Below are 115343 nucleotides of genomic sequence, written 5' to 3' on the forward strand. Positions count from 1 at the left end.
CCACATCTCGGCGTGGTCGCGGTGGTAGGCGACCTCCTTCACCGCCTTGGCCGCCAGACCGGCGAACTCGCCCTCACCGGCGGCGAGCCGCTCGTACAGCAGGTGCTGGTAGACCGAGAAGTAGAGCTGCCGGGCGATGGTGTGCGCGAAGTCCCCGTTCGGCTGCTCGACCAGCTGGAGGTTGCGGAAGGCCCGCTCCTCGCGAAGGTAGGCGAGCTCGTCCTCGTCGCCGACGAGCGAGAGCAGCACCCGGGCCTGACCCAGCAGGTCGAGGGCGATGTTGGCGAGGGCCACCTCCTCCTCCAGGACGGGGGCGTGGCCCGCCCACTCCCCCAGCCGGTGCGAGAGCACCAGCGCGTCGTCGCCGAGGGCGAGTGCGGCGCTCACAGGTGCTTCACCCCGTCCGGGATCTCGTAGAAGGTCGGGTGGCGGTAGGGCTTGTCGGCGGCCGGCTCGAAGAAGGAGTCCTTCTCGTCGGGGGAGGAGGCGGTGATCACGGCGGAGGGGACCACCCAGATCGAGACGCCTTCCGAGCGGCGGGTGTAGAGGTCGCGGGCGTTGCGCAGGGCCATCTCGGCGTCCGGCGCGTGCAGGCTGCCCGCGTGGGTGTGGGACAGCCCGCGGCGCGAGCGCACGAACACCTCCCACAGAGGCCAGTCGGTCGAGCTGCTCATGCCGTCTCCTCCACGTGGTGCGCGGGCGCGCTGTGCTGTGCCGGTGTCCGGGTCGATGACTGCGCCGGGGCGTGCTTGGCGGCGTGGGCGGCTGCCGCGTCGCGGACCCACGCACCCTCCTCGTGGGCCCTGCGCCGCTGGCTGATGCGCTGTTCGTTGCAGGGGCCGTTGCCCTTGAGGACCGCCTGGAACTCGTCCCAGTCGATCGCGCCGAACTCATGCCGGCCGAGCTCCTCGTTCCACCGGATGTCGGGGTCGGGGAGCTCCAGGCCCAGCGCTTCGGCCTGGGGAACGCAGATGTCCACGAAGCGCCGGCGCAGCTCGTCGTTGGAGTGCCGCTTGATCTTCCAGGCCATGGACTGCTCGGAGTGCGACGAGGCCTCGTCGGGCGGGCCGAACATCATCAGGGAGGGCCACCACCAGCGGTTCACCGCGTCCTGGGCCATGGCGTGCTGGGCCTCGGTGCCGCGGCTGAGGGCGAGCAGCAGCTCGTACCCCTGGCGCTGGTGGAAGGACTCCTCCTTGCAGATGCGGACCATCGCGCGGGCGTAGGGGCCGTAGGAGCAGCGGCAGAGCGGCACCTGGTTGGTGATCGCCGCCCCGTCCACCAGCCAGCCGATGGCGCCGACGTCGGCCCAGGTCAGCGTGGGGTAGTTGAAGATCGAGGAATAGCGCTGGCGGCCCGCGTGGAGCTTGTCGAGCAGTTCCTCGCGACTGGTGCCCAGGGTCTCGGCGGCGCTGTAGAGATACAGGCCGTGGCCCGCTTCGTCCTGCACCTTGGCCATGAGGATCGCCTTGCGGCGCAGCGAGGGCGCCCGGGTGATCCAGTTGGCCTCGGGCTGCATGCCGATGATCTCCGAGTGGGCGTGCTGGGCCATCTGGCGCACCAGCGTCGCCCGGTAGGCGTCGGGCATCCAGTCCCGCGGCTCGATCCGCTCGTCCGCCGCCACGGCCGCCTCGAAGGCCGCGACGCGGTCCGCGTCCGCCACGTCCTGTGTGCCGAGCGTCCCCTGCGTCGTCTGGTCCGCAGTCACTGCCGCCATCCCGGGCTCCCTACCGACCGATCGTTCGGTTCCTTGGCTTCAATGGTGAGTCGGAGGCCCGTAGGGTGTCAACCCTGTGGATAACTGAGTGGTGATCGACGGTGATCGGGGCGGGATGGATTCGGACCACGACAGGAGTTCTGCGGGCGGGGGGAAGGACGTCTGGCCGCAGGCTGTGAACCGGCCGGCGGAAGCGCGGGACACCCCCGGAGCCATACCGCCGAAGCCCTCCGCCCCGGTAGCGGCGCCCGTGCCGTTGCCTGATCCCTCGGCCACCGGCCGGGGCATAGCCGGGCTCTCCTTCCCCTATCAGGTGGTCGCGGCTCTGGCCCTGTCCCTCATCGGGCTGCTCGCCTGCACGCAGGTGGCCATGGTGTTCCTGCACGTCGCCCCGTCCAACACGCTGTCCAAGCAGCACGGGAAGACGATCGACCGCTGGATCTACCCGGAGTTCGAGCAGAACTGGAAGCTTTTCGCCCCCAACCCGCTCCAGCAGAACGTCGCCGTCCACGTGCGGGCCGACGTGGTGGGGGCCGACGGCCGCCGTACGACCAGGTGGATGAACCTGACGCACGAGGACGGCGAACAGATACGCGGCAACCTCTTCCCCAGCCACGTGGACCAGAACGAGCTCCGCCGGGGCTGGGACTTCTACGTCAATTCGCACGACAGCGAGAACCGCCCCAACGGTCTGCGCGGTGACCTCTCCGAGCGGTACGTGCGGCGCATCGCGATGCTGCGGCTGAGCGAGCGCGACTACGGCGGCACGATCGAGCGCATCCAGCTCCGCTCCGCCACCAGCTCCATCGCCCCGCCCCCATGGAGCGACGAGAAGATCAGCACCCGGCCCGTCTACCGCGTGCTCCCCTGGTGGACCGTGACGCCGGACGACCTTCCCGAGCGGGACGCGGACCGGGGCCGGGACGCGGCCCACGGCGTGGAGGAGAGCCAGTGACCATCCCCCCGCCCGCCGGCCCGCAGAACACGGGCCCGCAGAACACGGGCCCGCAGAGCGCCGGCCCGCAGAGCGCCGCCGAGCAGAGCACCGCCCCCCGGCCCTCCGCCCCTCGCCCGACCGTGCCCCCCGGCGGCCCGGCCCGTGCCCTCCAGCGGGTCACCGCATCGGCCCTCGGCCCGTACCAGAGCGCCGTCGTCCGGATCGGCTTCGCCGCCACCTACCTCTTCTTCCTGCTGCGCGAGCTGCCGAACCGCCATGAGCTGTACGGCCCGGACAGCCCGTGGCACTGGGACCTGGCCCGCCAGCTCACGAACGGCAACGAGGCCTTCTCCGTCCTGATGTGGACCGACAGCACGGTCTGGTTCGAGGCCGTGTACGCCCTCACCCTGCTCTCCGCGGCGGCCCTGCTGCTCGGGTGGCGGACCCGGACCATGTCCGTCCTCTTCATGGTCGGCGTGCTCTCCGTGCAGAACCGCAGCATCTTCATGGGCGACGGCGGCGACAACGTCGTCCACCTCATGGCGATCTACCTTGTGCTGACGCGCTGTGCCCAGGTCTGGTCGCTGGACGCCCGGCGCGCGGCACGCGACGCGCGGCGTGCCGCCGAGGGCCTGCCGCCCCTGCGGGACGTCGTGGGCCCGGTGCTCTGGGTGCTCCTCGGACCCGTCCTCGTGGCGGCCACGCTCATGGGCGGACTCGGCGGCACCTGGTGGCTGCCGACGCTGCTGTGGGTCCTCTGGATCTCCGCCGCCGCCTGGTGGGCCGTGAACCGGTTCCAGCCGCACGGCGAGCCGCGCACCCTGCTCGATGTGCTGGCCAACCTCGCGCACAACGCCACACTGGCCGTGATCATGGCCGAGGTCTGCCTGATCTACGCGACGGCCGGCTGGTACAAGATCCAGGGTTCGCGCTGGCAGGACGGCACCGCGCTCTACTACCCGCTCAACCTCGACTACTTCACCCCGTGGCCCGCCCTGTCGGACATCCTGGGCGCCAGCGGGCTGATGGTGATGGTGCTGACGTACGGCACGGTCATCGTCCAGGTCGCCTTCCCGTTCACGCTGTTCAACCGGCGGGTCAAGAACGTCCTGCTGGTCATCATGATCGGCGAGCACGCGGGGATCGCCCTGCTGCTCGGGCTGCCGTTCTTCTCCATGGCGATGATCGCGGCCGACGCGGTGTTCCTGCCGACGGCCTTCCTCGTGTGGCTGGGAGCCCGCGCCACGTCCGGCGGGCGGCGGCTGCTCCCGGGGCTGCCGGGCCGGTCGCGCACACCGGGGGAGCCCGGAGCGCCCGGCGCCGCGCAGGTCCGCACCGGCCCACCGGAGGCCGGGCCGGTGAAGGACAGCGGGGGCGGTCCGGAGAAGCCCCGGCATCAAGGCGGCGGCGGGGGCCATACGCTCGTCGGGTGAGCAGTGAGACCGGCAGAACCCAGCAGAGCCCGACAGCGGCCGGAACCCACCCGGCGGCGGACCCCTCGGCGGGGCCTCCTCAGGAGGAACCCCTCCAGTACGACGACGGCTACGGCCAGCCGGTCGGCGTCGGGCCGCACCCGCTGCCGTGGCCCGAGGACGAGCGCTACGACCCCGAGCTGCTGGCCCGGGGCGACCGGCGCAACGTCGGTGACGCGTACCGCTACTGGACGCGGGAGGCGATCGTCGCCGATCTCGACCTGCGGCGGCACGACTTCCACGTGGCCGTGGAGAACTGGGGCCACGACTTCAACATCGGCTCGGTCGTGCGGACCGCCAACGCCTTCCTGGCGAAGGAGATCCACATCGTGGGCCGGCGGCGCTGGAACCGGCGCGGGGCCATGGTCACCGACCGCTACCAGCATGTGCGCCACCACCCCGACACGGCGGACCTGACCGCGTGGGCGGCGGCCGAGGGCCTGCCGATCATCGGGATCGACAACCTCCCCGGCGCCGTACCGCTGGAGCGCACCGAGCTGCCGCGCCGCTGTGTCCTGCTGTTCGGCCAGGAGGGGCCGGGGCTGACCGAGGAAGCGCGTGAGCACGCCTCGATGGTGTGCTCGATCGCGCAGTTCGGCTCGACCCGGTCCATCAACGCCGGCGCCGCCGCGGCCATCGCGATGCACGCGTGGGTACAGCGCCACGCCGACGTCCCCGACCCCCGCCCCTGACGCCCGCAGGGCAGCCGGACGGCCCTCAGGCCTGGCGGCGCACCTCCACCACGCGGAAGCGGTTGGCGACGAAGGCCCCGTCGCAGAGCGCCGCGTTCGCGGCGGGGTTGCCGCCTGAGCCGTGGAAGTCGGAGAAGGCCGCGGTCTGGTTGACGTACACCCCGCCGGTCAGGTTCAGCGAGAGCTGGGCCGACTCGTCCAGGCACACGTCCTCGACGGCGCGCTCCACCTCGGGGGACGTGGTGTAGGCGCCGATCGTCATCGCCCCCTTGTCGCGGACGGTCCGGCGGAGCAGGTCCACGGCGGCGGACGTCGATTCGACGGCGACGGCGAAGGACACCGGCCCGAAGCACTCCGAGAGGTAGGCCGCGCCGTCGTCGGGCTTGGTGCCGTCGACCTTCACGACGGCCGGCGTACGGACGACCGCGTCGGGGAACTCGGCGTTCGCGACCGCACGCGAGCCGAGGGCCACCTCGCCCAGCTCACCGGCCGCCTCCACCCGGGCCCTGACGTCCGGGTTGACCAGCGCGCCGAGCAGCGCGGAGGCGCGGGCGTCGTCGCCGAGCAGTCCGGTGACGGCGGCGGCGAGGTCGGCGGCCACGTCGTCGTAGGACTTGGCGCCGGCGTCGGTGGCGATGCCGTCCCGGGGGATCAGCAGGTTCTGCGGGGTGGTGCACATCTGCCCGCTGTACAGCGAGAGCGAGAAGGCCAGGTTGGCGAGCATGCCCCGGTAGTCGTCGGTGGAGTCGACGACGATCGTGTTGACGCCGGCCTTCTCCGTGTAGACCTGGGCCTGGCGGGCGTTCTCCTCCAGCCAGTCGCCGAAGGCGGTGGAGCCGGTGTAGTCGATGATCCGGATCTCGGGGCGGACCGCGAGGGTCTTGGCGATGCCCTCACCGGGCCGCTCGACGGCCAGCGCGACCAGATTCGGGTCGAAGCCCGCCTCGGTCAGCACCTCGCGGGCGATGGACACCGTGAGGGCGAGCGGAAGCACGGCCCGCGGGTGCGGCTTGACGAGCACCGGGTTACCGGTGGCGAGGGAGGCGAAGAAGCCGGGGTAGCTGTTCCACGTGGGGAACGTGTTGCAGCCGATGACCAGCCCGATGCCGCGACCGGACGTGATGAACGACTTGTGCAGCTTCAGCGGATCGCGCTTGCCCTGCGGCTTGGACCAGTCGACGGACTCCGGGGTGCGGACCTGCTCCCGGTAGGCGTACGCGACGGCCTCCAGGCCGCGGTCCTGGGCGTGGGGGCCGCCCGCCTGGAACGCCATCATGAAGGCCTGGCCGCTCGTGTGCATCACGGCGTGGGCCAGCTCGTGGGTGCGGGCGCTGATCCGCGAGAGGATCTCCAGACAGACCAGGGCCCGGATCTCCGGCCCCGCAGCCCGCCAGGCGCCCGTGCCGGCCTTCATCGCCGGAAGCAGGACGTCCGGGTCCGCGTGGGGGTACTCGACGCCGAGCTCCGGCCCGTACGGCGAGACCTCGCCGCCGGTCCAGCCGTCGGTGCCGGGCTGCCCCAGGTCGAGACGGGTGTTCAGGAGGGCGTCGAAAGCGGCCTTGCCCTCGGCCAGGCCCAGGCTGCCCGGGGCGCCGCCCTCCCCGTAGGCCTTCGGGTGCTCGGGGTGCGGCGACCAGTACCCGCGGGTGCTGATCGCGTCGAGGGCCCGGTCGAGCGTGGGCCGGTGGGTCTCGGACAGCTGCTGGGGGGTGAGCGCGGCGGCCATGGCGGACCAACTCCTCATCGAGCCGGGCGGGGACGTACGGATGGAGTCAGAGTAACCGAACGATCGGTCGGGACAAGGGGCCCCGGTGAACCTGTGGACGACTTCGACGGTCCCCGCCTGTGCGGGGACCGCCCCTCATGGGGGAGGATCGCGGACATGACCACGGCCAAGCGGGACACGTACACACCGGAGACCCTGCTCACCGTCGCCGTCCGTGTCTTCAACGAGCGCGGCTACGACGGCACCTCCATGGAGCACCTCTCCCGGGCGGCGGGCATCTCGAAGTCCTCCATCTACCACCATGTGGCGGGCAAGGAGGAGCTGCTGCGCCGGGCCGTGAGCCGGGCGCTCGACGGGCTGTTCGCCATCCTCGACGAGCCGGGGGCGCAGCGCGGGCGCGCGGTCGAGCGGGTCGAGTACGTCACGCGCCGGACGGTCGACCTGCTGATGGCCGAGGTCCCCTACGTGACCCTGCTGCTGCGCGTGCGCGGCAACACGAAGACGGAGCGCTGGGCGCTGGAGCGGCGCCGCGAGTTCGACCAGCGGGTGTCGGAGCTGCTCCAGTCGGCCGTCACCGAGGGAGACCTCCGGGCCGACGTGGACATACGGCTGGCGACCCGGCTGCTGTTCGGCATGGTCAACTCACTGGTCGAGTGGTACCGGCCGCAGCCGGGCGGATTCCCGGGGGAGGAGCAGCTCGCGGACACCATCGTCCAGCTGGCCTTCGAGGGGCTGCGGGCGAACGGCCGCTGAGCCCGCCCGTCGCGGTCAGGCGAGCTCGGCCGGACGGTCCGGGCGCGGTCCGAGGTCCGTCTCCTCGAACACCAGCAGGGTGCGCGTCGAGAGCACCTCGGGGATGGCCTGGATCCTGGTGAGGACCAGCTCCCGCAGCGCGCGGTTGTCCGGCGTGTGCACCAGGAGCAGTACGTCGAAGTCGCCGCTGACCAGGGCGATGTGCGTGGCCCCCGGCAGTGCCTGGAGCTGTTCGCGCACGGTGCGCCAGGAGTTCTGCACGATCTTGAGCGTGATGTACGCGGACGCCCCCTGGCCCGCCCGCTCGTGGTCGACGCGGGCGCCGAAGCCGCGGATCACGCCGTCCTCGACGAGCCGGTTGATGCGGGCGTAGGCGTTGGCGCGCGAGACGTGGACCCGTTCGGCCACGGAACGTATCGACGCGCGCCCGTCGGTCTGGAGGATGCGCAGGATGTCGCGGTCGATGGCGTCCAGTGGCCGCGCGGGCGGCGGCGGAGGCTCCGCCGCCGGGCCGGCGGCTGCTGCCGACGCGGCCGGCGGAACGACCGCCGGCGAGGTCTGCGGGGCGGCGGCAGGTGCGGCCTGCGGCACGACCGCGGGTGCGGTCGGCGCCGGGCCGGCGGGCGCGGCCCGGCGCTGCTCCTCGCTCCCGTCGGCCATTTGTTCAGCTGCCATCTGCCCGCGCCTCCCTGTTGTGGACGACCTGTTCCTATCCCAGGCTGTGGAGAACCGTTTGTCCACAGGCTGGCGGCGCCTGTAGCCAAAATGCCCCCGCGACCGAACAATCGGTAGGTGAGGCACACCACACCGGTGCCTCGCCCGCCGCTCGACATCCCGCTCCCTGTCGATACCCCTGATCGACCACCCCCGATCTCCCTCGATGCCAGGAGGTGCTTCCCATGACGGTCCAAGAGCTGCCCGGCGCGGCCGCCTACCGGCCCACGCCGCCCCCGGCCTGGAAGCCGATCACCGACCCCGCCCCGCTGCTCCCGGACCCGGAGCCCTACCGGGTGCTCGGTACGGACGCGGTCGCCGACGTCGACCCGGAGCTGCTGCTCCGGCTCCACGCCGAGCTGGTCCGCGGGCGTCGCTACAACGCCCAGGCCACCGCCCTGACGAAGCAGGGCCGGCTGGCGGTCTACCCGTCCAGCACCGGCCAGGAGGCGTGCGAGATCGCCGCGGCCCTGGTCCTGGAGGAGCGTGACTGGCTCTTTCCCAGCTACCGCGACACGCTGGCCGCCGTCGCGCGCGGCCTGGACCCTGTCGAGGCGCTGACCCTGCTGCGGGGCGACCGGCACACCGGCTACGACCCGCGCGAGCACCGCATCGCCCCGCTGTGCACCCCGCTGGCCACGCAGCTCCCGCACGCCGTGGGGCTGGCGCACGCCGCCCGACTCAAGGGCGACGACGTGGTGGCGCTCGCCATGGTCGGCGACGGCGGCACCAGCGAGGGCGACTTCCACGAGGCGCTGAACTTCGCGGCGGTCTGGAAGGCCCCGGTGGTCTTCCTCGTCCAGAACAACGGCTTCGCGATCTCCGTCCCGCTGGCCAAGCAGACCGCCGCCCCCTCGCTCGCCCACAAGGCCGTCGGTTACGGGATGCCGGGCCGACTCGTCGACGGCAACGACGCGGCGGCGGTGCACCAGGTGCTGGGCGAGGCCGTGGCACGGGCCCGGCGCGGGGAGGGCCCGACCCTGGTCGAGGCCGTCACCTACCGCATGGAAGCCCACACGAACGCCGACGACGCCACCCGCTACCGGGTCGACAGCGAGGTCGAGGCCTGGAAGGCGCACGACCCGGTGCGGCTGCTGGAGCGGGAGCTGACGGAGCGCGGGCTGCTGGACGAGGCCGGCGTCGAGCGGGCGAAGGAGGCGGCGGAAGCCATGGCCGCCGCCCTGCGGGACCGGATGAACGCGGATCCGGAGCTGGCCCCGATGGACCTGTTCACCCATGTCTACGCCGAGCAGACCAGCCAGCTCCGGGAGCAGGCGGCCGCCCTGCGCGCCGAGCTGGACGCCGAGCGGGACCACGACGAGCACGACGCGGAGGCGGGACGATGACGACCGCGGCAGTGACGGCCGACGGACGTCGGACGAAGGCGAAACCGGCCACGATGGCGCAGGCCCTCGGGCGCGCGCTCCGCGACTCGATGGCCGAGGACCCCACCGTCCACGTGCTCGGTGAGGACGTGGGCACGCTCGGCGGGGTCTTCCGGATCACCGACGGGCTGGCGAAGGAGTTCGGCGACGACCGCTGCACCGACACCCCGCTGGCCGAGGCGGGCATCCTCGGCGCGGCCGTCGGCATGGCGATGTACGGGCTGCGGCCCGTGGTGGAGATGCAGTTCGACGCGTTCGCCTACCCGGCGTTCGAGCAGCTGATGAGCCATGTCGCCAAGTGGCGCAACCGCACCGGCGGAGCGATGCCGCTGCCCATCACCGTGCGCGTGCCGTACGGCGGGGGGATCGGCGGGGTCGAGCACCACAGCGACTCCTCCGAGGCCTACTACATGGCCACCCCCGGCCTGCACGTCGTCACACCGGCCACGGTGGAGGACGCCTACGGGCTGCTGCGCGAGTCGATCGCCTCCGACGACCCGGTGATCTTCCTGGAGCCCAAGCGGCTCTACTGGTCCAAGGCCGACTGGTCGCCGGAGGCTCCGGCCGCGGTCGAGCCGATCGGCAAGGCGGTCGTCCGGCGGACCGGACGCAGCGCCACGCTGATCACGTACGGGCCCTCCCTGCCGGTCTGCCTGGAGGCCGCCGAGGCGGCGGTCGCCGAGGGCTGGGACCTCGAAGTGGTGGACCTGCGCTCGCTGGTGCCGTTCGACGACGAGACGGTGGCCGCTTCGGTGCGCCGCACCGGGCGTGCGGTCGTCGTCCACGAGTCCCCCGGATTCGGCGGGCCCGGCGGGGAGATCGCGGCCCGGATCACCGAGCGGTGCTTCCACCACCTGGAGGCCCCGGTGCTGCGGGTGGCCGGGTTCGACATCCCCTACCCGCCGCCCATGCTGGAGCGGCACCATCTGCCGGGTGTCGACCGGGTGCTCGACGCGGTGGCCCGGTTGCAGTGGGAGGCGGACAGCTGATGGCCAGGGTGCTCGAATTCAAGCTGCCGGACCTCGGTGAGGGGCTGACCGAGGCGGAGATCGTCCGCTGGCTGGTGGAGGTCGGCGACGTCGTCGCCATCGACCAGCCCGTCGTCGAGGTCGAGACGGCCAAGGCCATGGTGGAGGTGCCCTGCCCCTACGGGGGCGTGGTGACCGCGCGGTTCGGCGAGGAGGGCACGGAACTCCCCGTCGGCGCACCGCTGCTGACGGTCGCCGTCGGAGCGCCGGAGGGGCTGGATCCCTCCGGGGCGTCCCCGTCGTCCGCCGGGTCCCCCGCCTCCGGCACCGCCGCGGAGTCCGCCGCCACGGCCACGGAGTCCGCGGGCGGCTCGGGGAACGTCCTCGTGGGGTACGGGACGGGCGCCCCCGCCGCGAGGCGTCGGCGCATCCGGCCGGACCGACCCGACCGGACGTACGTCCGGACCGCGGTGTCGGACACCCCGGTGTCCGAGGCGCCCGCTCTCGCCCCGGCGGCGTCCGGTACGGCTCCCGCGACCGCTGCCACGGCGTCCGCCGCCGACGAGGCGGCTCCGGCCGCCGTGGCTGTCGCCGTGGGCGCGGTGAACGGGCAGGGGCCCGTGCCGGTGGTCTCTCCGCTGGTACGACGGCTGGCCCGGCAGCACGACATCGATCTGCGGCGGCTGGCGGGTTCGGGCCCCGACGGGCTGATCCTGCGCGCCGACGTCGACGGCGCGATCCGACAGGCGGAGGAGACCGCGGCGACGGCACGGGTGGCCGAGGAACCGGGCCGCACGCCCGCAGCTCCCGTGTCCCCGGCCGCCCCGGACGCCGAGCGGATTCCGCTGCGCGGAGTGCGCGGAGCGGTCGCCGACAAGCTGTCGCGGAGCCGGACCGAGATCCCGGACGCCACCTGCTGGGTCGACGCCGACGCCACCGAGCTGATGGCGGTCAGAGCCGCGATGAACACCGCGACGGGCCCGTCCGCCGGGCCGAAGGTGTCGGTGCTGGCCCTGCTGGCGAGGATCTGCACGGCTGCCCTGGCCCGGTTCCCCGAGCTCAACTCCACCGTGGACACCGAGGCCCGGGAGATCGTCCGGCTGCCCGGCGTGCACCTCGGGTTCGCTGCCCAGACCGACCGGGGCCTCGTCGTTCCGGTCGTCCGGGACGCGCACATCCGCAATGTCGAGTCCATCGGGGCCGAGATCGCCCGGCTGACCGAGCTGGCGCGGACCGGGAAGCTGAGCCCGGCCCAGCTGACCGGAGGCACCTTCACGCTGAACAACTACGGCGTGTTCGGGGTCGACGGTTCGACGCCGATCATCAACCACCCCGAAGCGGCGATGCTCGGCGTCGGCCGGATCATGCCCAAGCCGTGGGTGCACCAGGGCGAACTGGCCGTACGTCAGGTCGTCCAGCTGTCCCTCACCTTCGACCACCGGGTGTGCGACGGCGGGACCGCCGGCGGCTTCCTCCGGTACGTGGCGGACTGCGTGGAGCAGCCGGCGGTGCTGCTGCGCACCCTGTAGCGGACGAGCGGGCGGCGTCCCGGCGCAGCGCCCCCCTGGGCCCTGTCGTCGGACTGCCGCCTGCCCCGCGGGGCCGTGCACGCGCTCTCGCCGCACCGGGCACCGGCCCGAGTACGTCCCGTACGAGGACCCGCGCCCGGCACACCGGGAGCACGCACCTGACCCCGCGGGGCCGCCCTTCGGGCGACGACGGCAGGGTGACGACAGGACCTGGGGACCCGGACTTCCGGCCACCCCGGCGGGGGCGTCGCTCCGGGGCGCCGCCCATACTCGACGTATGACCGCCTATGACGTGATCGTCCTTGCCGGCGGGGCCGCGAAGCGGCTCGGCGGCGCCGACAAGCCAGGAATCCCGGTGGGCGGCCGGACGCTGCTCGACCGGGTGCTCGCGGCCTGCGGCGGCGCGGCACTCACCGTCGTGGTGGGCGGTCGTCGCGCCACCTCCAGACCGGTGCTCTGGACCCGGGAAGTGCCCGAGGGCGGCGGCCCGTTGGCGGCGCTGGGGGCGGGGCTGCGGCTGACATCGGCGGAGCGCGTTCTCGTGCTCTCCGCCGATCTTCCGTTCCTCGGCGCCGGGACGGTCGACGCGCTGCTCGCCGCGGCCGGACAGCCCGGCCGGGAGGGGGCGCTGTGCACCGACCCCGACGGGCGTGACCAGCCGTTGGTGGCCGCCTACCGCGCCGAGCCGCTCCGCCGGGAGCTGGCCCTGCTCGCCACCGAGTACGGGGGCCTCGCCGGGCTGCCGCTCCGCCTCCTGACGGCGGAGCTCGATCTCGCCCGGGTGGACGCGGGCCCCGACGCCGCGTTCGACTGCGACACTTGGGAGGACATCGCCGCCGCCAGGACCCGGATCAGGGAGCATGGGGCCGTGCTGGACGAATGGATCACCTCGGTCAAGAACGAACTGGGAATCGAACTCGACGTCGACACCGGTGTCCTGCTCGACCTCGCCCGTGACGCCGCGCACGGAGTCGCCCGCCCCGCCGCACCGCTCACGACCTTCCTGGTCGGGTACGCGGCGGCCGGGGCGAGCGCGGGCGCGGGCCCCGACGAGGCGGCGGCAGCGGTCGCGGAGGCCGCTCGCAAGGCCACCGCCCTGGCTCTGCGCTGGGAAGCGGAGACGAGCACGGAGGCGGACGCGAAGCCGAGCGTGCAAGCGGACGCGAAGCCGAGCGTGCAAGCGGACGCTGAGCCGAGCGCGGAAGCGAGCACGGAGGCGAGTGCCGAGGGGCAGTCCGGCGCGGGGAGCGAAGGGACCGGGACGCCATGACCGGCTCCGACCCGGCCGGCCCCGGCCGCTCCCGCCGTGACGCGGACGACCTGGCACACGCGGAGACGGAACGGGCCGTCGAGCAGGCGCTCGCCCTGGTCGGCGGGGCGCGAACCGGCCCGGGCCGGGATCCCGACCGCAGGGGCGACGCGTCCGCGCGCGCCCCGCGCGGTGACGCGAACGGCGCCCCCCTCGGCAGTCCCCACCCCACCCGGAACAGCACCGACAACGCCGTCCCGGACGCCCCCGCCCCGACCGGCGTCCCGCACCCCGCCCCGCCCCCGCCCCTCTCCTGGGACCGGGCGCGGGCGGTCGCGGCGCGGGCCGGGCGGGCCGCTCCGCTCGCGACGATCCGGTTGCCGCTCGACCGCGCGCTCGGGCATGTGCTGGCCGAGGCGCTCGGCGCGCTCACCGATCTGCCGTCCTTCGACACCTCGGCCATGGACGGCTGGGCGGTCGCCGGGCCGGGTCCCTGGGCGTTCGAGGCCGGGGCGGGCATCCTCGCCGGGCGCGGCCCGGCCGCCGCACTGCCCGACGGCACCGCCGTACGGATCGCCACCGGCGCCCGCGTCCCGCCCGACACGACGGCCGTCATCCGCAGCGAGCACGCCCACGCCGACGACGCCAAGGGGCTGCTGCACGCCCGGCGGTCCGTGGCCGCCGGGCAGGACATCAGGCCCCGGGGCCAGGAGTGCCGCGCGGGCGAGCAGCTCGTCCCGGCCGGGACGGTAGTGACCCCGGCCGTGCTCGGCCTCGCCGCTGCCGCCGGGTACGACGCGCTGCCCGCCGTGCCCCGGCCGCGCGTCGACGTCCTCGTCCTCGGCGACGAACTGCTCGCCTCCGGCCTGCCGCACGACGGGCTCATCCGGGACGCCCTCGGCCCCATGCTCGGCCCCTGGCTACGGGCCCTGGGCGCCGAGGTCTCGCCGCCCTGCCGCCTCGGGGACGACGCGGCAGCGCTGCGCGACGCCCTCACCGCCTCGGACGCCGACCTGATCGTCACCACCGGCGGCACCGCCGCCGGGCCGGTCGACCATGTCCACCCGGTCCTCGAAGCCCTCGGCGCCGAACTCCTGGTGGACGGCGTCGCCGTCCGCCCCGGCCACCCGATGCTGCTCGCACGGCTGCCGGCTCCGGGAACGCCCCGGGGACGGTCGCGGGAGTCGTCGCAAGAACACCCGCAGGGACCGCCGGAGCGGCAGTCGCGGGACGTGCCGGACGGGCCCTATCTGGTCGGGCTGCCCGGCAATCCGCTCGCGGCCGTGTCGGGCCTGCTGACGCTGGCGGAGCCGCTGCTCGCGGGGATCGCCGGCCGCCCCGCCCAGGACGCATACCGGGCCCTCGTCCACGCCGAGGTGCACGGGCATCCGCACGACACCCGCCTCGTGCCCGTGGTCCACCGCGCGGGCCGGCCGGGCGGCCGGGACCACGTCGCCCCGCTCCGCTACAACGGGCCCGCGATGCTGCGGGGGATCGCCGCGGCGGACGGACTGGCCGTGGTGGAGCCGGGCGGGGTACGGTCCGGCACCGAGGTGGAGATTCTGGATCTCCCATGGGCCCCGGCGACGCCGTGGACGGAAGGGTGTTTCACGTGAAACTTCCCGGCCACGATGCGATGGCCAGGCGAGCCGACGAACTGGTCGTGCCGACCCGGGTGATGCTGCCCCGCCGGGTCGTCGACGGCCCGGCCCGCCAGGTCGGCAAACGCCTGCTGATGGCACTGCTCGTGCTGGCCGCGACCGTGCTGATCGTCTGGCTCGACCGCGGCGGCTACAACGACAACGCCGACGGCAAGGTCGATCTGCTCGACGCCGTCTACTACGCGACGGTCACCCTCTCCACCACCGGGTACGGGGACATCACCCCGTACAGCGACGGGGCGAGGCTGATCAACGTGGTGCTCGTGACACCCCTGCGCGTGCTTTTCCTGATCATCCTCGTCGGCACCACCCTCGAAGTCCTCACGGAACGGACCCGTGAGGACTTCCGGCTGAAGCGTTGGAGATCCAACTTGCGTGACCACACCGTCGTCGTCGGCTTCGGCACGAAGGGCCGCTCGGCGATCCTGACCCTCTGCTCCACCGGGCTGCGGAAGGACCAGATCGTCATCGTCGATCCGGCCTCCAAGGTGATCGAGGCCGCCAACGCCGAGGGCTTCACCGGGGTGCTCGGCGACGCGACCCGCAGCGACGTCCTCTTGCGCGCCGAGCTCCAGAAGGCGCGTCAGATCATCATCGCCACCCAGCGCGACGACACCGCCGTCCTGGTGGCCCTGACCGCACGTCAACTGAACCGCGGGGCGAAGATCGTGGCGGCGGTGCGCGAGGAGGAGAACGCTCCGCTGCTGCGCCAGTCCGGCGCCGACGCCGTCATCACCAGCGCCAGTGCCGCGGGCCGGCTGCTCGGCCTCTCCGTCCTCAGCCCCAGCGCGGGCACCGTGATGGAGGACCTGATCCAGCAGGGCAGCGGGCTCGACCTGGTGGAACGGCCGGTCATAAAGGCCGAGGTGGGCAAGAACGTACGGGAGACGGACGATCTCGTCGTCAGCGTCCTGCGCGGGCACCGGCTGCTTGGCTACGACGACCCGGCGGCCAGCCCGTTGCAGCTGACGGACCGGGTCATCACCATCGTGCGCAAGAGCCCCAGCTCCACCTCCGTGCCGGGCAACTCGATGCCGCCGCGGCCCTGAACGCGCGCCGCTCCGGAGTAGCCTCGCGGCCATGCATGCGATCACGATTCCCGAACCCGGCGGACCCGAGGCGCTCGTATGGGCCGAGGTGTCCGATCCCGTACCCGGCGAGGGCGAGGTCCTCGTCGAGGTCGTCGCCTCCGCCGTGAACCGTGCGGACGTGCTCCAGCGGCAGGGCTTCTACAACCCGCCGCCGGGCGCGTCCCCCTACCCCGGCCTGGAGTGCGCGGGCCGCGTCCTCGCGCTCGGTCCCGGGGTGACCGGCTGGGCGGTCGGCGACGCCGTGTGCGCGCTGCTGGCGGGCGGCGGCTACGCGGAGAAGGTCGCCGTGCCGGCGGGCCAGCTCCTCCCCGTACCGAAGGGCGTCGACCTGGTGGAGGCGGCTGCGCTCCCCGAGGTCACCGCCACGGTGTGGTCCAACGTCTTCATGGTGGCCCACCTCCGCCCCGGTGAGACCTTCCTGGTGCACGGCGGCTCCAGCGGCATCGGCACGATGGCGATCCAGCTGGCCAAGGCGGTCGGGGCCCGGGTCGCGGTCACGGCGGGCAGTCCGGAGAAGCTCGCCCGGTGCGCCGAACTGGGGGCGGACATCCTCGTCAACTACCGCGAGCAGGACTTCGTCGAGGAGCTGCGGGAGAACACCGCCGGGTCGGGGGCCGACGTCATCCTGGACCTCATCGGCGCCAAGTACCTGGACCGGAACGTCTCGGCGCTCGCCGTCAACGGCCGTCTCGCGATCATCGGGCTCCAGGGCGGGGCCAAGGGCGAGCTGAACCTCGGCGCCCTGCTGACCAAGCGGGCCGCCGTCACCGCGACCTCCCTGCGGGGCCGCCCGCTCCACGAGAAGGCGGCCATCGTCGCCGCCGTACGCGAACACGTGTGGCCGCTGATCGAGGACGGGGTGGTCCGGCCGGTGGTGGACCGGGCGCTGCCGATGGCGGACGCCGCCGAGGCCCACCGGGTGCTCGAGTCCAGCGCGCACATCGGGAAGGTGCTGCTGGTCGCACCGTCGGCCGGCGCCTGACCCGGAGAGGGGACACCCGGCTCCGTGGACGGGCCGCACACACGACGAGGGGCCCGGCGCACACCGCGGTGTGCGCCGGGCCCCTCGTGGTCGGTCCTCGGACTCCAGGAGGCGGATGCGGGGTCTACAGATACGGGCCCGAACGGATCGGGCCGTGCGGGTCCGCCCCGCCCTCCTCGTCCTCGTGCACCGTGCCGGGCGGCAGGGCGCGGCGCATCTGCTCCAGCTGGGCGCGGGCCGCCATCTGCTGCGCGAACAGCGCCGTCTGGATGCCGTGGAAGAGGCCCTCCAGCCAGCCCACGAGCTGTGCCTGGGCGATCCGCAGCTCGGCCTCCGAGGGCACCGACTCCTCGGTGAACGGCAGCGAGAGCCGCTCCAGCTCCTCGACCAGCTCGGGCGCCAGACCGTCCTCCAGCTCCTTCACGGAGCTGGCGTGGATCTCCTTGAGCCGCACGCGGCTCGCCTCGTCGAGAGGGGCCGCCCTGACCTCCTCCAGCAGCTGCTTGATCATGCTGCCGATGCGCATGACCTTCGCGGGCTGTTCCACCATCTCCGTCACCGGGACCTCGCGCGACTCGTCGTCACTGGCACCGCCGCCGATAGCCATTCCGTCCTGGCCCACGACAAGGACCTGCGGGTGCTCCTGCGACCGGTCATTCCTCGGCATTTCCATGCCGCCATTGTCTCGCACACGTGCCGTACCCCACGTTGGTGCCCCCGAAAACGGAAGATCCACCGTCCTCGGGGGCACCGAAAGCCTTCCGGCGGCGCCGGAGGGACCGCTCACCCCGCCCGGCGGGTCAGGGTCAGCCGGGAGCTGGTGAGCCCGGCGGCCAGCAGTCCGGCGAGCACGGGGACGACCACGGCGAGCAGCCCGATGGTCTCCCACGGCATCACGATCGGCGTGTAGGCCGACTCCATCGGGTCCTCCCGCATGTCCGCGAGGGCCGCGCGCAGGTCGGTCAGCCGCAGGGCCACCGCGGGCACGAGCCCCGCCGCCGTGCCCAGGACCACCCCGGTCAGGGCGACGACCAGGCACTGGAAGCCGGAGAGCGAACGCCGGACGCCCGGGGGCGCGCCCACCGCGCTGAGCGTGGTGAGATCGGCCTCCGCGTCGGCCTTGGACAGGCCGGTCGTGATGGCCGCCGCTCCCAGGGTCACCACTCCGGCGAAGATGGCCAGGATCAGCAGGATCGTGTCGGTGTCGTCGTTCTCCCGGAGCATCTCGTCCGACGTCATCAGGTACGCGCGGTTCCCGGCCTGGTCGAGTGCGGCCTGGACCGCCTGGTTCTCGGCGTCCGTGGCCTCCCGGCCGAGCGTGTAGAAGCTGCCGTTCTCCTCGACGTGCAGGCCGAGCCGCTCGGCGGTCCGCTCCGGCATGACCATCCGGATGCCCGGGGTCGCCGCGAAGCGGTCCGGCGCGACGTACACCTTCAGCCGGTCCGTGGTGGTGCGGGCCTTGCCGGGGTGCAGGGCCCGGTTCTTCTTGTCGCGCGGGTTGTAGACGTGGGTGGCCTTGAGGGTGACCTCGCCGCCCTGCGCGTACGCCGAGTTCAGCAGGACGGGGGTGCCCTCGGCGATGGCCTTCGCCGCCGCCGGGTCCGCCAGCTTCACGTACGAGGCGAGCACGTCCGCGCCACCGATGACGATCTTGTGTTCGTCGGTTCCGAACGCGACCATCGTGTAGTTCTCGTCCATGCAGGCCGGGGAGTTCATCAGCCGTTTGTGCTCGTCGGCCGAGATCCGCAGGGCGAGCTCCTTGGCGCCCTTGCCCTTCAGCGGGCAGGAGTGGCCCTTGCCGGTGGGCTTCACGAGTTCGAGGGTGCCGCAGCCGTTCTCCTCCTCGTAGTACACGGTGCAGTCGCTTCCGGCCCAGACCCGTCCGATGTCCGCGCGCCCGCCGCTGACCGGGAGGTTCTGTTCGACGGCGGCGCGGGAGCGGGGCAGTTCGGCGTGGTCGCCGGTGTCGGCGGCCATCAGCGCCGCGGTGCCCGGGGTCATGTTGGGCGTGTAGTCGTACGCCTGCTCGGCGGCGTTGCTGCTGGTGTACGTGGCGATGGCGATGCTGCCCGCGACGGCCGCCATCACGGCGGCGACGGCGGGTGCGGTGCGGCCCCGGTTGCGGGCCGCGTCGCGCAGGGCGATACGGGGCGTCAGCGGGAGCCTGCGGCCGAGCCTGCCGAGGAAGCCGACGATCACCGGGATGCAGCCGAGGACGCCCAGCTCGGCCAGGACGGAGCCGCCGGCCACGAAGTTGGTGTCGCCGTTCATCCCGCCGTAGACGGCGACGGCGACCCCGGCCACGAGCGCGATGACGCCGACGACGGGCAGTACCCGGGAGCCGCGGCGGGTGCCGCGCCGGCCGGTGAGCGACTCCAGGACCGACTGGCGGCCCGCGACGATCGCCGGGGCGAGCGCGGCGAGGACGCCGGTGACCAGCCCGAGCAGGGCGATGCCCAGGATCTCCCAGGGCCGCACGGTCAGTTCGCCGAAGCGGCTGCCCGCGTACTCCTCGATCAGCGGGCGGAACAGGGCGGTCAGACCGAACCCGGCCCCCACCCCGACCACCGCGCCGACCCCGCCGAGCACCGCGCCGCCCGCGAGCACCACGGCCCGGACCTGGCCCCGGCTGCCGCCGCACGAGCCGACCAGGCCCAGCTGCCGGCGGGCGCCCACGGCGAACGCCGGACCGGCCAGCAGCACGATCTCCAGGACGGCCATGGCGGCCACCGTGAGGGTCGCCGCGGTCAGCGCCTTCTCCGTGTCGTTGTACGAGCCGCCCATCATGGCGGCCATCGGGACCTCGGAGTCCGGCGGCGGATCCAGGACGACCTCGCGGGAGACGACCAGCACCCCCTTGTCGTTGGCGGCGAGGACGTCCTTCCAGGTCACGCCCGCACCGGGCGGGGCCTGGACCAGCCAGTCCGGGGCGCTCGCCTGCGGCGGCAGGACGTTCTTGTCGCGGTCGGCGGTCTTCTGCCACGGGGCGATGACCGAGCCGGGGACCGCGTACAGGGAGTCCGCCTTCAGGTCGGCGGGGAGCTCGACCGCACCGGTGAGCGTGTAGGCCAGGTCGGGGCCGCGCACGGTGACGCGGTCGCCGATGGACAGCCCCGCCGACGCGATGAACTCCTCGGTCGCGGCGATCTCGTCCCTGGCCCGGGGGTAGGCCCCGTCGGTCAGCTCGATCCTCCCGCGCAGCAGCGGGTCGGCGATGCTCAGCTCGGTGATCTGGGTGTCGGCGATGCCGTGGCGGGTGGTCACCGACGCCGGCACGGTCCGCTCGGTCAGGTACCGCGAGCCCTCGGGGAAGGCCGCGGTCACGTCGACCGGCTTCTCCTGCTCCTTCGGGGTCGGCTCCGGGGCGCCCTCCGGTGTGCCCCAGGCGCCGCCGTCGGGCATCTGCTGGAGCTTCACCGGGCCCATGCTCGTGGCCGAGAACCGGGCGTCGGCCGCGCCCAGCCGAGCGGTGAGTTCCTTGGCCTTGGTGGGCATCGCGCTGCGGTAGGCGAGGTCGGCCGAGGTCACGCCGAGGACGGGCAGGGCGATCATGGCGACCACCAGGGCGCTGCGCCCCTTGGCCCGTACGGCGTCGCGCCGGGCTATGCGGAAGGCGGCGCGCCAGCCGGGGAGCGGGTTCACGTGGCGGTTCCGGTGGAGAGCAGGGAGTCGGCCCCGGTGGTCAGCGTCTGGTCGACGATCGAGCCGTCCCGGAGGAACACGACCCGGTCGGCCCAGGCCGCGTACCGGGGCTCATGGGTCACCATGACGCCGGCCGCGCCCTGGTCGCAGCGGGTGCGCAGCAGGGCCAGGACGGCCTCGCCGGTCTCGGAGTCGAGCGCTCCGGTCGGCTCGTCGGCGAGCACGAGGCGGCGGTCGCCGACGAGGGCGCGGGCGATGGCGACGCGCTGTTGCTGGCCGCCGGACATCTCGTCGGGGAAGCGGTCGGCGATCTCCTCCAGCTTCAGCTCGGCCAGCGCGGCGAGGGCCTCCTTGCGGGCCTTGCGCACCGATACGCCGTCGAGTTCGCGGGGCAGCGCGATGTTCTCGGCGGCGGTCAGGGCGGGGATGAGGTTGTAGTCCTGGAAGACGTAGCCGACGCTGCGGCGGCGCAGTGCGGCCATCCCCTTGGGGCCGAGGGCGGCGATGTCCTGGCCCTCGATGACCACCTGGCCGCTGGTGGCGGTGTCGAGCCCGCCGGCCAGGGTCAGCAGGGTGGACTTGCCGGATCCTGAGGGGCCCATCACGGCGACCAGTTCGCCCGGGTGCACGGCGAGGTGGACCCCGCGCAGGGCGTGCACCTCGGCGATGCCGGAGCCATGGGTACGGGTCAGCGCCCGCAGTTCGAGTACGGGGCTGCCGCCGGGTGTCCCGGAGGACGGCGGGGGCGGGGGTGTGGCGGACGCAGGCATGGTGGGTGGTTCCCCCTGGGAACGGACGGGGTCGGGTGGCGGCGGCGGAGGGCGCCGGAGAGGTGGGCGGCGGTGCCGGGACGGGGGTCCGCCGGCACCGCGGGCGTCAGCGCCTGGACCGGGTCCGGCCGGCCAGGGCGCGGGCCGCGCCGCGGGTGGCCGCGGGGCCGGGCTCGGCGGAGGGTTCGGTCGCGGCGGCCTCGGCGAGGCGGACGAGCCGGGACTCGCAGTGGTCGAGCCAGCGGGCCTCGGCCTCCGCCTGGAAGATCAGCTGTTCCACGACGAGGAGCCAGGCGACCTCGTCCCGGTTGGCCGGGACGTCGGCCAGGGCCTGGGCCTTGAGGCGGGTGTAGTCCTGCATCGCCTTGAGTGTGTGGTGGCGCTGGGACTGGATGACGTCCCGGATGTCGACGCCGGGTGCGCCCACGGCCATGGCGAGCTTGATGGCCAGTTCGTCGCGGGGCGGGTTGGTGCGGTCCACGGGCGTCTCGAACCAGGTGCGCAGCTCGGTGCGGCCGTCCTCGGTGATCGCGTAGAGGTCGTGGCCGGCGTCGTCCGCTCCCTCCTGGACGATCATGCCGTCGCGCTCCAGCCTGCTGAGCGTCGTGTAGACCTGCCCGACGTTCAGGGGCCAGGTGGAGCCGGTGCGCGACTCGAACTCGGTGCGGAGCTGGGACCCGTAACGAGGGCCCCGTTCCAGCAGGGCCAGCAGGCCGTGGCGAATGGACATACTGAGTATGTATACCGAGTATGTTCGTCCTGGCAAGTCCGGTCGGTGCGGTTCGGGGCGGCGTGACGGGGACGGTGGACGGGCTCGCGACGCTCAGTTCGCGCGGCGCATCCGGAACGCGAGGAAGCCGAGTCCCAGCCCGACCAGGGCGATGCCCGTACCGAGCGAGACCTGTTGCACCCGGCGTACGGACGCGGCGTCCAGCGCCTGTCCGGACCGGGCGCCGGGATCGGTGAAGGCGCTGGGCGGCGGGGTGGAGACGGGCAGGTCAACCGGTTCCACGAGGTCCGCGTCGGGTTCGTCCTCGGGCGCCGGCCGCTCGGCCCGCGCCTGCTCCGGCGGCGTCAGCGAACGCCCGGGGCGCGCCCTGCCGGCCCCGGCCTCGCGCCCGGCCAGGGGGGCGGTCGACCCGGACACGTCGGGGGAAGCGGAAGGGGAGGAGGAAGCGGGGTCCGGCGAGTCCGGCCCGGGCTCGCCGGAGGCTACGGCCCCGTGCCCGGCCGCTGCCGGGGCGGAGACGGCCGGGCCGGCGCCCGAGGCCCCGGTGACCGGGACGCCGGATCGCGGGGGCAGGGCGGCGGGCAGTGCCGAGGGGGACGCGGAGGCTGATGCCACGGGCCGCGGCGCGGCCGGACGGGAGGGGGCCGCGGACGTGGCGGCGGGAGGGCTCGACGTGCCGGGGGCGGGGGCCGTGGCGGTGCGGGACGGGCCCTCGGGCGTCGGCGAACCGTGGGCGGAGCCGGCCGGTGGCCCCAGCGCCGCTCCGGCCACCGCCATCAGACAGACCGCACACCTCGACGACCATGTGGCCGGGAGTCCTGGAGCCATGAGATCAGCGTCACACGGGCCCCCTCATCCGGCATCCCGGACGCGGTATCCGGAAGAACGGGCCCTGATAGCGCCCGATCAGTGCCCTGACAGCGGTCCGGAACGGAGATCCGCGGACGCGAACGGTCATTCGTCGACATCAGCCGGGCGCGCTCCACTTCGGCGCCCCGGCCGGGCGGTCCCGACGGACGACCGGTGGATCAGCGGGGCTACCCGGTGGAACGGGAGGGCGTGCCGGTGGGTGGAGCGGGCGTACGGCGGATCAGGAGGGCCTGCCCGTGGAGACCTGGAGTTCGAAGTGGGCGCCGCGCTCGGAGACGGCCGCGCCGGAGGACGGGAACTGGCCGACGACCTGGCCCTCGGCGTAGGTGTTGCCCTTCTCCTCGATCTCCTTGACGGTCCAGCCCGCGGCGGCGGCACACGCCTTCGCGGACAGGATGTCCTTGTAGACGAAGTTGGGCGCCTGGACCTTCGCCGGGTCGTTGGAGTCCTCGGAGGCGTCCGTGCAGTCCGTGGTCTTCATCGTCCGGTTGCGCTCCGGCGGGCGGTATTCCTCCACCTCACTGGTGTCCGGGTCGCCGCCGCCCTTGCCCGCCTCGTCGTCCTTGCCGCCTTGGAGGGCGATCGCGGTGATCAGGCCGCCGATGGCCAGCAGTGCGACGACGATCGAACCGACGACGACCGGCATGTTGCGCTTGGAGCCGCCACCGGCGGTGGCGCCCACGGTGGTCGAGTGCTGCGGGCCGAGTGAGTACGGCGGCGGGGTCGAGTGGGCCGGCTGCCCCGGAGGCTGGTAGCTCTGGACCGACTGCGGGTAGCCGTAGCCCGGCGTGGGCGCCGGGGTCGGCCGGCCGTACGGTCCCGGCTGGTGGGGCTGGTGCTGAGGATGCGGCTGGTAGGGCGTCTGGACGTTCTGGGGCGCCGGGGTGCTCTGGTCGACGGGCGGGAACACCGCGGAGCCGACACCGGAGCCGCTGTTGGCGGGTCCGCCGCCGGCCACGATCATCGGGGCGCCGGTCTGGCCGCCGGAGGCGTTGAGGACGCGGGCGATCTCGTCGCGCATCGCGGCGGCGCTGGGGAAGCGCTCGTTCGGGTTCTTCTTGAGCGCGCGGGCGACGAGGGCGTCCACCGCCGGGGTGACCGACCGGTTGATGCTGGACGGCGCGACCGGCTCCTCCTGCACATGCGCGTACGCGATGGCCAGCGGCGAGTCCGCGTCGAACGGGATCCGGCCGGTGAGCAGCTGGAAGAGCATGATGCCGACCGAATACAGGTCGGACCGGGCGTCGACGCCGCGGCCGAGTGCCTGCTCGGGGGAGAGGTACTGCGGGGTGCCGACGACCATGCCGGTCTGCGTCATCGAGGTGACGCCGGACTGCATGGCACGGGCGATGCCGAAGTCCATGACCTTGACGACGCCGCGCTTGGTCATCATCACGTTGCCGGGCTTGATGTCGCGGTGGACCAGGCCCATCTCGTGGCTGGTCTCCAGCGCGGCGAGCACGTCCGCCGTCACCTTGAGGGCCTTGTCGGCGGGCATCGCGCCGTGCGAGCGGATGTCGGCGGCCAGCACCGAGCCGAGCGGCTGCCCCTCGACGTACTCCATGACGATGTACGGCATCAGCGCACCGCCGAGCTCGTCCTCGCCGGTGTCGAAGACGGAGACGATGTTGGTGTGCTGGAGCTTGGCGACGGCCTGCGCCTCGCGTCGGAAGCGCTCGCGGAAGGACTGCTCGCGGCCGAGCTCCGTGTGCAGGGTCTTGATCGCGACCTGGCGGTCGAGGGCGGAGTCGTAGGCCAGGTAGACGGACGCCATCCCGCCCTCGCCGAGCAGGTCGCGCAGCTGGTAGCGGCCGCCCGCGACCGCCCCGCCCGCGTAGCGGCCCTGTGCGCCGTCCTGGCTCATGACTTGCATCCCCCTCGGCGGCGCGCGGTCGCACGCGGTGTGTCCGTCCGACGTCGACGTTTCTGTTCGTCGTCGTTTCTGTCTGACGTGATGGCGTGCGGCGCGGTTCCGTACAACGCGATTACGCGCCAAGTCTGCCCCAGGGGTTTGACACGTCAAGCCGGGTGCCCGTTCCGTGACCCTACGCACAGGAAGCGTCTCGGAAGCGTTACAGGAAACGCATCAAAACCCCGCGCAGGACGCGCCGCGCGGTCAGATGATCCTGCCGCGACGGAACCGTGGTGTCCGGCGGAGGCTGTAGCGTGACGTGGCAATGCAGCAAGGCACCGTGAGAACCCGCGGACGCGCGGACAGAAACGACGGCGAGGACTGATGGCACCCGATTCCGAAGCAAACGGCGGCGGAGTTTCGGATGGCTCCGACGCCTGGGGTGTCGGCGGCGTGGTCGGTGACGGGCGTTACCGGATGACCTACCGGCTCGGCCGGGGCGGTATGGCGGAGGTCTACGCGGCGGAGGACGTCCGGCTCGGACGTACGGTCGCGGTGAAGCTGCTCCGTTCCGATCTGGCCGAGGACCCGGTCTCCAAGGCGCGCTTCACCCGCGAGGCACAGTCCGTCGCGGGCCTCAACCACCACGCGATCGTCGCCGTCTACGACTCCGGCGAGGACGTCGTGGGCGGCCAGACCGTCCCCTACATCGTGATGGAGCTGGTCGAGGGCCGCACCATCCGCGATCTGCTCCTGACCGCGGAGGCCCCGCCGCCCGAGCAGGCGCTGATCATCGTGTCGGGGGTGCTCGAAGCCCTCGCGTACTCGCACCAGCACGGCATCGTGCACCGCGACATCAAGCCCGCCAACGTGATCATCACGGACTCGGGCGCCGTCAAGGTGATGGACTTCGGCATCGCCCGCGCCCTGCACGGCGCGCAGTCGACGATGACGCAGACCGGCATGGTCATGGGCACCCCGCAGTACCTCTCCCCCGAGCAGGCGCTCGGCAAGGCCGTCGACCACCGGTCCGACCTGTACGCCACCGGCTGCCTGCTCTACGAGCTGCTGGCGCTGCGGCCCCCGTTCACCGGCGAGACCCCGCTCTCGGTGGTCTACCAGCACGTCCAGGACATCCCGGTGCCGCCGTCCGAGGTCTCGGACGTGGTGCCGCCGGAGCTGGACGGAATGGCGATGCGCGCGCTGGCCAAGGACCCGGACGACCGGTTCCAGAGCGCCGAGGAGATGCGCGGGCTCGTCCAGTACAGCCTCCAGATGCTCCAGGTGCAGGGCGGCCACACGGGCACCTGGAACACCGGCCCGGTGGCGTTGCACGAGGGGGGCCAGACCCCGCCGCACGGGATGTCCGGCTCCACCCGCGCGATGGGCCACCCGATGCACGGGGACACCTCGCAGGGCCCGATCCTGCCGCCGTACAACCCGGACGACGGGGGCTACGACGGGGGCGGCCGGGGCTCCGGCGGGCGCGGCAAGATGTGGCTTTTCGTGCTGCTCGCGCTGATCGCGATCGGCGCGGGCGTCGCCTTCGCCCTCAACGCCGCGAACGACGACGGCGGGAAGAAGGACCCGGTGACCCCGTCCACCTCGGTCAGCTCCTCCGAGGAGGAGCCCTCGGAGGAGCCGTCCGAGGACGAGGAGAGCGAGGAGCCGGAGGAGCCGGACACCTCCACCGGCGGTCAGACGCAGCCCAACCCGCCGCCGTGGACCCCGGACCCGACCCCGAGCCGGCCCTCGTTCACCCCCTCCCCGGACCCGACCGACTCGGACGGCGGGGCGTCGGACGGCAGCACCAACGAGGGCGGCAGCGGCGAGCCCACCGGTGAGCCGACCGACCCGACCACCGATCCCGGCACCCCGGGCGGCGCGGGTGGCGCCGGCGGCGACGGCGGGGCCGGTGACGACGGCGGTACGGGCACGACACCCGGCGAGACGGCGCTCGGCGCCACCACCGGATAACGCATCACCGCACCGGCCCTGAGCCCGGCGTGCGCCCTCGCGGCGCGCGCCGGGCTCACGCCGTGGCGCCCCCCTTCACTCCGTGAAGGCCGCGGACACCGCCTCGTACTCCCGCGTCCACCACACCGCCAGGGCCGACACCGCGGGGAACTGCGGGTCGGCCCTGCGGTCGTCGAGGCGGTAGCGCCAGCGGAGTATCCAGAAGTCGTTGAGCCGCTCCCACCACACCCGGTGCACCGCGGCCGCAAGCTCCGCGGCCCCCGCCCCGGCCGCCCGCCGGTACGCGCGGGCGTACGCCCGTACCTTCGCGAGGTCCAGCTCCCCGGCCGGCCGGACGAAGAAGATCGCCGCCGCCCGTACCGCCTCCTCGGCGCGCGGCTGCACGTCCAGCCGGTCCCAGTCCACGATGGCGACCGGGTCGGCGCCGCGGTAGAGCAGGTTCAGCGGGTGGAAGTCCCCGTGCACCCAGCCGGTGGCGGGCCCGTCCGGGGTGGGCGGGCGGCGGTGGGAGTGCTGTTCGAGCAGGGCGCGGCGCTCCACGAGCCGGTGCACGGCGAGTTCGTCGAAGGCGTCGCGGGGGGTGCCCCGGCCGTCCTGGCCGCGCGCGGCGGCCAGCAGGTCGTCGATGAGCGCGAAGGTGTCGGCGGCGTCGGGGCTGCGGTGCACCGGCCGGTCGGCGCCGGGGCTCGCCGGATGCGGGCCGTCGCGCGGCGCCATCACCTGTTCCAGGCCGGTGTGCACGGTCCCCAGGAGCGCACCGAGCCGGCGCGACTGGGAGAGCGTCAGCTCGGAGCCGGCCCGGTGGAGGCCGTCCACCCAGGGGTGCAGGGCGTAGCACCGGTCGCCGATCACGGTGACGGTGTCGCCCCGGGTGTCCGTCAGGGGCGGGACGACGGGGACGCCGAGCGACTTCAGGCGCTGGGTGGCGCGGTGCTGGCGCACGATCGCGGCGCGTTCGCCGCTGGTGTCGTCCAGGTGCTTCTTGTCGAGATGGTGCTTGAGGAAGTAGGACCCGCGTGTGGTGGAGACGCGGTATCCGTGGTTCAGCAGGCCTTTGGTGATCGGTTCGCAGGCGAGTGGCTCGCCCGCGTTCGGGTAACGGCGCAGCACCTCGCCGACCGGGGGAACTGGTGGACGAGTGACATATGAGCGCGGCACTTACCAGATGTTAGATCACTCTGCGTGGCCGCTCGGCGGGAGTTGCGGTGACGCCCGGAGGTGCGCTAAGGCCGCGCGTCCGGGCGATGCCGGGAGCCGACGCCTCAGAACGTCAGCGTGTGCTCCGTGACGAAGTGCGGGTCGACCCGGAGGTAGGCCGGCGCGAAGGGCTCCCCGTTGACGGAGACGGGCGCGGCGCCGAACAGCCGCTCCTGCTCGGGGGAGGGGTGCACGATCTCCGCCGGGCCGGTGAACTGCACCGACCAGAGGTCGTTCGCCTCGCCGGAGGCCGTGTCGTTGTAGTTGTCCGCGCCGTAGGCGACGACGCTCCCGTCGCACGCCTCGTGGTGACCGAAGCCGCTGTGCATCCGCAGCACGATGCGGCCGTCGCACACGATGTGCCGGGCCACCGTCAGGAACGGCAGGGCCCGCATGCTGGTCGCGAGGCGGCCGTGCCGGACGCGGCGGAGCAGTTCGATGGGCTCGGCGCCCCGGCTCGGCTCGGCCCGCTCGATCGTGCCGGCCGCGCGGGATCCGGACGGGCCGGCCGGGGCCCGCCGGACCGCCCCGGTCGCGGGGAGTTCGTCGAAGGACATGGATTCCACTGTCCCCCGGCCGTAGGGGACGCGTAAGAGTCGCCTGCCCCGGGTGGCCCGGGACCAAAGTCCCGGCGGGGCGGGGCGGCTCAGCGCCGCTCGGCCTGGAGCCGCGCGACGTACGCGGCGGCCTGCGAGCGGCGCTCCATGCCCAGCTTGGACAGCAGGCTGGAGACGTAGTTCTTGATGGTCTTCTCGGCGAGGTGCAGACGCTCCCCGATGACCCGGTTGGTCAGCCCCTCGCCGATCAGGTCCAGGATCCTGCGTTCCTGCTCGGTGAGGCCGGCGAGCTTGTCGTCGCCCTTCCCGCTGCCGCCGTCGCGCAGCCGCTCCAGCACCCGCGCGGTGGCCACCGGGTCCAGCAGGGATTTTCCGGCCGCCACGTCCCGTACGGCATTCAGCAGTTCATTGCCGCGGATCGCCTTCAGCACATATCCCGACGCGCCCGCCATGATCGCGTCGAAAAGCGCCTCGTCATCGGCGTACGAGGTGAGCATCAGGCATTTGATGTTCTCGTCCTGGGAACGGACCTCCCGGCACACCTCCACACCGCTGCCGTCCGGCAGCCGCACATCGAGCACCGCCACATCGGGACGCGTCGCCGGGATCCGCGCCAGGGCGTCCGCGGCCGTACCGGCTTCGCCGACCACCTCGATGTCCGCCTCGACGGAGAGCAGCTCATGGACGCCGCGCCGGACGACCTCGTGATCGTCGAGCAGAAATACCGTGATTTTTCCATCTTCGCGCACGACCGCAGTCTCACACACTCGCTCCCCCTCCGCTCTTCCCTGGGGCTGATCCGCGGGATAACGTGCCGTTGTTCCGGCCGCCTGCAAGGCTGTTTTCAGTGCCCTGACCAGCAGAGCTTCGCGATTTTTTCGATTTACTTGGAAATCCAAGCAAAATCGCAGGTCAGATAGGGTTTCGCAGTTCTGCGACGCACTGGGTAACGTGCCTATGACAGGGCGCTCGCCGGGGCACCTGTCCCGCCTGACTCCGGCCGACCGGCACCCACCCCGTGCACGGCTCCGGATCCAGGCGAGCCGCACTGGTTCCCGGCAGACCCCGGGGGCCGGACCGACGGAGGAGCACGCACGTGACCGTGGAGAGCACTGCTGCCGCGCGTAAACCGCGACGCACCAGTAAGCGGACCAGCGCCGCGAAGAAGCCGCAGAGTTCCGAGCCCCAGCTCGTACAGCTGCTGACGCCCGAGGGCGAGCGCGTCGAGCACCCGGACTACAGCATCGACCTGAGCGCCGACGAGCTGCGCGGCCTGTACCGGGACATGGTCCTCACCCGCCGCTTCGACGCCGAGGCGACCGCCCTCCAGCGCCAGGGCGAGCTGGGCCTGTGGGCCTCGCTGCTCGGCCAGGAGGCCGCCCAGATCGGCAGCGGCCGGGCCCTGCGCGACGACGACTACGTCTTCCCGACCTACCGGGAGCACGGGGTCGCCTGGTGCCGCGGCGTCGACCCGACCAACCTGCTCGGCATGTTCCGCGGCGTGAACCACGGCGGCTGGGACCCGAACAGCAACAACTTCCACCTGTACACGATCGTCATCGGCTCGCAGACGCTGCACGCCACCGGCTACGCCATGGGCGTCGCCAAGGACGGCGCGGACTCGGCCGTGATCGCGTACTTCGGAGACGGGGCCTCCAGCCAGGGCGACGTGGCGGAGTCGTTCACCTTCTCCGCGGTCTACAACGCCCCGGTCGTCTTCTTCTGCCAGAACAACCAGTGGGCCATCTCCGAGCCCACCGAGCGCCAGACCCGCGTGCCGCTCTACCAGCGCGCCCAGGGCTTCGGCTTCCCCGGCGTCCGGGTCGACGGCAACGACGTCCTCGCCTGCCTGGCGGTCACCCGCTCCGCGCTGGAGCGCGCGCGCCGGGGCGAGGGCCCGACCCTCGTCGAGGCGTTCACCTACCGCATGGGCGCCCACACCACCTCCGACGACCCGACGAAGTACCGCGCCGACGAGGAGCGGGCCGCCTGGGAGGCCAAGGACCCGATCCTGCGGCTGCGCGCCTACCTGGAGAAGGAGAAGTTCGCCGACGAGGCCTTCTTCACCGCCCTGGACGAGGAGAGCGAGACCCTCGGCAAGCGGGTACGGGAGGCGGTGCGCGCGATGCCCGACCCGGACCCCATGGCCCTGTTCGAGCACGGCTACGCCGACGGGAACTCCCTCGTGGACGAGGAGCGCGCCCAGTTCGCCGCCTACCAGGCGTCGTTCGCCGATTCCGCCGAGGAGGGCAAGTAGCCATGGCCGTGGAAAAGATGTCCATCGCGAAAGCGCTCAACGAGTCGCTCCGCCTCGCCCTCGACAACGACCCCAAGGTCCTCATCATGGGTGAGGACGTCGGCAAGCTCGGCGGCGTCTTCCGCATCACCGACGGGCTCCAGAAGGACTTCGGCGAGGACCGGGTGATCGACACCCCGCTCGCCGAGTCCGGCATCGTCGGCACGGCGATCGGCCTGGCCCTGCGCGGCTACCGCCCGGTCGTCGAGATCCAGTTCGACGGCTTCGTCTTCCCCGCGTACGACCAGATCGTCACGCAGCTCGCCAAGATGCACGCCCGCGCGCTCGGCAAGGTCAAGCTGCCGGTCGTCGTCCGCATCCCGTACGGCGGTGGCATCGGCGCCGTCGAGCACCACAGCGAGTCCCCCGAGGCCCTCTTCGCGCACGTCGCGGGCCTGAAGGTGGTCTCGCCGTCCAACGCGAGCGACGCCTACTGGATGATGCAGCAGGCCGTCCAGAGCGACGACCCGGTCATCTTCTTCGAGCCCAAGCGGCGCTACTGGGACAAGGGCGAGGTCGACACCGAGTCCATCCCCGGCCCGCTGCACCAGGCCGTGACCGCCCGCGAGGGCGGTGACCTCACGCTCGTCGCGTACGGGCCGATGGTGAAGGTCTGCCTGGAGGCGGCCGCCGCCGCCCAGGAGGAGGGCAAGTCGATCGAGGTCCTGGACCTGCGCTCGATGTCCCCGATCGACTTCGACGCCGTCCAGGCGTCGGCGGAGAAGACCGGCCGGGTCGTGGTCGTCCACGAGGCGCCCGTCTTCTACGGCTCCGGCGCGGAGATCGCCGCCCGGATCACCGAGCGCTGCTTCTACCACCTCGAAGCCCCCGTGCTGCGGGTCGGCGGCTACCACGTCCCCTACCCGCCGGCCCGGCTGGAGGACGAGTATCTGCCCGGCCTGGACCGGGTGCTCGACGCCGTCGACCGCTCGCTGGCGTTCTGAGGAGAGGGTTCGTGACGACGATGACCGAAACGTCCGCTCGTTTCCGTGAGTTCAAGATGCCCGACGTGGGCGAGGGACTGACCGAGGCCGAGATCCTCAAGTGGTTCGTCCAGCCCGGTGACACCGTCACCGACGGCCAGGTCGTGTGCGAGGTCGAGACCGCGAAGGCGGCCGTCGAGCTGCCGATCCCGTTCGACGGGGTGGTGCACGAGCTGCGCTTCCCCGAGGGCACGACCGTCGACGTCGGCCAGGTGATCATCGCGATCGACGTGGCCCCGGGCAGCGGCGACGCGCCCGCCCCGGCCGCCGCTCCGGCCCAGGAGCCGGTGGAGACGCCGGAGGCCGAGGCCGAGCCGAAGGGCCGCACGCCGGTCCTGGTGGGCTACGGCGTCGCCGAGACGTCCACCAAGCGCCGCCCGCGCAAGGGGGCGTCCGCCGCCCCGGAGGCCGCCGCCGTCGCGGCGGCGGTGCAGGCCGAGCTGAACGGGCACGGGGCGCAGGCCCCGGCGGCCGTTCCCGCGCAGGCCGGTGCGCCGGAGGGAGGCCGTCCGCTGGCCAAGCCCCCGGTCCGCAAGCTCGCCAAGGACCTGGGCATCGACCTGGCGACTGTGGTGCCGACCGGCAAGGACGGCATCATCACCCGCGAGGACGTCCACGCCGCGGCGGCGCCGGCCTCCACGGCTCCGGCGACCGCCCCGGCCCCCGCGCAGACGGCCCCCGAGGCCCCGGCGGCCGTCGTGGGCTCCGACTCCGCCCGCGAGACCCGCATCCCGGTCAAGGGCGTCCGCAAGGCCATCGCGCAGGCGATGGTGGGCAGCGCGTTCACCGCGCCGCACGTCACCGAGTTCGTCACGGTCGACGTGACGCGCACGATGAAGCTCGTGGCCGAGCTCAAGGAGGACAAGGACATGGCGGGGGTGCGGGTCAACCCGCTCCTCATCATCGCCAAGGCCCTCCTCGTGGCGATCAAGCGGAACCCCGAGGTCAACGCCGCCTGGGACGAGGCCAACCAGGAGATCGTGCAGAAGCACTACGTCAACCTGGGCATCGCGGCGGCCACCCCGCGCGGTCTGATCGTGCCGAACATCAAGGACGCGCACGCCCAGACGCTGCCGCAGCTCGCGGCGTCCCTGGGCGAGCTGGTCAGCACCGCCCGGGACGGCAGGACGTCCCCGGCGGCGATGGCGGGCGGCACGGTGACCATCACCAACGTCGGCGTCTTCGGCGTCGACACCGGTACCCCGATCCTCAACCCGGGCGAGTCCGCGATCCTCGCGGTCGGCGCGATCAAGCTCCAGCCGTGGGTCCACAAGGGCAAGGTGAAGCCGCGTCAGGTCACCACGCTGGCCCTGTCGTTCGACCACCGCCTGGTCGACGGCGAGCTGGGCTCCAAGGTGCTGGCCGATGTGGCGGCGATCCTGGAACAGCCGAAGCGCCTGATCACCTGGGCGTAGCTTCCCCTTCCGGTGGGCCCGTACGCCGCGGTGTACGGGCCCACCGGCATGTCCGGCCCGCACCGCGCGGCGGGTTCGGCGAACACCGTCCCGGGCGGGCGGGCTCGGTCCCGGACCGTCGCCGTCCGCGACTCCAGGCGTCTCGGCGGCCCGGTGCCCGCCCGCGCGCCCGCCGCCCGGGACGCCTTCACCGCCGATCCGCGCCGCCGGCCGTCGCAGCCGTACGGACGCCGAAGGGGCCCGGCCCGCACGGTGTGTGCGGGCCGGGCCCCTTCGCCGTACGACGCGGGCGGGCTACTTCTTGAACCCGTAGTCCATGAGCTTCTTCGCGTCGGCGGTGCGGTTCGCCTCGGAGGAGGACGTCAGCACCGTGCCGATGACCGTCTTGCCCTTGCGGGTCGCCGCGAAGACCAGGCAGTACTTGGCGGTCGGGCCGGAGCCGGTCTTGACGCCGATGTCGCCGCTGTAGCTGCTGAGCATCTTGTTGGTGTTGTTCCACGACATGTAGCGGTAGCCACCGCTCTTCGTGGTCACCTTCTGCTTCGTCGACTTGGTCTTGACGATCGAGCGGAACGTGGCGTTCTTCATCGCCTTGCTGGCGATCTTCGTCAGGTCACGGGGGGTCGAGTAGTTGTTGCCGCCCCCTATGCCGTCGAACGAGTCGAAGTGGGTGTTCTTCAGCTTGAGGCTCTTGGCCGTGGCGTTCATCTTGCCGATGAACGACTTCACGCGGGCCGCACGGGTCTTGCCGGAGCCGAACTTGTCGGCCAGGGCGTACGCGGCGTCGCAGCCGGAGGGGAGCATCAGGCCGTAGAGGAGCTGGCCCACCGTGGGCTTGTCGCCGACGATCAGCCGGGCGGACGAGGCGTTCTTCTTGACGATGTAGTCGCTGTACGCCTTCTGGACCGTGACCTTGGACTTCAGGTTCACGTTCTTCTGCGACAGCACCACCAGCGCCGTCATGATCTTGGTGGTCGAGCCCGTGGAACGACGGGTGTCCGCGGACTTGGTGAACAGGGTCTTGCCCGTGCCGTCGTTCATCACGAAGCCGCCCTTGGCGACGATCTTCGGAGTCGGCGGCGTGGCGGCGTGCGCCGTGGAGGCGAAGGCGCTGCCCGCGAGCACCGCACCGGCGGTGAGCGTCACGGTGGCCGTGACGGTGACGCGATTGATGCGCTTGATGCCGATTTTCAACTGAACGCTCCAAATGCCCCTGATATGCGGCCACATAAGGGTGCCGCTCGCAGGTGAGACTCCTGGGACGGGACAATGGATGCGTTACTGAACGGGTGAATTTGCGCAGCCTTGACCATGGGCCGTCGGTGCGCAGCAGCCCCTGCCCCGCCAGGCCTCGCGCCCCTCCTTGACGGCGAGGCCGGCGATGACGAGGGCGGCGACCGGATCGGCCCAGGTCCAGCCGAGCGTCGCGTTGAGGAGCAGCCCGGCCAGCAGGACGGCCGACAGGTAGGTGCACAGCAGGGTCTGCTTCGAGTCCGCGACGGCCGAGGCGGATCCGATCTCGCGGCCCGCCCGTCGCTGCGCGGCCGACAGGAACGGCATGACCGCCAGCGAGAGCGCGGCGATGACGATGCCGACGGGGGAGGGGTCGGCCTCGCCCGTCCCGGTCAGGGCCCGGACCGCGTCGACGGCGACGTACGCGGCGAGGGCGAAGAAGGACACCGAGATGATCCGGAGGGCCGCCTTCTCGCGCGCCTCGCGCACCGTGTGCTCGCGGGCGGAGAACTGCCAGGCGACGGCGGCGGCGGAGGACACCTCGATGACGGAGTCCAGGCCGAAGCCGATCAGGGCGCTGGAGGAGGCGATCGTTCCGGCGGTGAGGGCGACCATCGCCTCGACGACGTTGTAGGCGATGGTGACCGCGACCAGCAGTCGTATCCGGCGGGCGAGCGCCTCCCGGCGGGCCGGGGAGGGGCCGAGGGACAGCGTGGCCATCAGCAGCAGCCCTTGGTCTCCGCGTCCGGGCAGGTGCGGTCCGACTCGACGGCGACCACCGCGGAGCGCAGGTCGTCCAGGGCGCTGCCGAGACGTTCGTCGGCCAGTTCGTAGCGTGTCCGGCGGCCGTCCGGCACGGTCACGACCAAGCCGCAGTCGCGCAGGCAGGCCAGGTGGTTGGAGAGCCGGGTGCGCGAGATGCCCAGGGCCTCGGCGAGGTCGGAGGGGTACGCGGGCGCCTCGCGGAGCGCGAGCAGCAGGCGGCAGCGGATCGGGTCGGCGAGCGCGCGGCCGAACCGCGCGAGGACCTCGATGTCGGAAGCGACGGTCAGCATGGAGAGACCGTACAGCGAATCCTGAATTCAGGAAACCCTGAATTGTTGGTCGGTGCTGTCGGGTCGGCCGGACCGTGCGCGGCGCGGATGGCGGCGCTCGGTCAGGCATAGGAGGGGAGGAGCTCGTCGGGCGTCCAGACCGTCGCCCGTACGCCGGACGTACGGGCGAGACACCGGTCCCGCTCGATGGGGAGGTTGAGGTCGCCGCAGCCGAGCTGGTTGCGGGCGGGCTTGCCGCCGTTCACCAGGGCCCGGAGAGGGGTCGCGTCCCATTCGACCTCGTTGAGCGCCCAGGGCGCCGTGCCCTCGACGACGGCGGTCAGGACCGCACGAGCCGGGGTGCCGGGGCGGGCAGCCGGACGCGGTCCAGGATCCGGACGCGGGTCCACATGCGTGCATCTTGTATCTATGCTGTGCGCATGCCCGCCGCACCCTCCGCCCCCGTACACCCGCCGACCTCCTCCCTCAAGCGCCCGCCCGCCGCCGAGCGGGTCTACACGCACATCAAGGAAGCCGTCCTCGACCGCCGCTACGAGGGCGGGACGCTGCTCACCGAAGGGGGTCTCGCGGACGCGGTCGGCGTCTCCCGGACGCCGGTGCGCGAGGCGCTGCTGCGGCTGGAGGTCGAGGGGCTGATCAAGCTCTACCCGAAGAAGGGCGCCCTCGTGCTCGCCGTCTCCGCGCAGGAGATCAAGGACGTGGTGGAGACCCGGCTGCTGGTCGAGGAGTTCGCCGCGCGCAAGGCGGTGCCCGCGTCCGCGCAGCTGATCGCCCGGCTGGAGCAGCTCCTCGACGAGCAGCGGCAGTTGGCGGAGGAGGGGGACCTCGCGGAGGTGGCCGTCAAGGACCGCTGTTTCCACGCCGAGATCGTGAAGAACGCCGGCAACGAGATCCTCTCGCGCCTCTACGACCAGCTGCGGGACCGTCAGCTGCGGATGGGCGTCGCCGTGATGGAGGCCCACCCGGGCAGGATCGAGGCCAACATCACCGAGCACGGCGAGCTGCTGGAGGCGATCCGGGCCGGGGACGCCGACGGGGCGGCCCTGGTCGTGCGCCGCCACGTCGGCCGGGTGCGGGTGCTGGTGCGGGGTGAGGACCGGTGAGTTCGGCCGCCGCGCCCACCCTGTCCCTGCCCGGTGACCCGCCCGGCGGCCGGCGGGCCGGCTGGATCTGGGGCATCGGGGTCGCCGTCTACTTCGTCGCGATCATCTTCCGTACGAGCCTGGGCGTCGCCGGGCTCGACGCCGCCGACCGGTTCGACGTCAACGCCTCGGCGCTGTCCACGTTCTCGATCCTCCAGCTCCTCGTCTACGCGGGCATGCAGATACCCGTCGGCCTGATGGTCGACCGGCTCGGCACCAAGAAGGTCCTCACCATCGGGGCCGTCCTGTTCACCGTCGGGCAGCTCGGTTTCGCACTCTCCCCCTCGTACGGCATGGCGCTGGCGGCCCGTGCGCTCCTCGGCTGCGGCGACGCGATGACGTTCATCAGCGTGCTGCGGCTCGGCAGCCGCTGGTTCCCGGCCCGGCGCGGACCGCTGATCGGCCAGGTCGCGGCGCTGTTCGGGATGGCGGGCAACCTCGTCTCGACGCTGTTCATCGCGCGGGCGCTGCACAGCTACGGCTGGACCGTGACGTTCGTCGGGAGCTCGCTGGCCGGTCTCGTGGTGCTGGTGCCGCTCCTGCTGTTCCTCAAGGACCACCCCGAGGGCCACGAGCCGCCGCCCGCCGAACACGCGGGGGCCGCGTACGTCCGCCGGCAGATCGCCGCCGCCTGGCGGGAGCCGGGGACCCGGCTCGGGATGTGGGTGCACTTCACCACCCAGTTCCCGGCGATGGTGTTCCTGCTGCTGTGGGGGATGCCCTTCCTGGTCGAGGCGCAGGGGCTGAGCCGGGCCACGGCGGGCACACTGCTCACCCTGGTGGTGCTGTCCAACATGGTGGTGGGGCTCGTCTACGGGCAGATCATCGCCCGCCACCACGAGGCCCGGATCCCGATCGCGCTGGGCACGGTGGCGACGACGGCCCTGCTCTGGGCGTCCGCGATCCTCTATCCGGCCGACCACACGCCGATGTGGCTGCTGGTCACCCTGTGCGTGGTGCTCGGCACCTGCGGACCGGCCTCGATGGTCGGCTTCGACTTCGCCCGCCCGGCCAATCCGCCCGAGCGTCAGGGCACCGCGTCCGGAATCGTCAACATGGGCGGGTTCATCGCCTCGATGACCACCCTGTTCGCCGTCGGGGTCCTGCTGGACGCCACGGGCGACAACTACCGCATCGCGTTCGCCTCGGTCTTCGTCCTGGAGGCGCTCGGCGTCGCCCAGATCCTGCGGCTGCGCCGCCGGGCGGCGCTCAGGGAACGCGAGCACCACGTGGTGAGCCGCGTCGAGGCCGTGCACGTGCCGGTGTAACCGTCTCCCGCGCGCTCGGCGGCGCGCCCGTCGCCCATGGTCCGGGACGGGCGCCGCCGGGGCGTGCGGGCGGTGTTACGGGGTCACGGCGAAGTGGTCCAGGATCGCGGTGGCCAGCTCCTGGTCGCCCTCGACCTTGATGCGGTCGGCGACGGCCGTGTGACGGACCCGGCCGCAGGCGAGCCGGACGTACGTCTCCCAGTCCAGCGACAGCGTCACCGCGGGGCCCAGCGAGGGAGCGCCGTCCACCGAACCGCGGCCCTCCGCGTCGACCCGTACGGTCCGGAGGAACTCCACGGGCCCGTGCACGTCGAAGACGACCGCCGAATTCGCGGGCGCGCCCGCCTTCTTGGCGACCACCTTCGGCAGCCCGGCGAGCAGCATGTCGCGGGTGATCAGGGCGCCGGGGGAGTCCAGGTTGCCGGGCTGTCCGAGCGTGGCGCGCAGGTCCTGCTCGTGCACCCAGAGGTCGAACGCGCGCAGGTTCAGCGCTGTTTCGAGGGTCTGCTCGGTGCCCAGCGGCGCGCGGACCTTGGTCTCGGGGCTGCGCGACTCGTTGCGGATCTGGCGGGCCCGGCGGATGAGGACGTACTCCAGCTCGGCGGTGATCTCCGGGGAGGTGTGGTGCCGCCGGACGTCGACCTGCATCTCCATGTAGCGGGCGAAGTCGCTCTGCACGTGGTAGAGGTCGCGTGGCAGGGTGTGGATCGGCCGGGGGTCGCCGAGCATCTCGCACTCCATGCCGATGACGTGCGACACGATGTCGCGCACCGACCATCCCGGGCAGGGCGTTCGGCGGTTCCACTCGCTCTCGGCGAGGGGCTTCACCAGCTCGGCTATCGCCTCGATGGAGTGGGTCGCGGCGTCGGTGTAGGGCTGGAGGCTGGGATGGACGGTCACGGGACCCCTCGTGCGGTTCTGCGGTGCATGGGCTGGAGAGCAGGGAGTGCTGGCGGGTGGGCTGGCACTGACGGCGCTGTCGGCGAGCTGCGTGGGAGGTTCGACCGCCGGACCCACCGGCGGTGGGTCCAAGTTACGCTGCGAGCAGGCACCCCGGCAGTGCTTTGGTGTGACGATCGTAGGCCCGTGTTGACGGCTCGAATGCCAGGACGGTGGTAGTGTGCGCGCCTCCCTCATCCAGATCGCAGTGGACCCGGACGAATCCGTCGAGGCCCGCAGGGCCCGAGCGGCCTCGCTGGTGGTCGCCCAGAAGGGCGCTGACCTGGTAGTTCTGCCTGAGCTATGGCCGGTCGGAGCATTCGCCTACACCGCCTTCGAGGCGGAGGCCGAGCCGCTGGAGGGCCCCACGCACGAGGTGATGGCGAAGGCCGCCGCCGAAGCGGGCACCTGGCTGCACGCCGGCTCCTTCGTCGAACGGGCGGACGACGGCACCCTCTACAACACCGGTCTCGTCTTCTCGCCCCGGGGCGAGCGCACGGCCGTCTACCGCAAGATCCACCGCTTCGGATTCGACCGGGGCGAGGCCGTGATGATGGGCGCGGGCGAGGAGTTGGTGACCGTGGCGCTGCCGGACACCACCCTGGGCCTCGCCACCTGCTACGACCTGCGGTTCCCCGAGCAGTTCCGGGGGCTCGTCGACGCGGGCGCCGAGACGCTGGTCGTCGCGGCGGGCTGGCCCGAGCGCCGGCGCTCCCACTGGACGCTCCTGGCGCAGGCCCGTGCGGTGGAGAACCAGGCGTACGTGCTCGCCGTCGGCACGGCGGGCACCCACGGCGACGTCCAGCAGGCCGGGCACAGCATCGTCGTCGACCCCTGGGGCGAGGTGCTGGCCCAGGCGGGCGCGGACGAGGAGATCCTGACCGTCGAGCTGGACCCGGCCAAGGTGCGGGCGACCCGGGAGCAGTTCCCGGCCCTGAAGGACCGTCGCCTGGGGCTCGCACCGCCGCACTGAGGACCTCCCGCGCGGGCGGTCGCGACCCCGCGGTTGACACCCTGCTTACCGTGAGCGCCATGGCTGAACAGAACTCCGGCGCATCGACGTTGCTCCGTGGCACGGCGATCCTCGCCGCCTCGGTGACGGCCGTCCTCTACCTCCTCGGCCTGCTCCTGGCCGGCCTCGCGGTCAGCGAGGTCGGGTCGGGAACGAACTCGACGCCCATGCACCACTGCGTGTACGCGTCCGACGCGCCGGCAGACGCCCAGGTGGAGACGCACGTGGTGCGTTACCTTCCGGTGCACGTCCTGTGCCGCACCACCGACGACCGGATGTTCAACAGCCAAGTCGTCCCGTCCTGGCTCAACCCGGCCCTCGCGGTCTCCTTCGCGGCCACCGTCGGCTGCGCGGGGGCGGCCTTCGTCCAGGCGGACCGGCGGGCCGCCGCGCGACAGGCGGGGTGAGCCCCGCCCGACCCCGGCGCCCGGAGCCCGTACGGCCCCACGTTTCACGTGAAACAACGAACTCCCGCGGCGGGGCGGGCGTTCCGGCATCCCGCGCGCCGACGGGCGCTCAGTCCCCGTTCTCCTTGTCCGCCAGCACGATCACGCACATCGCCACGGCGATGAGCAGCGGGGTGTCGGCGTCGTCCCGGACGACGTCGATGCCGTACGTGTCCCGGAGGGTCAGCCAGCGGCGCGAGATCTGGGCCAGCAGCTCGCCGTCGTACTCGATGGCGAACTCGCGGTCCAGGATCTTGCCGCTGACGTCCAGCTCGGTGCCGTCCACCAGCGTCACCCGGTAGTGGTTGCGGAGCAGCGACAGCCGCTTGCGCTTGACCTTGGCCAGCTCCTCGCCGCCCCGCTCGATGAGCATGGTGTCGCGGAGGCTGACCAGCTTCTGCCGCAGTTCGACCAGGACCCGGCCGTCGGCGTCCTTCAGCTCGAAGGTGTCGCGCAGCCGCATCGCCTTGCCGTCGACCAGGAAGACCTTGCGGCCCCCGTCGTCCTCGATCCAGTAGTCGTCGCCGATGGAGAACAGCCGCTCACGTACGAGAAGTCTCATGGGTCACAGATTCCCCCGGGCCCCGGCGGAATGCGTGCAGGCGGGGAAGGTGTTGACTGGTGGCATGGCATCACGTGCACGCGTCCGCGCCCCCGAACTCATCGGCAAGGGCGGCTGGCTCAATACAGGCGACCAGCAGTACACCCTCGCTGACCTGCGGGGACGTATCGTCATCCTCGACTTCTGGACGTTCTGCTGTGTGAACTGTCTGCATGTCCTGGACGAGCTGCGCGAGCTGGAGGAGAAACACCGCGACACCGTGGTGATCATCGGCGTCCACTCGCCGAAGTTCGTCCACGAGGCCGAGCACCAGGCCGTCGTCGACGCCGTCGAGCGCTACGAGGTCCACCACCCCGTCCTCGACGACCCGGAGCTGGCCACCTGGAAGCAGTACGCCGTACGCGCCTGGCCGACGCTCGTCGTGATCGACCCCGAGGGCTACGTCGTCGCCCAGCACGCGGGCGAGGGCCACGCGCACGCCATCGAGAAGCTCGTCGAGGAGCTGGAGGCCGAGCACGGGGCCAAGGGCACGCTCCGCCGCGGTGACGGCCCCTACGTGGCGCCCGAGCCCGTCGCCACGCATCTGCGCTTCCCCGGCAAGGCGCTGCTCCTGCCGGACGGCGGCCTCCTGGTCTCCGACACCACCCGGCACCGCCTGGTCGAGCTGGACGCCGACGGCGAGACCGTGCGCCGCCACTTCGGCACGGGCGAACGCGGTCTGCGCGACGGCGGCCCGGACGAGGCCCGGTTCAGCGAACCGCAGGGGCTCGCCGTGCTCCCGGACGGCCGCGTCGCCGTCGCGGACACCGTCAACCACGCGATCCGCGCCCTGGACCTCACGACCGGGGTGACCAGCACGCTCGCCGGGACCGGCCGTCAGTGGTGGCAGGGGACCCCGACCAGCGGCCCGGCGCGCGAGGTGGACCTCTCCTCGCCGTGGGACGTCGCCTGGTTCGGCGACCGGCTGTGGATCGCCATGGCGGGCGTGCACCAGCTGTGGACGTACGACCCGCAGAGCGCGACCGTACGCGCCGCCGCCGGGACCACCAACGAGGGCCTGGTCGACGGTCCGGCCGCCGAGGCCTGGTTCGCCCAGCCGTCCGGGCTCGCCGTCTCCGCCGACGGGGAGCGGCTCTGGGTCGCCGACTCCGAGACCTCCGCACTGCGCTGGGTCGACCGCGACGAGCACGTCCACACCGCCGTCGGCACCGGCCTCTTCGACTTCGGCCACCGCGACGGGGCGGCCGACCAGGCACTGCTCCAGCACCCCATCGGCGTGACCGCGCTGCCCGACGGGTCCGTCGCGATCAGCGACACGTACAACCACGCCCTGCGCCGGTACGACCCGGCCTCGGGCGAGGTCACCACCCTGGCCACCGACGTCCGCGAGCCCAGCGACGCGGTGCTGGTCGACGGCGATCTGGTCGTCGTCGAGTCGGCCCGTCACCGGCTGACCCGCCTCCGGCTGCCCGACGAGGCCGTCCGGGTCGCCGACCGGGCGCACCGCACCCGGCGGGCCGCCACCGAGATCGCCCCGGGCACCCTCCGCCTCGACGTCGTCTTCCAGGCGCCGGCGGGCCAGAAGCTGGACACCCGCTACGGGCCCTCGACCCGGCTGCTGGTCTCCGCGACCCCGCCCGAGCTGCTGGCGGAGGGCTCCGGCGCGGGGACGGACCTCGGACGCGACCTGGTCCTCGCGGACGGGGTCACCGAAGGCGTGCTGCACGTCTCCGCCATGGCGGCGTCCTGCGACGACGACCCGGCCAACGAGTACCCGGCCTGCCACGTCCACCAACAGGACTGGGGCGTGCCCGTCCGCGTGACCGCGCAGGGGACGCCCCGGCTGCCGCTGGTGCTGGCGGGCATGGACGAGCAGGGCTGAGAGGGAAGCAGGCGGGTCTCTCGAAACACGCCCTAGAAGTCGTCGGCGCCGTTGCGCAGCTCGGTGGTCCAGTAGCCCGTGGCCCACTTCTGCGGGTTGACGGAGAGGCCCTCGGGGGCGGGGGACTTCACGACCGCCGTGCCGCCGCCGTTGGCCTTCAGCGTGACCGTGAACTCCTTCACCGTCTCGGTGCTCTCCTTCCGGCCGCCCTCGGACATCCGCACCGCGACATGGGCGGACTGACCGGGCTCCAGGACCACCGGGGCCCCCGGCTTGCTCCGGGCGACCGGCGGGACGATGCCCCGCGCGTTGTCCAGGAAGTGGATGTGCGGGTACTCCCTCATCTCGCAGCGTGCGCCGGAGGTGTTCTCCGCGCTCAGCGTGAGGTGGGTGTAGGGCGGGCCGTCCTGGCGCTCCGCGGTGATCCGCAGGCCCTCGGCCGTGCAGAGGGGGGCGGCGGCCCCGGCGGACGTGCCGCCGGCGGTACCGGAGCCGCCGGAGCTCTTGGTGGCGCCCGCGGCCCGTGTGGTTCCGGTGCCGCTGCCGGTGGAACCCGCGGTGCCGGTGTCCGCCGTGTCGTCGGCGGTCTTCGGGGACCCGGCCTCCTTCGGGGCCGTGGCGGCGACGGTCGCGGAGTCGCTCGCCGCCGAGCCCTCCGACCGGGTGCCGGTGCCGTCGTCACCGCAGGCGGTGAGCGTGAGAGCGAGAGCGGCCGTGGTCGCGGCGGCCAGGACGGTGGTGCGGGCGCGGAAGGTGCGCATGGAGATTCCCCCGAGGTGACGGTGAGGCGGACGTCCGGTCGAGACGCTCGCCCTTGAGCGGCTGACGGGAACGACCCTGCCCGTCGCCGCTCACGTATCGCTGCTGTCCCGCTGACGTCCCGCTGACGTCGGCCCCGGTGGTGCGGCACCGGAGATCCGCGCCGCTCAGCCGCCCTCGGCGAGCCGTCGCAGCGCCTCGTCGTGCCGCCGCCGGAACTCCGTCCGCGCCGACACCTTCAGCAGCGCTTCGAGAGCCCGTACGGCCCCCTCGTCGTAGCCGTCCCGCTCCGCCTCCCGCGCGGCCCGGTCCAGCAGCCGTACGCCGTCCTCCTCGTCGCCCAGTGCCAGCCGGGCCTCGCCGCAGACGGCCAGCAGCAGCGAGCGGCGTGCCGCCTCCTCGTGCTCGGGCCCCAGATCGAGCGCGGCCCGGGCGCAGCCGAGGGCTTCCGCGGGGCGGTGCGCGGTGAGGTGCATCCGCGCGAGGTGCTGGAGCGTGAGCATCTCCGTGTGCCGGTCGCCCTCCCGGCGGGCCAGTTCGAGGGCGCGGGCGCAGTTCTCCCCCGCGGTGGGCAGGTCGCCCAGTTCGGCCTGGGCGACCGCCAGGTTGATCAGCGCGGTCGCCTCGCCGAGCGGGTCGCCGGCTTCCCGGGCGAGCGCGGGCGAGCGCTCCAGCAGCGCGGCGGCCTCGGCGGTGCGGCCCTCCTCCGTCAGCACCCAGCCCAGCAGCGTGAGGACTCTCGACTCCGCGTAGGCGTCCCTCTCCGCGCGCGCCGACTCCAGGGCCAGTTCCAGCAGCGGGGACCAGCTGTCCCGCGCCCGCCACACCATCTGCGGCCACTGGAGCAGAATGATCCGCCAGGCCCGGTCGGTGAGCCCCGCCTCCCTGGCCGCGAGGGCCGCCAGCGCCAGGTCCTCGCGCTCGGTGGCCAGCCAGCGCATCGCCTCCGCGCGGTCGGCGAAGTCCTGTACGGCGCTGGGCCGGCGGTAGTCCTCCGGGAGGACGAAACAGGGTTCGCCGCCGGGCTCCGCCGTGTCGGCGGCGGCCAGGGCGGTGGCGATGCAGTGGTCCAGCACCCCGATCAGGGCCTCGCGCGCGGACGCCGGGTCCAGGCTCCGGGCGTAGAGGCGCACCAGGTCGTGCAGGACCCAGCGCCCGGGGGCGGTCTCGGTGACGAGGTGGGCGGCGGCCAGCTGCTCCAGCGCCGCCCGTGCGGTGACCGGGTCCGTCCCCGCGAGTGCGGCGGCCGCGTACGGATCGTAGTGGCCGCCCGGATGGTGGCCGAGCCGCCCGAGCTGGTGGACGGCCCCGGCCGGCAGGTGCTGGACCGTGAGCCCCAGCGCCGCGGCGACCCCGGTGTCGTCCACGTCGAGACAGGCGAGCCGGCCGCGCTCGTCGGCCAGCTCTCCGGCCAGGGCGGCCAGCGTCCAGCGGGGGCGCCCCGCCAGGCGGGCCGCGGTGACGCGCAGGGCGAGCGGCAGCCCGCCGCACAGCTCGGAGAGCCTGCGGGCCGCCACCGGTTCGGCGAGGACCCGCTCCTCCCCCAGCACTCCGGCGAGCAGCGCCGTGCCGTCGTCGGTCTCCAGGGTGTCCAGCGGCACCGGCCGGGCGGCGTCGGACGCGATGAGCCCCTCCAGCCGGTGGCGGCTGGTGACCAGCGTGACGCAGTCGGCGCCGCCCGGCAGCAGGGTTCTGACGGTGGCGGAGTCGCGCGCGTTGTCCAGGACCACCAGCAGCCCGCGCCGGGCGGTCAGCGAGCGGAACAGGGCGGCGGCGGCCGGTACGGACTCCGGAACGCGCCGGGGGGAGACGCCGAGCGCGAGCAGGAAGTCCCGCAGCACGTCGATGGGCGCGGGCTCCCCCGCCGTGCTGAAGCCGCGCAGATCGGCGAAGAGCCGGCCGTCCGGGAAGATCGCGGGACTGCGGTGCGCCCACTGGAGGGCCAGCGCGGTCTTGCCGACCCCGGCGGGCCCGGTGATCAGGCAGACGGGCGCCTCGCCCGCCGCCGACCGGCTGAGCGCGGCCAGCTCGGCGGCACGCCCGTGGAAGCCGCGGGGCGCGCGGGGCAGCAGGTCGACGGGGTGCGGTTCGCCGACGGAGGGGCCCCCGGCTCCGGCCGGTCCACCGGGGCCGGGGCGGCCCGCGTCACCGGGCGGCCCGGCGACGGGGACGGGCCCGTCGGTCTCCGCGCGAGCGGTTCCCGTGGGCGGCCCCTGGGCACCGCGCAGGATCAGCGCGTAGGCGTCGGCGAGTTCGTGCCCCGGGTCGATGCCCAGTTCGTCGGCGAGGAGCCGCCGCATACGGTGGAAACGGTCCAGCGCCTCCGACTGGCGCCCCGCCCGGAACAGCGCCAGCACCAACTCCGCGGCCAGCGACTCGCGCAGCGGATGCGCCGCCGTCTCCGCCGTCAACAGGGCCGCGGCCCGGTGGTGTTCGCCGAGCGCACCGTACGCGCGGGACAACTGCTCGACCGTCGCCAGCCGCGATTCCTCCAGGGAGTGCGCCGCCACCCGGAGCGGCGGACCGGCGAACGCCCCGCTGAGCGCGGGCCCCTGCCACAGGGACAGGGCCTCCTTGAGCATCAGCACCGCGTCGGCGGGACCGCGCTGCTCCCGGGCCAGCATCAGCAGTTCCTCGAACCGCTGCGAGTCCAGCAGCGTCTCCGGGGCCCGCAGCACGTAGGCGTCGCCGAGGGTGACCAGCTCCACCCCGTACGCCGCCGCGTCCGCTCCCGCCAGCAGGGCGCGCAGCCGGGAGACGTGGCCCTGGATGACACCACGAGCCTGCGACGGCGGCTCGTCGTCCCACAGGCATTCCGTCAACCGCCCGATGGAAACGGGCGTGTTGGCGGACAGCAGCAGAGCGGCGAGCAGACTGCGCCGTTTGGCCGGCCCCAGCGGCAGGGGCCCGGTGAGCGTGTCGACGGAGACCGTGCCGAGCAGCCGGAACTCCACGGGCGGCTCCCCTTCCGGGCCGGACGCGCCCACGGTGGGGGCGCGGGATCCGACCCAGAATATCGGGGATCCCGCAGGTCCCGCGCAGAGCCGACCGGCCCGGTGACGGCGCTTGCGCCGCCCCGCGGACCGGTCGCCGCAGGCGCTGTCGGGTGCACCGCGACCGGTGGGCCGTGCCGGCCGTCAGCGGCCGGGCCGACCGGTCGTCGTGCGGGCCGTCAGTGGTAGCGGTGCTCGTCGTCCGCGACGACGGTGGTGGTGGGCGGCACGACCATACGGCGGCGCCGCGCGATGCTCATGTAGACGAAGACCCCCACGAGGCCGACGAGCATCATGATCCAGCCGACCAGGTCGACATTGACGGTGTCCATCTTCCAGTCCGTGGCGAACGCCAGGATCGCGCCCCCGCCGATCAGGAGAATGCATCCTCCGAGTCCCATGAATCCCGCCTCCTCGACCGCCCGGTGAGTCCGGGCCGGTGTACGAGTCGCGTACCCGGCCCGGCAACAACCATGTCTGAAGAGGTGGTTGGGCGACTTTCCGTCAGCCGGCCAGGAACGCGACGAGCGCGTTCGCCAGCAGATACGGGTCGTCGGCGCCGCACAGTTCACGCGCGCTGTGCATGGAGAGGATCGCCACGCCGATGTCCACGGTCTGGATGCCGTGCCGGGCCGCGGTGATCGGTCCGATCGTGGTGCCGCAGGGCATCGCGTTGTTGGACACGAAGCTCTGCCACGGCACGCCCGCCTTCTCGCAGGCCGCGGCGAACACCGCACGGCCGCTGCCGTCGGTGGCGTACCGCATGTTGACGTTGACCTTGAGGATCGGCCCGCCGTTGGCGACCGGGTGGTGCGTCGGGTCGTGCCGCTCCGCGTAGTTGGGGTGCACGGCGTGGCCGGTGTCGGAGGAGAGGCAGACCGTGCCGGCGAAGGCGCGGGCGCGGTCCTCGTACGTGCCGCCGCGCGCGAACACCGAGCGCTCCAGCACCGAGCCCAGCAGCGGCCCGTCGGCCCCGGTGTCGGACTGGGAGCCGTTCTCCTCGTGGTCGAAGGCGGCGAGCACCGGGATGTACGGGATGTCGGCGTCGTCCTGCCCGGCGACGGCGGCCAGAGCGGCGGTCGCGGCGTGCACCGAGAGGAGGTTGTCCATCCGGGGCCCGGCGACCAGCTCCCGGTCCCGGCCCAGGTACGAGGGGGGCTCGATGGCGTGCGGCATCAGGTCCCAGCCGGTGACCTCGTCGGCGTCGACGCCCGCCTCCTCGGCGACGAAACGGATCAGGTCGCCCTCCTCCACATCGCCGAGCCCCCAGATCGGCTGCATGTGCTTCTGCCGGTCGAGCTTGAGCCCCTCGGTGTTGGCCGACCGGTCCAGGTGCACGGCCAGCTGCGGCACCCGCAGCAGCGCCCGGTCGATGTTGACCAGCCGGTGCGTGCCGTCGCGCAGCGAGATCCGCCCGGCCAGGCCCAGGTCCCGGTCGAGCCAGGTGTTGAGCAGGGTGCCGCCGTAGACCTCGACGGCGATCTGGCGCCAGCCGTGCGCCCCGGTGTCGGGCAGCGGCTTCACCCGCAGGTTCGGGGAGTCGGTGTGCGCCCCCGCGATCCGGAACGGGGTGTGCGCCGCGGCGCCCTCCGGCACGTACCAGGCGACGATCGCCCCGCCGCGCAGCACGTACTTCCCGCCCGCCGAGCCGTCCCAGGCGGCGGTCTCCTCGACCTGCCGGAAGCCGGCCTCCTCCAGCCGGGCGGCGGCGTTGGCCACGGCGTGGTACGGGGACGGGCTGGCCGCCAGGAAGGACATCAGGTCATCGGTGTGCGCGCGGTCGAACCGGAGAGGGGAACTCATGTTCTTCACTGTAACGAGGACTCGGGGTCCGGTATCCGGTGACCGGGGGCTCCATGGCCCCGCAGCTCGTCGACCGAGGTCGGGTCGGTGTCGATGTCGTACGGGGCGCAGAGCTCGAGCCGGTCGTGGTGGACGCCGGTGGAGACCTACGTCATGCCGACCGGGTCCCGCTCGTGGGTGATGACCGTCGGGTGGTCGTTCTCGCCGGCCATCTCGACCGGCCGCCCGTGCTGGATGTACGACAGCGCCGCCACCCGGACGAATTCCGGGTGGCGGCGCGTGTTGACGAAGGGGGCGGGCGATCGCTCAGAACGCGGCTTCGTCCAGCTCCATCAGGGAGTTGTCGACCGACTCGGCGAGCGCGCGCTCGGTGGAGACGCCCGGCAGGACGTTCGCGGCGAAGAACTTCGCGGCGGCGATCTTGCCCCGGTAGAAGGGGACGTCCTTGGCGGAGGCGGTCGGCAGCTTCTCGGCCGCCACGGCCGCGCCCTTGAGCAGCAGGTAGCCGACGACGACATCGCCGGAGGCCATCAGCAGGCGGGTCGTGTTGAGGCCCACCTTGTAGATGTTCTTGACGTCCTCGCCGGTCGCGGTGAGGTCGGTGATCATCGTGCCGACGATCGCCTCCAGGTCCACGGCGGCCTTGGCGAGCGAGTCCAGCGCGGGGGCCAGCTCCTCGTTGCCGTGGGCGCCCGCGAGGAACTTCTTGATCTCCTCGGAGAGCGTGTTGAGCGAGGCGCCCTGGTCGCGGACGATCTTCCGGAAGAAGAAGTCCTGGCCCTGGATCGCCGTGGTGCCCTCGTAGAGGGTGTCGATCTTGGCGTCCCGGATGTACTGCTCGACCGGGTACTCCTGGAGGTAGCCGGAGCCGCCGAACGTCTGGAGCGACTGCGCGAGCTGCTCGTAGGACTTCTCGGAGCCGTAGCCCTTCACGATCGGGAGCAGCAGGTCGTTGAGGCCGTTGAGCGCCTTGGCGTCCTCGCCCGCGGCCTCCTGCTCCTGGATCGCGTCCTGGACGGAGGCGGTGTAGAGCACGAGGGAGCGCATGCCCTCGGCGTACGCCTTCTGCGTCATGAGCGAGCGGCGCACGTCGGGGTGGTGCGTGATGGTGACCTTGGGCGCCGTCTTGTCCATGAAGTTCGCCAGGTCGGGCCCCTGGACGCGCTCCTTGGCGTACTCCAGGGCGTTCAGGTAGCCCGCGGAGAGGGCGGCGATGGCCTTCGTGCCGACCATCATGCGGGCGAACTCGATGATGCGGAACATCTGGCGGATGCCGTCGTGCTTGTCGCCGATCAGCCAGCCCTTGGCGGGGTGCTGGTCGCCGAAGGTCATCTCGCAGGTGTTGGAGGCCTTGAGGCCCATCTTGTGCTCGACGTTCGTCGCGTACACGCCGTTGCGCTCGCCCAGCTCGCCGGTGGTCCAGTCGAAGTGGAACTTCGGGACCATGAAGAGGGAGAGGCCCTTGGTGCCGGGTCCGGCGCCCTCGGGGCGGGCCAGCACGTAGTGGATGATGTTCTCGGACATGTCGTGCTCGCCCGAGGTGATGAAGCGCTTCACACCCTCGATGTGCCAGGAGCCGTCCTCCTGCCGCACGGCCTTCGTCCGGCCGGCGCCGACGTCGGAGCCGGCGTCCGGCTCGGTCAGCACCATCGTCGAGCCCCACTGCTTCTCGACGGCGATCTCCGCGATCTTCTTCTGCTCGTCGTTGCCCTCCTCGAAGAGGATGCCGGCGAACGCCGGGCCGGAGGAGTACATCCACACGGCCGGGTTCGCGCCGAGCAGCAGCTCCGCGTAGCCCCAGATCAGGGAGCGGGGCGAGGTGGTGCCGCCGATCTCCTCGGGGAGTCCCAGGCGCCAGTACTCGGAGTCCATGAAGGCCTGGTACGACTTCTTGAAGCTGGCCGGGACCGGGGCGGTCTTGGTCTCCGGGTCGAAGACCGGCGGGTTGCGGTCGGCGTCGGCGTAGGAGTCGGCGAGCTCGTTCTCCGCGAGGCGGGCGATCTCGTCCAGGATGCTCTTAGCGGTGTCGACGTCCATCTCACCGAACGGACCGGTGCCGTACACCTTGTCGCGCCCGAGGACCTCGAAGAGGTTGAACTCGATGTCGCGGAGATTCGACTTGTAGTGCCCCATGGGAAGGCTCCGTAATCAATAGCAGTGGCGCACAGCGCCCCGGGGAGTGATGCGGGTCGGGCGACAGGCAGGCGTAGGTCCATCAGCTGACCTCTCCGATGATGCTACCCGTCAGTAATAAGGCGCAACCCCTCAAGCCGTAGATGTGTCCGATTACTCTTTGCGGCATGTACGGCTACGACCAGAACCCCGGTGCTCAGCAGCAGATGGGTCAGATGGGTCAGATGGGTCAGATGGGCGGCGGCTACGCTGAGCAGCCGCTGTACCCCGAACCGTCGCCGCCCTCCCTGGCCGACGCGGTACGGGCCTTCACCACCGGCTCCCTCTCCGCCGAGGACTTCCAGCAGATCTTCGCCACGTCGAAGGTCTACTGCCCGCGCGGCGACAACCCGGGCTTCCTGGCGCTCCACAACACCCAGCAGCCGGTGATCCCGATGTTCACCACGCTCAAGGAGCTGCGGCGGTACGCGGGCAAGGAGTCCAAGTACTTCGTGATCACCGGGGCCGAGGTCATCGACCTGCTGCCGACGGGCTACGGCTTCGTCCTGGACATGGAGGGTGATCACCGGATGGTCTTCGACGCCAAGGCCGTCGAGCAGATGGTCGACTTCGCGATGCGCCGGATGTACGGGTAGGGCTGGGGCGTCGGCGGGTCTTCGACCTGCTGCTTCATCGTTCGGACGCGGGTCCGTGCCGGGAGTGGCGCGGGCCCTTTTCGCTGTCGGGTCACGGGCGGGCCCACCGGCGTGGCCGCCCGGGAATGCGGCACGCCTTGCAAGATGTTCACCATTCAACTAAATTGATCGCAGAACACTCGCCCGGAGGTGGCTTCCATGCCCGCAGTGACCGTCGACAACCCGCTGACCCTGCCCAAGGTGACCGCTTCGGGCGACGCCGCGCCCCGTCCCGTCCTCACCGTCACGACCGCGCCGAGCGGCTTCGAGGGCGAGGGCTTCCCCGTCCGCCGCGCGTTCGCGGGGATCAACTACCGGCACCTCGACCCGTTCATCATGATGGACCAGATGGGTGAGGTGGAGTACGCCGCAGGCGAGCCGAAGGGCACGCCCTGGCACCCGCACCGCGGCTTCGAGACGGTCACGTACCTGATCGACGGGACCTTCATCCACCAGGACTCCAACGGTGGCGGCGGCACCATCGAGAACGGCGACACCCAGTGGATGACCGCCGGGTCCGGGCTGCTGCACATCGAGGCCCCGCCGGAGTCGCTCGTCATGTCCGGCGGCCTCTTCCACGGCCTCCAGCTCTGGGTGAACCTGCCCAAGGCCGACAAGATGATGGCCCCGCGCTACCAGGACATCCGCGGTGGCGAGGTCCAGCTCCTCGCCTCACCCGACGGCGGTGCGCTGCTCCGGGTCATCGCCGGTGAGCTCGACGGCCACGAGGGCCCCGGCATCACGCACACCCCGATCACGATGATCCACGCCACCGTCCGGCCCGGTGCCGAGGTGACCCTGCCGTGGCGCGAGGACTTCAACGGCCTCGCCTACGTCCTGGCCGGGCGCGGCACGGTCGGCGCGGAGCGCCGCCCGGTCGCGATGGGCCAGACCGCGGTGTTCGGAGCGGGCGGCTCGCTGACCGTCCGCGCGGACGAGCGGCAGGACGGCAACACCCCGGACCTGGAGGTCGTCCTCCTCGGCGGCCGTCCGATCCGGGAGCCGATGGCGCACTACGGACCGTTCGTGATGAACAGTCAGGCCGAGCTGAAGCAGGCCTTCGAGGACTTCCAGGCCGGACGCCTGGGCACGGTCCCCGCGGTCCACGGCATGTGACGCTCCGCCACCCGTACGGGGTGCGCCGGCGAGCCCGCCGGCGCACCCCGTGATCGGGTGGGAGGGTGCCCGCACCCAAGCCCCTCCTCCCCGAGAGCGCCCGCCGCGCGGCGGCCTGGTGCGGCGTGGTCCTGCTCGTCGTGGGCGTCGCCGCCGTCGCGATCTGGCTGGTGGTCGCCCTCAAGACCGCGGTCACCCCGGTGCTGCTCGCCCTGCTCGGCACCGCCCTGCTCGGCCCCGTCCACCGGTGGCTCATCGCCCGGGGGCTCAACCGGTCGCTGGCCGCGGGGCTGACCTGTGCGGCCCTCGTCGCGGTGGTCGGGGGCGCCGGGTACATCGTCGTCACCGCGCTCATCGACTCCGGCGACCAGATCGTCGACTCGCTGAAGGACGCCGGCCAGTGGGTCGTGGACCATCTGGACATCGAGGGGGCCACGAACGTCGACGACCTGGCCGACAACGCGAAGGGCCTCGTCGAGAAGTTCGGGGCGAGTGCGGCGGGCGGTCTGCTCAGCGGCATCAGCCTGGTCGGTTCGCTGGTGGCGACCAGTGTGCTGGCCCTGCTGCTGACCTTCTTCTTCCTGCGCGACTCGGACCGGGCGGTGAACCTGGCCCACGCGGTGGCCCCGCGCGGCACCGGGGACCTGGTCGAGGCCATGGGGCGCCGGGCGTTCGAGGCCGTCGAGGGCTTCATGCGCGGCACCACGTTCATCGCCCTGATCGACGCCGTGTGCATCACGGTGGGCCTGCTGATCCTGGACGTTCCCGGGGCGGTGGGGCTCGGCGCGCTGGTGTTCGTCGGCGCGTACATCCCGTACCTCGGGGCGTTCATCTCCGGTGCGGTGGCGGTGCTGGTCGCGCTGGCCGACCGCGGGTTCGTGATCGCCCTGTGGGCCCTGGGGGTGGTCCTCGCGGTCCAGGTGCTGGAGGGCCACGTGCTCCAGCCGATGATCCAGAGCCGTACGGTCCAGATGCACCCCGCCATGATCATGATCGCGCTGACGGCGGGGGCGAGCGTGGCGGGCCTGCTCGGCATGCTGCTCGCCGTGCCCCTGTGCGCGGCTGCCTTCGGTGTCCTGGGCGAGCTGCGCGGGGCCCACGGACCACGTCCCGGCCCGTGGGACGGTGACCCCGGCCCGTCCGGCGGCCACCCGGGCCCGTCCGGCGTCTGAGGACAGAACCGTTACGGGGGCGGGCCCGCGCACCCCGGGAGCCGGGGCCGCGCGGGCCCGGGGAGCGCCAGGCCCGCGAGGAGGCGGCAGCGGGCGGCGAGAAGGCGGTGGCCCCCAGGGCTCAGGAGGCCGCGGCCTCCGCCAACTCCCCCGGCTCGTCCGCCTCGTACAGCTCGAACCAGATCGACTTCCCCTCCCCGCGCGGATCCACCCCCCACGCGTCCGCCAGCATCTCCATCAGCACCAGTCCCCGCCCGCTGGACGCCATCTCGCCCGGCCTCCTCCTGTGCGGCAGTTCGTCACTGGCGTCGGCGACCTCGACGCGCAGCCGCCGCTCGCCCTGTTCGCCGGAGATCTCCGCCACCATCAGCGCGTCCCCGTCGGTGTGGACGAGCACGTTGGTCGCCATCTCGGAGACCATCAGGACCGCGGAGTCGACCTGTTCGGGATCGCTCCAGTCGTGGAGCAGCTCGCGCACGAGCTGCCGGCCGACCGAGATCCGCTCGGGCTCGGCCTGCGCGATGGTCAGGACGCTGCGGCGCGGCGGCGTCTCCCGGGCGGAGGTGGTCTCGCGCCGCAGCACCAGGACCGCGATGTCGTCCTCCCGCCGGTCCGCGAGCGGCCCCGTCGTGTAGTGCGAGGTCGGCCCGTGCACGGCCTGGACCAGGGCGTCGGCCAGCTGTTCCAGGTCCTCGACGGGCTCCTCCAGGACCGGGCGCAACCGGTCCCAGCCGGTGGCCATGTCGTGCCCGCCCGTCTCGATGAGGCCGTCCGTGCAGAGCATGATCGTCTCGCCGGGTTCCAGGACCACCCGGGTGGTGGGGTAGTCGGAGTCCGTCTCGATCCCGAGCGGCAGCCCGCCGGCCGTCTGCCGGATCACCGCGGTTCCGTCGGTGGAGACCACCACCGGGTCGGGGTGGCCCGCACGGGCGATGTCCAGCGTCCCGGCCTCCGGGTCCACCTCCGCGTACAGGCAGGTCGCGAAGCGCGGCGTCGCCGGCTCCTCGTCGCCCTCGACGCTCTCGTACGCGTCGGTCAGCCCGGACAGGAAGCGCGAGGCCCGGGAGAGCACGGCGTCCGGGCGGTGCCCCTCGGAGGCGTAGGCGCGCAGGGCGATGCGGAGCTGGCCCATCAGCCCGGCGGCCCGTACGTCATGGCCCTGGACGTCGCCGATGACCAGGGCGATGCGGCCGTTGGGCAGCGGGATCATGTCGTACCAGTCGCCGCCCACCTGGAGCCCGCCGCCGGTCGGCACGTACCGCGCGGCCACCGTCATGCCGGGGATCTGCGGGCCCAGGGTCGGCATCATCGAGCGCTGGAGCCCGAGCGACAGCTCGCGCTCCGTCTCGGCCACCCCGGCCCGGGCCAGGGCCTGGGCAAGCATGCGGGCGACCGTCGAGAGCACCGCGCGCTCGTCCGGGGAGAACGCCACCGGATGCCGGAATCCCGCCATCCACGCGCCCATCGTGCGACCGGAGGACACCAGGGGCAGAAAGGCCCAGGACTGCCGCTTGAAGCGCCGGGCGAGCGGCCAGGTGGCCGGGTAGCGGCGGCGGTACTCCTCGGGGGAGGGCAGGTAGATCGCCCGGCCGGTGCGGACGACCTCGGCCGCCGGGTAGTCCGTCTCCAGGGGCATGTCGGTGAACGGCTCCTCGTCCTCCGAGCTGTGCCCGTGGTGCCCGATGATCGTCAGCCGCTCCCCGGCGGAGCCGAAGACCGCGAGGCCGTCCGGGGAGAAGCCGGGCATGGAGAGCGATCCGGCGACCCGCAGCACTTCCGTGGTGGACCGGGCCTCGGCCAGCGCGCGCCCGGCGTCCAGCAGGAACGCCTCCCGGGACCGTCGCCAGTCCCCGGTGATCGGGGTGTGGGCGGCGTCCGTGGAGCCGGGCTGCGGCTCGGCGACCTCCTGGAGCGTGCCGAGGAGGACGTAGCTCTCGGCGTCCCGGTCCGCCGGGAGGAACGGCTTGGAGCGGCTGCGCACCGTACGCAGGACCCGGCCGCGCTCGTCCACGATCCGCAGCCGCGCCTCGGCGAGGGTCCCCTCGGTGACCGCGAGGTTCACCACCCCGTAGATCTCGTTCCAGTCGACCGGGTGGAAACGGGAGCGCACCGCTGCTTCCTGGTAGCTGCCCGGCTCGGCGGGCAGACCGAGCAGCCGGGCCGCCTCCGCGTCGAGCGTGACCGTGCCGGCTGCGTTGTCCCAGCGCCACAGGCCCGTCGCGATCGCGGCCAGGACTTCCTCGGTGCGCATTGCCCCACTTTAGGAAGATGTGCTCGGCGGACGCCACCGAGGGGCCGCCACCTGCCCCGGGGGCGGGCGGGTACGGCGACGCAAAGGGAAATGAACCGTCCCGTCCCCGGGCGGTAGCCTGGGGAGGCTCCGATCCACCCCCAAACGCGAAGACTGGATGAACGACGATGCATCGGTACAGGTCCCACACCTGCGGCGAGCTCCGCGCCTCTGACGTCGGAACCGACGTCCGGCTGAGCGGCTGGCTGCACAATCGCCGAGACCTGGGCGGCATCCTCTTCATCGATCTGCGCGACCACTACGGTCTGGTGCAGCTCGTCGCCCGCCCCGGCACCCCCGGCAACGACGCCCTGGCGAAGCTCACCAAGGAGACCGTCGTCCGGATCGACGGCAAGGTCTCCGCGCGCGGGGCCGACAACGTCAACCCGGAGCTGCCGACCGGCGAGATCGAGATCGAGGTCACCGAGGTCGAGGTGCTCGGCGAGGCCGGCCCGCTGCCCTTCACGATCAACACCGAGGACGGCGTCAACGAGGAGCGGCGCCTGGAGTACCGCTTCCTCGACCTGCGCCGCGAGCGCATGCACCGCAACATCATGCTGCGCTCGGCCGTGATCGCCTCCATCCGCTCCAAGATGGTGGCCCTCGGCTTCAACGAGATGGCGACCCCGATCCTCACCGCGACCTCCCCCGAGGGCGCCCGCGACTTCGTCGTCCCGTCCCGGCTGAACCCCGGCAAGTTCTACGCGCTGCCGCAGGCCCCGCAGCAGTTCAAGCAGCTGCTGATGATCTCGGGCTTCGACCGCTACTTCCAGATCGCGCCCTGCTTCCGCGACGAGGACGCCCGCGCGGACCGCTCCCCGGGCGAGTTCTACCAGCTCGACGTCGAGATGTCCTTCGTCGAGCAGGAGGACGTCTTCCAGCCCATCGAGAAGCTGATGACCGAACTCTTCACCGAGTTCGGCAACGGCCGCGAGGTCACCTCGCCGTTCCCGCGCATCCCGTTCCGCGAGTCGATGCTGAAGTACGGCAACGACAAGCCGGACCTGCGGGCCAAGCTGGAGCTCGTCGACATCTCGGACGTCTTCGCCGACTCCGGGTTCAAGGCCTTCGCCGGCAAGCACGTCCGCGCGCTGCCGGTCCCGGACACCGCGGGCCAGTCCCGGAAGTTCTTCGACGGCCTCGGCGAGTACGCCGTCGAGCACGGCGCCAAGGGCCTCGCCTGGGTGCGCGTGGGCGAGGACGGCACGCTGGCCGGACCGATCGCCAAGTTCCTCACCGAGACCGACGTCAAGACGCTCACCGAGCGCCTCTCGCTGGTCCCGGGCCACGCCGTCTTCTTCGGCGCGGGCGAGTTCGACGAGGTCTCCAAGATCATGTCGGCCGTCCGGGTCGAGGCCGCCAAGCGCGCCGGCCACTTCGAGGAGGGCGTCTTCCGGTTCTGCTGGATCGTCGACTTCCCGATGTACGAGAAGGACGAGGAGACCGGGAAGATCGACTTCTCGCACAACCCCTTCTCGATGCCCCAGGGAGGCCTCGCCGACCTGGAGGAGAAGGACCCGCTCGACATCCTCGCCTGGCAGTACGACATCGTCTGCAACGGCATCGAGCTCTCCTCGGGCGCCATCCGCAACCACGAGCCCGAGCTGATGCTGAAGGCCTTCGAGATCGCCGGTTACGACCGCGAGACCGTCGAGCACGAGTTCGCGGGCATGCTCCGCGCGTTCCGTCTCGGCGCCCCGCCGCACGGTGGCATCGCCCCGGGCGTCGACCGCATCGTGATGCTGCTCGCCGACGAGCCCAACATCCGCGAGACGATCGCCTTCCCGCTCAACGGCAACGCCCAGGACCTGATGATGGGCGCCCCGACCGAGCTGGACGAGAGCCGCCTGCGCGAGCTGAACATCCAGCTGCGCAAGCCGGTCGCCGCGAAGGGCGCGAACGCCCCGGAGAAGACCGCGGAGAAGTAGTCCGCACGGTCCGCTCCGCGCATGTTTCACGTGAAACAGCCCCCGATCACCCGATCGGGGGCTGTTTCGTTGCCTACCCGCGAGCGCCGGTGGCGGCCGGGCGACGTGGTACAGCCGGATGGCCCCGGTTCGGGTTCGGCCGGGTCGGGCCCGGCAAAGACTGGCACCGAGACACCCCTCGCGCAGTCCGTCCTGCCGCGTAGCGCCGCCCGCCGCCATCCGAGGAGCCCACCGCCGTGTCCCTCCCGCGCCACCCACCCGTCCTGCTCGCCGCACCACTCCTCGCCCTGGCCCTGCTGCTCACCGGCTGCTCCTCCGGCGCCGCGCCGCAGAAGGCCCCGGCCGGCGTTCCGGGGCAGGGCGCGGCGGGCCCCCAGTCCGACGCCGCGTCCGCGCTGCGGTCCTCCGCCGACCCGGTGCCGCCCGCTCCGAGCCCCGCCGAGATCCCGGATCTGGGACCGGAGACCCTGGCCCAGATCCCCGCCGAGGCCCGGCAGGCCTTCGTGGTCACCGGCGAGGAGGCCGACTCCTACCGCTCCAGCGCGGTCCTGTACAGCCGCGCGGACCCGGCACGGGGCTGGGAGCCGGTCGCGGGGCCCTGGCCGGCGCACAACGGCATGGAGGGCTGGACGGACCACCACGTGGCGGGCGACCGGAGATCACCCACGGGTGTCTACACCCTCACCGACGCCGGCGGCCGGCTCCCCGACCCCGGGGCCCTGCTGCCGTACGACGAGCACCCCCGGTTCGCGGTGGACGGCGAGGGCTTCTTCGGCGAGCCGCTGGAGGGCTCCTTCGACTACGTGGTCGCGATCAACTACAACCGCACGGCGGGCGTCAGCCCCCTGAACCGCACCCGCCCGCTCGGCCTCGAACGCGGCGGCGGCATCTGGGTCCACGTCGACCACGACGGCCCGACCCAGGGCTGCGTCTCCGTCCCCGAGGAGCGCATGGAGGAACTCCTGCGCACCCTGGACCCGGCGCTGAACCCGGTGATCGTGATGGGGGACGCGGAGTCGCTGAGGCGGTGAGGGAAGCCGGTGAGCAGGGGGAGGAACGCGGGGAGCCCGGGACCGTCAACGGCGGTCCCGGGCTCCTCGCGTGCGTACAGGGGCGCTACGCCGGCTTCTCCTCCAGACGCGGGAACAGCACCGCGCCCTTCGTCACCGTCGCGCCGGCGGGCAGGACGCCCCAGGCGCCCGCGTCCTGGACCCTCTGGCCGGCCAGCGAGCCCAGTGACTCCTCGGCGCCCAGGGACTCCCAGAGCTTCTGCGAGGTCTCCGGCATCACCGGGTGGAGCAGCACCGCGACCCCGCGCAGGGACTCGGCGGCCGTGTAGAGGACGGTCGCCAGGCGCGCCCGGCCCTCCGGGCTGGTGTCCTTGGCCACCTTCCACGGCTCCTGCTCCGTGATGTAGCCGTTGACCTGCTTCACGAAGTCGAAGACCGCCAGGATGCCGCCCTGGAAGTCCAGCTCCTCGCCGATCTTCCGGTCGGCGGTCGCCACGGCCTTCGCCAGGCCCTCCCGCACGGCCAGCTCGGCGTCACCGGCGGCCGTCGCCTCCGGCAGCGCACCGCCGAAGTACTTGCCGACCATCGCCGCGACCCGCGAGGCGAGGTTGCCGTAGTCGTTGGCCAGCTCGGAGGTGTAGCGGGCGGAGAAGTCCTCCCAGGAGAACGACCCGTCGCTGCCGTACGCGATGGCCCGCAGGAAGTACCAGCGGTACGCGTCCACGCCGAAGTGCGAGGTCAGGTCCTGCGGCTTGATGCCGGTCAGGTTCGACTTGGACATCTTCTCGCCGCCGACCATCAGCCAGCCGTTGGCGACGACCTTGCCCGGCAGCGGCAGACCCTGCGCCATCAGCATCGCGGGCCAGATCACCGAGTGGAAGCGGAGGATGTCCTTGCCGATCAGGTGCACGTTCGCCGGGAACGTACCGTCGAACTTCTCCTGGTTGGCGCCGTAGCCGACCGCCGTCGCGTAGTTGAGCAGCGCGTCGACCCACACGTAGATGACGTGCTTGTCGTCCCACGGCACCGGGACGCCCCAGTCGAACGTCGAGCGCGAGATCGACAGGTCCTGGAGCCCCTGCTCGACGAAGTTCACGACCTCGTTGCGCGCCGACTCGGGCTGGATGAAGTCCGGGTTCGCCGCGTAGAACTCCAGCAGCTTCGGGCCGTACTCGCTCAGCTTGAAGAAGTAGTTCTCCTCCTTGAGGAGCTCCACCGGCTTCTTGTGGATCGGGCAGAGCTTCTGCCCGGCGAACTCGCCCTCACCGTCGATCAGATCGCCGGGGAGCTTGTACTCCTCGCACCCCACGCAGTACGGGCCCTCGTACCCGCCCTTGTAGATCTCGCCCTTGTCGTACAGGTCCTGCACGAACTCCTGCACCCGGTCGGTGTGCCGCTTCTCCGTCGTCCGGATGAAGTCGTCGTTCGCGATGTTGAGGTGCTCCCAGAGGGGCTTCCACGCCTCCTCGACGAGCTTGTCGCACCAGGCCTGGGGCGTGACGTTGTTCGCCTCGGCCGTGCGCATGATCTTCTGACCGTGCTCGTCCGTGCCGGTGAGGTACCACACCTTCTCGCCGCGCTGGCGGTGCCAGCGCGTGAGCACGTCGCCTGCGACGGTCGTGTAGGCGTGGCCCAGGTGAGGAGCGTCGTTGACGTAGTAGATGGGGGTCGAGACGTAGTACGCCGTCGCCCCCTGCTTCTCGGATCCAGTGGCCGCCATGGTCGAAATCCTAACGGCCAGATCAAGATCCACTCACATCGATGAACGGCGGCCGGTGCGCGGGCGGAGGAAGGCCCTCCGGTGGAGAGCTTTGCGAAACATCCCCTCGCGTAATGGTTCCCGTAGGAAAGTCGCATCCTGGGAGGGAGCGGACAAGCGCGTGCACGAGGCAGGGGACATCACCATGCGGGTACTGGTCGCCGAGGACGAGGAGATCCTCGCGGAGCTGGTCGCCACCGGACTGCGCCGGGCCGGCTTCGCGGTCGACACGGTGTACAGCGGGGACGCGGCCCTCGCCTACCTCGGCCTGCACGACTACGACGTCGTCGTGCTCGACCGCGACCTCCCCCGGGTGCACGGCGACGACGTGGCCCGTCGCCTGGTCGCCTCCGGCTCCCGCACCCGGATCCTGATGCTCACCGCCTCCGGCACCATGGAGGACCGGGTCGCCGGGCTCGACCTGGGCGCCGACGACTACGTGGCCAAGCCGTTCGAGTTCCCCGAGCTGGTCTCCCGGGTGCGCGCCCTGCGCCGGCGCAGCGCCCGGCCCGTACCGCCCCAGCTGGAACGCCACGGCATCCGGCTCGACACCGTACGCCGCTCCGCGCTCCGCGACGGCCGGGACCTGGACCTCTCGCCGAAGGAGTTCAGCGTGCTGCAGCTGCTCCTGGAGGCCGACGGCGGCACGGTCAGCGCGGAAGAACTGCTGGAGCGGGCCTGGGACGCCAACGCCGACCCGTTCACCGGGGCCGTGCGCGTCTGTATGAGCAAGCTCCGGGCCAAGCTCGGCGAGCCCGCGTTGATCCGCACCGTGCAGGGCGTCGGGTACGCCCTGTGAAGCGTCCGCCCACGCTGCGGCGGCTGGTGGAGGCCTCGACGCTGCCGCACTCGACGATCCGGACCCGGATCGCCCTCGTGTACGGCGGTGTCTTCCTGGTCCTCGGCACCGCCCTGCTGGCCACCGTCAACCTGGCCTCCCGCGCCGGTACGGAGACCGAGGCGCGCTCCATCGCGTCGTCCGCCGCAGCGGCCCAGCCCGGCTACGCGGTGAACGGCCCGCTGATCTCCCGCCGCCACCTGGGTCCGCCCACCGTCTACGACCTCACCGACAACGTCAGCAACGCCGCGGGGCAGCAGCTCCTGTACTGGTCGGTCGCCGCCCTGCTCGTGATGACGGGCTGCGCGGTCGCGGTGGGCTGGTGGACCGCCGGGCGGGTGCTGCGACCCATCCACGACATGACCGAGAAGGCCCGCAAGCTCTCCGCGCACACCCTGCACGAGCGCATGGCGCCCACCGGGCCCGACGACGAGCTCAAGGAGCTGGGCGAGACGCTGGACGCGCTGCTGGCCCGGCTGGAGAAGGCGTTCGACAGCCAGCAGAGGTTCATCGCGAACGCCTCGCACGAGCTGAGGACCCCACTGGCCACCCAGCGCGCCGCGATCCAGATCGGCCTGGACGATCCGTCCCCCGAGGATCTCGTACGCACCCGGCAGACCCTGTTGGACACCAACCGGCGCAGCGAGCGGCTGATCGAGGGGCTTCTCGTGCTGGCCCGGAGCGAACGGGGGCTGGCCGCGGACGAGCGCGAGGCGGTCCGTCTCGACCACGTGGTGAGGGAGGAGGCGGCCCGCCGCCCGGCGGTCAGGGGCACGGGCGGAGGTGCGGAGGGCCGGGGTGCGGAGAACGGCGGTCCGCAGGGCCCGGGTCCGGGCGGCGGTCCGGCCGTGAACGTCGTGGTGGCCGCCTGCTCGGTGCGCGGCAACCGGCTGCTGCTCGCCCAGCTGGTGGCGAACCTGCTGGCCAACGCGGTCACGTACAACGTGCCGGGCGGCTCGGTGGAGGTCTCGCTGACCGGGGAGGGGACGCTGCGGGTGCGCAACACGGGACCGAGGGTCTCGGAGGCCGACATCGCGGGGTTCTTCGAGCCGTTCCGGCGGGGCGAGGGACGGGACCGGATGGGGCCGGGGTCGGGCCTCGGCCTTTCGATCGTCCGGTCGATCGCGGTGGCCCACGGCGGCACGGTCACGGCGGTACCGGGCCCGGAGGGCGGCGGTCTCGCCGTGACCGTGCGGCTGCCGGCCGATCAGGTCTAGGCCGTGCGCGCGGCGGTCCAGGCGGGCAGCCCGGCGAGGAGCTCGCGGTAGAGCTCGGCGTCCGCGATCTCGCGGGGCGCGGGGCCCGCGTGGAAGAAGCCGGTGTTGGGGGCGCCGAGCTTCCGCAGGAAGTCGAAGCCCTTCCCGTCCTGCTCGCCGAAGGCGACGAACTGGAAGAACAGCGGCAGCCGTGCGGCCTCCGCGAGAGCCTGCCGGGCGGCCTGCTTGGCGTCCGGCGGGCCGTCCGTCTGGAAGATCACGAGAGCCGGACCGGTGGCCTCCGTCTTCTCGTAGTGCGCGACGACCTCCTCGACCGCACGGTGGTAGTGCGTCCGGCCGAGACGGCCGAGGCCCGCGTGCAGTTCGTCGACGCGGCCCTCGTGTCCGGAGAGCTCGATGGCGCCGGTGCCGTCGATGTCGGTCGAGAAGAAGACGACCGGCACGGTGGCGTCCTCGTCCAGGTGCGCGGCGAGCGCGAGCGCCCGGTCGCCGAGGTGCTGGGCGCTGCCGTCCCTGTAGAACGGCCGCATCGAGCCGGAGCGGTCGAGCACCAGGTAGACGCGGGCGCGGAGACCGGTCAGACCGTGCGCCTTGAGGGCCGCCTGCGCCGCCTTGTACGGGGCGACGAGCTGCGGGGCACGCGACTTGACGCGCGCGAGCGTGGTGGCCGGCTTGCCGGGGGCGGCGGCGACGGGGCCGGTCGCGACGGCGACGGGCTCGGAGGTGGTGACGACCGGTTCGGGCGCGGGGGCGACGGCCGGCTCGGGGGTGGTGACGACCGGTTCGGGCGCGGGGGCGACGACCGGCTCCGGGGCGGCAGGGGGCGCCGGGGTCTCCGCGACGGTCGGGGTCTCCGGGGCATCCGTGGCCACCGGTGCCGCTGAGGCCTCGGGGGCCTTGGGAGCCTCAGGGGCCTCAGGGGCCTCGGCCTGGGCGGCCTGAGGCGGCTCGGTCGCGGTCTCGGGGGCCTTGACCGCCGCCTCGGGTGCGGCTTCCGCCTCCGTCTCGGCGGCGGCCTCCGGCTCGGTCTTCCGCTCCGGAGCGGGCTCCGGGGTCTCGTCGAGGTCGAAGTCGATCGTGATCGGCGTCGGCACGGGCGTGACGGGCGCGACGGGCGCATCGGCGGTCGCCGGCGCCTCCGGCGCGACGGCTTCCTCGGCGGTCACCGGGGCCTCGGCCGCGACGGCTTCCTCGGCGGTCGCCGGCTTCTCGGTGCCGACCGGCTCCTCGGCGGTCACCGGCTTCTCGACGGGGACCGGCTTCTCCGCCCTCGGCTCGTCCTCCGGGGCCGACTTCTGCGCGGGGACGGTCGGCGACGCCGGTGCGGCGGCCGCCTTGTCGAAGGCCTCCGCCACCAGGTCGGCGGCCGGCGAGCGGTCACGCTCCGTGGAGTCGGCGGTGGACGGGAGCGAGGACGAGGTGGGGGACGAGGGCGAGGCCGGGGCCGGGATCGACGCCTTCGGCTCCGCCGCGGTACCGGCCTCCGAACGGGTCTCCGGCTCCGTCTCCTTGGGCTGAACGCGCTCGGCCTGGGGCGGGACGGTGGCCGTGGCCGGCTCGTCCTGCTCGGTGCGGCCGAACACCTTACGCAGCAAGCTCCGAATGCCCATGGGCGAGGCCTTTCGCATGAGTTGAGTGCGGTGAATGTCCGACCTGGGCGAATTCATCCCTGGCCAGGACGGATACGTAAGGTTAGCGGCCGGATCCGGCCGTTCGCCGGTGCGGCCCACCGCTGCGTCAACCGAGCCGAAACCGTTCCCGGGCCGAGTCCACGACCGTGCACGCCATCGGACCCCAAGGGCACAGCGGTGGCCCGGACTTCACCCGCCGTTCACCGGGAGTCCCTCGGACCGCGTGGAGGCGCCCATACCGTCACGCACGACACCAGACGGAGGGAATCCACGTGCGCAACCTGCTGCCGTTCATCAGCTCGCATCCCGGTGGGCGTTCCGCGCTGACCTGCCGCTTCCGCTGCGGGGACGCCTGTTTCAAGGAGACGCCCAACACCAGCGACAACGAGTACGCCGGCGACATCATCGCCGGTGCCGTGTCGCGCCGCTCGATGATGCGCGCCGCCGCCGTGGTCACCGTCGCCACCGCCGCCGGTACCGCGGCCCTGACCGGGCCGAGCGCCCCGCAGGCCGAGGCCGTGGCGCTCGCCGGACACGGGCACCAACCGGGCCACCCCCACAAACCGGCCCCGTCCGGGGCGCGCGGCCTGCGGTTCTCGCCGGTCGCGCCCAACAAGGACGACAAGGTGACCATCCCCGACGGGTACGCCCAGAACGTGGTGATCCGCTGGGGCGAGCCGATCCTGCGCGGCGCGCCCGCCTTCAACCCGGACAAGCAGACGGCGAAGGCCCAGGCCGGCCAGTTCGGGTACAACAACGACTTCCTCTCCCTGCTCCCGCTGCGCGGCGAGCGGGGGCGGCAGGTCATGGTCGCGAACCATGAGTACACGGACGAGATCCTCATGTTCCGCGGCTACGATCCGGCCAACCCGACCCGTGAGCAGGTGGAGATCGCCTGGGCGGCGCACGGACTCTCCGTGGTCGTCGTCCAGGAGGAGAACCGCACCGGCAAGCTGGGTCCGGTCAACCGGCACCCGCTGAACCGCCGTCTGACCGCGACCAGCGAATTCCGCATGACGGGCCCGGCCGCGGGCAGCACCCTGCTGCGCACCTCCGCGGACCGTTCCGGCCGCAAGGTGCTCGGCACCCTCAACAACTGTGCGGGCGGCACGACTCCGTGGGGCACCACGCTGCACGGCGAGGAGAACTTCAACCAGTACTTCGCCAACGGCACCACCGACATGCACAAGCGGTACGGGATCGGCACGAGCGCGACCGAGCGCAAGTGGGAGCGGTTCGACCGCCGGTTCGACCTGGCGAAGGAGCCCAACGAGGCCAACCGCTTCGGCTGGGTCGTCGAACTCGACCCGTACGACCCGGACTCCACCCCGCGTAAGCGGACCGCGCTGGGCCGGTTCAAGCACGAGGCGGCCCAGCCCCGGCTCACCTCCGACGGTCGTCCGGTCGTCTACATGGGCGACGACGAGAAGTTCGACTACCTGTACAAGTTCGTCTCCAGCAAGCGGATGAAGAAGGGCAACTCGCGGGCGGCCCGCGAACACAACCTGACGCTGCTGGACGAGGGCACCCTGTACGTCGCCAAGCTGAGCGGCGACTCGCCGGTCACCGAGATCGACGGCAGCGGAAAGCTCCCCGACGACGGGGAGTTCGACGGCAGCGGCGTCTGGATCCCGCTGGCCACCGGCACCACGTCGCACGTGCCCGGCATGACCGCCGACGAGGTGTACGTCTACACGCGCCTCGCCGGTGACAAGGTCGGCGCGACCAAGATGGACCGCCCCGAGGACGTCGAGCCCTCGCCGCGCACCGGCCGGGTCTACGTGGCGCTCACCAACAACTCCGACCGCGGCAAGGCGGGCAAGCCCGGCGCGGACGAGGCGAACCCGCGCAACAGCAACAAGCACGGGCAGATCCTGGAGCTCGCGGAGAACTGGGACGACCCCACGAGCGACGGCTTCGCCTGGCGGCTGTTCCTCGTCGCGGGCGACCCGGACGACCCGGCGACCTACTTCGCCGGCTTCCCCAAGGAGAGCGTCAGCCCCATCTCCTGCCCGGACAACGTGGCGTTCGACGCGCACGGCAACCTGTGGATCTCCACGGACGGCAACGCGCTCGGCTCGCACGACGGGCTGTTCGGCGTGGCGACCCACGGTGACCGGCGCGGGGAGCTGAAACAGTTCCTCACCGTCCCGGCCGGGGCCGAGACCTGCGGTCCGGTCATCCAGGACCGCCGCGTCCTGGTCGCGGTCCAGCACCCGGGCGAGATCGACGGGGCGTCCGTCGAGAAGCCGGCGAGCGTCTGGCCCGACGGTCCGGGCAAGATCGTCCGTCCCTCCGTCGTCGCCGTCTGGCGCAAGGACGGGCGCGACATCGGCGTGTGAGGCCCGGCGGGCGGGCCCGGGGCCCGGTGGGCGGGCGGCCTCGTCGCCGCCCGCCCACCGTCCGGTCCGCACTACAGTCGGACCCATGGTTTCCGGTGACGCGCCGCAGGCGGAGGGAAGCGTCCGGGTCGACGTGTGGATCTGGTCGGTCCGGCTGACGAAGACCCGTGCCCAGGCGGCCGCCGCCTGCCGGGCGGGACATGTGAAGGTCGGCGGTGAGCGCGCCAAGCCCGCCCAGGCCGTACGGGTGGGCGACGAGGTGCGGCTCCGGCACGCGGGGCGGGACCGGGTGGTCGTCGTCTCCAAGATCGTGAAGAAGCGGGTCGGCCCTCCCGTGGCCGTGGAGTGCTTCGTCGACAACAGCCCGCCCCCGCCGCCCCGGGAGATCGCGATCCAGGTGCCCGTGCGGGACCGGGGCGCGGGCCGTCCGACCAAACGCGACCGCCGGGAGATGGAGCGCCTTCAGGGGCACCCGCAGGGGCACCCGCCGGGGCGCTGAGAGGGCCGTCCGGTGTTTCACGTGAAACACCGGACGGCCGCCCCCGGCCCACCGGGAGCCGGTCAGCTCTGGTATCCCTCCACCTCGTCGGCGGGGCGGACCCTCGCCGTCGAGGGGTCCTCGCCGTACTCGCTGAGCGCCCGCCGCCGGCGCAGCAGGTCCCAGCACTGGTCGAGCTGGACCTCCACCGCCCGCAACCGGGCCTTCTCCTCCGTGGACAGGCCCATGTTCGCCACGGAGCGGTCGCGCAGGTCGCGCTCCTCGGAGACCAGTCCGTCGATGTTCTCGAAGATGTCGCGGTCGGCCATGACGCCTCTCCCGGGTCGCTCGTCGGCGGTCACGGATCCACTCTCACCCCCGCGCCGCCTCATCGCATGTCGGCCGCGGACCGTCTGTTCCGCAGGAGCAGCCGGGCCAGCACCGCCCCCACGAGGAGGGCCGCACCGACCGCCAGCACCACCCACACCGTGGTTCGCAGGGAAGCGGTCAGGGCGTCGACCACGGCGGCTGCCGCGTCCCGGTCGCCGTCCGGTACCTCGTCCAGCACCCGGCTCCGGCCGACCGCCACCAGCACCCGGAGCACGATCGCCCCGAGCACGAAGCCGACGCCCACGGTCGCGGTGGCCCACAGCCCGGCCCGCAGCCCGCGCCGTACGGTGGCGACGCCCACCACCAGGACGAGGAACACCAGCGTGGCGACGGCCGGCCAGATGCTGCAGTAACGGAGCCACCGGAACGAGCTCCTGAGGTCGTCGGCCTGGCCGGGGCCGAGCACGGTGATCTCCGTCCGCTGGACCGGGATCTGGTCGGCGAAGGGCACGCCGTCACGGACCAGATCCTGTTTGACCTGCTCGATCACCGGGGCCAGATCGATCGTCACGGCCTCCCCGCTGTCGCCGTCCAGGGCGGCCGCCACCGCTTGGTGGGCCGCCCGGTTCGCGGCGTCCCAGGCGTTCCGGAAGGCCTCGGTGGTGGTGAACGACCGCACGGTCTCGTGCAGGAACTCCCGCACCGTGTCCTGGAGCGGCCCGAGATCGATCTGCCGCATCGCCTCCTCGGTGACCAGGTCCGCGACGGTGTTCCGCACCGCCGGGTCGGAGGAGAGCGGCGACACGGCGGCGACGTACCGGTCGGTGTCGTCGATCTCCAGGTCGACCCAGGCGGAGAGCGCGCTCAACGGCACGAGGACGGCGAGCAGAACGACCAGCACCGCCGAGAAGGCCGCGGTGGTCGCCGAGACTGCCGAGGGCGCCGAGGAAGAGGTCCGCACTCCACCAGGGAAGCCCGTACGGGGCCGGGCCGCTCCGGGCCGTACGCCATTCGAGTTGCCGGGTGGCGCGGACGGGTGTGCTCTGGAGGGAACGGGGGCGTGCGACGGGGGCGACGGAAGGAGCTGTCCGCGATGGCCACACACGCAGCGATGCCCGGCCGCAGCGGTTCCCGCGCCCATGCGCGGACCCGCCACCACACCCCGCTCGCCTGGGCACTGCCCCTGGTGCTCGGCGTGATCTACGGGTTCTACGCGGCGTTCATCCGTCGCGACGGCGGCCCCAGCACCGGCGGACAGGTCCTGCTCGGACTCGTCGCCGGCGCCGCTCTGGCGGTCCTGTGCTTCGCGCTGGGCCGCATCCAGCGCTCGCTGCCGCGCGAACTGCGGGCAGCCGCGTACGGCGCGCTGACCGCGTGCGCCATCGGCTTCCTGGTGAGCCTCACCGACACCAGCGTGCTGAGGTCGACGGGGCTCGGTCTGGTCGTCGGCGCGGGTGTCCTCATCATCTCCTTCTACGTCTTCTACACGCGGGAGACCTGAGTCCCGCACACCCGGGGGACCTGCCTCCCGCCCGTCCGTCCGGGGCCCGGTCCCGGCCCTTTCCGCCCGCGTGCGCGGCTGCCAGATCCCATCTGGCAGCCGCGCCCCCGCGTCTGGCGCCCCAGAGGTGAGGGAGCTGGACGGGCCGGACCGGGCGGGAGGTCCGGGCGGCCCGGTCGGCGGCGGAGGCCGCGGGAGGAGGAGCGGGGGATGACGACGGACCAGAGCGCCGGCGGGAGCGCCGGGGGAGGCCGGGACGGGGGGACGGGCCTTCCCCTGCGCGTCGCGGTGATCATCGGCAGCACCCGCGAGGGCCGCGTCGGCGATGCGGTCGGCCGCTGGTTCATGGAGCGAGCCCGGGAGCGGAGCGAGTTGGACCTCGCCGTGCTGGATCTCGCCGACTACGACTTCCCCGTCCACTATCCGGGGCGGGCGACCGGGCAGATGGCGGAGTTCACCGAGGAGATCGCCAGGGCCGAGGCCTTCGTCGTGGTCACCCCGGAGTACAACCGCTCGTTCCCCGCCTCCCTGAAACAGGCCATCGACTTCGCCTACGAGGAGTGGCAGACCAAACCGGTCGCCTTCGTGAGCTACGGACACGGTTCCGCCGGGCTGTACGCCGTGGAGCAGCTGCGTTCGGTCTTCACCGAGCTGCACACGGTGACGTTGCGAAACGGGGTCGCGCTCGACTTCCTCCGGCAGCCGCTGGAGGGCCACCCCGGTGACACCGGCCGGGACCGGTCCGTGGGGCTGATGCTCGACCAGCTCGGCTGGTGGGGCTGGGCTCTGCGCGAAGCGCGAGCCGTCCGCCCGTACGTCTCATGAGCTCCCGGCACCGGACACCGATCACCGACCTCCTCCGACGACCCACAAGGAATGGATCATGAGCACAGAACTGGCCATCGAGACCACGGGGCTGGTGAAGGTCTTCGGCGACAACCGCGCGGTGGACGGCATCGACCTCGCCGTCCCCACCGGCACCGTCTACGGCGTCCTCGGACCCAACGGCGCCGGGAAGACCACCGCCGTCCGCATGCTGGCGACCCTGCTGCGCCCCGACGGCGGCACGGCCCGGGTGTTCGGCAAGGACGTCGTCAAGGAAGCCGACGCGGTCCGCAGCCGGGTCAGCCTGACCGGCCAGTACGCCTCGGTGGACGAGGACCTGACCGGGGTGGAGAACCTCGTCCTGCTCGCCCGGCTGCTCGGCCACTCCAAGCCGGCGGCCCGCGACCGGGCGGCCCAGCTGCTCGAAGGGTTCGGGCTGAGCGAGGCCGCGGGCAGGCAGGTGAAGAACTACTCGGGAGGCATGCGGCGGCGCATCGACATCGCCGCGTCCATCCTCAACACCCCGGACGTGCTGTTCCTGGACGAACCGACCACCGGACTCGACCCCCGCAGCCGCAACCAGGTGTGGGACATCGTGCGGGCGGTCGTCGCCCACGGCACCACGGTCCTGCTGACCACCCAGTATCTGGACGAGGCCGACCAACTGGCCTCCCGTGTCGCGGTGATCGACCACGGCAAGGTCATCGCCGAGGGCACCAAGGGCGAGCTCAAGGCCTCCGTGGGCGCCGGCACCGTCCATGTGCGGCTGCGGGACGCCGGCCGGCGGGCCGAGGCGCAGCGGGTGCTGGCGCTCGCTCTGAACGCGGAGGTCCAGCTGGAAGCGGACCCGGTGGCGCTGACCGCCCGGGTCGACGGCCGAAGCACCGAGCAGGGGGCCGCGGAACAGGCCGGTCGGGCCCTGGCCGAGCTGGCCCGCCTCGGCATCACGGTCGACAACTTCTCGCTGGGACAGCCCAGCCTCGACGAGGTCTTCCTCGCACTCACGGACAAGAAGGGAGTGGCGGCATGAGCACCGCGACCGCCAAGACGGAGCTGGAGGGCGTCGAGCTCGCCGCGCCGGACCAGGAACGCCTCTCGGCGCTCCTGGTGGGCCAGGAGCGCCCGCCGAGGCCCAGTGCCCTGTCGGCCTCGATGACCTTCGGCTGGCGCGCCATGCTGAAGATCAAGCACGTGCCGGAACAGCTTTTCGACGTGACGGCTTTTCCGATCATGCTGGTCCTGATGTACACGTATCTCTTCGGAGGGGCGCTGGCGGGCTCCACGGAGGAGTACATCCAGTTCCTGCTGCCCGGCATCATGGTGATGAGCGTCGTGATGATCACGATGTACACCGGTGTCGCGGTGAACACGGACATCGCCAAGGGCGTCTTCGACCGGTTCCGCACGCTGCCGATCTGGCGGCCCGCCCCGATGGTCGGCTATCTGCTCGGCGACGTCCTGCGGTATCTGCTGGCGTCGGCGGTGATGCTCGGCATCGGCATGATCATCGGCTTCCGCCCGGACGGCGGTGTGCTCGGCGTGCTGGCGGGCGTCGCGCTGCTGATCGTGTTCTCGTTCGCGTTCTCCTGGATCTGGACGATGTTCGGACTGCTGCTGCGCTCGGAGAAGTCGGTGATGGGCGTCAGCATGATGGTGATCTTCCCTCTGACGTTCCTCAGCAACGTCTTCGTCGACCCGAAGACGATGCCGGGCTGGCTCCAGGCCTTCGTGAACAACAGCCCGGTCACCCACCTCGCCACGGCGGTGCGTGAGCTGATGGAGGGCGACTGGCCGGCCTCCGACATCGCCTGGACGCTGGGCTGGGCCGGGGTGCTCCTGGTGGTCTTCGGCGCGGTGACGATGCGGCTCTACAACCGGAAGTGACGACGCGGCGGTGCGGCCCGCCCGTGCACCCTTGACCTTCCCCGCGGGGGAAGCCCCAGCATCGGTGGGGCCGGGCGGAAGGCGCCCGGTACGAGGAGGTACGGGGTGGAACGCGAAGGCCGTGCGGTGCGCGCCGTGAGCGGGGAGCTGGTGACGATCGGGGAGTTCGCCCGGTTGTCCCGGCTCTCCGCCAAGGCGCTCCGGCGCTACGACGAACTGGGACTTCTCCGGCCCGCCCTGGTCGACCCGGTGAACGGCTACCGGTACTACGACCCGGCGCAGGCGGAGGAGGCCCGGCTCGTGGCGTGGCTGCGCAGGATAGGCATGCCCCTGAGCCGGATCGGCCGGGTCGTGGCGCTCGACGCGGGCGCCGCGGCCGTGGAGATCCGGGCCTACTGGGCGCGGGTGGAGGCCGAGACGGCGGCCCGGCGCGATCTGGCGATGTACCTCGTCGACCATCTGTCAGCGGAGGGCAGGACCATGACGCGGATATCGGGCGGCACCGGGGACGCGGGCGGCACCGGGGGAACGGGCGGCGCGGGGGACCCGGGCGTCATCGGCGGTACGGGAAGCGGCGCGGGGGCGGTGCCGCTCGCGATCCGGTGCGCCGCGCTGACCGATACCGGGACGGTGCGCACGACGAACCAGGACGCGGCGTTCGCGGGGCCCCGGCTGCTGGCGGTCGCGGACGGTTTCGGGGCGGGCGGGGCCGAGGCGAGTGCGGCGGCGATCGAGGCGCTCAAGCCGTCCGTGTGGGGGGCCCGGGAGGGGGCGCTGTCCGCGGCGGATCTGCTGAACGCCCTGGAGGACACGGCGGATTCCGCTTCGCGGGCGGTCCGGGACGCGGTCGCGCCCTGTGCGGCCCCGGACGGTTCGGGGACCACGCTCACCGCGATGCTGTGGACCGGGTCGCGGCTCGGCCTCGTGCACATCGGGGACTCGCGCGCCTATCTGCTGCGGGGCGGGGAGCTGTTCCGGATCACGCAGGACCACAGCCTGGTCCAGTCGATGATCGACGACGGTTCGCTGACCGAGGAGGAGGCCGCCTCCCACCCGCAGCGCGCGCTGCTGTTGAGGGCCCTGGTCGGCGGAGTGGGGTCCGCCCCGGTGGCCGTGGCGGTCCGTCCCGACGTCCGCCTGCGGGAGGTGCGTGCCGGCGACCGCTATCTGCTCTGCTCGGACGGTCTGTCGGCGGTGGTGGACGAGGCGGAGCTGAGGGCGGCGGTCATCGCGGCGGACGACCCGGAGGAGGCGGTACGCCGCCTGGTCGGCCTGGCCCGCGAGGCGGGTGGACCCGACAACGTGGCGTGTGCCGTCGCCGACGTCGCCGTCGAGGGGTAGCGGCGAGGAGGCGTGGCGGTTCGGGTCAGAGCCGCCAGTCGGGGGCGTGCTCGGGACGGTAGGCGCAGGTGGTCCCGGTCGTCACGGAGGCCTTCAGGTGGGCCGCCAGCGCCGGGTGCAGGGTGTCCAGCTTCCGCAGGGTGTCGCGGATGCGGGCGGTGACCGTCTTGCGGGCCCGCTCGGTCTGGTCGCCCAGCCGACGGGTCCGGCCGCCCAGCCCGGCCGCGGCGCGGAGCTCGTCGAGGAGGGCCTGCCGCTCCCGGTCGTACGTCGCGACCCCCCGGACGTCGTCCCGGGCGGCGGCGCGGTCTATCGCGGCGTCCAGCCGGGCCAGGTGTTCCTTGTAGCGGCGCTTGGCCTCCTCGTCGAGCACCGGATCGCCGCCGAGGCGGCCGGCGGCGACGACGAGATCCCCGCCCTCGGGCGCGAGGAGCCGGACGGCCGGGACGTCGGCGCCGGGCAGCCCCAGCAGGCTGTGCAGGTCCCGCAGGCCCTTGGCGTCCGGGACGTGCACGGTCACCCCGTCCCAACGCAGCAACCACACCGGCCCGTTCCGCCGGAACTCGGCGGACGGCCCGGCCGGGACTCCTGCCGGCGCCCCGGCCTCCATCTGTGCCGGTGTCCGGGCCCCCGCTTCCGCCCGTGCCCGAGTCCCTGCCTCTGCTTCCGCCCCTGCCCGGGCCGGCGCGGACCCTGCCGTGCGCCGGTCAGGCGCCGCGACCGGGGCCCGGGCTCGGCCCCCGGCGGCCGGGACGGCGGGGACGGTCGTGGTGGGCGGGGCCGTGCGGAGGGCCTCGACCTCGGCCTCCCGGTGGGCCAGGGCCAGCTCGCCCGCCTCCCGCCCCACCTCGGCGAGCAGCCGACGGGCCTGCCCGACGTCCCCCGCGGCTCCGTCTCCCGCAGCTCCCTCACCGGCAGCTCCGTCTCCCGCAGCTCCGTCTCCGGCGCGGGCGAGCAGGGAACGGGCCAGGCACAGTCGGGCGCGTACGGCCCAGGGGCGGGCGCCGAGGCGGTCCGAGGAGGCGGCGGCCTCGGTGAGCGCGGCCACCGCCGCGTCCTGGTCGTCGCGCGCGGCGGCGAGCACCCCGAGCCAGAGGTCGACGGGGCCGCTGATGTCGCACCCGTACAGCGAGACGACCCACTGGCCCGTGTAGGGGCTCAGCTCGTCCTCCGCGCGGGTGATGAGCCGCGGGTCGCGTGTGATCGCGGCCGTCTGGGCCAGCAGCCGGAGCCACAGCGGCATGAACGCCCGCGGATAGGGTGCGTCGCTGTCCGCGTGCTCGGCGATCAGGCGCAGCGCCGGAGCGGCGTCGCCCTGCTCCGCCGCGGTGATGGCTTCCAGCAGCCCGGGGTAGGGGTACCCGGCGCCGGGAAGCTCCCCGAGGGTCTCCTCGGCCTCGGCGAAGCGGCCCCGGAGCAGCTGCAACGCCCAGCGCAGGTGGTGTCCCATGAAGCCGAAGGCCGCGTGGTCGTTGTTCTCCGGGGCGAGGGCCTCGTCCTCCAGGGCGGTGGACGCCTCGGCGAACCGGCCCTGGAGGGCGGCGATCAGACTGGTGTCGACGGCGACCCCCAGGGCGAACCGGGGCAGCTCGGTCAGCTCGGCGAGCCGGACGAACGCCCGGAACTGGTCGAGGAAGGCCGGGTCGCCCAGCTCCAGCAGCGTCACCCAGCGCATGGACGTCGCGTTCAGCTCCATGTCCTGGTGCTGGGTGCGCCGGCCGACGACGGTCATCTCGTGGGTCAGCCCGAGCCGTTCCACCGCCGAGCCGAGCCCCCACACGGAGTCGTGGCGCGCCCAGAGCGAGAAGGCGAGCGCCTCGTCGTCCGAGCCGCTCCGGGCCAGCGCCATGAAGGTGATGGCCAGCTCCTGGGCGAGCCGGTCGTCGGAGAGCCCCTCCTGGCCCTCCTTGCCGGTGATCCTGCGGTGTGCCTCGGCGAGGAGGCCCGCCGTGGCCACGCCGTGGACGCCGAAGGGGCCGTCCCGGTGGATGGTGATCGCCACCCGGGCCAGCAGCTCCGGTTCGTCCAGCTCGCGGGCGCGGGCGACCGACCGGTCCAGCAGCCGTTGCGCCTCGGCCGTCTCCCCCGCGTTCCGGAGCTGGCCGGCGAGGTCGAGACCGATCAGCGCGGCACGCCGGAGGTCCGGCGCCCGGCCCTCCGCGCCCGCTTCGGCCACCGCGAGGGCGCGCCGGTAGTGGGCCAGGGCCTCCTCGTCGGCCAGGCGGCCCGAGGCGTCCCGGGCAGCCGCCAGCAGCAGGTCGATCCGGCGGTCGCGGTCCAGGGCCTCGCCGGCGAGGTGGGCGTGGCGGGCGAGGGCGCCGGGCCGCACCGCGTCGCCGAGACCGCCGTGCGCGTCCAGGGACCGTACGGCGGCGGCATGGCGTTCCCGGGCCTCGGCGTCGTCGAGCGAGGCGTACAGCGTCTCGCGCAGCAGGTCGTGGGCGAAGACGTACTGCCCGGAGGGGCGGGGGACGACGACGCGGGCGACGACGGCGGGCTCCAGCAGCCGGTCCACGTGGGGGACCGGCGCGCCGTGCACCAGGGCCAGCACCTGGCGGCCGAACTCCCTGCCCAGCAGGGCGGCGCTGGTCAGCAGGGAGACGACGGGCCCGGGCAGCAGGGCGAGCCGGCGGCGGACCGCTTCCCGCACACCGGGGGGAATGGTGGAGACCGGGCTTCCGCTGTGCCAGAGCCGGGCGGTCTGTTCGACGAAGAAGGGGTTGCCGCCGGTGCGCAGGTGGACCTCGTCGACCAGGCGCGGTGTGGGCTCGCGGCCCGTCGTGACCGCCATCAGCGCCCCCACTTCGTCCCGGCCGAGGCCGGTCAGGGTGAGAGTCGTGGCGGCGCGCGAGACCAGGGGCAGGATCAGCTGTTGGAGCGGGTGCCCGGGGGCCTCCACCTCGACGTCCCGGTAGGTGCCGATCAGCAGCAGCCGCTCGAACCAGGCGTGCTGGGCGGCGAATTCGAGCAGGCGCAGGGAGGCCGGGTCGGCGCTGTGCAGATCGTCGAGGACGACCACCAGCGGCCGGCTCTGGGAGACCGTGACGAGGGCCGTGGTCACCGCGTCGAACAGCCCGAAGGCCTCGGCGTCGACCGGCGAACCGCCGCCCGGGGGGCTCGTCCCCGTCTCCGTGCCCGGCCCGCCGCCGTGTGCCCCGTCGGGACCCGGGGAGCCGGTGGCGCCCGGGACCGGATCGGTGGTCGGACTCGGCATCGGGGCCGGCGCCGGAGGCAGGCTGGGGCCGTCCGAACCGCCCGTGGCGACCCTGACCGGGTCGCCCAGGAGCGCGGCGAGCCGGCCGTCCGAGGCCTCCTGGGCCGCTGTCCACTCGGCCGCGGTGGCGGACCGGCGGAGGCCGCGCAGGATCTGGACCCAGGGCCAGTAGCCGGGGGTGTTGTCCGAGTCCCAGCAGGAGCCTCCGACCACGAGCGCCCCGCGCCGCCGTGCCTCGTGGGCGGCGTCCGTCACGAGCGTGCTCTTGCCGATCCCGGCCTCGCCGGTGACCAGCACGAGACCGCCGTGGCTGTCCGTGGCCCGGGCGATCTCCGAGCGGAGAACGCCCGCGGGGTGGTCGCGCCCGAAGAGAGCAGGGGTCATGACCACACGATAGGAGCAGCCACTGACAACAGCCCCTCCGATGTCCGACCGGGAGCCGGCTCCGCCGCGCACGGTCGCGACCCGGCTCCGCCGCGTGCGACCGGGGAGCCGGCTCCGCCGCGTACCGCCGCTGAGCGGGCTCAGTCGCGTACGACCGTCACCGGGCAGGGCGCGTGCTGGGTGACGTGGAGGCTGACCGAGCCGAGCAGGGTGGCCTTCAGGCCGGTGTGGCCGCGGGCTCCGACGACGAGCAGGTCGGCGCCCTGGGCGCGGTCGAGCAGGGCCTGGGCCGGGTTGCCGATGACCACGACCTTGCTGACCCCGGCGGCCCCACCGGCGCCGAGGGCCTCCTCCAGCGCCTCGTTGAGGGAGACGGTGGCCAGGGCCTGCGGGTCGAAGTCCTCCGGCATGCCCGGCATCATCGACGCCCAGCTGGTGGCGGGGTACTCCCAGCTGTTCACGGCCTCCACGGTGGCGCCGGTCAGCTCGGCCTGGCGTACGGCCCAGTGCAGCGCCTTGATCGAGGAGTCGGAGCCGTCGACGCCCACAACGATCCTGCCCATATCTGCCTCCAGCTCGGTACAGCTCGGTACAGCCCGACATGTCCGTACCGCGCGGTCCCGTTCCGTCCCGCCGGTACGGCGTTCGATCTCACTGTAGTCACATCGGACAAGTGGGGGCGGGTCGGTGTGAACCGCCCCCATGGCATCAGTCCAGCCGCAGGTCCGCGAGCTGCTGCTCGAACGGGACGACCGCGTCCTCCCCGTCGTCCGGGCCGGGGGCGCGCGAGGCCCCGGAGACCGTACGGCCCAGGACCGCGGAGGCCAGCTCGCCGCCGGCGCGCCGGATCCGGGACGGCAGTCCGTCGGTGTACTCGTCGCCCGAGGAGCCCCAGTCCTCCGAGGCCGCGTAGACGGAGGTGGGCACGGTGACGGCCCGCAGGTAGGCGAAGAGCGGGCGCAGGGCGTGCTCCAGCACCAGCGAGTGCCGGGCCGTCCCGCCCGTGGCGGCGATCACCACGGGCTTGCCGGTCAGCGCGGTGTTGTCGATCAGGTCGAAGAACGACTTGAACAGACCGCTGTACGAGGCGGTGAAGACCGGCGTCACGGCGATCAGCCCGTCGGCCTCGGTCACCGCGTCGATCGCCTCCCGCAGTCCGGCCGACGGGAACCCGCTGACCAGGTGGTTCGCGATGTCCACGGCGAGGTCGCGGATCTCGATGACCCGGACCTCGACGCTCCGGTCCTGCTCGGCCGCGAGGCGCTCGCGGGCGGCGGCGGCCAGCCGGTCGGCCAGCAGCCGGGTGGAGGACGGCTGGCTGAGCCCGGCCGATACGGCGACGACGCGCAGGGGGGTGGTGGCGAACATCGGGGTCAGCTCTCCTTTCCGGAGGCTCGGGCGGCGGCGACCGCCGGGTGGACGGGCGCGGACTCCGGCACTCCGGCCGGCCGCAGGTTGGCGAACTCCTTGCGCAGCACCGGGACGACCTCCTCGCCGAGGATGTCGAGCTGCTCCAGGACCGTCTTCAGCGGGAGTCCCGCGTGGTCCATCAGGAACAGCTGGCGCTGGTAGTCGCCGACGGCGTCCCGGAAGGTCAGCGTCCGCTCGATCACCTCCTGCGGGGAGCCCACGGTGAGCGGGGTCTCGCGGGTGAAGTCCTCCAGGGACGGGCCGTGGCCGTAGACCGGCGCGTTGTCGAAGTACGGGCGGAACTCCCGTACCGCGTCCTGCGAGTTCTTCCGCATGAACACCTGGCCGCCGAGTCCGACGATGGCCTGTTCGGCGGTGCCGTGCCCGTAGTGGGCGTAGCGGCGCCGGTAGAGGTCGACCATCTTCCTCGTGTGCTCCATGGGCCAGAAGATGTTGTTGTGGAAGAAGCCGTCGCCGTAGTACGCGGCCTGCTCGGCGATCTCGGGGGAGCGGATGGAGCCGTGCCAGACGAACGGCGGGACGCCGTCCAGCGGGCGCGGGGTGGCGGTGAAGGACTGGAGCGGCGTACGGAACTTGCCTTCCCAGTCCACGACGTCCTCGCGCCACAGCTTGTGCAGCAGGGCGTAGTTCTCGATCGCCATCGGGATGCCCTGGCGGATGTCCTTGCCGAACCAGGGGTAGACCGGTCCGGTGTTGCCCCGGCCCATCATCAGGTCGACGCGGCCGTCCGCGAGGTGCTGGAGGGTGGCGTAGTCCTCGGCGATCTTCACCGGGTCGTTGGTGGTGATCAGCGTGGTGGAGGTGGACAGGATGAGGTTCTCGGTGCGGGCGGCGATGTAGCCGAGGGTGGTCGTCGGGGAGGACGGGACGAACGGCGGGTTGTGGTGCTCGCCGGTCGCGAAGACGTCCAGGCCGACCTCCTCGGCCTTCTGCGCGATGGCCAGGGTCGCCTTGATCCGCTCGTTCTCGGTGGGGGTCCGGCCGGTGGTCGGGTCGGTCGTGACGTCCCCGACGGTGAAGATCCCGAACTGCATGGCGTCCGCCTTCCTGAGTCCCGGCCGTCGATACGAAGCTTCGGGCGAAGCCCCCGGCCGATTTGGTTGAACATTGAACTACACCCTACAACGGGACCCCCCTCCTGCCTATTCCACGCGGCCCGGCTCCCCGTGGCCGCTACACTCGGCCCATGACCTCCGTCCCGTGCCGACGCTGGTGGCGCTCCTCCTAGGAGCGGCCACCCCATCAGCGCGGAACCAGGGCCGTTCGACATGGACGGCCCTTTTCGCTGCCCTCGTACGGCGCGGACACGGTGACCGAGCGCAGCGGCGCTCACCGGCGGGGCCGTCCTCCACGCATCCACCACGCGAGGAGACACCCCCACCATGACCACACCCGCCGTCACCACACCCGCCGTGACCGCAGCCGCCACGACCGCACCCGCCACCACCCCCGCCGCCTCCGTCGAAGCCCACGGCACCGAAGCCCGCGGCACCGAGCTGGAGCGCCGCATCGCCCAGGACCCCGGCGGCTTCCGGGTCCTCACCGGGGACCGCCCCACCGGCCCCCTCCACCTCGGCCACTACTTCGGTTCCCTGCTCAACCGGGTCCGCCTCCAGAACCTGGGCGTGGAGGTCGTCGTCCTCATCCCCGACTACCAGGTGATCACCGACCGGGACACCGCCGAGCGGCTGGGGGAGTACACCGACGGGCTGCTCCTGGACTATCTGGCCCTCGGCATCGACCCCGCCCGGTCCACCGTCTTCTGCCACAGCGCCGTCCCCGCGCTCAACCAGCTCATGCTGCCCTTCCTCAGCCTCGTCTCCGTCGCGGAGCTCAACCGGAACCCCACGGTCAAGGACGAGATCGCGCACTCACGGCAGTCCACGGTCAGCGGGCTGATGCTCACCTACCCGGTCCACCAGGCCGCCGACATCCTGTCCTGCAAGGGGAACGTGGTCCCGGTCGGCCGGGACCAGGCGCCTCACCTGGAACTCACCCGGACGATCGCCCGGCGCTTCAACGAGCGGTACGGCGCCGTCTTCCAGGAACCGGACATCATGCTCTCCGCCGCGCCCCTGCTGCTCGGCACGGACGGTACGAAGATGAGCAAGAGCCGGGCCAACTCCGTCCCGCTCGGCGCCACCGCCGACGAGACGGCCCGCCTCATCAGGGGGGCGACCACCGACGCCGAGCGGCACATCACCTACGACCCCGACGCCCGCCCCAACGTCTCGTCGCTGGTGCTGCTGGCCGCCCTCTGCCTGGACCGGGACCCGCACGAGGTCGCGGCGGAGATCGGCGACGGCGGGGCGGCGGCGCTGAAGCGGACGGTGACCGACGCGGTCAACAGCCACCTGGCCCCCTTCCGGGCCCGGCGGGCGGAGTACGCGAAGGACCTGACCTTTGTGCGGTCGGTGCTCCGCGCGGGCAACGAGCGGGCGAACGCCCTGGCGGAGGCCACGCTGGACGAGGTGCGGGAGGCGATGGGCGCGTTCCGGTAGCCGTCGGCGGCAGGCCCGCGCGGCTGCCGGAACGCCGCCGGGGGCCGGCCCCGGGCGCCACCGGGCCGCCGGGCCCCGGCGACCGCCGCCCTACTGCCTCGGCGCCACGGACCGCTGCCGCCGCAGCAGCTCCGCGAGCCCCCGGCGGGTGGCGGCGATCACCACCCGGTCCGTGGCGCGCAGGACGTAGCCGGGGTGCAGGTCCCAGACCAGGCCGGAGGGCGGCGGTGTCGCGTCGCCCCCCGGGTTGTACGGAGGGATCGCCGCGAGGTCCGGGGCCCGGTCGGCGGGCGGGGTGGCGTCGATGGCGAGGACCCGCCAGGCGCCCGCCCGGAACGCCTGCTCGACCGTGTGGCCCTCCAGCTGCGGGTGTCCCGCCACCTCCAGGGCCGCGAACAGCATGACCTTGCGTTCGACCGGGACCGCCCCGAGGATCTGGCGGCCCATCATCGCGACCGCGAAGGACGGGGCGGCCAGGTGGGAGACCGAGCGGGAACGCGTCAGCGCCCCGGGGTGCGCGGTGCGCAGGGTGCGGTAGACGGCGGTGGCGAACTCGTCGTCGTACAGCCGCAGCGCGACCCTCAGGTCCGGCTTCACCGAGCGGGCGTACAGCGCCGCTTCCAGGTTCGTCGTGTCGATGCTGGTCAGCGCCAGGAGGGCGTGGGCGCGGTGGATCTTCGCCGCCTCCAGGACGCCTTCCTGGGTGACGTCGCCGATGACCGTCGGCACGTGCATCGAGCGGGCCAGCGGGATGCCCCGCGCCTCGGGGTCCTCCTCGACGACGACCACGGGGATGTCGAGCTCGCGGAGGCGTACGAGGACGCGGGTACCGATCTTGCCGAGTCCGAGCAGCACCACGTGCCCGGAGAGGCCGCGGGGCGGGCGGCGCAGCGAGGACGCGGTGCGCAGGGTGCCGAACGCCTCCAGGACGGCGGCGATCAGCAGGGGGAGCAGGAGGATTCCGGCGACTCCGGAGAAGATCTGGATGATCTTCCGGGCCGTCGTGCCGTCCTCCGACGGGTCGTTCATGCTCAGCAGGTCGAGCAGGATGAGGTAGGCGGAGTGCGGCAGGCTGTCCTCGGTGGTGAGGACCGAGACGATCACCAGGGCCACCGCGGCCAGCGCGAACCCGAGGGCGGACCAGCGCAGTCGCCGGGAGAAGACCTTGGCGAGCGGGGCGCCCCGGCCGCCCATCCGGGTCGCGGGTCGGTCCGGGCCGGCCTGGCTGATCGCCTCCAGGACGACGGTCCCGCGCCCCTCGGCGGCGGCCACGGTCTGTTCGTCGGGCAGCAGTTGAGGCGCCTCGTCGCCGCTGCTGTCCGAACCCTCCGACCCCGCCGGGTCGTTGGTGGTGGAGGAGAGCAGCGCGAGGGTGCACAGACCCGGGTCGAGGTTCTCGCCGGGGCGCGGCGGCGGCCGTTCGGCGGCGCGCAGGAGCAGCCCCTCGGCCTGGATGATCTTGCTGCTGCCGGTGAGGGCGGTGGCGGCCAAAGCCGGGGCGGCGGTGTCGGCGTCGGACAGGACGGTGGTGGAGGCGTCCAGTAACGCCGGGTCGATGCCGGGCATGGCGACGGCCGCCGCCTGGTCGAGCAGCTCCTCCAGATGCTGCCCGAGCTTGCGGTTGTAGAGCCGGATCACCAGCCGCAGACGGGGGTTGAGGCGGCGGGCGGTCAGGGCGGCGCGGATGTTGCGCTCGTCGTCGTCGTAGACGAGCGCGAGGGCGGCGGCCCGGTCGACACCCGCCTCCTCCAGGACGTCGTCGGAGGGCTCGGGGGCCTCCATGATGCGGACGGCCTCGACTCCGGCGTTGGTGTCGCCGCTGCCGCCGCCGGCGGTCCCGTTGCCGTTGCCCGCGCGGTTCATCGCCGCCGACATCCGGCCGAACAGGGCCGCCGCCCGGCCCCGTTGGGTCAGCGGCGTCTCGGGGCTGTTGGCGTCCCGGCCCGGGGGCAGGAGCAGGGTGACCCGTTCCCCGTAGACGAAGCGCAGCTCCACGGCGAGCCGGCGCGCCAGGGCGTCGTCACCGCAGACGATCATGTGGCCGGCCGACGGCGGGCGTCCCGGCTGCTGAGGAAGTGGAGGCACGAAACCCAGCATGCCGTGGTCCTTCCGGCTCGGTCTTCCCGGTCAGTGTGGAGTGTTGGTGATCTTCGCATGGTGGTCCGGAACCGCCGGTCCGTCGAGCGCGCCCGCCCCCGGGCCCTGCCCCGGCTGCCCGCCCGCCGGCCCCGGGGGCCCGTCCACCGGCCCGTTCGGGCCGCCGGACGGGCCCAGGTGCCCGCCGGCCAGGAGGTGCCGGGGGTCCGCCGCGCGCCGGATCGCCGTCTCGACCGCCGCGATCCGGTCCGCGAGCAGGCCGAGCGCGGCCACCGCCCGGGTCATGGGGTCGCCGTCCGGGCCGCCGAGCGCCTGCGTGCGGACGTAGGACGCGGTGATCGCCGCCCACCGCTCCGCCTGGCCGGGGGTGAGCGTCCCGCGCAGCGCGGCCAGCTTGAGGAGGTTCGCCTCGGCCCCCGTGGTGAGCGTCTGGGCCTCGCCGGCGTAGTGGTCGTCGACGACGGCGGACAGCTCCTCGTCGTTCATGACGGGCACGATCCGCTCGGCGATCTTGTTCATGTTGCGGTAGGAGCCCTGGAGCCGGAACGGCGGTTCGGTGCGCGTGGCGTCGGTCCGCGCGGCCGAGGCGATGTACGCCGCGTTCACCGCGAGCACGGTGTCCCGGGCCGTGACCAGATGCCGCAGCACGGCCAGGACGCGGTCCAGTTCCGCCGCGCTGTACGGGTGTTCCAGGTGCTCCGCGTGGGCTGCCGGATCGCTGCCGCCGGCCAGGCGCACCAGCAGCGCCAGGTCGTCGCGGGACCGGGCCGCCAGCGGGGCGAGGACCGGGTTGGCCGTCAGGGCGTTCTCCACGAAGCTCAGCGCGAAGACGTCCTCGCGGCCGCTCAGCACCTCGCCGAGATTCCAGACGTCGGCCCGGTTGGCGAGCATGTCGGGGATCCGGAACCGCTCGCCGGACTCGGTGTACGGGTTGCCCGCCATGCACACCGCGAACCGCTTGCCCCGCAGGTCGTAGCTGCGCGGCTCGCCGTCCCGCACGCCCTCGATCCGGCGGGTGGCGTCGCACAACGGGATGAACTTCTGGAGCAGTTCGGGCGAGGTGTGCTGGATGTCGTCGAGGTAGAGCAGCGTGTTGTTGCCCGCCTCCAGTGCGAAGTTGATCTTCTCGATCTCCTGCCGGGCGGTGGCGCTCGGGGCCCGGTCCGGGTCGAGGGAGGTCACGTCGTGGCCCAGGTTCGGTCCGCTGATCTTGACGAGCACCATGCCGAGCCGGTCCGCGACGTACTCCATCAGCGTCGTCTTGCCGTAGCCGGGCGGCGAGACGAGCAGCAGCAGCCCCTGGGAATCGGTGCGCCGGTCGGCGTCGGCGGTGCCGAGCTGCTTGGCCAGGCTGTCGCCGATCAGCGGCAGGTACACCTCGTCGAGCAGCCGGTTGCGCACGAACGCCGACATCACGCGCGGCCGGTGGTCGTCCAGCCGCAGCCGTCCGCGCTCCGCGGTCACCAGGGAGGTGCGCAGCCGCTGGTAGGCGCGGAAGCCGGGCACGGTGACGTCGCGGAACTCGGCCGTCCGGGCCAGGAGTTCGTCGATCCGTACGGTGAGGGCCCCGCCCGCCACGCGCGGGTGGTCGCCGAGCAGGCCCTCCAGGCGCTCGGTGAGCGGCGCGTCGCACGCGTACCGCTCCAGCTCAGGGCAGAGCTCCACCGCCACGGCCTCCGCCAGGTCGCCGTCGCCGAGGCCGGCCCCGGTGGTCTCGGCGTACGGGGCGAGCCAGCCCTCCACGAGCTGCCGGCGCGCGGCCCGGTCGTCGCCCAGGGCCGCCAGGTCCTCGGCGTACGCGTCGGGGCCGACCGCGCGGTGGAAGGCCGCCAGGAAGGCGCGGACCGAGGAGCCCACGACGAACCCGGCGGGCCCGGTGGTCAGCTCCTCGAAGAGGTACGCGGCGACGGCGTGACCCGGCGCGGCCGGGGACGGGGAGCCGATCGCCGCCGCCCACTCCTCCCGGAGCCGCGCGATGGCCGGGGCCGACCCGAAGGTGTCGCGGGCGCGCGCCAGGGAGACCGCGCGCCTCGACCAGGACGTGCGCAGCGGCTCGTCCGCGTCGTACGCCCAGAAGTGCTGGGCCGCCGCGCGGACGGCGCTTCGGTGACGCAGCAGCCCCGCTTCCGCGTGCAGGCGCAGCAGCGCGGCGAGGATCGCGGCGGCGTCCTCGTCGTGGACGCCCCGGGTGTACCCCTCGTCGTACGCCTCCGCGGCCGACTCCCTGACCAGGCGGCGCAGTTCGGCCTCGGGGAGCGAGCCGAGGCGGACGGCCCCGTGCTCGTCGAGGAGCCGGGCGGCGAGGTGCTCGGCGCGGTAGACGGCGGCGTTCTCCGAGGGGAGCAGCTGCTCCCCGTACGGCCGGGCCGCCGCGAACGCCGGGTCGGTGACCGGGGCCCGGTAGTCCGTCCCGGTCAGCGCGAAGACGAGGCCCTCCCCGGAGGGCACGAGCGTCAGGTCGAACGGCTGGGTGTTCACCGCGAACCGGTGGCGGCCCAGCCTGATCACCGACCCGCCGTCCGCGTACAGCTCGGTGCGGTCGCGCAGGGCGCGCCCCGCCTCCTGCCGGGCCGCCTTCAGCCGCCCGTCCAGCTCCTCCGCCCGTACCGGGTCGCCCAGTTCGCGCAGCTCGTCGGCGGTCCGGCGGACCTTGGCGACCATCGGGTCGGAGGCGAAGTAGGTGTGGACGGCGTCGAGGTCCTCCAGCGAGGACACCCGCCGGGCGATGGTCTCCAGTACCCGGCCCGCCGACCCGGCCAGCCGCTCCGCGCGCCGCGCCCGTTCGTCCTGGAGGGTCTGCTTGCGCGCCGAGAACGCCTCGTACACCTCGGTGCGGCGCTCGGCCAGCTCGGCGAGGAAGTCGTCGAACTCCGCGAACCGCGACTCCAGGTTCTCCAGCTGGAGCAGCAGGCGGGCCAACTGGTCGTCGCAGCTCTCCGGGGTGCCGGCGGCGGCCAGCGCGCCCGTCACCGCCTGCCCGAGCAGCGCGAACTCGGCGGCGAACTCGGCCCGTCCCTCCTTCGACAGCAGCTCCCGGCGGCGCCCGTCGAGCGTGGCGCGGGCCCGGTTCGCCCCGCCCAGCACCTCCGCGATCCGCTCCAGGATCGACGTCCGCACGGTGGCGTCGCCGATGTCGAGACCGGCGACGACGTCCGTGACGGTGGTCAGCCCCTCCGTCATCGCGGACAGCCGGTCGCTCACGGCGGAAGAGTCCCGGACGGTCTCCAGCGCGCCCGCTTCGGCCACGAGCTCCGCGATCTCCCCGTGGTACCCGTCGAACGCGTCCTCGCGGGCGAGGAACGAAACGGCCCGCTGGGCGGCCGAGTCGATGTCGTCCCCGGTCCGGGCCGAGAGCTCCGCCACCCGCTCGACGTCGACGTACCGCATGTCGCCGACGGTCGCCAAGTGGCCCTGGGCCCGGCGCAGTTCCCTCAGCCGCTCGATCCAGGCGGACGCCGACCCGGGAGCCTCGCCGCGTACCCGGCGCACCAGCGCGGTGATGCGGGCGGTGGTCTCCTCCAGCGCCTCGGCGGCCCGCCGGGTCAGCTCCTGCACGGCGGTGAACTCCGCGAGCACCTGTTGCGCGGTGGCCCGCAGCTCGCGCAACGGCTCGTCGAGGGACCCCAGTTCGGGGTCGGACAGCCAGTGGTACCGGTCCTGGGCCCGGGCGCAGTCGGCCGCGAGCCGCCCGTAGACGGCGGTTGTCGGCGTCATGTCCCGTACGCCGTGGGCGAGGGCGAGACAGTCGGAGATCCCGCGCACCAGGTCGGCGTTGCCGGTCCGGGCGAGCGGCCCGGTCCCGGCGGGGCGGGCGGCGGCGTAGGTGTCGGAGACGTACGGGGTCGCCCAGCGCTGCAAGGGGTGCACGCGGGCGGGCCCGTCCGGACTGTCCCGGAGCAGGACCAGCGTCCCGTCGTCCAGCAGGGCGTGGCCGCGCCCGGTGAGCGGGGTGGCGACCTCCTGGCGGATCAGGTTGTAGGGCAGCAGGAGGGTGCGGAGCCCGTCGCGGGAGCGGAAGGCGTAGAGCACGTCCTCCCCGTTGGGCGAGCGGACCGCGCCCTCGAAGACCGGCTCGGTCAGCTCCTCGGCCGTGTCGAAGGTCTTCGCGGTGCCGGTGGTGAGGTAGTAGCCGCCGGGGAAGATGATCCCCTGGTCCTCGGGGAGCCGGTGGCAGGACGGGCCGATGCCGTCGAGCCGCTGGACGGTGGCGAGCAGCGAGTTGACGACCAGGTGCCGCCAGGCGTCCTCCTTGTACGGGCGCACGCGCAGCAGCACCAGCGGCCCGACCTCCGCGTACTCGACGTCCGCGTCGGCCAGCGACTGCAAGGGCTCGTCGACGGGCTCCTCGTAGATCCCGTCCGGCGATTCGGTGTCGTCGGCGACCTTGACGGTGAGGGTGCCGCCGAGCGTGTCGACGAAGAGTCCGCCGCCCTTGCCGACCGCGATGTGCGGATGGCGTCCCGGGACGTGGTCCTCGCGCCCCGTCGCGGTCCACGCGAAGTCGTGGGAGGGCGGGAAGACGTGGTCGCGCTCGCCCCGCGCGTCCAGGAACGCCCCCGGCGCCCCGTCCGGGCCCAGCGCCCAGCGCAGCACCCGGATGTCCTCGGCGCTCTCGCCGGTCCGGAAGACGGCGAGGAGCCTGCCGTCGACGCGGCGCAGGCGGAGGAGGCGGGCGTCGCGGAAGTAGCGGTGGAGGGAGGAGAACGCGCGGCGGAACCCGTCGTCTTCGAGGAGGGTGTCACCGTTCCCGGGCGCCTCGCCGTCCCCTTCCGCGTCCCGGACGAGGAGGACGTCGTCGACCCCGGCCTCCCCGCGAGCGCCCGGGCCGCGCTCGAACCCGAAGAGGAGCTTCCCGCCGACGGCGACGAGGTCACGGGGCACGGAGGCGTGCTCGGTGCGCACCTGCTCGGTGGCCAGCAGCCGCAGCCCGGTCGAGCCGAACTCCTCGGTCCGCCGTACGTTGAGCGCCTCGGCCCGCCGCACGAGCTCCCCGGCCTGCGCGGAGAGCCGCCGCCGCAGCACCTCGTAGGCGCCGGCGTCCACATCGCCCCGGCCGCCCTGCGGCCCCTGGGGCTCGGTGGCGGTGTCGGTGATGTCGCTGTCCATGCGTACGGCTCCCTCTGTGCTTCGTCATGTGCCGCGGACCCGGAGTGCCGGCCCGTCCGGCGTTCGAGGACGGAACCGTCGGGCTGGTGGGCCCGCTCCCGGCATGTGGGCCGGCTCCCGGGGTGTGGGCCGCTCCCGGCGCGCGGGCCGGCCCCGGAGATCCAGCCGGTTCGGCGTTCGAGGGCGGAGCCCCTGACCCGGAGGGGGTCCGCCCCTGACGGGTGGACCGGGCCCTGGTGCGCCCACCCCCGTGGGACGCACACCGGGACCTTCCGGCCCCCGGGTCAGGGGTTCCGTCCTCTCACGCCGGACGGGACGTGGTGGTGCGGGCGGTCCTACCCCTTCGCCCCGGCCCCGTTCAGCGACACCGCCCCGGGAGCCGGCTGCGTACCGGCCGCCGCGGAACCCACCGGCAGATCCGCGAGCCCCAGCTCCTTTGCCGCCGCCAGCAACTGCTCCACCTGGCCCGACGCCGCACCCGGCGCCCCCATCAGCCGCATCAGCAGCGCCGACACCGTCAGGTTCTGGACGTCACCCGTGGAGACCGACCCCAGCACCCGGCTCAGGTCGTCCGTGAAGGACGACGAACCGTCCAGCCACGGCCCCGCCAACGCCTGCGCGGTCGCCGAGTTGTCGACGAACCCGTCGACGGCCTTCCCGAGCGAGATCGAGGAGACGATCCGGTCGAAGAACATCGACTCGCCGCCGACGATGTCGATGTCCGCGTTCTCCAGGCCGGTCGCCAGGACCGTCGCCTGCGCCTCCGCGACCTGCCGCTGCACATCGAGACCGGCCAGCCGGATCTCCTTCTCCGCGTCGAGCCGCAGCCGGTACTCCTCGTGCCCGCGCGACGCCTCGTCCAGCGCCGCCATCGCGGCCGCCTTCTCCGTGAGCCCCGCGGCCTCCGCCTTCAGCTTCTCGCCGATGGCCGCCGCGTCGGCGGTCGCCTGGGCCTGTGTGCCCTCCGCCGTGGCGAGCGCCTTGAGCCGCGCGCCCTCCGCCTCGGCCTTGAGCCGGGCCGCCGTCGCCTCGGCCTCCGCGAGGCCCGCCTTCTCGGTGACGTCGGCCTCCGCTTCCCGCACCTGTACGGCGGCGAGTCCCGGGGCGGCCGTCTCGGCCTGGACGCCCTCGGCGAGCCGCAGCTTGGCCTGCGCGTCCAGGTCCGCGGTCTTGAGCCGCGCCTCGGCGAGCGTGAGCTGCTCGGCCGCCAGGTGCGCGGACGCCGCCTCCGCCGCCTCGGCCGCCTTGATGTCCTTGACCAGCTTCTCCTGGGCCTCGGCCTCGGCGGCGATGATGACCGACCTGCGGGCCCGCTCGGCGTCCTCGACGGCGCGCAGGGTGAGGATCGACTCCTCCTGCTCCGCGACCGTGCGGTCCACCGCGATCCGCTCCCGGATGACGTCGGCGACCTCGCGCCGCTCGGCCTCGACCTCCTTGGTGGCGGCGATCCGGTTCAGCTCGGTCTCGCGCTCGCGCCCGATGACCTCCAGCATCCGGTCCTTCTCGATGCGCTCGCTCTCGACGGCGATGACGCGCTCGCGGTTCTTCTGCGCGACGGCGATCTCCCGCGCCTGGTTCTCGCGCTGGATGCCGAGCTGCTCCTCGGTCTTGATGAACGCGGTCTGCGAACCGAGCCGCTCCTCCTCCTGCACCCGGGCGGTGGCCGCCTCCTCGCGGGCCCGCAGCGTCTCGACCTCGCGGCGCTGCTTGATCTCCGCCTCGGCCTGCCGGCGCTCCAGCTCCAGGATGGTCTCGCGGGCGTCGACGTTCTGGCGGGTGATCTCCTTCTGCTCGGTGCGCTGGAACTCGTTGGTCCGCACGTGCTCGATCGCCGTCAGTTCGGTGATCTTCCGGATGCCCTGCGCGTCCAGGATGTTGGCCCCGTCGAGCTGGGCCATCGGAGTCTGCTCCAGGAAGTCGATCGCGGCGTCGTCGAGGTGGTAGCCGTTCAGGTCGGTCCCGATGACCTGGATGATCCGGTCCCGGAACTCCTCGCGCTTGGTGTACAGGTCGACGAAGTCGAGCTGCTTGCCGACGGTCTTGAGCGCCTCGGAGAACTTCGCGGCGAAGAACTCCTGGATGGCGGCCTTGTCGCTGGCCCGCTGCGTACCGATGGACTGGGCGACCTTGATGACGTCCTCGACGGTCTTGTTGACCCGGACGAAGAACGTGATCTGGATGTCGGCGCGGATGTTGTCCTGGCAGATCAGACCCTCGCGTCCGGCGCGGTGGATCTCGATCTTCTTCACCGAGATGTCCATCGTCTCGGCCTTGTGGAGCACGGGCAGGACGACGGCCCCGGTGAAGGTGACGTCGACCTTCTTGGTCTTGGAGATGATCAGAGCCTTGCCCTGCTCGACCTTGCGGAACAGCCGGGTGATGACGAAGGCGATGGCGATGACGATGAGCAGGACAACGGCGATGAGCACGCCGATGCCCAAGGAGATGGCATCCATTGAAGAGTCCTTGGCGGCTTGTCGGTACGGAGAGGCACAAGCGAGGTGGAGGGGCGGCCCGCCCGTCACGGGGGCGGGCGCCCGGTGGGCGACGGCGGTGGTACCCGGGCTCGAAGCCGGTGGTTCGGCGGTCCTGTGGCCCGGCGTTCCTGTGGTCCAGCGGTCCGGCCGCACGAGCTGCCCGGAGGTCCCGCGGTCCGGTCGGTCCGTCCGGGTCAGCCGGCCGACCCGCCCGGCAGCTCGTGCGGCCGGCGGTTCGGGCCCGGATCGAGCGTCGCGTCGTAGGGCGAGACCCAGAAGAACTCGCCGTCCTCGTCGTACGCGTAGAGAAGTCCGGAGCCGCCCATGACGAGCGCCGCTTCCTCGGCGGCCGGCCCGGAGAGCCGGGAGGCGGCGGACGGGAACGGCTCGGCCGTGCGGACCTGCACGATGGCCGTCGACCCGTCGTGCGACACGACCTCGGCCTGGCCGAACTTCGCGGTGACGGAGCCGGTGCGGATCGTGCAGACGCTGCCGACGAAGTCCAGGCGGGATGGCGGAGGTTCCGCCGGGAAGTACCGGCGGAAGCGGTGGACGAGGAGGCGGACGGCCGCCCAGGCGAGGAGCAGCGACCCGGCGAGTACGGCGACGGCCAGCACGGCGCGGGTGGTGCCGCCGGTCTCGCTCCGGTGCAGCAAAACCGTGCCGGTCACGCTGCCGAACCAGGCGAAGACGACCAGCAGGGAGACGGTGACGGAGACCGGGACGCCGCCGAGACCGGCCGGTCCGGTGTCGAGGTCCGCGTCGAAGGAGTCGTGGCCGGCGGCCCCGGCGAGCACCAGCAGCCAGAAGCAGACGACGACCACCAGGGCGGCGCCGAAGACGACGGCGGGGAATCCGAGTGCCGCGCTCAGGAATTCGTCCATCGGTCCCACCCCCTGCGGTTCTGCGCACCGGCCCCGAGGCGGTGCGCGTCCGTGCGATTCGATACGGGGGCGGCCGCCGGTCGCCGGGCGGTTGACAGGCCGGGCGCGGCGGCCGGTTCGTCCCCCTCGGGACTCCTCGCGCCGGATTCCGGATCCCGGACCGTCCCCGATCCCCCGTGGACGGTCCGGGATCCGGCGCCCGGGGTCCCGGGTCCGGGAGGGGCTTTCGCCCCTCCGTTCCCCGTGCTCCCCCGTGTTCCCCCGTGTGCTTCCCCCGTGTTGTTGCTGACCTGATCCTGTCATCCGGGACCCGCGCAGCGCATTGCCGGAACCCGGCAATCTTTACGCTTCACTAATGCCGGGCACCGGCACTGCCCCGCGTGCGTTGGGGAAATGACAGGACTGTTGCAAGGCTGAAGGAGACTGCGTGGCCGAGCTGAGGATTCCCGAGGAAACACTGGGCAATTATGGCCATATTCTGGGTGAAGTCGCCCTTACCGGCCGTCGTCTGACCCGTGACGAACTGGAAGCTCGCCGTGCGCTGGGCCGTGCGGCGGCGGACGCGGGCCATCAGCTCCGCGCTCTGGTGACGATGCATCTGGCGCAGACCCGTGAAGCCTGGCCACGCGGGGCTGCCGGAAACTCCCCCGCCACGACCGACGCCGTCCTGGCCGCGGTGGAGCAGGCGGTCGACGCGTTCGCGGAAGGCTTCGAGCGGGCCCAACGCCTCACCGTACGGCGGGAGGAGGCGGCGCGCCGGGAGTTCATCGACGACCTGCTCTACGGCCGCAGCGACCTGGTCCGGCTCGCGGAGCGGGCGACCCGCTTCGGCCTGCGGCTCTCCCGGGCGCACGCGGTGGCGGTGGCCTCGGGCCCGGAGGCGTACACGGAGACGGACGCGGTGCCGCGCAGTGTGGAGGCGGCGCTGCTGACGCGGTTCAGCGGGCGCAAGATCCTGCTGACGACGAAGGACGGCCGGATCGTCTGCATCGCACCGGGCAGTCAGCCCGACGTCCTGCGCTACTTCGCCAAGCAGGCGCACGCGGCGACGGACGGCGGCCAGGTCGCGGTCGGCCGCCCGCACAAGGGTCCCGGCGGGGTGGTCCACTCGTACGACGAGGCGCTCGAAGCCCTCGACCTGGCGGACCGGATGGGCATGGACGAGCCCGTGCTGTACGCCTCGGACCTCATGGTCTACCCGGTGCTGACCCGGGACCGGCAGGCCATGTCCGACTTGGTGCGCAGCGAGCTGGGCCCGCTCCAGAAGGCGCGGGGCGGCGCGGAACCGCTGCTGAACACACTGGCGGTCTACTTCGACGCGGGATGTGTCGCCGCCGAGACCGCCCGCCGACTGGCGTTGAGCGTCCGGGCGCTGACGTACCGCCTGGAGCGCATCCACCAGCTCACCGGGTCCGACCCCTCGGACCCGATGCACCGCTACAGCCTGCAGACGGCGGTCATCGGGGCCCGGCTGCTGGACTGGCCGGCCAAGGAGCTGTGACGGACGGGTGCGGCGGCGTACCGGGGCGGGGGGTGTGGCCGGGGGTGCTCAGGGGTGACGCACCCCCGGCCTGCCGGTGGGGAGGGGACGCGGACCGGTGGTCGGCCGGACCGCGCGACCGCACCGGCGGTCCTGGTGGGCCCTACAGGTCGAACTCGTGCGGCGGCAGGTCGAGCGCGAAGCACGCCTCCCGCACGACGGCCTGCTCGGACGGGTCGAAGTCGCCGTCGGCGCCGCCGATGACGATGCCGATCTGGACCACGGCACGGGCCTCGGTCGGCTTCTTCTTCGCCTTGGCGATCTCCTGGAGGACGCTGACCTTGCCGAACGCGAAGTCGGCGGTGAGCTGGTCGACGTAGGCGTTGAAGCGGCGCTGCAGGTCGTCCGCGGGGAAGTTCCGCAGGACGTCGTTGGTCGAGATGAGCGTCGCGACGCGCTGACGCTCCGACGGGTCGATGGATCCGTCGGCGGCGGCGACGAGGGCGCACATGGCCATGCTCGCGTCCCGGAACGAACCCGACTTCAGGTCGTTCTTCTTCGCCTCCAGCTGCGCCTGCATCGACGACGCGGATTCTTTGATGCGATCCCACAGAGCCATGACGTCTCCCTACGTTGCGGTGCGAATCCGGACCGGAACCGGAACCCGCGCAACTCTACAGGCGTGTAGATGTCGATGTCGGGGTCCGGGGTCTCCTCACGACGAAGCCCCCGGACGCCGTGGGGCGTCCGGGGGCTTCGTCGTGGGCCGGGAGCGGCGGGGGCGGGTGGCTACTCGCGCTTCTCGACCGCCGGTTCGGGAGTGAGGTCGTCGTGCGACGGCAGCCGGCGCTCGGGCGCGGACTTCGCGACGGGCTCCTGTTCCGCGTCGCCCGTGACCTTGTCCTTCCCGGCCCCGTCGCCGCCGCCGCGCCGGGCCTCGATCTTCGCGGCGATGGGCTGCGTCCACCGGGCGGTGAGCGGGCCGACGATGACGAGGATCAGGACGTACGCCGTCGCGATGGGACCGATGCGCGGCTCGGTGGCCACGGCCAGACCGGCGATGACGATGGAGAACTCACCGCGCGCCACGAGCGTGCCGCCCGCGCGCCAGCGACCGCGCGAGCCGACCCCGGCACGGCGGGCCGCGTAGTAGCCGGTGCCGATCTTGGTGAAGGTGGTGATGATGGCCAGCAGGGCCGCGGGCAGCAGCACCGGCGGGATGTCGGCCGGGTTCGTGGAGAGCCCGAAGAAGACGAAGAACACGGCGGCGAACAGGTCCCGCAGCGGGGTGAGCAGCTTGCGGGCGCCCTCGGCGACCTCGCCGGAGAGCGCGATGCCGACGAGGAACGCGCCGACGGCCGCGGACACCTGGAGCTGCTGGGCGACACCGGCGACCAGGACGGTGAGGCCGAGGACGACCAGGAGCAGCATCTCCGGGTTGTCGGAGGAGACCGCGCGGCTGATCAGACGGCCGTGGCGGAGCGCCAGGTAGAGGACCAGCCCGACGGCCCCGAGCGCGATGACGAGCGCGAGGCTGCCGCCGGCCAGGCTGACTCCGGCGAGCATGGCGGTGAGCAACGGCAGGTAGATCGCCATCGCCAGGTCCTCCATGACGAGGACGCCGAGGATGACGGGGGTCTCCCGGTTGCCGAGCCGGCCGAGGTCGGTCATGACCTTGGCGATCACCCCGGACGAGGAGATCCAGGTGACCCCGGCGAGCGCGACGGCCCCCACGGGCCCCCAGCCGAGGATCAGGGCGGCGACGGCGCCGGGCGTCGCGTTGAGGAAGAAGTCCACGGCGCCCGAGGGGTATTGCGTCTTGAGACTGGTGACCAGTTCGGACGCGCTGTACTCGAGGCCCAGCAGCAGGAGCAGCAGGATGACGCCGATCTCGGCGCCCACCATGGTGAATTCCTCGCTGGCGTCGAGCGGGATCAGCCCGCCGTGCCCGAACGCCAGCCCGGCGAGCAGGTACAGGGGGATGGGGGAGAGCCCTATCCGCCCGGCGAACCGCCCCACGAGCCCCAGCCCGAGGATGACGGCCCCCAACTCCACCAGCAACGCAGTCGTGTCATGCACGGTCAGCCCTCCGCAATGATCTCGGAGAGCGCGTCCACGCCCTCACGCGTACCGACGGCGACGAGTGTGTCCCCGATGGCCAGTCGAAAATCCGGTTCCGGCGACGGGTGCGCGCTGTGGGTGCGCAGCACCGCCACGATGGACGCCCCGGTCCGGGTCCGTGCCCGCGTCTCCGCCAACAGCCGCCCGCCGTAGGGGGAGCGGGACCCGAGCGGGATGTGCTCGGTGACGAGGTCGATGCCCTCGGTCCGTACGGCGTCGATCGGCGCCGGATCGATGAGGTGCGCGAGGGCGGTGGCCTCGGTCGTCGTCAGGGGGACGGACAGTTGGCACGCATCAGGATCGTCCTGTTCGTAGAACCCGATGAACCGGCGGCCGTCGTGGTGGACGACGACCGAGATGTGCTGGCCCGTCTCGGTCGTGAAGTCGTACTGAGCACCCACTCCGGGCAGTGACGTACGGCGGGTTCCCATGGCTTCCTCCCGAGACGTGCGGCGGCGCGCGCGCACTTGGCGATCTCTTTATCCGGCCATTACCTTATCGGGCGGCGAAAAACCGTCGAGGGTCGTCAGGACGGGGACGCCAGCAGCTCCAGGGCTTCTTCCCAGGGGAAGGCTGCGGATTCCCCGGACTTGGGCGTGTGCGGTGCGCGGGCACTCACCCGGACCCCCATGCTCCGCAGCCGGGCCAGGCTCTCCGCGTACGCGGGGTGCCGGGCGAGGTGCGCGTTCACGGCCGGGAGCACACAGGTGGGCACGCCGAGCCCGTACGCCTCGCAGAGGATGCCGAGGGCGAGGGTGTCCGAGATCCCGGCCGCCCACTTGTTGACGGTGTTGAACGTGGCGGGCGCGACGGCGATGGCGTCCGGATCCGGGAACGGGCGGGGGTCGCCCGGGGCGCGCCACCCGGAGCGGATCGGATATCCGGTCCGCGCCTCGACGGCCGCCGCGTCGAGGAAACCGAGCCCCTGCGGGGTGGCGACGACGCCGACGTCCCAGCCGGCGTCCCGGGCCGCGACGAGGAGCCGGTCGACGTCACGGGCGACGCCGGCCGCGCAGACGACGACGTACAGGAACGGCTTCCGGTCGGGCTGATCGCTCATGGGCTCCCCTGGTGAACGCTGAGGCGGTGCGGCTCAGCAGCGTACGGGGGGGCGGGAGACGATAGTGGGGGGAGAGACCCGCGGACGCTGTCGGACCGATGAGTTGAGGCGGCGATCCCGGTCCTACGACGGAGAACCCCAGAGCACGGAGCACAGGAGGACGGACGGCATGACGCAACTTCTGCGAGTTCAGAACTTCACGGTGTCGAGCGACGGCATCGCCGCCGGTGAGGACCAGACGCTGGAGCGGCCGTTCGGCCACGTCGACCCGGGCCGCCTCTTCTCCTGGGCGGGCGCCACGGCGAGCTGGCCGAACCGCACCGATCCGGGCGGGACCCGCGGCCTGGACGACTACTTCACACGGGACTTCGCGCAGAACATCGGGGCGGAGATCATGGGCCGCAACAAGTTCGGACCGCAGCGCGGCCCGTGGGAGGACCACGCGTGGCAGGGCTGGTGGGGCGACGAACCCCCCTTCCACACCCCGGTGTTCGTGATGACCCACCACACGCGCCCCTCGTTCACGCTCTCCGACACCACGTTCCACTTCGTCGACGCCGACCCTGCGACGGTCCTGGACCGGGCACGGGAAGCGGCGGACGGCAAGGACGTCCGGCTCGGCGGCGGCGTCACCACGATCCGCGAGTTCCTCGACGCCGACCTGATCGACACCCTCCACGTGGCGGTCGCCCCGGTGAAGCTGGGCACCGGCCTGCACCTGTGGGACTCCCCGGACGACCTGCGCGACCGCTACCACCTGGACGTCGTCCCGAGCCCGAGCGGCATGACGCACCACCTGTTCTGGAGGAAGTGACGGCGGGGGGCCCGCTGGTTCCGAGAGACCCCCGGCGGGGCCGCCGCCGGGGATCGTGGACGGCCGATCGGGTCGTCGTCCGCGTGGGGAACCGCCGGGCCCCGGCCCCGCGGGCGTGGGTGAGGAGCCTGGCCGGCCGCGGGGGGACTACCCCCGCCCCACCACCACCCCCGCCCGGTCGACGCACAGCACGTCCACCGCGACCGGCGCGCCCCGCAGCACACTCAGGGCCTCCTCGCGGGCCCGGGCCGCCACCAGGTCGCCCAGGGGAACGCCCGCCGCCTCGCACAGGCGCAGCGCCTCCAGGCCCGTGTTGGCGGTGGCGATCCGGGAGGCCAGTTCCTCGTTCGCGCCGCCCGTGCGGGCCAGGGCGGCCAGGAAGGGCTTGTCGACCTGGGAGCGGGCCGAGTGGAGGTCCAGGTGGCCCGCCGCGAGCTTGGAGAGCTTGGCGAAGCCGCCGCAGACCGTGAGGCGGTCGACCGGGTGGCGGCGTACGTACTTCAGGACCGCGCCCGCGAAGTCCCCCATGTCCAGCAGCGCGATGTCCGGCAGACCGTACTCCGCCACCACCGTCCGCTCCGACGTCGAGCCCGTGCAGCCCGCCACGTGCGTCAGGCCCGCCGCCCGCGCCACGTCCACGCCCCGGCGGATCGAGTCGATCCAGGCCGAGCAGGAGTAGGGGACGACCACGCCCGTCGTGCCGAGGATCGACAGGCCGCCCAGGATGCCCAGGCGCCCGTTCCACGTCGAGCGGGCGATCTCCTCGCCGTGGTCGACCGAGACCGTGACCTCCACGTCCCCCGTCCCGCCGTGCTCCGCCGCCACCCGCTCCACGTGCTCGCGCATCAGCCGGCGCGGCACCGGGTTCACCGCGGGCTCCCCGACGTCCAGCGGCAGACCGGGGAGGGTGACCGTACCCACGCCGGGGCCCGCCCGGAACACCACACCGGAGCCGGGCGGCAGCTTCCGTACGGTCGACCGCACGAGCGCCCCGTGCGTCACATCGGGGTCGTCGCCCGCGTCCTTCACCACCCCGGCGCTCGCCCCCTGCGCCGTCAGCTCCTCCACCGCCAGCGCGAACGCCGGTGACTGGCCCTTCGGCAGGGTGATGGTCACCGGGTCCGGGAAGTCGCCGGTCAGCAGTGCCGTGTACGCGGCCGTCGTCGCCGCCGTCGCACAGGCGCCGGTCGTCCAGCCGGGGCGCAGACCGGTGTGTTTGAGTTGGGCACTGCGACCGCCCTTCGCCTCAGCGTTCATGAGAAGAGTCCGTTCCGATGCCTGTGCCGCTTGTGCATGTTCTCGTCCTGGGGGGCACGACCGAAGCGCGCCGGCTGGCCGAGAACCTCGCCGCTCCCGCCCCGGGCTTCCCCCTCCGCTTCCGGGTCACCACCTCGCTCGCCGGCCGCGTCGCCGCCCCCCGGTTGCCGCCGGGTGAGGTCCGCGTCGGCGGGTTCGGAGGCCCCGAGGGGCTCGCCGCCTGGATGCGTGAGCACGGTGTGGACGTCCTCGTCGACGCCACCCACCCCTTCGCCGCGACCATGAGCCGGAACGCGGCCGAGGCCGCCGCCCTGGCCCATGTTCCCCTCCTCGCCCTCCGCCGGCCCGGCTGGGTCGCCCAGGACGGTGACCGCTGGCACTCCGCCGGATCGCTGGAGGAGGCCGCCGGGCTTCTCCCCGCACTCGGCGAGCGGGTCTTCCTCACCACCGGGCGGATGGGGCTCGCCGCCTTCGCGGGAGCGGGCACGGACGCGCTGTGGTTCCTCGTGCGGTCCGTCGACGCTCCCGAGCCGCCCTGCCCGGCCCGGATGGAGGTGCTGCTGGACCGGGGGCCGTTCGACCTCGACGGCGAGCGGGAGCTCCTGCGGCGTCACCGCATCGACGTCCTCGTCACCAAGGACAGCGGCGGGGACGCCACCGCCCCCAAGCTCACCGCCGCCCGCGAGGCCGGGATCCCCGTCGTGGTCGTCCGGCGGCCACCGGTACCGCAAGGGGTGCCGGTGGCCCGTACGCCCGACGAGGCCGCCCGCCGGGTCCGCCGGCTCTACGCCTCCGGGTAGCGGCGCGGCGTCCAGACGATGCCCCGGCCGCCGTCCTCGCCCCGCCGCACCCACCGCGTCTGCGACGAGCCGACGATCAGCAGCGTCCGCATGTCCACCTCCGCCGGGTCGACGTCGGCCAGCCGCACCGTGCGCACGCTCTCCGCCGGGCCGCCCACATCGCGCGCCAGCACCACCGGCGTGTCCGGCGAGCGGTGCTCCAGGAGCAGGTCGCGGGCCTTGCCGACCTGCCACGTACGGGACCGGGAGCCCGGGTTGTACAGGGCCAGCACCAGGTCCGCCGAGGCCGCCGCGCGCAGGCGCTCCGCGATGACCTCCCACGGCTTGAGCCGGTCCGAGAGGGAGATCGTGGCGTAGTCGTGGCCGAGCGGCGCGCCCGCGCGGGCGGCGGCGGCGTTGGCCGCGGTGACGCCGGGCAGCACCCGGACGGGGACGTCCGCGTAGGCGTCCTGCGAGGCCACCTCCAGGACCGCCGTCGCCATCGCGAAGACCCCGGGGTCGCCGCCCGAGACCACCGCGACCCGGTGGCCCCGTCGGGCCAGGTCCAGGGCGAACTCCGCCCGCTCCGACTCCACCTTGTTGTCCGAGCCGTGCCGCGCCTGGCCGGGCCGGACCGGCACCCGGTCCAGATAGGTCGTGTAGCCGATCACGGCGTCGGCGGCGGCGAGGGCTCCGCGGGTCTCCGGCGTCAGCCACAGCGGGCCCGCCGGGCCGGTGCCGACCACGACGACCTCCCCGGACGCCGACGGGGCGGGGCGCGGTGCGTCGACCCGGCTCGGCAGCACCGCCACCGAGAAGTACGGCACCGACTCCGGGTCGATGTCCGCCAGGTCGCCGGTGCGCTCCCCGGCCATCGTCGCCCGCTCCACGTACCGCGCCTCCGGCAGCCTCCCCGACGCCTCGAACGCCCCGCGCACCGCCGGGAACGTCCGCCCCAGCTTCATCACCACCGCCGTGTCCGTCGCGGCGAGACGGGCCGTCAGCTCCTCCTCCGGGAGGGTGCCGGGCAGGATCGTGAGGATCTCCTCGCCCTCGACGAGGGGGGTGCCGAGCCGGGCGGCGGCAGCACTCACGGAGGTGACACCCGGGATGACCTCGGTGGGGTAGCGGTCGGCCAGCCGCTTGTGCATGTGCATGTAGGAGCCGTAGAACATCGGGTCGCCCTCGGCGAGCACCGCCACCGTGCGGCCCGCGTCCAGGTGCGTCGCGAGGCGGGCCGCGGCCTCCTCGTAGAACTCCTCCAGCGCGCCCCGGTAACCGCCCGGGTGGTCCGTGGTCTCCGTCGTGACGGGGTAGACCAGGGCCTCCTCGATGTGGTCGGGCCGCAGGTGGGCGGCGGCGATGGAGCGCGCGATCGAGCGGCCGTGCCGGGCGCTGTGGTAGGCGATCACGTCGGCGTCGCCGATGGCCCGGACGGCCCGCAGCGTCATCAGGTCCGGGTCGCCGGGGCCGAGCCCGACCCCGTAGAGACGGCCCGTGCCGCCGCTGGACTCGCTCATCACTACTCTTCCTCGCTCGCGATGGCGTTGAGCGCCGCCGCCGCTATCGCGCTGCCGCCGCGCCGGCCCCGGACGATCAGGTGTTCCAGGCCCGAGGGGTGCTCGGCCAGCGCCTCCTTGGACTCCATCGCGCCGACGAAGCCGACCGGGACGCCGATCACGGCGGCCGGGCGCGGGGCGCCCTCCTCGATCATCTCCAGCAGCCGGAACAGGGCCGTCGGGGCGTTGCCGACCGCGACCACCGCCCCCTCCATCCGGTCCCGCCACAGCTCCAGGGCCGCGGCGCTGCGCGTCGTCCCCATCTTCGCGGCCAGCTCCGGCACGGACGGGTCGGACAGCGTGCACACCACGTCGTTGTCCGCGGGCAGCCGCTTGCGGGTGACCCCGCTGGCCACCATCGCCACGTCGCAGAGGATCGGTGCGCCGGCGCGCAGGGCGGCGCGGGCGTCGGCCACGGCGTTCGGCGAGAAGGCGAGGTCGCGCACGAGATCGACCATGCCGCAGGCGTGGATCATCCGGACGGCGACCTGGCTGACGTCGGCGGGCAGCCCGGCGAGATCCGCCTCCGCGCGGATGGTGGCGAAGGACTGGCGGTAGATCGCCGGTCCGTCCTTCTCGTACTGGTGCACAGTGCTGTCGCTTTCTTCTGCCGGTTGCTGGGGGAGGGGAAGCTGGGGGAGCGGGCTCAGGCGCGGGCCGCGGCCACCGCCGCGGCGAGTTCCGCCGGGTCGTTCCGGACCGCCGCCCGGGGGTCACGGTGTTCGCCCCGTACGTGCGCGACCCGGTGCCCGTCGGGGGTGGCCACCACGTCGATCCACTCCCCGTGGGGGTGGCCGCAGCGGCGTTCGCAGCCGGACCAGTACACAGGGAGCCGCCCGACCGGTCCGACGGCGGCCCCCGCTTCGGCCCGTACGTCGGACAGGGACTTCGCGCAGCCGGGGTGGCCGATGCACGCGCCGACCCCGGCCCACGGGGAGTCGGGGGCGGTGATCAGCCCGGCCGCCGCCAGCGCGCCGAGCGCGTCCGCCGCGTCCTTTGGCCGCCGGAACGCCCCGGGGACGACGATCCCGCGCCACGGGGTGAGCCGCAGCTCGTCGCCGTGCCGGCGGGCCGTTTTGGTGAGCAGCCGCCACTGGGCGGGGGTGAGCCGCCCGAGGGGCACGTCGACGCTGATCGCGTCCGGGGAACCGTGCGGGCCCGGGGCGGGCGGAGCCGCCGTACGCGGGCGGGGGCGGCGGACGGCCGGACCCGCCGCCCCGGCGGTCCGGACCAGCTCGGCCCGCACGTCGGCGCCCACCGCGGCCCTCACCTCGTCGGGCAGGTCCTTCACGCGCCACGCACCCGAATCCCGGGCGGCCCGCAGGAACGTCCCGGCGGCCAGGAGCGCGGCGCGCGGGCCGTCTCCGGCCGGTATCCGGAACACCTCGTCCTCGGCCCCGATCCGCAGGAGGCAGCCGTCGCCCGCCGCGATCAGGGTCACGTCCGCGCCCAGCGCGTCCACGTCACCGCGGCCGTCGTCCAGGGCGAACAGGAAGCGGCCGGAGAGCGACGCGGCGGCGGCCGATCCGCAGACCAGGCCGTCCAGTTCGGACAACCAGCCGCTGAGCGCGGGTGATCCGTCGAGACCGGCGAGCGGTGAGGCCACGATGTTGCGGGCCCGCTCGTGCGCGGCGGACGGCAGCAGCCCGGCGGCGGTGAGCAGCTCGGCGAGAGCGCCGCCGCACGCCGCGTCGAGGCCGCGCAGCTGGACGTTTCCCCGCGAGGTGAGATGCAGCTCACCGTCCCCGAACCGTTCGGCCGCGGCGAGCAGCGCGTCCGCCCGGTCCGCGCTCAGCACTCCGCCGGGCACCCGGACCCGGGCCAGCGCACCGTCGTCGGCCCGGTGCAGCCGCAGCGTCCCCGGGCAGGCGTCGCCGCCGCCGCGGAGGGCCGGGCCGCCCGCGGAAAGGGGCGAGGGGGCGGAATCGGGCATGGCGGCGAGCATACCGACCGGGCCGGTCCCGGCGAGGGGCCCGCCGCTGTGACCTGCGGGACAGGGGCCCGGACCGCCACGCCGCGGCGGGTGGGACCGGGCTCCGGCCCCCGGCGACGCGACGCGGGAGAGAGCCCCGGCCCCGCACTCCGACCTGCGGCGCGGGGAATCCCGGCGGCTCACCTCACCGCCCCGCAAACAGTGATCACCACCGCACCCACGCCCCCTGCCCCGTCCCCACCCCCGCCGCTTAGGATGCAGACGGTGGTCCGTTCAGGCCGCCATCGCCAGACGGCGACAGGGGAGGAAGCCCGGTGAGATTCCGGCGCGGTCCCGCCACTGTGAGTCCGGCCGCCGCCACCACCGGCTGCCGGACGAGTCAGGAACTCCCTTCTTCGAGCGCCCGGTAGCCACCGGACCGCCCGGAGAGACCCTCCGACACCCGCCCGGGGCGTGGACACCCCGAGGAAGGCCTGACGCAGCATGATCCTGCTCCTGTCGACGTCCGACACCGACCTCCTGAGCGCCCGCGCTTCCGAGGGACCCGTCAGCTACCGCTACGCCAACCCCTCCCGCGTCGACCTCGGCGGACTGCCGGAGCTGCTGGACGGCGTCGACCTCGTCGTCGTGCGCCTCCTCGGCGGCGTACGGGCCTGGCAGGAGGGGCTCGACGCGGTGCTGGCCACCGGCCGCCCGGTCGTCGTGCTGACCGGTGAGCAGGCCCCCGACGCCCAGCTGATGGCCGCCTCCACCGTGCCGATCGGCATCGCCGCCGAGGCACACGCCTACCTCGCGCACGGCGGGCCCGCCAACCTGGAGCAGCTGGCCCGGTTCCTCTCCGACACCGTGCTCCTGACCGGCCACGGCTTCGAGCCGCCCGCCCCGGCCCCCGCGTGGGGCCCGCTGGAACGGGAGGCCCGGGAGGTCGCCGAGGGCGCCCCGACGGTCGCCGTCCTCTACTACCGCGCCCACCACATGAGCGGGAACACCGCGTTCGTCGACGCGCTGTGCACGGCGGTCGAGGACGCCGGGGGCCGCCCGCTCCCGCTGTACGTCGCCTCGCTCCGCACCCCGGAGACCGAGCTGATCGACGAACTCCGCACCGCCGACGCCATCGTCACCACCGTCCTCGCGGCGGGCGGCACCAAGCCCGCCGAGGCCTCGGCCGGCGGCGACGACGAGTCGTGGGACGCGGGCGCGCTCACCCAGCTCGACGTGCCGATCCTCCAGGCGCTCTGCCTCACCAGCCCGCGCAGCGCCTGGGAGGAGAACGACGAGGGCGTCTCCCCGCTGGACGCGGCCACCCAGATCGCGGTGCCGGAGTTCGACGGCCGCCTGATCACCGTCCCCTTCTCCTTCAAGGAGATCGACGAGGACGGGCTCCCGGCGTACGTCGCCGACGCCGAGCGCGCGGCCCGGGTCGCCGGGATCGCCGTACGGCACGCGAAGCTGCGGAACATCCCGAACGCGCAGAAGAAGATCGCGCTCGTGCTCTCCGCCTACCCGACCAAGCACTCCCGCATCGGGAACGCGGTCGGCCTCGACACCCCCGCCAGCGCCGTCGCCCTGCTGCGCCGGCTGCGCGCCGAGGGGTACGACTTCGGCCCGGAGGCCGACATCCCGGGGCTGGTCTCCGGCGACGGCGACGAGCTGATCTACGCCCTGATCGACGCGGGCGGCCACGACCAGGAGTGGCTCACCGAGGAGCAGCTGGCGAAGAACCCCGTCCGCATCCCGGCCGCCGACTACCGCCGCTGGTTCGCCGAGCTCCCCCAGGAGCTGCGGGAGCCGGTGGAGGAGCACTGGGGCCCGGCGCCCGGCGAGATGTTCGTCGACCGGTCCGCCAACCCGGAGGGCGACATCGTCCTCGCGGCCCTGCGGCGCGGCAACCTCCTCATCCTCATCCAGCCGCCGCGCGGCTTCGGCGAGAACCCGATCGCGATCTACCACGACCCCGATCTCCCGCCGTCCCACCACTACTTGGCCGCCTACCGCTGGATCGCCGCCGCCGCCGAGGACAACGGTTTCGGCGCGGACGCCATGATCCACCTGGGCAAGCACGGCAACCTGGAGTGGCTGCCCGGCAAGAACGCGGGCCTCTCCGCCGCCTGCGGCCCCGACGCCGCCCTCGGCGACCTCCCCCTCGTCTACCCGTTCCTGGTGAACGACCCGGGCGAGGGTACGCAGGCCAAGCGCCGCGTCCACGCCACGCTGATCGACCACCTCGTCCCGCCGATGGCCCGCGCCGACAGCTACGGCGACATCGCCCGCCTGGAGCAACTGCTCGACGAGCACGCCCAGATCGCCGCCATGGACCCGGCGAAGCTGCCCGCGATCCGCGCGCAGATCTGGACGCTGATCCAGGCCGCGAAGCTCGACCACGACCTCGGGGTGGCGGACCGCCCGGAGGACGAGGGCTTCGACGACTTCATCATGCATCTCGACGGCTGGCTCTGCGAGATCAAGGACGTCCAGATCCGCGACGGCCTGCACGTCCTGGGCAACCCGCCCGCCGGGAACGACCGGGTCAACCTGGTCCTCGCGGTGCTCCGCGCCCGCCAGATCTGGGGCGGCACGGCATCCCTCCCCGGCCTGCGCGAGGCGCTCGGCCTCGACGAATCGGCGGCCACCCGCACCGCCGCCGACGAGATAGAGGAGCAGGCGCGCGCCCTGGTCCAGGCGATGGACGACGCGGACTGGAACCCGGAGGCCGTGGCCGGGGTCGCCGCGGGCCTCCCGGACGCGGTGGCCGACATCCTCACCTTCGCGGCCACCGAGGTCGTCCCGCGCATGGCGGCCACGACCGACGAACTCACCCACGCCGTGCACGCGTTGAACGGCGGCTTCGTCCCCGCGGGCCCGTCCGGCTCCCCGCTCCGCGGCCTGGTCAACGTGCTCCCCACGGGCCGCAACTTCTACTCGGTGGACCCGAAGGCAGTCCCGTCCAAGCTGGCCTGGGAGACGGGCCAGGCCCTGGCGGAATCGTTGTTGACCCGCTACCGCACCGACAACGGCGACTGGCCCACCTCGGTCGGCCTCTCCCTCTGGGGCACCAGCGCGATGCGCACGGCGGGCGACGACATCGCCGAGGCGTTCGCGCTGCTCGGCATCCGCCCCGTCTGGGACGACGCCTCGCGGCGGGTCACGGGCCTGGAGCCCATCCCGTACGAGGAGTTGGGCCGCCCCCGCATCGACGTCACGCTCCGCATCTCGGGCTTCTTCCGCGACGCGTTCCCGCACACGGTCGGGCTGCTCGACGACGCCGTACGGCTGGCCGCCTCGCTCGACGAGCCGGCCGAGCGCAACTACGTACGGGCGCACACCCAGGCCGACCTGGCGGAGCACGGCGACGAACGGCGGGCCACCACCCGCATTTTCGGCTCCCGCCCCGGCACGTACGGCGCCGGCCTCCTCCAGCTCATCGACTCCCGCGACTGGCGTACCGACGCCGACCTCGCCGAGGTCTACACGGTCTGGGGCGGCTACGCCTACGGCCGTGAGCTGGACGGCCGCCCGGCCCGCGAGGAGATGGAGAGCGCCTACAAGCGCATCGAGGTCGCCGCGAAGAACACCGACACCCGCGAGCACGACATCGCGGACTCGGACGACTACTTCCAGTACCACGGCGGCATGGTGGCCACCGTGCGCGCGCTCAAGGGCAGCGCCCCGGAGGCGTACATCGGCGACTCCACCCGCCCCGAGACCGTCCGCACGCGCACCCTGGTCGAGGAGACGTCCCGCGTCTTCCGCGCCCGCGTCGTCAACCCCAAGTGGATCGAGGCCATGCGCCGCCACGGCTACAAGGGCGCGTTCGAGCTGGCGGCCACCGTCGACTACCTCTTCGGGTACGACGCCACGACCGGCGTCGTCGCCGACTGGATGTACGACAAGCTCACCGAGACGTACGTCCTCGACCCGGAGAACAAGCAGTTCCTCCAGGAGGCCAACCCCTGGGCCCTGCACGGCATCGCGGAACGCCTCCTGGAGGCCGAGTCGCGCGGCATGTGGGCCAAGCCCGACCCGGCGGTGCTGGACGCGCTGCGCCAGGTGTACCTGGAGACGGAGGGCAACCTGGAGGGCGAGGACTGACCCCGTCGTATTTCTTCCGCCTTCTTCCGCCGGCCCCTGCCCCGGACCGCCCCCGCCCGGCACAATCACGGGCATGGGGACAACGGGGCAGGGGCCGGCCGGACAGCAGGAGGCCGCGGAGGCCAACAGGTCGGCTGCGCAAGGGCGTTCGGTCGTACGCGGCATCCTCGCCGGGCTACGCCTGACGGTCACATCGGGGGCGGCCGGGGCGGCGGTCGCGGCCCTCGTGGTCGGCGTGATCCTGGAGCGGGTCCCGGTCTTCCTCTCCGGCGGCGGAGTCCTGGTCCTCCTGGTCCTGATCGGCTTCGTCGCCGGCCGGCGGTCCCCGGGCCCCGGTGAGCCGCCGGCCACCCGGACCGCCCTCGCCCGGATCGAGGACCTGCGGGCGACGAGCGGCGAAACGGCCGACGTACCGGTGAGGTTCCGGCTGACGGTGGCGCCGGAGCCGGAGGACGGCCGGCCGGCGTACCGGGTGAAGATCGACCAGCACATCAACCTGGTCGACCTCCCCGTCTACCGGCCGCGCTCCATCGCCGTCGTGGAGTACCGCCCGGACGAGCCCTGGGACGTGCGGATCGTCACCCGCCCGACCCCGGAGTGGACCCGCCGGGCCGAGGAGGCGGAGATCGACTCCGCGCCCGAGTCCACACGGGTGGTGAACCCGGGTCCGAGCGAGGGCTCCTGGTGCGTGCTGGTGCTCGTCACGTTCCTCGCGGGCGCGGCACTGGTGGTGCTCCTGTTCCGGGCGGACCTGTTCACGACCGAGGACGGTTCCGGGGCCTCGCCGCGGCAGCCGTCCGTCACCTCCTCCGCCTCCTCCTCCCGGACGTTCACCACGTCCACCACCGTCTCTGGCCCCTCCTCCTCGCTCCTGGTGCTGGGCCGGATGCGGCAGACGGCCACGGAGCTGGAGGCCAAGGCGGGCGCCTCGGAGGTCACCGCGATCGTCATCCAGGAACGCCGCATGGAGATCCGCGGCGACTCCGCCCGCCCGCCCGGCGAGACGCTGCACCTCCAGATGCTCCCCTACGAACTCTTCCCCGCCCTGGTCCACGAGGCCCGCACGACCCTGGGCGTCCGCGCCCCGGAAAGCTGGCGGATCGACGTGACGCCCGGCGCGGGCACGGCTGCCGGCCCCCGGATCCGCGTCACCGTGACCGGCGAGGAGGGCACCGCCCACCTCGACGCGGACGCGACGGCCCGGATCGTGGACCGGCGGCCGGCGGGAGAGACGGCGAAGGGCCGCTGACGCGGGGCGATCCGCCTCTCCACAGGTCGTACGCATCTGCTTGGTACGTTGCCCACCGGTGACTGCCGAGCAAGGGGGAACGCTTGTGGCATGGGACGAATGGGAGCGGCTGAAGCAGGACGCCTCCCAGCGGCAGGACGTCGGGATGCGGCTCAACCAGTACCCGGCGGGTGACGGGTCCGGTCCGGCCACGAGTGGCGTCACCGGCGGGGTGAAGTCCACCAGGAAGGCGTGGAACGACGCCGGCGCGGGCGTCGGGTCACTGCGGGAGAACATCGACCGGGCCGTGGGCAAGCTCCAGGACGGGCAGAAGGGCCTCGGCGCGGGAGAGGGCTGTCTGACCGCGGGGGCCCAGACAACGGTGCACGCTTCGTGGGACCGCTACGTCAAGGCGCTCGGCAAGCGCTGTGACAGCGTCAAGGGCGTCCTGGAAAAGACCGGGCACGACCTGCTGACGACCGACGAGGCCGTGAAAGCGGAGCTGAACAGCATCAGGACGGCGCACGCCGACACCGCCGCCGTCGGCGGCCGGGACACGGGGCGGTGACGGGGCCGTGAACCTCACGACGCTCAAGCAGCTCGAGCCGTCCGAGTGGGAGGAGGCGGCCGACGGATACCGCTCCACCGGCGACATGGCGGCCGAGGCCAAGGACCATCTGGAGAACGTCGTCATCGCCGGGATCCGCACGTCCCTGCGGGGCGAGGCAGCCGACGCGGCCATCGCGGAACTGAAGCGGGTCGCGGCGGCATTCCACTACACCCAGGTCCAGTGCGGCCTGGTGAGCGCCGCCCTGAACGGGTTCGCGTACGACATGGAAGCGGCCCGCAAGAAGCTGCTGGCGGCGCTCGACGACGCGGCGGCCCGGAAGTTCCCCGTCGGCCCGGACGGGAGCGTCAGCTACCCGGCGGCCGAGCCGAAGAACGGCGTCGAGCTGCCCCCCGAGGGCGGCTCCACCAACGGGGCGACCGATCCCACCGCGCAGGCGGTCGGCCGCCAGGCGGCGAACATCAACCCCAACCCGCACGCCGCGGCCGCCCAGGAGATCGCCGACCGGATCGCCGCCGCGCTCAGGGACGCCACGGAGGCGGACGGGAAGTGGGCGCCCAAGGTCCGTGCCCTGACGGCGGACGACGACCTCACCGTCTCGGACGCCGACTGGAAGGACACGCGGTCCGACATGGAGGGCGTGCGGGACGCGGGCAAGGCGTACCTGGACGAGATCGGCGGGCCGCCGAAGGACGGGACCCCGAAGGCGAACGCCGCATGGTGGGCGGGCCTCGCTCCGGAGGAGCGGGAGGCGTATCTGTCGCTCGACCCCGCTCTTGTGGGCAGGCTCGACGGTCTCCCCTCCGACATCAGGGACGAGGCGAACCGGGTCGTGCTCGACGAGACGCAGGCCGTCGCGCAACTCCAGCTGAACGGCATCCCCAAGCCCCCTGCCAACGAGTGGACGTGGATCACCGCGGGCGGCTACCCGTCGAAGGTCCACACCGACGAGTGGATGGAGTGGGACAGGAAGCACGGGGACCAGTACCGGCAGTTGGAGACATCGCTCAAGGGGATGAACTCCCTGCGGGCCCGGTTCGACCAGACCGGCGAGCGGGGGCTGCCGGAGGCGTATCTGCTCGGGTTCAGCGCCGAGGGCAACGGCCGGGCCATCGTGGCCACCGGCAATCCGGACACGGCCGAGCACCAAGCGGTGTACGTGCCCGGCACGACAGCGAACCTCGGCAAGGTCGAGGGAGACATCGACCGGATGACGCAGCTGTGGCGCCAGACCCAGGAAGCGGCTCCGGGAGCCAACGTCTCCACCATCACCTGGCTCGGCTACGACGCGCCGCAGGACGTCGTGAAGGACGCGCCCTTCGAGCACTACGCCTACGACGGGGCGCCCGCGTACCGGCAGTTCATGGACGGCCTCGAAGCGTCGCACAGCGGTCCCGGCGAACCGCACCGCACGGCCGTCGGGCACAGCTACGGCACCACCCTGATCGGGGCGGCGGCGGAGAAGGGCGACCTCAACGCCGATGACGTGATCCTCGCGGGGAGCCCGGGCGTCAAGGTCGGGTCCGCCGAGGAGATGGACGTCCCGAAGGGGCACGTGTGGAACCAGGAGGCGGACGGTGACAAGGTTCCCGACATCGGCCGCTGGGGCCACGGCGGAAGCCAGTGGAGACTGGGCGGAGGCGTCTTCCTCATCCCCAGCGACGAGGTCTTCGGCGCCAACCAGATGAACACCGGTGCCGAGGGCGGCGAGGGGCCGGGCGGCACCAAGGGGGTGGAAGGGCACAGCGGCTACTGGGACGAGTCCTCGACGGCGTTGAAGAACCAGGCGCTCGTCGTCGTCGGTGAGTACGGCGACGTCACGAAGCCCGAGTGACCGCTCACCGCTCCCTCGCCACCCACCGCGCACGTGCGGGCGTTCCCGCACCCGACCGAGGATCTCCGTTGTTCCGACCTCCGCGTACCACCGAGTGCGGCGCCCCCGCGCACCGCTCCCCCCGGGGCCGTGTCTCCACCGCCCTCGTCCTGACCGCTCTCCTCCTCAGTGGATGTGGCATGAACGACTCCGACAGCCCCAACTCGCCCGGCGAGGGATCCGCCGGCTCCGACGACGCCTCGACCGGTGTGCCGTACGCGGGCGTCGCCACGACCGACGAGGCGGCGGACGCCCTCGAAGCCGTCTCCAGCAAGATCTACCAGTACGCCGGCGTGCCCGGTAAGGCGTCCGAACCGGGCCCCGGGGTCAGGGAGTGCGCGGGGAAGGACCCGGAGAGGTTCTTCCGTGTGTTCCACCCGTGGAATTTCCAGCCCGGTTCCGCCGCCGACTCCGACGTGGCGATGGAGAATCTCAAGAAGAGGCTGAACACCGGCGGCTGGGTGCTGAAGAAGGAGTACCGGGACAACAGCGAGAACGAGAACCTCAACCTGGTCGCGGACAACGAGAGCGAGAAGGCCAGCGTCTGGATCGTCCAGTACCGCGACCGGGCGAAGCCCAGCCTGGGAATCACGGTGACGTCCGGATGCTACGAGGTGCCCGAGGGCGCGAAGGTGGAGAAGTTCTGAGCCGAGGGTCGGCTCGGACCACCGACGGCGGGCTCGGACCGCACAACACCTCCGCGACGCGCCCCTGCCGCTGACCTGGAGCGTGGACCAGTGGGCGGACAGGACGGCCCTCCTGAGGCGGTAGAGGGCCGGGCCGGCCGCGGGCGGCGCGCCCGGCGGGTGACGGGTTCGCGCCGCCGGCCGGCGGTCAGTTGAGGACGATCAGCAGGAGAAGGCCGATGATCGCCCCACCGACGATCCCGGCGACGGTGCCCACGAACCAGTTCTGGTAGAGGAATCCCTGCTGCGGGGATTCCGCGTCCTGCCCCGTGGGCGCCGGCTTCCGTGGGGGCGTGGTCGGCATCGGTGCGGCCCGCGGCGGCGGTGCGGTGGACGACGCCGCCGCGAACGGGGACGGCAGCGTCATCTGCGGTGTCGAGGCGGCCGTGGTGCGGGCCTGGGCGGCGGCAGAGGCGGCGGCGGGGACGGTGGCGGGCTGCGCGGGTGTCGCCTGGGCGCGTGCCGGTGCGGGTGCCTGTACGGACACGGGGCGGGCGAGGAGGTCCGCCACGACCTGCTGCCACAGCTGCGGTGGCAGGTCGGGGGCCCGGCCGTCGGGGGGCGTCACCAGCATGAGCCGCAGCCACTCCATGTCGGTGTCACGGCCGTCCTTGAGGACGATGTTGAACAGCGACCGGAGATCGGGGGCCCGGAGGGGGTCCCGCAGGAGCGGGGCGACGGCCCAGGAGAAGAGTCCGGCCGCCCGCTCCCGCGTCTCCGGGACGGACGGGCTGTCCGCCTCGGGCCGGCCGGGTCTGACGTAGAGGTTGTGCCGCAGCACTTCGGAGCACAGCTCGTGTGCGGTCTCCTCGTCCCGGGACCGCTGCCGCTCGGGGCGGCCCAGTTCGGTCAGGACGAGATCGCGGGAGGCCCACGGCAGCCCGTCGTCGCGCAGGAGGGCCAGCAACTGGGCGTCCCGGAGGTCCCGGAGCCGGGCGGCCAGCCGTGCGGACTGGGCGTCGTCGACGCGCTGATGGACCAGCAGTTCCTGTTGCAGACGGCGTAGTTCCTGCTCGTGGCGGGCTTCCCGGTCCTGGCGCGCCTCCCGGTCCTGATGTGTCTCCGGGGCCTGCCGGGCGCCCGCAAGGTCCTGATGCGCCTCCCGGTCCTGGCGGGCGCCGCGGTCCTCCTGGCGGTGCTCGACCGTGTACGGGTCCTCGTCCTGGTCCCGGTGCCGGTAGGAGCGGTCCTCCTCGTGGCGCTCGCTCGTGTACCGCTCCTCCGGCTGCCGGTCCTTCCGCTCGTACCGCTCCTCCGCCTGCCGGTTCTCCCGCTCGTACCGCTCCTCCGCCCGGCGGTTCTCCCGCCCGTAACGACTCTCCCGGCGGTCCTCCCGCCCGTGCCGACTCTCCTGGCGGTCCTCGCGCCCGTACCGCTCCTCCTGGCGGTCCTCCCGCCCGTACCGCTCCTCCTGCCGTACGCGGGGGTCCTCGTCCCGGACCGGCGCGGGGGGCGAGGTGTGCCGGGCGTTCAGCATGCGGCGCAGGGCCTCGCGCCGTTCCTGCCGGGGCAGGGCCGCCGCGGAGCGGAGTTCGCCGGTGAGATGCGGCACGCCGGGGGCCGCGCCGGGGTGGTCGAGCACGTACTCGACCAGCTCCTTCGCCGCGGCCATCTCGACGTCCCGCTCGGCGGGCAGCCGCAGCCGCACGCGGGCCAGCGAGCGGGCGCCCGCCGCCTGGGACGACCACTCGGGCACGCAGGTCAGGCGCAACGGGTGGGTGTCCACGGTGTCGTACGTGGCGTAGCTCCACTCCTGGTCGAACCAGTCGCCGAACACCGACAGCAGCCCCAGGTAGAGCAGGGGGGCCTTGTTCTGGCGCGGCCAGCCGGGCAGTTCGTGGTCCTCGGCCAGGAGCGACAGCCGCCGGGCCGGATCGCGCAGCCACTCGGCGGTCACCACCATCAACGGCCTCTTGACCGAGGGGAGTGCGTCGAACATGCCGCGCAGCCGCTCGGCCGCCGTCGCCCGCAGCCGGGCCCCGTCCAGTGTCGGCAGGCCCCCGGTCGCGGTCTCCGCGACGGCGCGGTCGCTCCAGGCGGTGCCGCCCAGAGCCAGGCAGCGCAGCGGCGTCAGGGTGTCCGCGCCGCCGAACACCGCGTGGCAGGCCGTGCTGGGCCGGCCGCCCCGGTCCACGGTGGGCCACCGCTGGAGGAGCACGGTCCCGGCGGCCCGGGAGGAGACGCGGACACTGCTCCGGCGGGGCGCGGGACCGGGGCCCGGCACCCAGAGCAGCGGGCCCAGTTCACGGCGGAGGGACTCCGCGCGCTCGGCGGAGCAGGAGTGCGCCACCGCCGCCATTCCCGTACTGGAGCGGCCCTGGTTCCCGTCCCAGCGGAAGACCACCTGGTCGAGCCGGCCGCCCGGGCCGTTCTCCTCGCGCCGATCGAGGGCGTCGTTCACTGGCTTTCCCTTCCCACGCCGAATGATGCGGCGCCCCCGGGCGCCTCGATGATCCCGTGCATCGCCAGCAGCGACACCAGGGGTTCCAGCACCCGGCGCGGCCCCGCGCCCGCCGGGTAGCGGCCCTGGCTCTCCTGGCCCCCGGTGGCGGACGCGATGTGCAGGGTGCAGCGGCGGAACGCGTCGAAGGGCCGCAGCCAGGCCTGGCCGGCGTGCTGCCGCAGCAGCGCGTAGACGTCCCCGCTCTCCTCCCGGAACTGGTCCGGGCCGATCGCGGCGGGCGGCCCCTCGCCCAGCCAGCGGTCCACCGGCGGCTGGAACCGCAGCAGGTCGGACTTGCCGAGCACCATCGCCGCCGGGGTCTCCAGATAGGGGCCCCGGCGCGGCAGCCGGTCGAGGACCGTGCCGAACGCCGCGTCACCGTCCCGGTCCACCTCGGTGCCCCACCGCTCGCGCACCCCGTCGAGCTGCGGCAGCGGCAGCGCGAGCGCCGGGTCGACGACGAAGACCAGGGCGTCGATGCCGAGCAGGAAGCGCAGCGCCCCGTCCGTGCGGACGAGGTCCTCGCCGCCGAGGTCGAAGAAGGCGACCGGGCGCACCCGCCCGCGCGCGTCGGTGAGCAGCAGCGACTCGACGAACAGGGCGAAGCCCTCCAGGCCGACGCCGCTCGTGTGGTCGAGCACCTTGCCGCTGCGCAGCGGCTGCACCCGCTCCCGGACGAAGCGGGCGTGCTGTTCCGGGTTGACGGACTGCCAGCCCACCCCGTACCGCTCCAGTCCGCCGTCGGTGATCTCGGCGATCATCTGGGTCAGCAGGTGACTCTTCCCGGTGCTGGACTGGCCGATCATGGCGACCGTCAGCGGTCGGCCGTGGGTGAGGTAGGGCACCGGGATGTGGTGCTCCGGGAAGTCCGGGTCGGCCGTGCACTGCTGGACCGCGCCCCGCATCACGTCCTCGCGGCGCACCGGGTTGCTGATGCGGGAGAGGTCCAGCGGCCGGTACTGCATCTGGTCGTCCGTCACGAACAGCATGCTCAGGTCGAGCTGGATGCTCTCCAGGCAGTACGGGCAGAGTACCTCCCCGGGGGCCCGGTCCTCGGGCGTCCCGTCCGGCGGGTCCTCCGGGGCGGCGGGCGCCCGCCGCTTGGCGTCCAGCGCCCGGTCGAACGCCTCCTGGTGCGGGCGGGAGCCGTCCGCCGGGGTCGCGGCCCCCAGCCGACGGGCGTCCTCGGGGGCCAGCAGCTCCAGCAGGGCGCCGGGGGTGGGGCGTCCGGCGGCCGTGGGGGCGAACGCGCGGGGCAGCGTGCCGGCGAGCACGCGGTGCCGGTCGAGGTCGGCGGGGGCCCGGTCGGCGGGCCCCGGCCGGCCGGTCACCAACTGGTAGAGCACCTGGGCGACGCTCCACACCGCGTCCCGCGGGTCCACGACCCCCTCGCCCCGGTGCTGTTCCGGCGAGGCGAACGGGGCCCGCCCCCACGGCGCCCGGGGCCGCCCGGCACGGGTGACGCCCTCCAGCCCCCAGAACTGCGCCGACGTGCCGTCCCAGAACACGGTCGCGGGGGAGATCCCGCGCGCCACGAGTTGCTGGCTGTCCAGCAGGCACAGGGCCAGCGTCAGGTCCCGGGCGAACACCCGCTGGTCGGAGGCGGACATCACATGGGTGCGTCCGACGGGGATGCCGCGCGGGGCGGCGTACAGCAGGAACGGCTCGACGGTGTCCAGGTCGTAGCCGATGACGGTGGGGAACAGATAGGCGTACGGGGTGTTCTCCACGGTCCGGCCGAGGCGCAGGGCGGTGGCCGCCTCGGTGTCCAGCAGGGCGCGGGCCGCCGGGTTGGCGGCGTCGGCCGCCGACAGGAACACCTGGACGCACTGCTGCCTCGGGTCGTCGAGCAGCCCGTTGCGGATCCGCTGGGGCAGCGCCGGGTCCCGCCGCGAGGCCGGGCCGAAGCGGGCCGGGGCGGTCCGGCGCCGTCCGGCGGGGTCGGTGAAGACGGCGTGGGGGCGCGGGGCCCCGGGGGCCCCGGGCCGCCCCGGCGGGGTGGTGGTCACCACCGGTCGTCCTCCCTGAACTCGGCGTGGACGGAGGGCTCGGCGCGGTCGTCGTCGGCCCGTGGGCCGCCGCCGGTGCTCTGCCGCGGCAGGACCGTGTCCACCACGCCCATCCGCAGCGGGGTGAGCCGGATCAGCCCCGCGTACCGCCCGGAGGAGGTCCACAGGGCCTCCTCGGCCGGCGGCGAACCGCTCTTGCGCCAGGCGGCCTCGATCTCGCCCTGGAGGGTGCCCGGGGCGAACCGGATCCACAGGGCGGCCTCCGGGTCGCGGCTCAGGAGGGCCCCCTGTTCCGGCGACGACAACTGGACGACGGCCCCCCGGTCCGCCTCCCGGCCCACCAGTTCGGCGACCCGCAGCGAATCGGTGCCCAGCAGTCCGGCCGCCGTGGTGCGGGCCCGGTGGTCGGCCGGGTACGGGGGCGGGGCCAGCACCCCGTAGCGCCACAGGTGGTGGCGGGCGGCGGACAGCAGCTCGCGGACCCGCTCCTCGGTCCGCGAGAGCGCTAGCGCCCCGGCCTGACCGCGTTCGACGGCGCCCCAGTAGGGGGCCATGGCGGCCATCGCGGTGTTGCGGAGGTCCCCGGCGAGGGTGGCCACCAGGTCCGGTCCGCCCTCACCGA

92 protein-coding genes and 1 riboswitch (1 of these 93 running past the window's edge) are annotated in these 115343 nt (G+C 73.0%); of the genes, 43 read left to right on the forward strand and 49 right to left on the reverse strand.

Going from position 1 to position 115343, the window contains the following annotated elements; translation table 11 throughout:
• The 3 genes from paaC to paaA all read right to left on the reverse strand — a co-directional run.
• The coding region (paaC, locus tag DTB53_RS00005; protein WP_112416000.1) for a 1,2-phenylacetyl-CoA epoxidase subunit PaaC at positions 1–387 on the reverse strand (387 nt) is incomplete at its 3' end.
• Positions 384–674, reverse strand: a complete 291-nt coding sequence (gene paaB, locus DTB53_RS00010) for a 1,2-phenylacetyl-CoA epoxidase subunit PaaB (RefSeq protein WP_003967924.1) — start codon at positions 672–674, stop codon at positions 384–386. The genes paaB and paaC, both read right to left, overlap by 4 nt.
• Entirely contained in the window at positions 671–1717 is a 1047-nt protein-coding gene (gene paaA / locus DTB53_RS00015; RefSeq protein ID WP_012380107.1) for a 1,2-phenylacetyl-CoA epoxidase subunit PaaA, read from the reverse strand. Before paaA ends, paaB begins: the two co-directional genes overlap by 4 nt.
• 115 nt (positions 1718–1832) lie before the next feature.
• Here paaA and DTB53_RS00020 point away from each other — a divergent pair, with 115 nt between their 5' ends.
• From DTB53_RS00020 to DTB53_RS00030, 3 genes are read left to right on the forward strand one after another with little or no spacing between them, the layout of a single operon-like run.
• Positions 1833–2672, forward strand: a complete 840-nt coding sequence (locus tag DTB53_RS00020; protein ID WP_042498565.1) for a DUF5819 family protein — start codon at positions 1833–1835, stop codon at positions 2670–2672.
• Positions 2669–4087: an HTTM domain-containing protein gene (locus tag DTB53_RS00025; RefSeq protein ID WP_012380109.1), complete on the forward strand. Its 1419-nt coding sequence runs from the start codon at positions 2669–2671 to the stop codon at positions 4085–4087. Before DTB53_RS00020 ends, DTB53_RS00025 begins: the two co-directional genes overlap by 4 nt.
• Positions 4084–4818, forward strand: a complete 735-nt coding sequence (locus DTB53_RS00030; protein ID WP_003967928.1) for a TrmH family RNA methyltransferase — start codon at positions 4084–4086, stop codon at positions 4816–4818. Before DTB53_RS00025 ends, DTB53_RS00030 begins: the two co-directional genes overlap by 4 nt.
• Positions 4819–4843: 25 nt before the next feature.
• Here DTB53_RS00030 and paaN read toward each other — a convergent pair whose 3' ends face one another.
• A complete protein-coding gene (gene paaN / locus DTB53_RS00035) occupies positions 4844–6544 on the reverse strand; it encodes a phenylacetic acid degradation protein PaaN (protein WP_012380110.1) in 1701 nt (566 codons plus the stop codon).
• 156 nt (positions 6545–6700) lie between these two features.
• On the opposite strand from paaN, the gene DTB53_RS00040 reads away from it, so the two are divergent.
• The gene (locus tag DTB53_RS00040) at positions 6701–7297 is read left to right on the forward strand and encodes a TetR/AcrR family transcriptional regulator (RefSeq protein ID WP_012380111.1); all 597 of its coding nucleotides are present in this window, start codon (positions 6701–6703) and stop codon (positions 7295–7297) included.
• A gap of 15 nt (positions 7298–7312) precedes the next feature.
• Here the strand turns inward: DTB53_RS00040 and DTB53_RS00045 are convergent, their stop codons facing one another.
• Positions 7313–7972, reverse strand: coding sequence for an Lrp/AsnC family transcriptional regulator (locus tag DTB53_RS00045; RefSeq protein WP_075025219.1), 660 nt, complete (start codon positions 7970–7972; stop codon positions 7313–7315).
• A 224-nt stretch (positions 7973–8196) separates the two neighbouring features.
• Between DTB53_RS00045 and pdhA (DTB53_RS00050) the strand changes: the two genes are divergently transcribed.
• From pdhA (DTB53_RS00050) to DTB53_RS00085, 7 genes are all read left to right on the forward strand, one after another.
• Complete coding sequence (gene pdhA, locus DTB53_RS00050; RefSeq protein WP_003967932.1) at positions 8197–9357, forward strand: pyruvate dehydrogenase (acetyl-transferring) E1 component subunit alpha; 1161 nt, start codon at positions 8197–8199, stop codon at positions 9355–9357.
• Positions 9354–10385, forward strand: a complete 1032-nt coding sequence (locus tag DTB53_RS00055) for an alpha-ketoacid dehydrogenase subunit beta (protein WP_012380113.1) — start codon at positions 9354–9356, stop codon at positions 10383–10385. Before pdhA (DTB53_RS00050) ends, DTB53_RS00055 begins: the two co-directional genes overlap by 4 nt.
• The gene (locus DTB53_RS00060; protein ID WP_012380114.1) at positions 10385–11893 is read left to right on the forward strand and encodes a dihydrolipoamide acetyltransferase family protein; all 1509 of its coding nucleotides are present in this window, start codon (positions 10385–10387) and stop codon (positions 11891–11893) included. Before DTB53_RS00055 ends, DTB53_RS00060 begins: the two co-directional genes overlap by 1 nt.
• Positions 11894–12170: 277 nt before the next feature.
• Positions 12171–13163: an NTP transferase domain-containing protein gene (locus DTB53_RS00070; protein ID WP_012380115.1), complete on the forward strand. Its 993-nt coding sequence runs from the start codon at positions 12171–12173 to the stop codon at positions 13161–13163.
• Positions 13160–14758 carry a molybdopterin molybdotransferase MoeA gene (locus tag DTB53_RS00075; protein ID WP_012380116.1) on the forward strand — a complete coding sequence of 533 codons (1599 nt, stop codon included), beginning with the start codon at positions 13160–13162 and terminating at the stop codon, positions 14756–14758. Before DTB53_RS00070 ends, DTB53_RS00075 begins: the two co-directional genes overlap by 4 nt.
• On the forward strand, positions 14716–15852 hold the full coding sequence (locus tag DTB53_RS00080; protein ID WP_003967937.1) for a potassium channel family protein: 1137 nt from the start codon (positions 14716–14718) through the stop codon (positions 15850–15852). The genes DTB53_RS00075 and DTB53_RS00080 overlap by 43 nt, the downstream gene beginning before the upstream one ends.
• A 31-nt stretch (positions 15853–15883) precedes the next feature.
• Positions 15884–16876: an NAD(P)H-quinone oxidoreductase gene (locus DTB53_RS00085; RefSeq protein ID WP_012380118.1), complete on the forward strand. Its 993-nt coding sequence runs from the start codon at positions 15884–15886 to the stop codon at positions 16874–16876.
• Positions 16877–17000: 124 nt separating this feature from the next.
• On the opposite strand, the gene DTB53_RS00090 is transcribed toward DTB53_RS00085, so the two are convergent.
• The 6 genes from DTB53_RS00090 to DTB53_RS00115 all read right to left on the reverse strand — a co-directional run bounded on the left by DTB53_RS00090 (position 17001) and on the right by DTB53_RS00115 (position 24752).
• Positions 17001–17549: a bacterial proteasome activator family protein gene (locus tag DTB53_RS00090; protein WP_012380119.1), complete on the reverse strand. Its 549-nt coding sequence runs from the start codon at positions 17547–17549 to the stop codon at positions 17001–17003.
• 110 nt (positions 17550–17659) lie between these two features.
• Positions 17660–20518, reverse strand: a complete 2859-nt coding sequence (locus DTB53_RS00095; protein WP_012380120.1) for an FtsX-like permease family protein — start codon at positions 20516–20518, stop codon at positions 17660–17662.
• The gene (locus DTB53_RS00100) at positions 20515–21288 is read right to left on the reverse strand and encodes an ABC transporter ATP-binding protein (RefSeq protein ID WP_003967941.1); all 774 of its coding nucleotides are present in this window, start codon (positions 21286–21288) and stop codon (positions 20515–20517) included. Before DTB53_RS00100 ends, DTB53_RS00095 begins: the two co-directional genes overlap by 4 nt.
• A gap of 106 nt (positions 21289–21394) precedes the next feature.
• Positions 21395–22018 (reverse strand): PadR family transcriptional regulator, encoded by a 624-nt coding sequence (locus DTB53_RS00105; protein WP_012380121.1) that lies wholly within the window; start codon positions 22016–22018, stop codon positions 21395–21397.
• 93 nt (positions 22019–22111) lie between these two features.
• On the reverse strand, positions 22112–22435 hold the full coding sequence (locus tag DTB53_RS37170) for a hypothetical protein (RefSeq protein WP_069456338.1): 324 nt from the start codon (positions 22433–22435) through the stop codon (positions 22112–22114).
• Between the two features lie 673 nt (positions 22436–23108).
• Positions 23109–24752, reverse strand: coding sequence for a protein kinase domain-containing protein (locus DTB53_RS00115; RefSeq protein WP_012380123.1), 1644 nt, complete (start codon positions 24750–24752; stop codon positions 23109–23111).
• Between the two features lie 372 nt (positions 24753–25124).
• On the opposite strand from DTB53_RS00115, the gene DTB53_RS00120 reads away from it, so the two are divergent.
• Positions 25125–26717: a protein kinase domain-containing protein gene (locus DTB53_RS00120; protein ID WP_003967945.1), complete on the forward strand. Its 1593-nt coding sequence runs from the start codon at positions 25125–25127 to the stop codon at positions 26715–26717.
• A gap of 75 nt (positions 26718–26792) precedes the next feature.
• Here the strand turns inward: DTB53_RS00120 and DTB53_RS00125 are convergent, their stop codons facing one another.
• The 3 genes from DTB53_RS00125 to DTB53_RS00135 all read right to left on the reverse strand — a co-directional run bounded on the left by DTB53_RS00125 (position 26793) and on the right by DTB53_RS00135 (position 29220).
• Positions 26793–27827, reverse strand: a complete 1035-nt coding sequence (locus tag DTB53_RS00125) for a phosphotransferase (protein ID WP_003967946.1) — start codon at positions 27825–27827, stop codon at positions 26793–26795.
• Positions 27828–27979: 152 nt separating this feature from the next.
• A complete protein-coding gene (locus tag DTB53_RS00130; RefSeq protein WP_234345301.1) occupies positions 27980–28471 on the reverse strand; it encodes a pyridoxamine 5'-phosphate oxidase family protein in 492 nt (163 codons plus the stop codon).
• A gap of 89 nt (positions 28472–28560) precedes the next feature.
• Complete coding sequence (locus DTB53_RS00135) at positions 28561–29220, reverse strand: response regulator (RefSeq protein ID WP_012380127.1); 660 nt, start codon at positions 29218–29220, stop codon at positions 28561–28563.
• Between the two features lie 347 nt (positions 29221–29567).
• Between DTB53_RS00135 and pdhA (DTB53_RS00140) the strand changes: the two genes are divergently transcribed.
• The 3 genes from pdhA (DTB53_RS00140) to DTB53_RS00150 are packed head-to-tail and all read left to right on the forward strand — an operon-like array spanning position 29568 to position 33165.
• Complete coding sequence (gene pdhA, locus DTB53_RS00140) at positions 29568–30728, forward strand: pyruvate dehydrogenase (acetyl-transferring) E1 component subunit alpha (protein ID WP_003967949.1); 1161 nt, start codon at positions 29568–29570, stop codon at positions 30726–30728.
• Positions 30729–30730: 2 nt separating this feature from the next.
• The gene (locus tag DTB53_RS00145; protein WP_012380128.1) at positions 30731–31711 is read left to right on the forward strand and encodes an alpha-ketoacid dehydrogenase subunit beta; all 981 of its coding nucleotides are present in this window, start codon (positions 30731–30733) and stop codon (positions 31709–31711) included.
• Positions 31712–31722: 11 nt separating this feature from the next.
• A complete protein-coding gene (locus tag DTB53_RS00150) occupies positions 31723–33165 on the forward strand; it encodes a dihydrolipoamide acetyltransferase family protein (protein ID WP_012380129.1) in 1443 nt (480 codons plus the stop codon).
• 294 nt (positions 33166–33459) lie between these two features.
• Here the strand turns inward: DTB53_RS00150 and DTB53_RS00160 are convergent, their stop codons facing one another.
• The 4 genes from DTB53_RS00160 to DTB53_RS00175 form a co-directional block, all read right to left on the reverse strand.
• On the reverse strand, positions 33460–34359 hold the full coding sequence (locus tag DTB53_RS00160) for a D-alanyl-D-alanine carboxypeptidase family protein (protein ID WP_003967952.1): 900 nt from the start codon (positions 34357–34359) through the stop codon (positions 33460–33462).
• An 84-nt stretch (positions 34360–34443) separates the two neighbouring features.
• Positions 34444–35118 (reverse strand): cation diffusion facilitator family transporter, encoded by a 675-nt coding sequence (locus DTB53_RS00165; RefSeq protein ID WP_003967953.1) that lies wholly within the window; start codon positions 35116–35118, stop codon positions 34444–34446.
• Positions 35118–35453, reverse strand: a complete 336-nt coding sequence (locus DTB53_RS00170; protein WP_003967954.1) for an ArsR/SmtB family transcription factor — start codon at positions 35451–35453, stop codon at positions 35118–35120. Before DTB53_RS00170 ends, DTB53_RS00165 begins: the two co-directional genes overlap by 1 nt.
• 101 nt (positions 35454–35554) lie before the next feature.
• The gene (locus DTB53_RS00175) at positions 35555–35842 is read right to left on the reverse strand and encodes a hypothetical protein (RefSeq protein WP_052295627.1); all 288 of its coding nucleotides are present in this window, start codon (positions 35840–35842) and stop codon (positions 35555–35557) included.
• Between the two features lie 30 nt (positions 35843–35872).
• Here DTB53_RS00175 and DTB53_RS00180 point away from each other — a divergent pair, with 30 nt between their 5' ends.
• Together DTB53_RS00180 and DTB53_RS00185 are read left to right on the forward strand one after the other, a co-directional pair.
• Positions 35873–36556 (forward strand): GntR family transcriptional regulator, encoded by a 684-nt coding sequence (locus DTB53_RS00180; protein WP_003967956.1) that lies wholly within the window; start codon positions 35873–35875, stop codon positions 36554–36556.
• Positions 36553–37863 (forward strand): MFS transporter, encoded by a 1311-nt coding sequence (locus DTB53_RS00185; RefSeq protein ID WP_012380132.1) that lies wholly within the window; start codon positions 36553–36555, stop codon positions 37861–37863. Before DTB53_RS00180 ends, DTB53_RS00185 begins: the two co-directional genes overlap by 4 nt.
• Before the next feature lie 75 nt (positions 37864–37938).
• On the opposite strand, the gene DTB53_RS00190 is transcribed toward DTB53_RS00185, so the two are convergent.
• Positions 37939–38763: a maleylpyruvate isomerase family mycothiol-dependent enzyme gene (locus DTB53_RS00190; RefSeq protein ID WP_003967958.1), complete on the reverse strand. Its 825-nt coding sequence runs from the start codon at positions 38761–38763 to the stop codon at positions 37939–37941.
• Positions 38764–38983: 220 nt separating this feature from the next.
• On the opposite strand from DTB53_RS00190, the gene DTB53_RS00195 reads away from it, so the two are divergent.
• The gene (locus DTB53_RS00195; protein WP_003967959.1) at positions 38984–39775 is read left to right on the forward strand and encodes a carbon-nitrogen family hydrolase; all 792 of its coding nucleotides are present in this window, start codon (positions 38984–38986) and stop codon (positions 39773–39775) included.
• 59 nt (positions 39776–39834) lie between these two features.
• On the forward strand, positions 39835–40221 hold the full coding sequence (locus tag DTB53_RS00200) for a hypothetical protein (RefSeq protein WP_012380133.1): 387 nt from the start codon (positions 39835–39837) through the stop codon (positions 40219–40221).
• Positions 40222–40330: 109 nt separating this feature from the next.
• On the opposite strand, the gene DTB53_RS00205 is transcribed toward DTB53_RS00200, so the two are convergent.
• The gene (locus tag DTB53_RS00205) at positions 40331–40822 is read right to left on the reverse strand and encodes an LURP-one-related/scramblase family protein (protein ID WP_012380134.1); all 492 of its coding nucleotides are present in this window, start codon (positions 40820–40822) and stop codon (positions 40331–40333) included.
• Between the two features lie 64 nt (positions 40823–40886).
• On the opposite strand from DTB53_RS00205, the gene DTB53_RS00210 reads away from it, so the two are divergent.
• On the forward strand, positions 40887–42704 hold the full coding sequence (locus DTB53_RS00210; protein ID WP_012380135.1) for an NHL domain-containing thioredoxin family protein: 1818 nt from the start codon (positions 40887–40889) through the stop codon (positions 42702–42704).
• Positions 42705–42736: 32 nt separating this feature from the next.
• Here the strand turns inward: DTB53_RS00210 and DTB53_RS00215 are convergent, their stop codons facing one another.
• The 5 genes from DTB53_RS00215 to DTB53_RS00235 all read right to left on the reverse strand — a co-directional run bounded on the left by DTB53_RS00215 (position 42737) and on the right by DTB53_RS00235 (position 50392).
• A complete protein-coding gene (locus DTB53_RS00215; RefSeq protein WP_042496742.1) occupies positions 42737–43465 on the reverse strand; it encodes a DUF4232 domain-containing protein in 729 nt (242 codons plus the stop codon).
• Positions 43466–43630: 165 nt separating this feature from the next.
• Positions 43631–46417, reverse strand: coding sequence for an AfsR/SARP family transcriptional regulator (locus DTB53_RS00220; RefSeq protein WP_042496745.1), 2787 nt, complete (start codon positions 46415–46417; stop codon positions 43631–43633).
• 218 nt (positions 46418–46635) lie between these two features.
• Positions 46636–46857, reverse strand: coding sequence for a DUF6458 family protein (locus tag DTB53_RS00225; protein WP_003967965.1), 222 nt, complete (start codon positions 46855–46857; stop codon positions 46636–46638).
• Positions 46858–46960: 103 nt separating this feature from the next.
• A complete protein-coding gene (locus DTB53_RS00230) occupies positions 46961–48259 on the reverse strand; it encodes a M18 family aminopeptidase (RefSeq protein WP_012380139.1) in 1299 nt (432 codons plus the stop codon).
• Between the two features lie 306 nt (positions 48260–48565).
• Positions 48566–50392, reverse strand: coding sequence for an acyl-CoA dehydrogenase (locus DTB53_RS00235; protein WP_012380141.1), 1827 nt, complete (start codon positions 50390–50392; stop codon positions 48566–48568).
• 167 nt (positions 50393–50559) lie between these two features.
• Here DTB53_RS00235 and DTB53_RS00240 point away from each other — a divergent pair, with 167 nt between their 5' ends.
• The 3 genes from DTB53_RS00240 to DTB53_RS00250 all read left to right on the forward strand — a co-directional run bounded on the left by DTB53_RS00240 (position 50560) and on the right by DTB53_RS00250 (position 53354).
• The gene (locus DTB53_RS00240) at positions 50560–51027 is read left to right on the forward strand and encodes an SseB family protein (protein ID WP_003967969.1); all 468 of its coding nucleotides are present in this window, start codon (positions 50560–50562) and stop codon (positions 51025–51027) included.
• A gap of 198 nt (positions 51028–51225) precedes the next feature.
• A complete protein-coding gene (locus tag DTB53_RS00245; protein ID WP_003967970.1) occupies positions 51226–52182 on the forward strand; it encodes a pirin family protein in 957 nt (318 codons plus the stop codon).
• A gap of 65 nt (positions 52183–52247) precedes the next feature.
• Positions 52248–53354, forward strand: coding sequence for an AI-2E family transporter (locus DTB53_RS00250; RefSeq protein ID WP_012380142.1), 1107 nt, complete (start codon positions 52248–52250; stop codon positions 53352–53354).
• Positions 53355–53475: 121 nt separating this feature from the next.
• Here the strand turns inward: DTB53_RS00250 and DTB53_RS00255 are convergent, their stop codons facing one another.
• Positions 53476–55605 carry an ATP-binding SpoIIE family protein phosphatase gene (locus DTB53_RS00255; protein ID WP_003967972.1) on the reverse strand — a complete coding sequence of 710 codons (2130 nt, stop codon included), beginning with the start codon at positions 55603–55605 and terminating at the stop codon, positions 53476–53478.
• Positions 55606–55772: 167 nt separating this feature from the next.
• Between DTB53_RS00255 and aspS the strand changes: the two genes are divergently transcribed.
• Positions 55773–57572: an aspartate--tRNA ligase gene (aspS, locus tag DTB53_RS00260; protein ID WP_012380143.1), complete on the forward strand. Its 1800-nt coding sequence runs from the start codon at positions 55773–55775 to the stop codon at positions 57570–57572.
• 236 nt (positions 57573–57808) lie between these two features.
• Positions 57809–58603, forward strand: a complete 795-nt coding sequence (locus DTB53_RS00265; RefSeq protein WP_012380144.1) for a L,D-transpeptidase family protein — start codon at positions 57809–57811, stop codon at positions 58601–58603.
• An 85-nt stretch (positions 58604–58688) separates the two neighbouring features.
• On the opposite strand, the gene metG is transcribed toward DTB53_RS00265, so the two are convergent.
• On the reverse strand, positions 58689–60302 hold the full coding sequence (metG, locus tag DTB53_RS00270; RefSeq protein WP_012380145.1) for a methionine--tRNA ligase: 1614 nt from the start codon (positions 60300–60302) through the stop codon (positions 58689–58691).
• Positions 60303–60486: 184 nt separating this feature from the next.
• On the opposite strand from metG, the gene DTB53_RS00275 reads away from it, so the two are divergent.
• Together DTB53_RS00275 and DTB53_RS00280 are read left to right on the forward strand one after the other, a co-directional pair.
• A complete protein-coding gene (locus DTB53_RS00275; RefSeq protein ID WP_012380146.1) occupies positions 60487–61140 on the forward strand; it encodes a response regulator transcription factor in 654 nt (217 codons plus the stop codon).
• Positions 61137–62396, forward strand: coding sequence for a sensor histidine kinase (locus DTB53_RS00280; protein WP_003967977.1), 1260 nt, complete (start codon positions 61137–61139; stop codon positions 62394–62396). Before DTB53_RS00275 ends, DTB53_RS00280 begins: the two co-directional genes overlap by 4 nt.
• On the opposite strand, the gene DTB53_RS00285 is transcribed toward DTB53_RS00280, so the two are convergent.
• Positions 62393–64006: a VWA domain-containing protein gene (locus tag DTB53_RS00285; RefSeq protein WP_012380147.1), complete on the reverse strand. Its 1614-nt coding sequence runs from the start codon at positions 64004–64006 to the stop codon at positions 62393–62395. The two genes, DTB53_RS00280 and DTB53_RS00285, sit on opposite strands and share 4 nt — an antisense overlap.
• Before the next feature lie 293 nt (positions 64007–64299).
• On the opposite strand from DTB53_RS00285, the gene DTB53_RS00290 reads away from it, so the two are divergent.
• Both DTB53_RS00290 and DTB53_RS00295 read left to right on the forward strand, forming a co-directional pair.
• Positions 64300–66369: a PhoX family protein gene (locus DTB53_RS00290; RefSeq protein ID WP_003967979.1), complete on the forward strand. Its 2070-nt coding sequence runs from the start codon at positions 64300–64302 to the stop codon at positions 66367–66369.
• 85 nt (positions 66370–66454) lie between these two features.
• Positions 66455–66868: an RNA-binding S4 domain-containing protein gene (locus DTB53_RS00295; RefSeq protein WP_003967980.1), complete on the forward strand. Its 414-nt coding sequence runs from the start codon at positions 66455–66457 to the stop codon at positions 66866–66868.
• 62 nt (positions 66869–66930) lie between these two features.
• Here the strand turns inward: DTB53_RS00295 and DTB53_RS00300 are convergent, their stop codons facing one another.
• The gene (locus DTB53_RS00300; protein WP_003967981.1) at positions 66931–67176 is read right to left on the reverse strand and encodes a DUF2630 family protein; all 246 of its coding nucleotides are present in this window, start codon (positions 67174–67176) and stop codon (positions 66931–66933) included.
• Between the two features lie 59 nt (positions 67177–67235).
• Positions 67236–68138, reverse strand: coding sequence for a hypothetical protein (locus tag DTB53_RS00305; RefSeq protein WP_042496756.1), 903 nt, complete (start codon positions 68136–68138; stop codon positions 67236–67238).
• Positions 68139–68270: 132 nt separating this feature from the next.
• Here DTB53_RS00305 and DTB53_RS00310 point away from each other — a divergent pair, with 132 nt between their 5' ends.
• The 5 genes from DTB53_RS00310 to DTB53_RS00330 all read left to right on the forward strand — a co-directional run bounded on the left by DTB53_RS00310 (position 68271) and on the right by DTB53_RS00330 (position 72728).
• Positions 68271–68678, forward strand: coding sequence for a hypothetical protein (locus DTB53_RS00310; protein WP_003967983.1), 408 nt, complete (start codon positions 68271–68273; stop codon positions 68676–68678).
• Positions 68679–68888: 210 nt separating this feature from the next.
• Positions 68889–69503: an NADPH-dependent FMN reductase gene (locus DTB53_RS00315; protein ID WP_003967984.1), complete on the forward strand. Its 615-nt coding sequence runs from the start codon at positions 68889–68891 to the stop codon at positions 69501–69503.
• Between the two features lie 58 nt (positions 69504–69561).
• Positions 69562–70533: a daunorubicin resistance protein DrrA family ABC transporter ATP-binding protein gene (locus DTB53_RS00320; protein ID WP_012380148.1), complete on the forward strand. Its 972-nt coding sequence runs from the start codon at positions 69562–69564 to the stop codon at positions 70531–70533.
• Positions 70530–71387, forward strand: a complete 858-nt coding sequence (locus DTB53_RS00325) for an ABC transporter permease (protein WP_012380149.1) — start codon at positions 70530–70532, stop codon at positions 71385–71387. The genes DTB53_RS00320 and DTB53_RS00325 overlap by 4 nt, the downstream gene beginning before the upstream one ends.
• Positions 71388–71492: 105 nt before the next feature.
• Positions 71493–72728 carry a MerR family transcriptional regulator gene (locus tag DTB53_RS00330; protein ID WP_042496758.1) on the forward strand — a complete coding sequence of 412 codons (1236 nt, stop codon included), beginning with the start codon at positions 71493–71495 and terminating at the stop codon, positions 72726–72728.
• Between the two features lie 25 nt (positions 72729–72753).
• On the opposite strand, the gene DTB53_RS00335 is transcribed toward DTB53_RS00330, so the two are convergent.
• From DTB53_RS00335 to DTB53_RS00350, 4 genes are all read right to left on the reverse strand, one after another.
• Positions 72754–76326: an ATP-binding protein gene (locus DTB53_RS00335; RefSeq protein WP_012380151.1), complete on the reverse strand. Its 3573-nt coding sequence runs from the start codon at positions 76324–76326 to the stop codon at positions 72754–72756.
• Between the two features lie 140 nt (positions 76327–76466).
• Positions 76467–76889 (reverse strand): universal stress protein, encoded by a 423-nt coding sequence (locus DTB53_RS00340; RefSeq protein ID WP_012380152.1) that lies wholly within the window; start codon positions 76887–76889, stop codon positions 76467–76469.
• A 145-nt stretch (positions 76890–77034) separates the two neighbouring features.
• Entirely contained in the window at positions 77035–77694 is a 660-nt protein-coding gene (locus DTB53_RS00345; RefSeq protein ID WP_012380153.1) for an FMN reductase, read from the reverse strand.
• Positions 77695–77699: 5 nt separating this feature from the next.
• Positions 77700–78791 (reverse strand): LLM class flavin-dependent oxidoreductase, encoded by a 1092-nt coding sequence (locus DTB53_RS00350; protein WP_003967991.1) that lies wholly within the window; start codon positions 78789–78791, stop codon positions 77700–77702.
• Between the two features lie 348 nt (positions 78792–79139).
• On the opposite strand from DTB53_RS00350, the gene trpS reads away from it, so the two are divergent.
• Positions 79140–80258, forward strand: coding sequence for a tryptophan--tRNA ligase (gene trpS, locus DTB53_RS00355; protein WP_012380154.1), 1119 nt, complete (start codon positions 79140–79142; stop codon positions 80256–80258).
• 90 nt (positions 80259–80348) lie between these two features.
• Here trpS and DTB53_RS00360 read toward each other — a convergent pair whose 3' ends face one another.
• The 4 genes from DTB53_RS00360 to DTB53_RS00375 all read right to left on the reverse strand — a co-directional run bounded on the left by DTB53_RS00360 (position 80349) and on the right by DTB53_RS00375 (position 90822).
• Complete coding sequence (locus DTB53_RS00360) at positions 80349–82355, reverse strand: NAD-binding protein (protein ID WP_042496763.1); 2007 nt, start codon at positions 82353–82355, stop codon at positions 80349–80351.
• 30 nt (positions 82356–82385) lie between these two features.
• Positions 82386–87461, reverse strand: a complete 5076-nt coding sequence (locus DTB53_RS00365; protein ID WP_012380156.1) for a DNA repair ATPase — start codon at positions 87459–87461, stop codon at positions 82386–82388.
• 335 nt (positions 87462–87796) lie between these two features.
• Positions 87797–89917 carry a flotillin family protein gene (locus DTB53_RS00370; protein WP_012380157.1) on the reverse strand — a complete coding sequence of 707 codons (2121 nt, stop codon included), beginning with the start codon at positions 89915–89917 and terminating at the stop codon, positions 87797–87799.
• Between the two features lie 215 nt (positions 89918–90132).
• Positions 90133–90822 carry a hypothetical protein gene (locus DTB53_RS00375; RefSeq protein WP_012380158.1) on the reverse strand — a complete coding sequence of 230 codons (690 nt, stop codon included), beginning with the start codon at positions 90820–90822 and terminating at the stop codon, positions 90133–90135.
• 427 nt (positions 90823–91249) lie between these two features.
• On the opposite strand from DTB53_RS00375, the gene DTB53_RS00380 reads away from it, so the two are divergent.
• Positions 91250–92323: a PucR family transcriptional regulator gene (locus tag DTB53_RS00380; protein ID WP_012380159.1), complete on the forward strand. Its 1074-nt coding sequence runs from the start codon at positions 91250–91252 to the stop codon at positions 92321–92323.
• A gap of 142 nt (positions 92324–92465) precedes the next feature.
• On the opposite strand, the gene DTB53_RS00385 is transcribed toward DTB53_RS00380, so the two are convergent.
• The 4 genes from DTB53_RS00385 to DTB53_RS00400 all read right to left on the reverse strand — a co-directional run bounded on the left by DTB53_RS00385 (position 92466) and on the right by DTB53_RS00400 (position 95483).
• Positions 92466–92921, reverse strand: a complete 456-nt coding sequence (locus DTB53_RS00385) for a tellurite resistance TerB family protein (protein ID WP_003967998.1) — start codon at positions 92919–92921, stop codon at positions 92466–92468.
• Positions 92922–93091: 170 nt separating this feature from the next.
• A complete protein-coding gene (locus DTB53_RS00390; protein ID WP_012380160.1) occupies positions 93092–94381 on the reverse strand; it encodes a cation:proton antiporter in 1290 nt (429 codons plus the stop codon).
• A gap of 2 nt (positions 94382–94383) precedes the next feature.
• Positions 94384–94854, reverse strand: coding sequence for a cation:proton antiporter regulatory subunit (locus tag DTB53_RS00395; protein ID WP_012380161.1), 471 nt, complete (start codon positions 94852–94854; stop codon positions 94384–94386).
• Between the two features lie 95 nt (positions 94855–94949).
• A complete protein-coding gene (locus DTB53_RS00400; RefSeq protein ID WP_003968001.1) occupies positions 94950–95483 on the reverse strand; it encodes a flavoprotein in 534 nt (177 codons plus the stop codon).
• Positions 95484–95652: 169 nt separating this feature from the next.
• Here DTB53_RS00400 and DTB53_RS00405 point away from each other — a divergent pair, with 169 nt between their 5' ends.
• Positions 95653–96297, forward strand: a complete 645-nt coding sequence (locus DTB53_RS00405) for a dihydrofolate reductase family protein (protein ID WP_012380162.1) — start codon at positions 95653–95655, stop codon at positions 96295–96297.
• Between the two features lie 147 nt (positions 96298–96444).
• On the opposite strand, the gene DTB53_RS00410 is transcribed toward DTB53_RS00405, so the two are convergent.
• Entirely contained in the window at positions 96445–97554 is a 1110-nt protein-coding gene (locus DTB53_RS00410) for a cobalt-precorrin-5B (C(1))-methyltransferase (RefSeq protein ID WP_003968003.1), read from the reverse strand.
• Positions 97555–97571: 17 nt separating this feature from the next.
• Between DTB53_RS00410 and DTB53_RS00415 the strand changes: the two genes are divergently transcribed.
• Positions 97572–98354: a cobalt-precorrin-6A reductase gene (locus DTB53_RS00415; RefSeq protein ID WP_012380163.1), complete on the forward strand. Its 783-nt coding sequence runs from the start codon at positions 97572–97574 to the stop codon at positions 98352–98354.
• On the opposite strand, the gene DTB53_RS00420 is transcribed toward DTB53_RS00415, so the two are convergent.
• Genes DTB53_RS00420 through DTB53_RS00430 form a run of 3 tightly spaced genes read right to left on the reverse strand, consistent with a single transcriptional unit; the run spans position 98339 to position 101837 of the window.
• The gene (locus DTB53_RS00420) at positions 98339–99853 is read right to left on the reverse strand and encodes a precorrin-2 C(20)-methyltransferase (protein ID WP_012380164.1); all 1515 of its coding nucleotides are present in this window, start codon (positions 99851–99853) and stop codon (positions 98339–98341) included. The genes DTB53_RS00415 and DTB53_RS00420 overlap by 16 nt on opposite strands.
• Positions 99854–99855: 2 nt before the next feature.
• Positions 99856–100482 carry a precorrin-8X methylmutase gene (locus tag DTB53_RS00425; protein ID WP_003968006.1) on the reverse strand — a complete coding sequence of 209 codons (627 nt, stop codon included), beginning with the start codon at positions 100480–100482 and terminating at the stop codon, positions 99856–99858.
• A 56-nt stretch (positions 100483–100538) separates the two neighbouring features.
• On the reverse strand, positions 100539–101837 hold the full coding sequence (locus tag DTB53_RS00430) for a ferredoxin-like domain-containing protein (protein ID WP_012380165.1): 1299 nt from the start codon (positions 101835–101837) through the stop codon (positions 100539–100541).
• 291 nt (positions 101838–102128) lie between these two features.
• Positions 102129–102214, forward strand: a riboswitch (cobalamin riboswitch).
• Between the two features lie 94 nt (positions 102215–102308).
• On the opposite strand from DTB53_RS00430, the gene cobN reads away from it, so the two are divergent.
• The 5 genes from cobN to DTB53_RS00455 all read left to right on the forward strand — a co-directional run bounded on the left by cobN (position 102309) and on the right by DTB53_RS00455 (position 110230).
• The gene (cobN, locus tag DTB53_RS00435) at positions 102309–105914 is read left to right on the forward strand and encodes a cobaltochelatase subunit CobN (protein ID WP_012380166.1); all 3606 of its coding nucleotides are present in this window, start codon (positions 102309–102311) and stop codon (positions 105912–105914) included.
• Positions 105915–105987: 73 nt separating this feature from the next.
• Positions 105988–107163 carry a hypothetical protein gene (locus DTB53_RS00440; RefSeq protein ID WP_012380167.1) on the forward strand — a complete coding sequence of 392 codons (1176 nt, stop codon included), beginning with the start codon at positions 105988–105990 and terminating at the stop codon, positions 107161–107163.
• Between the two features lie 85 nt (positions 107164–107248).
• Positions 107249–107710, forward strand: a complete 462-nt coding sequence (locus tag DTB53_RS00445; RefSeq protein WP_012380168.1) for a hypothetical protein — start codon at positions 107249–107251, stop codon at positions 107708–107710.
• A gap of 7 nt (positions 107711–107717) precedes the next feature.
• Positions 107718–109544: an alpha/beta hydrolase gene (locus DTB53_RS00450; protein ID WP_012380169.1), complete on the forward strand. Its 1827-nt coding sequence runs from the start codon at positions 107718–107720 to the stop codon at positions 109542–109544.
• A gap of 179 nt (positions 109545–109723) precedes the next feature.
• On the forward strand, positions 109724–110230 hold the full coding sequence (locus DTB53_RS00455) for a hypothetical protein (protein ID WP_012380170.1): 507 nt from the start codon (positions 109724–109726) through the stop codon (positions 110228–110230).
• 187 nt (positions 110231–110417) lie between these two features.
• On the opposite strand, the gene DTB53_RS00460 is transcribed toward DTB53_RS00455, so the two are convergent.
• The 3 genes in view from DTB53_RS00460 to DTB53_RS00470 are tightly spaced (each overlapping or abutting the next) and all read right to left on the reverse strand, a layout consistent with a single transcriptional unit that may run on beyond the window.
• Complete coding sequence (locus tag DTB53_RS00460) at positions 110418–112670, reverse strand: hypothetical protein (protein ID WP_012380171.1); 2253 nt, start codon at positions 112668–112670, stop codon at positions 110418–110420.
• Positions 112667–114721 carry a hypothetical protein gene (locus tag DTB53_RS00465; protein WP_012380172.1) on the reverse strand — a complete coding sequence of 685 codons (2055 nt, stop codon included), beginning with the start codon at positions 114719–114721 and terminating at the stop codon, positions 112667–112669. Before DTB53_RS00465 ends, DTB53_RS00460 begins: the two co-directional genes overlap by 4 nt.
• A protein-coding gene (locus DTB53_RS00470; protein WP_012380173.1) for a hypothetical protein crosses the window boundary here: on the reverse strand, positions 114718–115343 show its final stretch. Its footprint extends 2056 nt past the window's final position; only the last 626 of its 2682 coding nucleotides appear in the window; the start codon falls outside the window, past its right edge; it ends in the stop codon at positions 114718–114720. The genes DTB53_RS00465 and DTB53_RS00470 overlap by 4 nt, the downstream gene beginning before the upstream one ends.

This window comes from Streptomyces griseus (genome assembly GCF_900460065.1).
Lineage (GTDB): Bacteria > Actinomycetota > Actinomycetes > Streptomycetales > Streptomycetaceae > Streptomyces > Streptomyces griseus.

What these genes read in the sequence shown, in the direction of transcription:
- paaB (WP_003967924.1), bottom strand. Translation starts at nt 674, where the DNA reads ATGAGCAGCTCGACCGACTGGCCTCTGTGGGAGGTGTTCGTGCGCTCG.
- paaA (WP_012380107.1), bottom strand. Translation starts at nt 1,717, where the DNA reads ATGGCGGCAGTGACTGCGGACCAGACGACGCAGGGGACGCTCGGCACA.
- DTB53_RS00020 (WP_042498565.1), top strand. Translation starts at nt 1,833, where the DNA reads ATGGATTCGGACCACGACAGGAGTTCTGCGGGCGGGGGGAAGGACGTC.
- paaN (WP_012380110.1), bottom strand. Translation starts at nt 6,544, where the DNA reads ATGGCCGCCGCGCTCACCCCCCAGCAGCTGTCCGAGACCCACCGGCCC.
- DTB53_RS00040 (WP_012380111.1), top strand. Translation starts at nt 6,701, where the DNA reads ATGACCACGGCCAAGCGGGACACGTACACACCGGAGACCCTGCTCACC.
- DTB53_RS00045 (WP_075025219.1), bottom strand. Translation starts at nt 7,972, where the DNA reads ATGGCAGCTGAACAAATGGCCGACGGGAGCGAGGAGCAGCGCCGGGCC.
- pdhA (WP_003967932.1), top strand. Translation starts at nt 8,197, where the DNA reads ATGACGGTCCAAGAGCTGCCCGGCGCGGCCGCCTACCGGCCCACGCCG.
- DTB53_RS00055 (WP_012380113.1), top strand. Translation starts at nt 9,354, where the DNA reads ATGACGACCGCGGCAGTGACGGCCGACGGACGTCGGACGAAGGCGAAA.
- DTB53_RS00060 (WP_012380114.1), top strand. Translation starts at nt 10,385, where the DNA reads ATGGCCAGGGTGCTCGAATTCAAGCTGCCGGACCTCGGTGAGGGGCTG.
- DTB53_RS00070 (WP_012380115.1), top strand. Translation starts at nt 12,171, where the DNA reads ATGACCGCCTATGACGTGATCGTCCTTGCCGGCGGGGCCGCGAAGCGG.
- DTB53_RS00075 (WP_012380116.1), top strand. Translation starts at nt 13,160, where the DNA reads ATGACCGGCTCCGACCCGGCCGGCCCCGGCCGCTCCCGCCGTGACGCG.
- DTB53_RS00080 (WP_003967937.1), top strand. Translation starts at nt 14,716, where the DNA reads ATGGGCCCCGGCGACGCCGTGGACGGAAGGGTGTTTCACGTGAAACTT.
- DTB53_RS00085 (WP_012380118.1), top strand. Translation starts at nt 15,884, where the DNA reads ATGCATGCGATCACGATTCCCGAACCCGGCGGACCCGAGGCGCTCGTA.
- DTB53_RS00090 (WP_012380119.1), bottom strand. Translation starts at nt 17,549, where the DNA reads ATGGAAATGCCGAGGAATGACCGGTCGCAGGAGCACCCGCAGGTCCTT.
- DTB53_RS00100 (WP_003967941.1), bottom strand. Translation starts at nt 21,288, where the DNA reads ATGCCTGCGTCCGCCACACCCCCGCCCCCGCCGTCCTCCGGGACACCC.
- DTB53_RS00105 (WP_012380121.1), bottom strand. Translation starts at nt 22,018, where the DNA reads ATGTCCATTCGCCACGGCCTGCTGGCCCTGCTGGAACGGGGCCCTCGT.
- DTB53_RS00115 (WP_012380123.1), bottom strand. Translation starts at nt 24,752, where the DNA reads ATGAGCCAGGACGGCGCACAGGGCCGCTACGCGGGCGGGGCGGTCGCG.
- DTB53_RS00120 (WP_003967945.1), top strand. Translation starts at nt 25,125, where the DNA reads ATGGCACCCGATTCCGAAGCAAACGGCGGCGGAGTTTCGGATGGCTCC.
- DTB53_RS00130 (WP_234345301.1), bottom strand. Translation starts at nt 28,471, where the DNA reads ATGTCCTTCGACGAACTCCCCGCGACCGGGGCGGTCCGGCGGGCCCCG.
- DTB53_RS00145 (WP_012380128.1), top strand. Translation starts at nt 30,731, where the DNA reads ATGGCCGTGGAAAAGATGTCCATCGCGAAAGCGCTCAACGAGTCGCTC.
- DTB53_RS00165 (WP_003967953.1), bottom strand. Translation starts at nt 35,118, where the DNA reads ATGGCCACGCTGTCCCTCGGCCCCTCCCCGGCCCGCCGGGAGGCGCTC.
- DTB53_RS00170 (WP_003967954.1), bottom strand. Translation starts at nt 35,453, where the DNA reads ATGCTGACCGTCGCTTCCGACATCGAGGTCCTCGCGCGGTTCGGCCGC.
- DTB53_RS00180 (WP_003967956.1), top strand. Translation starts at nt 35,873, where the DNA reads ATGCCCGCCGCACCCTCCGCCCCCGTACACCCGCCGACCTCCTCCCTC.
- DTB53_RS00200 (WP_012380133.1), top strand. Translation starts at nt 39,835, where the DNA reads ATGGCTGAACAGAACTCCGGCGCATCGACGTTGCTCCGTGGCACGGCG.
- DTB53_RS00205 (WP_012380134.1), bottom strand. Translation starts at nt 40,822, where the DNA reads ATGAGACTTCTCGTACGTGAGCGGCTGTTCTCCATCGGCGACGACTAC.
- DTB53_RS00210 (WP_012380135.1), top strand. Translation starts at nt 40,887, where the DNA reads ATGGCATCACGTGCACGCGTCCGCGCCCCCGAACTCATCGGCAAGGGC.
- DTB53_RS00215 (WP_042496742.1), bottom strand. Translation starts at nt 43,465, where the DNA reads ATGCGCACCTTCCGCGCCCGCACCACCGTCCTGGCCGCCGCGACCACG.
- DTB53_RS00225 (WP_003967965.1), bottom strand. Translation starts at nt 46,857, where the DNA reads ATGGGACTCGGAGGATGCATTCTCCTGATCGGCGGGGGCGCGATCCTG.
- DTB53_RS00230 (WP_012380139.1), bottom strand. Translation starts at nt 48,259, where the DNA reads ATGAGTTCCCCTCTCCGGTTCGACCGCGCGCACACCGATGACCTGATG.
- DTB53_RS00235 (WP_012380141.1), bottom strand. Translation starts at nt 50,392, where the DNA reads ATGGGGCACTACAAGTCGAATCTCCGCGACATCGAGTTCAACCTCTTC.
- DTB53_RS00240 (WP_003967969.1), top strand. Translation starts at nt 50,560, where the DNA reads ATGTACGGCTACGACCAGAACCCCGGTGCTCAGCAGCAGATGGGTCAG.
- DTB53_RS00245 (WP_003967970.1), top strand. Translation starts at nt 51,226, where the DNA reads ATGCCCGCAGTGACCGTCGACAACCCGCTGACCCTGCCCAAGGTGACC.
- DTB53_RS00255 (WP_003967972.1), bottom strand. Translation starts at nt 55,605, where the DNA reads ATGCGCACCGAGGAAGTCCTGGCCGCGATCGCGACGGGCCTGTGGCGC.
- aspS (WP_012380143.1), top strand. Translation starts at nt 55,773, where the DNA reads ATGCATCGGTACAGGTCCCACACCTGCGGCGAGCTCCGCGCCTCTGAC.
- metG (WP_012380145.1), bottom strand. Translation starts at nt 60,302, where the DNA reads ATGGCGGCCACTGGATCCGAGAAGCAGGGGGCGACGGCGTACTACGTC.
- DTB53_RS00275 (WP_012380146.1), top strand. Translation starts at nt 60,487, where the DNA reads ATGCGGGTACTGGTCGCCGAGGACGAGGAGATCCTCGCGGAGCTGGTC.
- DTB53_RS00285 (WP_012380147.1), bottom strand. Translation starts at nt 64,006, where the DNA reads ATGGGCATTCGGAGCTTGCTGCGTAAGGTGTTCGGCCGCACCGAGCAG.
- DTB53_RS00295 (WP_003967980.1), top strand. Translation starts at nt 66,455, where the DNA reads ATGGTTTCCGGTGACGCGCCGCAGGCGGAGGGAAGCGTCCGGGTCGAC.
- DTB53_RS00300 (WP_003967981.1), bottom strand. Translation starts at nt 67,176, where the DNA reads ATGGCCGACCGCGACATCTTCGAGAACATCGACGGACTGGTCTCCGAG.
- DTB53_RS00310 (WP_003967983.1), top strand. Translation starts at nt 68,271, where the DNA reads ATGGCCACACACGCAGCGATGCCCGGCCGCAGCGGTTCCCGCGCCCAT.
- DTB53_RS00315 (WP_003967984.1), top strand. Translation starts at nt 68,889, where the DNA reads ATGACGACGGACCAGAGCGCCGGCGGGAGCGCCGGGGGAGGCCGGGAC.
- DTB53_RS00320 (WP_012380148.1), top strand. Translation starts at nt 69,562, where the DNA reads ATGAGCACAGAACTGGCCATCGAGACCACGGGGCTGGTGAAGGTCTTC.
- DTB53_RS00325 (WP_012380149.1), top strand. Translation starts at nt 70,530, where the DNA reads ATGAGCACCGCGACCGCCAAGACGGAGCTGGAGGGCGTCGAGCTCGCC.
- DTB53_RS00335 (WP_012380151.1), bottom strand. Translation starts at nt 76,326, where the DNA reads ATGACCCCTGCTCTCTTCGGGCGCGACCACCCCGCGGGCGTTCTCCGC.
- DTB53_RS00340 (WP_012380152.1), bottom strand. Translation starts at nt 76,889, where the DNA reads ATGGGCAGGATCGTTGTGGGCGTCGACGGCTCCGACTCCTCGATCAAG.
- DTB53_RS00345 (WP_012380153.1), bottom strand. Translation starts at nt 77,694, where the DNA reads ATGTTCGCCACCACCCCCCTGCGCGTCGTCGCCGTATCGGCCGGGCTC.
- DTB53_RS00350 (WP_003967991.1), bottom strand. Translation starts at nt 78,791, where the DNA reads ATGCAGTTCGGGATCTTCACCGTCGGGGACGTCACGACCGACCCGACC.
- trpS (WP_012380154.1), top strand. Translation starts at nt 79,140, where the DNA reads ATGACCACACCCGCCGTCACCACACCCGCCGTGACCGCAGCCGCCACG.
- DTB53_RS00360 (WP_042496763.1), bottom strand. Translation starts at nt 82,355, where the DNA reads ATGCTGGGTTTCGTGCCTCCACTTCCTCAGCAGCCGGGACGCCCGCCG.
- DTB53_RS00365 (WP_012380156.1), bottom strand. Translation starts at nt 87,461, where the DNA reads ATGGACAGCGACATCACCGACACCGCCACCGAGCCCCAGGGGCCGCAG.
- DTB53_RS00370 (WP_012380157.1), bottom strand. Translation starts at nt 89,917, where the DNA reads ATGGATGCCATCTCCTTGGGCATCGGCGTGCTCATCGCCGTTGTCCTG.
- DTB53_RS00375 (WP_012380158.1), bottom strand. Translation starts at nt 90,822, where the DNA reads ATGGACGAATTCCTGAGCGCGGCACTCGGATTCCCCGCCGTCGTCTTC.
- DTB53_RS00385 (WP_003967998.1), bottom strand. Translation starts at nt 92,921, where the DNA reads ATGGCTCTGTGGGATCGCATCAAAGAATCCGCGTCGTCGATGCAGGCG.
- DTB53_RS00395 (WP_012380161.1), bottom strand. Translation starts at nt 94,854, where the DNA reads ATGGGAACCCGCCGTACGTCACTGCCCGGAGTGGGTGCTCAGTACGAC.
- DTB53_RS00400 (WP_003968001.1), bottom strand. Translation starts at nt 95,483, where the DNA reads ATGAGCGATCAGCCCGACCGGAAGCCGTTCCTGTACGTCGTCGTCTGC.
- DTB53_RS00405 (WP_012380162.1), top strand. Translation starts at nt 95,653, where the DNA reads ATGACGCAACTTCTGCGAGTTCAGAACTTCACGGTGTCGAGCGACGGC.
- DTB53_RS00410 (WP_003968003.1), bottom strand. Translation starts at nt 97,554, where the DNA reads ATGAACGCTGAGGCGAAGGGCGGTCGCAGTGCCCAACTCAAACACACC.
- DTB53_RS00415 (WP_012380163.1), top strand. Translation starts at nt 97,572, where the DNA reads ATGCCTGTGCCGCTTGTGCATGTTCTCGTCCTGGGGGGCACGACCGAA.
- DTB53_RS00420 (WP_012380164.1), bottom strand. Translation starts at nt 99,853, where the DNA reads ATGAGCGAGTCCAGCGGCGGCACGGGCCGTCTCTACGGGGTCGGGCTC.
- DTB53_RS00430 (WP_012380165.1), bottom strand. Translation starts at nt 101,837, where the DNA reads ATGCTCGCCGCCATGCCCGATTCCGCCCCCTCGCCCCTTTCCGCGGGC.
- cobN (WP_012380166.1), top strand. Translation starts at nt 102,309, where the DNA reads ATGATCCTGCTCCTGTCGACGTCCGACACCGACCTCCTGAGCGCCCGC.
- DTB53_RS00440 (WP_012380167.1), top strand. Translation starts at nt 105,988, where the DNA reads ATGGGGACAACGGGGCAGGGGCCGGCCGGACAGCAGGAGGCCGCGGAG.
- DTB53_RS00455 (WP_012380170.1), top strand. Translation starts at nt 109,724, where the DNA reads ATGAACGACTCCGACAGCCCCAACTCGCCCGGCGAGGGATCCGCCGGC.